This is a genomic window from Frigidibacter sp. SD6-1 (assembly GCF_030143255.1).
Lineage (GTDB): Bacteria > Pseudomonadota > Alphaproteobacteria > Rhodobacterales > Rhodobacteraceae > TMP-24.
Genome location: NZ_JARJNR010000003.1, coordinates 57,672 through 169,682, shown reverse-complemented (window position 1 = coordinate 169,682; position 112,011 = coordinate 57,672). Strand labels below are relative to the sequence as shown.

The window sequence follows — 112,011 nt, the reverse complement described above, 5'->3', positions numbered from 1 at the left end:
GCCGATGGCCTGTCTGCGGGTCAGTGAGTGCATTTCGTTAGCGCCAACAAGGTTCCGGCGGCAGCTAAGCACAGGGCGGCGGGCTGCTGCAAGCATCCGGCTGCGGATTGGCGAAGGACCTAAGGGGTGTGGCCGGCGCGGCGGCGCCGGCCACACTTGTTGCGCACCCAGGCGCCTACGATACTCACGGCACTACATGCCGCCTGGGCACGAACGTCCCCGGTTACCCGGAATTTCGCTTCCCCACCCGCTGGAGAACGCTCCACTCGCTACGCGACCGCGCGATCAGACCGGACCGCGACAGGCCTTCAGGTCACCTCCGCATCTTGGTCGTTTGACACCGCGACATGGTTCAAATTTTTTTTGAACAATCGGTTAATTGCAGAAGACCCCAGCCGAAGCTACGGTCGCGGCCTTTCGGCCCAAGGTCCTCGGCGGCGGCTCCGAGCGCCTTCTCGATCGCATCGCCGCCCGAAAGTCCTCCGTCGATCGCGTGGGCGAAGATCGCCGTCGCGATGGCCGCGGCATAGGACGTGCCGGACCGGTAACGACCGCCGTCGGCGGTCGGGACGAAAAGCTCGACACCGGGCGCGACGAAAGAGACTTCTGTGCCGCGATTGGCCTTGTAATAGAGCCTCTTGCGCGCATCGACCGCCGAAATCGCGAAGACATCGGGGTGCGAGGCAGGGAAGGATACGGCGTCTGCGCCGTCATTCCCGGTTGCCGCGACGAATATCGTGCCACGCCGGGCAAGCTCGTGCAGCACCATGCCGAGCGTTGCATTCTCCGGCCCGGCGAGCGAGAGGTTCACAAGCTGCACCCGTTCCGTCGCCAGCCAGTCGAGCGCGGCGGCAATCGCGTCGGCGCGCGCGACATCTCCGGTCGTGCCCTTCGCGAATGCAACCGCCGACAGGACGCGCGCCTTCCGCGCGAAGCCCGCGGGCCATTGCCCGTTGCCCGGCGCCGCGATCAGGGCGGCAAGCGCGGTCGCGTGATCGGGGGCGCCGGCCGCGTCGCCCTCGCGCAGGAAGGAACGGCTGGCGATCCGCGCGCCCGCAAGCGCCGTCGTTCCGGCATCCACCGGCCCGTCGATCACGCCGATCGACAGGGCCTTGCCAAGCGGACAGGGGTCGCCATCGGGCGCGCCTGCTAGCGCTGGCGCATAGGTCAACGGGCCTGCTGCCTGCTTATAGACCATGTTGCTTTCGACCCCGACGGCCAGACCCTCGCGCGCCAGCCGCCGTCGCAGGTCGTCCGCCGACCCGATCCTGCCGAGGTCGGCGGTAATCATGCCAAGACCGAGGCTTTTCAACCTGCGCCGCGCGATCACCTTGCCGCCCATCTCTTCCAGAAGTGCGCTTGCGGCGGCAACCGCATCGGCCGTGCCGGTCAGCATATATTCGGACCGTCCGCTTGGGGCCACCGCAGCCGCGACCGGAGCGATCACCATCGGATCGCGATCCCCATCGCGATCCGCTATCGCGGGCGGTTCTGGTGGCGGCGGGGGCGGAGGCGGTTCATCGCACTTCAGGAGACAGTCGTGTGCCCAGGCCGAGCCCGACAGGCCGAAGCCGATCAGGCCAAGCGCCAGCGCCACGATCCGCGCGACCGTCAGGATCATTCGGCGGTTTCCACCAGTTCCACAACGTCGCTCGCATGCTCAAGCGCGGCGCGCGCGGCATCGATGTCGCTATCCGCTGCTTCAGCGACAAGCGCGAGGCGGTAAAAGCCCAGCGCCGACGGACCGTCGACGATCGTCAGCGCGTTCGCAAGCAACAGGTCGGCGAAGGCGGCTTGAGAGGCCGCATCGCGCACGGAAACCGTGAAAACCGCCGCGGGCTGAGGGCCCGAAGCCTGTGTGTAGCCCTCATCCGGACTGCCCCAGCCGACCAGGGTGAAGCCGCCCGCCGTAACCGCCGCGGCGACTGCCGCAGCCGCGGCCGACTGACGAAGCGAGGCGGGCGCCCGCGGCTTTTCGGCCACCGCGCGGCGCAGGCGGGCAAGACCGAAATCGCCCGGCGACCGTTCGGGCAGGGCCGAAGCCCGCATCAGCGCGCGCAATTGCCGCGCCGCCTGCACCTGGGCATGAAGCGCCGGATCGCGCTCGAACTCGCGGGCCAGCGCCTCGGCCTCTTCGTCGGTCAGGGATCCGTTGACCCAGAAGGGAACCAGTTCCGCGATCTTCGCCTTGTCGAATGGGGCCGGATTCATGCGCGCGCCCTCCTGTTCATCTTTGCCTCGAGGCAGCGCAGAAGCAGCGCCTTGGCGTGAAACACCCGTGTCTTCACCGTACCTTCGGGCACGCCGATCACCTCGGCGACCTCGCGGTAGCTCATGTCTTCCAGAAATGTCAGCTCGATCGCCGCACGGTGGTCGGCCTTCAGGCCGCCAAGGCAATCGCGCAGCATGTCCCTTTCCTCCGCCGTCTGCAGAAGCTCCAGCGCACTTGGCCCTTCGTCGGGCCTGTCCGGCATTTCATCCTGTATCGTCACTCGTCCGCGTGCCCTGAACTCGTCGACCACCTTGCGCCAAGCGATCGCGTAGACCCAAGTCCTGACCCGCGACCGGTCCTGAAACCCGGCGGCACCGCGCCAGACCTCAAGAAAGACCTCGTGCAATATGTCGGCCGCGGCGAACGGATCGTTCAATTTCGAGTGGATGAATCCGAAAAGAGGCCGCTCAAGCTGGCGATAGAGCGTATCCAGAGCCGAGACATCGCCCCCGGCCATGCGTCTGACAACTGCGACGAGCGCATCTTCTCTCATCTGGGGCAACATCCCGAACCATGCTTACCTGTCCTGCATAACAGGTAGATGGTCCGGGACTAAGTCACAACCCTGACGAATGATGTCATATATGATCAAAAGCCGCTGCGGCGGCGATTGTTGCGCAGATCATTCCAGACGGGCGGGGAAGCCAGGCGCGCGCAGGTCGGTGTGCAGAAGGTCCTCGAGCAGCTTCGCGATCATCGGCGATTGCGCGTCGCCGCCATAGGCGGCCTTGGCGGCGATATAGGTCTGGTTCGTCGCCGAGGCGAGGTCGAGCGGCACACCGAATTCCTTGCCGAAGCCCAGCGCGAAACCCAGATCCTTCAACGCCAGATCGATGTTGAAGGCGATGTCGTAAGAACCGTTCAGGATCAGCGCGCCTTCGGTTTCATGCACGAAGGAATTGCCCGACGAGGCCTGGATCGCATGCCACGACTGTGCCAGATCGAGCCCGCCGCGCTTGGCCAGCATCAAGGCCTCGCCGCAGGCCTTCAGATGGATGAAGGCCAGCATGTTGGTGATGACCTTGATGATCGAGGAGGATCCGAGCGGCCCCATGTGGAAGATGCGGTTGCCCATCGCCTCGAAGGCTTTCCAGTGCAGGTCGACAAGGTCCTTGTCGCCGCCCGGCAGCATGGTGATCTCGCCCCGGTAGGCAAGGTGGACACCGCCGGTGACCGGCAGTTCCAGCATGCGCACGCCCGCCTCTCCGGCAACCTTCGACAGCGCCAGCACATCGTCGCGGCCAAGCGTCGACATCTCGATCCAGCTCGCGCCCGTCTTCATGTGCGGCAGAATCGACCGCAGCACCTTTTCCGAGACGACGGGCGAGGGCAGGCAGGTGATCACGTGATCGACCGAGGAAGCCACCGCCTCGGCGCTGTCGGCCCAGGTCGCGCCCGCCTTGATCAGCGGTTCGGCAAGCGCCTTGTTCAGGTCGAAGACCGTGACCTTGAAGCCCGCCTTGAGAAGACATCCCGCGCAGGCCGCGCCAAGGTTGCCAAGTCCGATATAGCCGTAATGCATGTCACTCCCCGAGAGATTGGAAGGGCGGCTTCCCGCTGCCCGAAAGGTAGTTCATTCGCCCCAGCCGACGACGCCCTTGACCTCGCAGAAGTCATGGATGCCCCAGTCGGCATATTCGCGCCCGTTGCCCGATTGCTTGTAGCCGCCGAAGGGCGCGAACGTGTCCCAGGCCGGATAGTTCAGGTTCACCATGCCCGCGCGCAGGCGGCGGGCGACGGCCCGCGCCTCTTCGACGGGACCGGCGACATAGGCCGCCAGCCCGTAAGGCGTGTCGTTCGCCGCCGCCACCGCCTCGTCCACCGTGTCATAGGGGATGATCGACAGGACCGGCCCGAAAATCTCCTCGCGGGCGATGGTCATGTCGTTCGTCACATTGCCGAACACCGTCGGGCGCACATACCAGCCACGGTTCACCCCTGCCGGGCGGCCGATGCCACCGGCGACGAGTGTCGCGCCCTCGTCGATGCCCGCCTGGATCAGCGCCTGCACCTTGTCGAACTGCATTTTCGAGACGAGCGGCCCCATGGTCGTCGAGCTGTCCTGCGTATCGCCGATCACGACGGCATCGGCCGCCTCTTTCGCATGAACCAGCGCCTGATCATGCTGATCGCGATGAACGAACATGCGCGTGGGGGCGTCGCAGCTTTGCCCGGTATTGCCAAAGCAGCCCTCGACGCCCGCCTTCACCGCCGCCGCGAGGTCGGCAGACGGCAGGATGATGTTGGGCGACTTGCCGCCCAGTTCCTGCGCCACGCGCTTCACCGTGGGCGCGGCCGCCGCCGCCACCGCCGTACCCGCCCGCGTCGAGCCGGTGAAGGACACCATATCGACCTCCGGATGAGACGTGAGCCGCCCGCCCACGCCTGCCCCGGTCCCGTTTATCAGGTTGAAGACCCCGGGCGGCACGCCCGCCGCATGACAGACCTCGGCGAAAAGCAGGCCCGACAGCGGCGCGATTTCCGACGGTTTCAGCACCATCGTGCAGCCCGCGACCAAAGCGGGCGCCACCTTGCAGGCGATCTGGTTCATCGGCCAGTTCCAGGGCGTGATCAGCGTGCAGACGCCGACCCCCTCGCGGATGATCCGGGTCGTTCCGCGCATCTCCTCCCAATGGAAGTTTTCGGCGGCCTTGATCGTCGCCTCGATATGGACCTGCCCCGCCCAGGCCTGCGCACCACGCGCCCATTCGATCGGCGCGCCCATCTCGACCGACATGGCCTGCGCGAAATCCTCGTAGCGGTCGTTATAGACCTCAAGCACCCGCGTCAGGACGGCGATCCGCTCCGCAACCGGCCGGACGGTCCAGCCGGCAAAGGCCGCCCGCGCCGCCATGACCGCGCGATCCGCGTCCGCCTCGTTGCCCAGCGCCACCTCACAGACGATCTCTTCGGTTGCGGGGTTCTCGACACCCATCCGGTCGGGCGACAGCGGGTCGACCCATTGCCCCCCCACGTAGAATTTAAGGCTGTTTGCGTGGTTCATCCGCCGCTCACTTGAAGTAGATGTTGTAGGTCCTGCGGATCGCCGCATCGATCTCGGGGTCGATGACCGAACCCGCCTTCGCCAGAATGTCGTTCTTCCGCGCGATGGCCGCATCCAAGAGGATCGGCTTGCCCGCCTCGTTCCATTCCTTCGGGCTCATCCGGTTGCCGACCGCCGGATAGACATATTCGGTCTGCATCAGCGCCAGCGTCTGGTCGGAACCGAGGTAATGGCCCGGGCCGCCAAGGCAGACCTGCTTCATCGCCTCGATCGAGGTCGAATCCTCGGTCACGTCGATGCCGCGCACCAGCCGCATGGCCTGACCCAGAAGGTCGTCGCCAAGGATCAGGCTTTCCAGGCAGAAGCCGAGCAGGGAGGCATGCATGCCCACCGCCTCGTAGCACATGTTCAGACCCGCAAGTCCGGCGAGCGAGTTCGTGATCCCCTGCTCCCAGCCCGCCTGCATGTCCGGGAGCTTCGAATCCGAGATACCCGAGGCCGCCCCGCCCGGCAGGTCATAGAACCGGTGCATCTGCGCGCAGCCCGCCGTCAGCAGTGCCTGCTCGGCGCTGCCCCCCGACATGGCGCCGGTCCTGAGGTCCGACACGAAGGGCCAGGTGCCGAAGATTGCGGGCGCGCCCTTCTTGATCGCATTCACATAGACAACGCCCGCCAGGCATTCCGCCACCGCCTGCACGATCGTCAGTGCGATCGGCGCGGGCGCCGTCGCCCCGGCCTGACCGGCCGACAGCAGCAGCATCGGCATGCCGCGGCGGATGCAATCCTCCATGGTGATGCAGCTTTCCTCGGCGAATTTCATCGGCGGCACGACGAAACAGTTGGAGTTCGAGACGAAAGGCCGTTCCAGCCATTTCTCCTCGCCGCCCGCCACCGTGTAGATCATGTCGAAACAGTCGGCGACATGGGACGGATCGCTGAAGGAGGTGCCCACATGCTTGCGGGTGCCCGACAGGCAGCCATAAAGCGTGTTGAGGTCCATCTCCTTGTTGTCGACCACGTCGCGGCAGACCATGGTGCGCTGGTAGAAATGGATATTGTCGAGGTTCTCGACCAGGCGCGCCGCATCATAGAGGTCCTGCGCGGTGGATTCGCGATAGTCGAGCGTCACCGGATCGACGATGTGCACCGCCGCGCCCGCCGTGCCGTAATGAACCTTGGTGCCCGACAGATGCAGGTCGTACTTCGGATCGCGGGCATGGAGCGTGATATTGCGCGCCGCGACCGCCAGCATGTCCTCGACCAGGGCGCGCGGAAAACGGATACGCCCGTCGTCACCCAGGATCGCACCCGCTTCGGTCAGAAGCTTGACACCCGAGGGTGGCGCCTGGCTGAGGCCGATCTCTTCCAGCGCATCGAGCGCGCTTTCATGGATCTTCTTCATCCCCTCGTCGGTCAGCGGCCGGTACTGGCCACCCGACATGCCCGCCCTGACCGGGCGCAGCCCCTCGGCCAAGGGTGCCGCCCGCGCCGCCCGGCGCGCTTCGCGCCCCCCGGCCCGTGCCGCCCGCCTCGGTTCGCAATTCAGCGCCTCTTCGCTCATCTCAACCTTCCCTGAAGACCTCATGCCTTCATCTTGGTCCAAATACCTTCGGGGGGTCCGGGGGGCAGACAGCCCCCCGGGCCTCCGCCGCCTACATCTTCGCCCGTTCGCCCTTCGGGTCGTACATCGGCTGCAGCGAGGCCTCCGCCATCACCCGCCGCCCGGCAATCTCGATTTCATAGGAAGAGGCCAGCAGAGCCTCCGCCCCTTCGCCCTTCGACGGCACATAGCCCATGCCGATCGCCGCGCCGAGGTGATGGCCATAGGCGCCCGACGAGAGGTAGCTCACGATCTTGCCATCCCTCAGGATCGGTTCGTTGTGATAGACCATCTCGCCCGGATCGCTCAGCCGGAACTGCATCATCCGCCGGTCAAGCCCCGCTTCCTTCTTCCTCAGAACCGCATCGCGCCCAATGAAATCCGCCTTCGCAGTCCTGACCGCAAAGCCAAGCCCCGCCTCCAGCACATGATCTTCCGAAGTGATGTCATGGCCGAAATGACGGAAGGCCTTCTCGATCCGGGCGCAGTCCATCATATGCATGCCGCACAGCTTCAGCCCCATGTCGCGGCCCGCGTCCCACAAGACCTCGAACGCATGGCCGCACATGTCGGAGGAGACATAGATCTCCCACCCCAACTCTCCGACATAGGACACGCGGTGAACGCGGGCGAGGCCCATACCCAGCTCGATCTCCTGCGCGGTGCCGAACGGGTTCACCTCGTTCGAGAAATCACCGGGGCTGACCTTCTGCATCAGCTTGCGGGCGTTCGGCCCCATCACGGCAAGCACACCTTCGGCCGCCGTCACGTCGGTGATCACCACGTTGAAATCACCGATATGGCGGCGCATCCAGGCCTGATCCTTGGGCCGCGTCACCGCAGGCGTCACCACCAGATAGGCGGTCTCAGACAGGCGCGTGACGGTGACGTCGGCCTCGATGCCGGCGTTCTTGTTCAGGAACTGCGTATAGACGATCCGCCCCACCGGAACCGACATGTCGGCGCCGCAGATATGGTTCAGATAGGCCTCCGCATCGCGCCCCTCGACCCGGATCTTGCCGAAGGAGGACATGTCATACATGCCGACGTTCGTGCGCACCGCGCGATGTTCTTCGGCGGTATTGTCGAACCAGTTCTGACGGCCCCAGCTGTAGCGGTACCCCCGCTCTTGCCCCGGCTTCGCATACCAGTTCGCCCGTTCCCAGCCGCCGATCTCGCCGAAGACCGCGCCTTCGGCCTCCAGATGGGCATGGAACGGCGTCCGGCGCACGCCGCGCGCGGTGGCTTTCTGCCGGTAGGGATAATGGTCGGCGTAAAGAAGGCCGAGCGTTTCCTTCGACCGTTCGTAAAGGTAATGCCGGTTGCCCTGGAACGGCTGGTTGCGGCCGACGTCAACGTCACCGAGATCAAATGGCTTCTCGCCCGTCTCCATCCATTCCGCCAGCGCCATGCCTGCGCCACCGGCCGACTGGATACCAATCGAGTTGAACCCGGCGGCGACCCAGAAATTGTCGACCTCAAGCGAGAGGCCGAGGTTGTAGGCGTCATCCGGCGTGAAGCTTTCCGGCCCGTTGAAGAAAGTGTGGATCCCCGCCGAGGCAAGCATCGGCAGACGGTTGATCGCGCGTTCGAGGATCGGCTCGAAATGATCGAAATCCTCGGGCAACTGGTCGAAGCAGAAATCTTCCGGGATGCCGTTCATCCCCCAGGGCTTGGCATTCGGCTCGAACGCACCCAAGAGATACTTGCCCGCGTCTTCCTTGTAATAGGCGCATTCGTCCGGCACCCGCAGCACCGGCATCTGCGTCAGGCCCGGGATCGGCTCGGTCACGATGTAGAAATGCTCGCAGGCATGAAGTGGCACGTTGACACCCGCCATCCGGCCCACCGCATGGCCCCACATGCCCGCGCAATTGACGACATGATCGGCCTCGATCACGCCCGCCTCGCCGCCCATTTCCCACGAGACGCTCTTCGCCCGGCGGCCCTCGACCTTGACGCCCGTGACCTTCACGCCCTCGGCCACCACCGCGCCGCGCGCCTTTGCGCCCTTGGCCAGCGCCAGCGCGATATTGGCCGGGTCGCCCTGCCCGTCGGTCGGCAGCCAGACGCCCGCCTTCACGCCTTCGATGTTCAGATGCGGATAGCGTTCCTTCACCTGCGAAGGCGAGATTTCCTCGACCGGCACGCCGAAGGCCCGCGCCATCGAGGCATTGCGGAAAATCTCTTCCTTCCGCTCGTCGGTCAGCGCGGCGGTGATTGAACCGACCTGCTTGAACCCGGTTGCAAGGCCGGTCTCCTGTTCGAGGCCGCGATAGAGGTCTGCGGAATACTTGGCCAGCCGCGTCATGTTGGCCGAGGCGCGCAGCTGGCCGATCAGCCCCGCCGCGTGCCATGTGGTACCCGAGGTCAGCTGCTTTCGTTCCAGCAGCACCACATCCTTCCAGCCGAGCTTGGTCAGGTGATAGGCGACCGAACAGCCGACAACACCCCCGCCGATGATGACCGCACGCGCCTTTTGCGGCAGGTTAGACATGATTTTCGCTCCGCTCTGGGGTCGTCTCGACAAGGTGAATCGGCGACAGGATGATGGTACTGACGAGACCGGAAAACACCTCGCGCGGCAGGTGCGGGCGGCCGAAAAGTGTCAGGTCGTTCAGATAGACCGTGCGGGTCTGGCCGCGCGCGGGCGCTTCGGCGATGATGCCGGTCGTGGCATAGATGCCGCCGGGACGCAGACGCGCAAGCAGCCCCGCCCGCGCCGCGCCGGTGCCAAGATCGATGATTGCGTCGAACCGGTCGGCGGAAAGCTTGGCCACCACCTCGGCCCCTGCGGCGCGGGCAACGGCCGCCGACGAACCGGTGCAAAGGGCCGTGACCCCGGCCCCGAGTGTCCGCGCCAGCCGGATCGCCGCATAGCCCGCCGCCTCGCCTTCACAGGCGACGAGAAGCGCGGTCCCGGCGCCGACATCGGCGCGCACCAGAAGATTGTGCGCCGTGCCGAAGGCAAGCGGCATCGCACCGATCTCGGCATTGAGCGGCGCAAATGCATCCGCAACGACCGGCGCAAGTACCGGGCGCGCGGGCCAGGATCTGGCGCCCACGCTCCTCACGCGCGGATCCTTTCGTTCGCCGGATCCCACAGCGGCTGGTCTTCCTGCACCACCGCGCGGCAACGCTCGCCGTAGATCTCCACCTCGATCTCGGTGCCAGGGCTCGCCAGATCGGCGCGCAGCATGCCGAGCGCGATCGATTTGTTCACCCGGTAGCCCCAGGCGCCGGAAGTGGTTTCGCCCACGACCTTGCCGTCATGCCAGAGCGTCGACATGTAGGGCGCATCGCAGTCGCCGGCATCCACGACCAGGGTGACGAAGCGTTTCTTCACGCCGCGCTGGAATTCCGCCTGAAGGGCTGCCTTGCCGATGAAATCCTGCGGCTTGTCGAGCTTCACGAACCGGTCGAGCCCGCCTTCCAGAAGGCTGTAGTCCGTGGACAGGTCGCCCTTCCAGGCGCGATAACCCTTTTCGAGGCGCAGGGAATTCATCGCCCACATGCCGAAGGGTTTCGCCCCCCAGCCGATGATGGCGTCATAGATCGCGGGCATGTTGTCCGCCGACGCATGCACCTCCCAGCCCAGTTCGCCCGGGAAGCTCACGCGGAACATCTCGCAGTCGCGGCCCGCGATCCGGGCCTGCTGTGTGGACAGCCACGGCAGCGTCAGGTCTGCCTCGCCGATCGCGGCAAAAAGCTCGCGCGCCTTCGGGCCGGTGACGATCAGCGTATCCATCTCGCCCGACCGGTCGGTCAGCGTCAGGCCCGGCGCAAGATGCTTCTTCAGCCACTCGAAATCGTGCCATTGCGCGACCGAGGCCGTGATCAGGGTGAACCGGTCGCCACCCCGGTTGATCACCGACATCTCGGTCAGGATGCGGCCGCGATGGTCGGGGAAATAGGCCAGCGACAGGCGGCCCTCCTTGGGCAGCCCGCCCGAGATCAGCCCGCGCAGCCACTCGCCCGCACCTTCGCCCGAAAGTTCGAAGCGTGAAAAACCCGGCAGGCTGAGGACGCCGACATGATCGCGCACCGCCTCGCATTCCTCGCGGATGCGCGGCTCCCACGGGCCGGAGCGTCCCCAGGTCTGGGTCGCGTCCCAGGACGTGTCGTCACCGGGTTTGGCATACCAGTTGGCGCGCTCGTACCCGTTATAGGGTCCGAACTGGCCACCGAGGGCCTTGACCTTGTCGTGAACCGAAGACAGCCGCCGGTCGGGCGCGGCAGGCCAGCGCGCCCAGGGGAAGTGCATGCCATATTCGTGGCCGTAGACCTCCATCCCCTTCTGCACGCAATAGTCGGTGTCGGTATAGTCGGTGAACCGGCGCGGATCGCAGGACCACATGTCCCATTCGGTCGCGCCCTCGGTGATCCATTCCGCCAGCACCTTGCCCGCGCCGCCACCCTGCGCGATGCCGAAGGTGAAGACGCAGGCCTCGAACGCATTCGGCACCCCGGGCATCGGGCCGATCAGCGGGTTGCCGTCAGGGGCATAGGGGATCGGGCCGTTGATGACCTTGGAAAGCCCGGCCTTGCCCAGAAGCGGCACGCGCGCCAGCGCATCCTCGATGTAATATTCCAGCCGCTCCAGATCGTCGGGGAAAAGCTGGAAACTGAAATCCTCCGGGAACGGATCCTCGGGCTTGACCCAGTGGGCGCGGCAGTTGCGCTCGTATGGCCCAAGATTGAAGCCGTTCTTTTCCTGCCGCAGGTAGTAGGACGTGTCGACGTCGCGCAGAAGCGGCAGCTTGTGGCCGACCTTCTGCGACCAGTCGCGCACCTCGTCCACTTCCTCGAACAGGATGTACTGGTGGCTCATCACCATCATCGGCACGGTGCGCCCGCCATAGGGCCTGAACCATTCGCCGACCTTTTGGGCATAATAGCCCGCAGCATTCACCACGATCTCGCAGCGGATGTCGCCCTTTTCGGTATGGACGATCCATTCGCCGTTCTCGCGGGAAACCCCGGTCGCCGGGGTAAACCGCAGGATCGTCGCGCCCATGTCGCGCGCACCTTTGGCCAAGGCCTGCGTCAGCTGCGCGGGGTCGATGTCACCATCGTTCGGATCGTACAGAGCGCCCTTCAGGTCATGGGTCTCGATGAACGGGTATTTGTCCCTGATCTCGCCCGGGCCGAGGATGTCGATATCCATCCCCTGATAGCGGCCCATGCCCTTTGCGCGCTGAAACTCCTGCATCCTTTCCCTGGAATGCGCCAGACGGATCGAGCCGGTGACATGGTAGTTCATCGGATAGTCGACCGCCTGCCCGAGGCCCCGGTAAAGCTCGGTCGAATAGCGCTGCATGTTCATGAGCGACCAGGAGGTCGAGAAGGTCGGCACATTGCCCGCCGCGTGCCAGGTCGAGCCCGCCGTCAGCTCGTTCTTCTCCAGCAGCACGACATCGGTCCAGCCCGCCTTGCAGAGATGATAAAGCGACGAGACGCCGACGACGCCCCCGCCGATGATCACGACCCGTGCGGTGCTTGGAATGGCGCTCATCTCTTCCTCCGTAATGCCGCGCGGAGTATCGCCGCCTGAGACAAAGCTTTCAATTCGAGAGAGAGGGGATTATTGATCGGAATATCCGATTAGAGGCACTCATGACACCAGACAGCTTTCGTCGCCGCCCCGGCCTTGAGCCGGGGCCTCCGCCCACGAAGGGCCGGGCCTGCAAGGCGGGAGGCCCCGGCTCAAGGCCGGGGCGGGGACATCTGCCACATCGCGCGCGCCGAAACCTCCGGGGGCGGCCATGCAGATCGAACTGATCGAAACCTTCCTCGACCTGTGCGAAACCCGCAGCTTCAACCGAACGGCCGAGCGGCTGGGGGTCACGCAATCGACGGTCTCGGGCCGGATCAGCGCCCTTGAAAAGGCACTCGGGCAGAAACTGTTCGACCGGTCGCGCTCGGGCACCCAGCCCACCTTGCAAGGCCTGAGGTTCGAACCGCACGCGCGCGGCCTGCGCCATGGCTGGACCGAGGCGCGCCATGCGGTGGGCGATGCGGGCTCGCGCCCGGCCACGATCCGCATCGGCATCCAGCACGATCTGGTGAACGCCCATTTCAGTGACCTGATCGCCGCCTTCCGCGCCAGCCTGCCCGAAACCGCCTTCTTCTTCGAGGCGGATTATTCGGCGCAGATGTGCGCCGACCTCACGACCGGCAAGGAAGACCTCGCCATCCTCTTCTCGCCCCGCTTCCACCCCGACCTTTATTTCGAAACGCTGGGCGAGGTGACCTATGTGATGGTCTCGACCGAGGTCGAGCGGCTGGAGGAAGTGCGGCGCGACACCTACATCCTGCCGCATTTTTCCGACGCGATTCCGCATGCCCATGCGGCGCTGCACCCGACGCTTGTCGATGCAAGCCTGTCGATCGGCCAGAATGCGGCGATGGTCGCGCTTTTGCGCAGCATGGGGGGCACGGCCTATGTGATGCAGGGCTCGGTTGCGGATCTGACCGCCGACCTCACCTGTCGTCTGGTTCTTGACGCGCCGCCGATCACCCAGACGGTCTTCGCGGGCGTCAACCAGCGCTTCCGCCACCGCCCGGTGCACCGCCGCCTTCTGGCCTGCCTGCGCGACCATTTCGCTTTCGCCCGGCCGCCCGAACCCAGGCGCCCGGCGCGCGGCGTCAGGGCATAAGCGCACCAAGCTTGTCAGGATTGCGCTGGATATAGACCGTCCGGACCGCGCCCGCCGCGTCGAGATCGAAGGACAGAAGACTGCCGCTGTCACCCTCCGCCAGGATCAGTACAGCCGGGGCACCGTTCACCGTCAGCGACCGCACCTCCAGCCCGCCCGCCGCCTTGCGCGCAATCCCGGCGAGGAAACGCGCGACCGAAGTGGCACCCCTGACCACATTCGGCGCCGCGATCGCCTTGCCGCCGCCATCCGACACCAGTTGGGCATCGGCCGCGAGCCGGGCCGCGAGCGGCGCGACATCGCCGCTGATCGCCGCCTCCGATATCGCCTGCAGAAAGGCCGCGATGTCCGCGCCCGTCGCGGACCGCTTCGCCCGACCTTCGCGCACCGCCGCGCGGGCGCGGGACGCAAGCTTGCGGCAGGCGGCGGGTGTGCGGTTCAACGTCTTGGCAATCGTCTCGAAATCCTGATCGAAGAGGTCGTGCAGGAAGAAGGCCGCGCGCTCCAAGGGGCTCAAAGCCTCAAGCGTGCGCATCACTGCAAAGGAAATGTCGAGTTCCCGGTCCGACGCGGCGCAAAGCTCGGGCTCCACCACCGGCTCCGGCAGCCACTGGCCGACATAGCTTTCGCGCAGCGCCTTCTGCCGCCGCAACCGGTCAAGTGCCCCGTTGGTGACCGTCCGCGCCAGCCAGCCCTCGGGTCGTTCGACCGGACCAGCCTTGCCGAGCTTCAGGAACGCGTCCTGCACCACATCCTCGGCATCGCTGACGCTGCCGAGATAGCGATAGGCGAGCCGGATAAGCCGGGGCCGTTCCCGGACAAAAAGCATGTCTATTCCGGCCCGATCCGCCATTTTCAGGCCGCCCGCGCCGGTCGGAACTCGGGCGGCAGCATGGCGCAGTCCCGCGCATGGCCCATGCCGCGCTTGACCATCGGATAGAATTGCGCGGTCGCGATGGCGACGGCGAGGCCGGTGCGCCCGCGCCGCCCGAATCGCGCCTCGACTGCCTCCAGCAGCTCGGGCAGATCGGCGCCGTTCGTCACCACCGCTTCGGCAAAATCAGCGGCAAGTCGCATGTCGGGGTCAGCGGGGCCGCCCCGCCGCGCGATGGCGGCCAGCGCCGCGCGCGATGCGCCCGCTTCTTCCGCCATGCGGATCACCAGATCCACGCAGGGCCCGCAGCCCGCCGCCGGTGTCGCGATGAACTTTGCGGCGAAGAGCGGCCCGGGCGGCAGGCCATAGCTGTAGGAAGACAGGCCCGCGAGCTTCGCAAAGCGCCGGAACCCGGCGAAATCCTCCTCGATCATCTCGTCCATATAGGTCACGTCATAGCCGTAGCGGCGGCCAAAGCGGCCGACCAGCCGGTGTGCGAGAAGCTTAAGCATCATCTTGCCCTTTCAGAAGCGGAAGAAGCGGCAAAAGGCCCGGCAGCAGCACCAGCAAACTGTCACGCAGCACGGCCGCGCCCAGCCCATGATGGAAGAAGTCCAGAACATGCATCAGAGAATGGCCGCCCAGAAACACCAGCGCCGCTGTCAGAAGCGGCCCGCGGCCGGGGGCGCCACGGGCCGCAAGGGCAAGCGCTGTCGCCGCCGCGAGAAAGCCCCAGCCGACATCGGCGATGAAATGCGGGTTTGCCGCACCGGTTTCCGCCACCCCCGGCACCGCCCGGAACCAGCCGAGCGGCGCTGCGACCATAAGAAGACCGTTTGCGCCATGATAAAGCGCCAGACCCCACAGAAGCAGCCGCATGTTCCGTCCTTTCGTTGATCCAAGGACGCAGGCCATCCGGAAATGTGACATGGCGCCGCGCGAAAACCCGCACGCCCGCGCAAATCGCTTGCCTTTGGCCGCCGCCCGGCTCAGATGCCGCCATGACCCGCTTTGCCACAGACGCCCGCGCCGCGACCCTCGCCCTGAGGGAGCTGTTCGATCCGACACCCCTGCAGCTCAACGATCATCTGTCGAGCCGCTACGGGGCGGAGGTCTATCTCAAGCGCGAGGATCTGACGCCGGTGCGCAGCTACAAGCTGCGCGGCGCCTATAACGCGATGAGGAAGGCGATCGCTGCCGGCAAGAATGCCTTCGTCTGCGCCAGCGCTGGCAACCATGCGCAAGGCATGGCCTATGCCTGCCGCCATTTCGGCGTCAAAGGCACGGTCTTCATGCCGGTCACCACGCCCCAGCAGAAGATCGACAAGACCCGCACCTTCGGCGGCGATTTTGTCGAAATCCGGCTGGTCGGCGACTATTTCGACCGTACGCTCGCCGCCGCCCAGGCACTCGCGGCCGAGGCGGGCGCGCATTTCCTGTCGCCCTTCGACGACGAGGATGTGATCGAGGGCCAGGCCACTGTTGCGGTCGAGATACTCGACCAGATCGACGGCGCCCCTGATCTGGTGATCCTTCCGGTGGGCGGCGGCGGCCTTGCCGCCGGTGTCACCAGCTATTTCGCCGAGGCGGCACCCCGTACCGAATTCGTCTATGTCGAACCGCAGGGCGCCGCCTGCCTGAAGGCCGCACTTGAAGCAGGCGCGCCGGTCACGCTGAAGGGCATCAACAATTTCGTCGATGGCGCCGCCGTCGCCCGGATCGGCGCCCGCACGTTCGATCGGCTGAAACGGGTCGCGCCCGACCAGGTGCGCCTCGCGCCCGAAGATCGGATCTGCATCACCATGCTCGAATTCCTGAATGTCGAGGGCATCGTTCTGGAACCGGCGGGCGCGCTTTCCGTCGACGCTTTGCCGGGGCTTGCCGACCGGATCAAGGGCAAGCGTGTGGTCTGCGTCACCTCGGGCGGCAATTTCGATTTCGAACGCCTGCCGGAGGTGAAGGAACGCGCCAACCGCTACGCGGGGCTGAAGAAATATTTCATCCTGCGCATGCCGCAGCGCCCGGGCGCCCTCAAGGAATTCCTGGCCATGCTCGGGCCCGACGACGATATCGCGCGCTTTGAATATCTGAAGAAATCGGCGCGCAACTTCGGATCGGTCCTGATCGGGATCGAGACGAAACGGGCGACAAGCTTCGCGGAACTGACGGCGAAACTCGACGCGGCGGAGTTCGACTATCGCGACATCACCGAGGATCAGGCGCTGGCCGAATTCCTGATCTGACGGCGCCCCGCCTTATGCCGCGCTCGGCTCCCGCCCCGCCGCCAACTCGCCCAGCCCGTCGATGAACACATCCTTCGACCGCTCGTAACTGTCGAGAATCGCGGGAATGTCGATCCCGCCTGCCTGGCCGCCCGCCGCCCGCCGCTCGCCGTCCTGACAGAGTGCCCCGAAAGCGCTGAAGCCAAGGTTCCAGGCACTGCCTTTCAGGAAATGCAGATCCTCCTCATAGCTCGCCGGGTCCGGCACCGCCCTGAGCCGCGCCACCACATCCTCGACCTCGTCAAGGAACAGTTCCACCACTTCGGCAAATCCCTCGTCGCCGATCTCGGCGCGCAATTCACCCACTCGTGCCCAATCGATCATGGCCACCACCTTTTCCCATCCACGGCCCAGCCTAGCCCCGAACCCTTGCGCTGCCGTTAAGGCCATTGCGGCGCGAAAAGCCCATTTGCATTCAATTCGTCTTAACCCGCGCGCGCCTAGTTTCTTCGGGAACGTCAGAGGCGGAAACCGCGTGCAGCCAATGAGGGCCGAACGACCGCAAACCGAAAGCGCAGGTGCCCCAGCACCGGCGCGATCAGTGCTTGTGGTCGATGACAGCCGGGTACAGCGCAAGATCCTCTCCTCGCAGCTCGCCCGCGCCGGCTACCGGGTGCTCGAAGCCGGATCTGCCGAAGAGGCGATCACTGTCGTCACGCGCGACGCGCCCGATCTGGTGATCTCCGACTGGATGATGAACGGCATGACCGGCCTCGACCTCTGCCGCCGGGTCCGCGAGCTCGGGCTGGATCAATATGTCTATTTCATCCTCCTGACCTCGAAGACCGAAACCGCCGAGATCGCGCATGGCCTCGACATGGGCGCCGACGACTTCCTGATCAAACCGGTCAGCGGCGACGAACTGCGCGCCCGGATCGCTGCGGGCGAGCGTATCCTCAGGATCGAACGCGAACTGACCGAGAAGAACCGCCTTCTGTCGGCCACGCTCGGCGAACTTCAGGGCCTTTACGATTCCATCGACCGCGACCTGATGGAGGCGCGCAAGCTGCAGCAAAGCCTGGTGCGCGAGCGCAGCCGCAATTTCGGCAGTGCCGAGGTCAACCTGCTGCTCAGGCCGTCCGGCCATGTCGGCGGCGATCTCGTCGGCTTCTTCCCGATCAACGCCCGCCGCGTCGGCTTCTTCGCCATCGACGTCTCGGGCCATGGTATCACCTCAGCGCTGATGACGGCGCGGCTCGCGGGCTATCTGTCCGGCAACTCGCCCGAACAGAACCTCGCCCTCGTCCTCACCGAGTTCGGCATCTACGACGCCCGCCCGCCCGAGGAGCTGGCCGAAACCCTCAACCGCGTGGTTCTGAAGGAGATGGAGACGGAGAATTACTTCACCCTCGCCTATGCCGACATCGACCTCGTGTCGGGCAAGGTCGCGATGGTGCAGGCGGGCCACCCCCATCCGGCGGTGATCCGCCGGGACGGAACGGTCGACTATCTCGGCAGCGGCGGCATGCCGATCGGCCTGATCGATTTCGCCAGCTACGACCGGATCGAGACGCGCCTCGAACCCGGCGACCGGCTGTTCCTGATGTCCGACGGCATTACCGAGGCGGCGGATGCCAACGACGTTCAACTGGGCGAAGAGGGTCTGACCAGGCTCATCGCCCGCTGCGAGGGGCTGCGCGGCGCGGCCTTCCTCGAAGCGCTGCACTGGCATCTGAACGACTATACCGGCGGCAATTTCGCCGATGATGTCTCGGGCGTCTATTTCGAATTCGACGGCGCCAAATCCAACGCCGACTGACCTGCCGCCAACTGGTCCCTGCCCTTCATTCTGGTGCAAATATCCCGGGGAGCGCGAGGGGCCGGCCCCTCGCTCCGCCAGAGGTCAGAAACCGAACGCCAGCCGCAGGAAATGCCGGTCGCCCGCATTGCCGATCAGCCGCGCGGCCTCCCGCGCCCCCATCCAGACCGCCCTGTGACCCGCCTCGAGCGGCGGGCCGATCCGGCGCACGGGCCGGGCCTCGTAGATCATGCAGATCTTTTCGGCCCAGCGGTCATATTCCGGCATATAGGCGAACCGGCGGAAGGTGCCGATCCTGCGCGGCGCGGCGATGGTCCAGCCGGTCTCCTCATAGACCTCGCGATGCAGCGCATGGATGGGCGATTCGCCCGGGTCGATGCCGCCGCCGGGCAGCTGGAACTCGGCGTCCGGCGCCTCTTGATAGGTCAGGAGTACATCCCCATCTAGCTTCAGAACCGCGTAAGCCCCCGGCCGGGGCCGATAGACCTGCCCCGCCACCACCGGCTCGCCGAACCGCCTGATCATCCCACCCGCCCGAGGTTGCCCATTTTGACCCGACAAGCTATGCCAAGGCCCGCGCCTGAAGGAAACCCCTCAAGGAATCCCATGTCCTCGACCCTCGAAATCGCCTGGGACGATACCGTCCTGCCGTTCCAGCTTGACGCCTCCGACATCCGTGGCCGGGTGGCGCGGCTCGACGGCACGCTCGACCGGATTCTCGCTCAGCATGCCTATCCCGCCCAGATCGAGGCTCTGGTGGCCGAGGCCGCCGTTCTGACCGCGCTCATCGGCCAGACGATGAAGCTGCGCTGGAAACTCTCGCTGCAGATCCGCGGCAACGGCCCGGCGCGGATCGTCGCCACCGACTATTACGCGCCCGCCGAGGATGGCGCGCCCGCGCAGATCCGCGCCTGGGCCTCGTTCGACCCCGAGCGGATGGACCCGGATGCCAAGCCCTTCGACCTGATCGGCCAGGGCTACATGGCCGTCCTCATCGACCAGGGCGAAGGCAACCTGCCCTATCAGGGCATCACCCCCATCGCGGGCGGCTCGCTTTCCGCCTGCGCCGAGACCTATTTCGCCCAGTCCGAACAATTGCCGACGCGCTTTGCGCTGTCCTTCGGCCGCTCGCGCCTGCCGGGCGGCGAGGAACACTGGCGCGCGGGCGGCGTGATGCTGCAGCATATGCCCAAGGCCTCGCCCTCGGTCGCGGCCGAAGGCGGTTCCGGCGAGGGCGGGCTTTTGACCCATGCCGACATCCTCGACGGAGCCGAGGGCGAGAACTGGACCCGCGTCAACATCCTTCTCGACACGGTCGAGGAGCTGGAGCTGATCGGCCCCTCGGTGCAACCGACCGACCTTCTCTTGCGGCTCTTCCACGAGGAGGGTCCGCGCGTCTTCGATGCCCAGCCCATACGGTTCGGCTGCACCTGCTCGCCCGACAAGGTCCGGCAGAGCCTCTCGATCTATTCGGCCAAGGACATTGCCACGATGACGACGGCGCAAGGCATCGTCACCGCCGATTGCCAGTTCTGCGGCGCGCATTACGAATTCGAGCCCGCGACGCTGGGCTTCGAGGCGACCAAGGCACCGGCGTACGGGGGCAAGGATGGTGCAGCGCACTGACCTTGGCGCGCGCCTTGCCGCCGCGATCGCCCGGCCGGGGCGGGACACGTCGGACTATGACCTCAATCCCGGCACCGTCCTGCCCGAAGGGCGCGTCCTGCGCCCGGCGGCAGTCCTGATCGGCTTTCAGCGCGAGCGCGTGATCCTGACCAAGCGCGCCTCGCATCTGAAGCACCACCCCGGCCAGATCGCCTTTCCAGGCGGCAAGGTCGATGCGGCCGATGGCGAGGGCGGGGAGGGGCTGGTCCGTGCGGCGCTGCGCGAGGCGGAAGAAGAGATCGGCCTGCCGCCGCGACACGCCCGCATAATCGGCCCTCTCGCGCCCCATGAAACCGTCACCGGCTTCACCGTGACCCCGGTTCTGGCCGAAATAGACCCTGATTTTGCCCCCCGCCCGCAGGAGGAAGAGGTCGAGGAGGTCTTTGCCGTCCCCTACGCCCATCTCGCCGATCCTGCAAACTTCCGTGTCGAATCGCGGCTCTGGCGCGGGCAGCGGCGGCATTATTTCACCGTTCCCTACGGCCCCTATTACATCTGGGGCGCGACCGCGCGTATCCTGCGCGCGCTGGCGGACCGGATGGCGGCATGAGGATCGAAAGCGACTGGATCGCGGATAAGGCGCTGCAAGGCGTACTGGGTTGCCTGACGACGGGCGGCCACCGCGCGCTGCTGGTCGGGGGCTGTGTCCGCAATGCGCTGATGGGCCGCGCCATCGACGATATCGACATCGCGACCGACGCGCGCCCCGAACGGGTGAAGGCGCTCGCCGAAGCGGCGGGGCTGAAGGTGGTGCCGACCGGGATCGAGCATGGCACGCTCACCATCGTTGCGGGCGGGCGCCCGCACGAGATTACCACTTTCCGCCGCGATGTCGAAACCGACGGGCGGCGCGCCACCATCGCCTATTCCGACGATATCGCCGAGGATGCGGCGCGGCGCGATTTCACCATGAACGCGCTTTATGCCGAAGGTGACGGCACGGTCATCGACCCGCTCGGCGGCCTGCCGGACCTTCTCGCCCGCCGGGTGCGCTTCGTCGGGCGACCCGAGGATCGCATCCGCGAGGATTACCTGCGCATCCTGCGCTTCTTTCGTTTTCACGCGATCTATGGCGACCCCGAGGCAGGGATCGACCCGGACGGACTGGCGGCATCGGCCGCGCTTTCGGCCGGAATAGACACGCTTTCCCGCGAGCGGATCGGACACGAGATGCGCAAGCTTCTCGGCGCCGCCGACCCTGCTCCCGCGTTGGCCGCGATGGAAGCGTCGGGGGTTCTGGCCCACACGCTGCCCGGGGCCGCTGCCGCGCCGCTCGCGCGGCTTGTCGCGGTCGAGGCGGGCGCGAAGCCGGACTGGCTCCGCCGCCTCGCTGCGCTCGGCGGCGCTGCCGCGGGCGACGCGCTTCGGCTGTCGCGCGACGAGGCGCGGCGGCTGGCCATTCTGCGCGACGGAATCGGCGCCGCAACCGGGCCGGGGGAACTCGCCTGGCGCCACGGGCCGGACGCTGCGCGCGATATCCTCGCGCTTCGCTTCGCGCTTCTCGAACAGCCGCCGCCCGCCGACGCCGCCCGCAGGATCGCCGCGGGCGCCGCCGCCCGCTTTCCGGTCCGCGCCGCCGATCTGCCCGGCCTCTCCGGTCCGGCGCTCGGCCAGCGTCTGAAGGAACTCGAGGCGCGCTGGATCGCGTCTGGCTTTATCTTGTCACGGGAACAATTGCTGGCTTGAACCCGCCGCCGCCCCCCGGCACTTTCCCGGGCCGGAGGATCCCATGCCGACCGAGACATTCATCGCCCTGATCGGGCTCGCCATCGCCACGCTTTTCACCCCCGGCCCCAACAATGCGATGCTGGCGGCATCGGGCGCTGCCTTCGGCTTTCGCCGCAGCCTGCCGCATCTGACCGGCGTCGCGCTCGGCTTTCCGGCCATGCTGCTGATCGTCGGCCTCGCGCTCGGCGGCCTCTTTCAGACGAGTGTCGTCCTGCGCGAGGGCCTGCGCTGGGGCGGCGCCGCTCTCCTTCTGTGGATCGCCTTCAAGATCGCCACGTCGGCCGGCGCCGAGACGCGATCGGCGGCGCGCCCGATGACCTTCCTTGCCGCCGTCGCCTTCCAGTGGATCAATCCCAAGGCCTGGTCGATGGCGATCGCCGCCACATCGCAATTCATCCGGCCCGACGACCCCTGGCGGCTCGCGCTGATCGTCGCGGCCACCTTCACCCTTCTCGGCCTCGGCTCCGCAGCGACCTGGGTCGGGCTCGGGCAGGCAATCTCCGGCTGGCTGACCACGGCAGGACGTCTGAGGATATTCAACCTGACGATGGCCGGGCTGATTGTTCTGTCGACCCTGGAAATCCTCCGCCACTGACCCCCGGGCTCCTCCTCGTTCCCTCGCGTGCCCACGCCGGGCCCCTGAGCGAGGAGAGCTGCAAGGCTCGACGAGCGGCCCGGCCGGATGCCGATACAAGGCTGGTACAATCGGGGGCGTGACAAGCGCCCGTGATTGCGCTATCTGATCGGCATCCAACGGAGGGTTGCAGTATGAGAAACGGGATCCAGTCAGAGCTCGCCTGAGCCGGACCGAACCCCGTGTGGCGGTCCTTTGTGCACCGCCTTCCCATATCGCATTCCGCTGGAAACTCACCGCCATGTTCCGTTTCTTCGAAAATCTCGTCGATCCCTTCGCGCCCTATGAAGAGCGTGATGCCCCGCCCACGCGGCTTTTTGCCTTCATCCGCGATTATGTGCGGCCGTTCCGGGCCGTCTTCGTCTTCAGCACCCTGTGCAAGGTTCTGGTGGCGGGATCGGAGATCCTGCTCATCTGGTATCTCGGGCGCATCGTCGACCTCCTTGGCCGCGAGCGCCCGGCCGAGCTTCTGGCCAATCACGGCACGGAATTTGCCGTCGCGGCCTTCCTCGTCCTGATCGCAAGGCCGGTCGTGTCGGCGTTCGATACCGCACTTCTCCACAACACGATCCTGACCAATCTTGGGGCGCTGGTCCGCTGGCGGGCGCACAAGCATGTGCTGCGCCAGCCCGTCGGCTGGTTCGAGAATGACTTCGCCGGCCGCATCGCCAACCGCATCATGCAGACCCCGCCCTCGATGGGCGACGCGGTCTTCCAGATGCTCGATTGCGTCGCCTTCGCGCTGACGAGCGTCGTCGGCGCCTCGATCCTCCTGATCGGCGCCGACGCGCGGCTCTTCATCCCGCTTGCGGTCTGGATCGTGTTTTACCTCGCGCTGCTCAGATGGACCGCAAAGCGGATCGGACCGGCGTCGAAGGCCTCGTCCGATGCGCGCTCGACCGTCACGGGCCGGGTGGTGGACAGCTATACCAACATTCATTCGGTCAAGCTTTTCGCTCATGACGACCGCGAGGTCGATTATGCGGGCGAGGCGATCCGGGCCTTGCGCGAGCGGTTCATCGCCGAGATGCGGCTTGTCACCAGGATGGACGTGATGCTGACGGCGCTGAACGCCTGCCTGATTGTCATGCTCACCGGCCTTGCGATGAAATTCTGGCTCGATGGCAGCGCCAGCACCGGCGCTGTCGCCGCGACCACGGCACTGGTCCTGAGGCTCACCAGCATGACCTATTGGGTGATGTGGGCGACATCGAACCTGGTCGAGGCGCTCGGCGTCATTTCCGAAGGAATGGAGACCATCGCCCAGCCGGTGGGCCTGACCGACGTGCCCGGCGCACCGGACCTGACGCTGACCGAGGGGCGGATCGCGTTCGAGGAAGTCTCGCATCATTACGGGCGCGGTTCGGGTGGGATCGACCGGATCAGCCTGACGATCCAGCCGGGCGAGAAAATCGGCCTCATTGGCAGGTCGGGTTCCGGAAAATCCACGCTCGTGAAGCTGCTTCTGAGATTCTACGACAGCGAGGGCGGCCGGATCCTGATCGACGGGCAAGACATTGCGCAGGTCCGGCAGGCGAGCCTCAGGGCGCGGATCGGCATGGTGCAGCAGGACAGTTCGCTCCTCCACCGGTCGGTGCGCGACAACATCCTCTACGGCCGCCCCGAGGCAAGCGAGGCGGAAATGATCGCGGCGGCCGAACGGGCCGAGGCGCATGGGTTCATCCAGACCCTGCGCGACCCGGAGGGGCGCACCGGCTATGACGCGCAGGTGGGTGAACGCGGCGTGAAATTGTCGGGCGGCCAGCGCCAGAGGGTGGCGATTGCTCGCGTGATCCTGAAGGACGCACCGATCCTCGTCCTCGACGAGGCGACGAGCGCGCTCGACAGCGAGGTCGAGGCCGCGATCCAGGACACGCTTTATGGCGTGATGGAGGGCAAGACGGTCATCGCCATCGCCCACCGCCTGTCGACCATCGCGCGGATGGACCGGATCGTCGTGCTGGACGACGGCCGCATCGCCGAGGAAGGCACGCATGCCGACCTTCTGAACAGAGGCGGGCTTTACGCCCGCTTCTGGGAGAGGCAATCTGGCGGCTTCATCGGAACCGGGGATGCGGAGGCGGCCGAGTGAGGCGCGGGCAAAATTCTTCGAAGAATTTTGCAAAGATTTTTTCAAAAAATCTTGGTCCCGCCCGACCCGCAGCGCCCTGCACAGGAGATGGCTGAGTGAGACGGCTCTGGACGATCGATGCTTTCCTGCCCGCGGATGGAGCGCCGCCGCGCACGCTCGGGCGGTTCTTCCTCTGGTGCCTCGCGGGCTCCTGGGCCCCGCTTCTGGTCGCAACGTTCCTGTCCGCGCTTGCGGGCGTGATGGAAGTGATCACCGCCGATTTCCTCGGCCGCGTGGTCGATGTCGCGACGAGCGCCGAGGCGGCCACGGTTTTTCGCGATCACTGGCAGCTCTTCACCACCTTCGGCTTCTTCCTGATCATCTTGCGGCCCCTGGCCTTCGGCCTCTCGTCGGCCTCGAACTCGGTCATCGTCCAGCCGAACGTTCTGCCGCTCGTCCTGTCGCGGCTCCATCGCTGGACCATGGGCCATGCCGTCACCTTCTTCGACAATGACTTCGCAGGCAGGATTGCGCAAAAGCAGATGCAGGCCGCCCGCGCCGTCACCGATGTGGCGTCGGAGACGATCAATACCGTGGCCTTCGCGCTTGCCACCCTGATCGGCTCGGCCCTCTTCCTTCTCACCATCGACGGCGTGGTCGCCGTCGGGCTCACACTCTGGATCATTGTCTATATCGGCCTGATCTGGGCCTTCCTGCCGAAGATCCGCGTCAAATCGAAGGACCGCGCCGGGGCGCGGGCGATGGTCACCGGTCAGGTCGTGGACACGATCACCAATATCAAGACCGTCAAGCTCTTCGCCCATGCCGATCACGAGGATCGCGCCGCCCTGGGCGCGATGGAGGTCTTCCGCACCTCGGCGCTCGACTTCGGCCGTCTCTCGGCCTTGTTCCGCCTCGCGCTGATGACGCTCGCCGGAACGCTGCCGCTTCTCCTCATCGGCGGCACGCTGCTTCTGTGGTCGAAGGGGCAGGCGAGCCCTGGCGATATCGCGGCGGCGGGCACAATCTCGATCCGGATCGCGCAGATGACCGGTTGGGTGTCGTTCGCACTGATGTCGATCTATGCCTCGGTGGGTGAGGTCGAGGATGGGATGCGCACCCTGACCCCGCCGCACGCCCTGACCGACGCGGCGGGTGCCGCAGACCTCGGCCGCGTGACGGGCGAGGTGCGGTTCGACGATGTGACCTTCGCCTATGGGCGCGAACGGGGCGGGATCGACCATGTGACGCTGACGATCGGGCCGGGCGAGAAGCTTGGTATCGTCGGCGCCTCCGGGGCGGGAAAGTCGACCCTCGTGGCACTGCTTCTCAGGCTCTACGACACCGAAAGCGGGCGGGTTCTGGTCGATGGTCGCGATGTGCGCGGCGTGACGCAGGAAAGCCTGCGCCGCCAGATCGCCATGGTCACCCAGGAAACCGCGATGTTCAACCGCTCGGCCCGCGACAATATCCTCTACGGCCGACCCGACGCGACCGAGGCAGAGCTGCTGGCGGCGGCGCGGGCGGCAGAGGCGGACGAGTTCATCCCGAACCTCGAGGATCACAAGGGCCGCAAGGGCTATGAGGCCCATCTCGGCGAACGCGGCGTGAAACTGTCGGGCGGCCAGCGCCAGCGCATCGCGCTCGCCCGCGCTTTCCTCAAGGACGCGCCGATCCTTGTGCTGGACGAGGCGACATCGGCCCTCGACAGCGAGGTCGAGGCGCAGGTGCAGGCGGCTTTGCACCGGGTGATGCAGGGCAAGACGGTTCTGGCCATCGCCCACCGCCTGTCGACCATCGCCGAGATGGACCGGATCGTGGTTCTGGATCATGGCCGCATCGTCGAGGAAGGCGGCCACGCGGCGCTTCTGGCGAAAGGCGGGCTCTACGCCCGTTACTGGAGCCGCCAGTCGGGCGGCTTCCTCGGCACGGAAGAGGCGGCGCAGTGAGAGTGACGATCGACCGGCTCGGCCATCTGGGCGACGGGATCGCCGCAGGTCCCGTCTATGTGCCGCGCGCCCTGCCGGGCGAAGTGGTGGAAGGCGAGGTCAGCGACGGGCGCATGGACGCGCCCGCCATCGTCACCCCCTCGCCAGACCGCCGCCGCGCGCCCTGCCCGCACTACGCGGCCTGCGGCGGCTGCGCGCTGATGCATGCGACTGACAGTTTCGTCGAAGGCTGGAAGGCCGATGTGGTGCGCGCCGCCCTTGCCGCGCAGGGCCTTGCCGCGCCGATCCGCGCCATCCATACCTCGCCCGAACGGTCGCGCCGCCGCGCCACGTTTTCCGGCCGGAGGACGAAGAAAGGCGCGATCGTCGGCTTCCACGGCCGCGCCTCGGGCACCTTGGCCGACCTTTCCGACTGCCACCTGGTGCTGCCGTCGATCACCGCCCTTTTGCCCGCCCTGCGCGAGCTGACCATCGCGGGCGGCTCGCGCAAGGGCGAGATGGCGCTGACCGTCACCGCGACCGAGGCGGGCGCGGATGTGGCGGTCACGGGCGGCAAGCCGCTGGAGCCCGCGCTTTTTACCGACCTCGCCGCAATCGCCGAGCGCGCCGACCTCGCCCGCCTGACCTGGGAAGGCGAGCCCGTCGCCGCCCGCCGCCCCGCGACCCAGCGTTTCGGGGGCACGCTCGTCGAGCCGCCTTCGGGGTCGTTCCTGCAGGCGACGCGCGAGGGCGAGGCGGCACTCCTCGCTGCGGCACGGGCGGCGCTCGGCGGCGCAAGCCGGATCGCCGATCTCTTTTCCGGTGCGGGCACCTTCTCGCTGCCGCTCGCGGCGGCGGCAGAGGTTCATGCCGTCGAATCCGAACGCGCGATGCTTGCAGCACTCGACCGCGCCGCGCGCCATGCCCGGGGCCTGCGCCGGATCTCCACCGAGGCGCGCGACCTCTTCCGCCGCCCGCTTCTGCCCGACGAGATCGACCGGTATGATGCGATCCTCCTCGACCCGCCCCGCGCGGGCGCCGAGGCGCAAGTGTCTGAAATCGCGGCCTCCCGGACAAGAACCGTTGCCTATGTCTCCTGCAACCCGGTCAGCTTCGCCCGCGACGCGCGGATATTGTCAGACGCGGGCTTCACGCTCGACTGGATCGAGGTGGTGGACCAGTTCCGCTGGTCGACCCATGTCGAGCTGGCCGCCCGCCTGACGCGCACCGGCCTCACGAAAGCCTGAGCCTTCGCCCCTTCCCGAGCGTCCCCGCGCCGTGTAAGAGGCGGAAAAAGGGATAGGGGCAGCATGACTTTCCTCCGCGTCGTTTTTCTTCTGGCCACGCTTGCGGTCGTGGGTTCCTGCGGCGGCAGCAAGTTCCGCAGCTACAACGGCCCCGACGTCACCGCGATCGTGGTGCACAAGGCCGACCGGCGCATGTATCTTCTGCATGGCAATGAGGTGCTGAAGAGCTACGAGATCGCGCTTGGCGGCAATCCGGTGGGTGACAAGCAGTTCGAGGGCGACCTCAAGACCCCCGAAGGCACCTATTTCATCGACCGCCGCAATCCCAAAAGCAGCTATCACCTGTCGCTCGGCATCTCCTATCCGAACAATGCCGACCGGGCCGAGGCGGCAGCACTCGGCAAGAAGCCGGGCGGTGACATCTTCATCCACGGCCGCGCGGGCAAGAACCGCGGCTTCGGCCCGGACTGGACGGCGGGCTGCATCGCGGTCAAGGACCGCGAGATCGAGGAGATCTATGCGATGGTGCGGGTCGGCACGCCGATCTTCATCAAGCCCTGACCGCGACCGGGTCCTCAGCGAAGAGAAGCGAAGCGCACGATGAGCGGCCCGTTAGAGGTTCAGCTGCCGGTGACGAGAGTCCACCAGAGCTTGCCTGAGGGTTCCTGGAACCAGGAAAAACCGACCTTCACCGCATTCGGATCAAGGATCACGCCGCGCGTATCGGCAACCTGCATCCAGGCGGCAAGCGTCTCGCGCTCGTTTTCGTAGGTCTCCGAGATATTCTCGCCCAGCATCTTGCCGGGATAGCCGGTGCGCTGGACCCTCAGAAGCGGCGAGGACCCGTCGGACCCGAAATGCCAGGGCCGGTTCTGCAGATGCATGTCGCGCGAATGGGTCGCCGCGGCGGCAGTCAACTGGGCGTCGAGCGTCAGGGGCGCAATCCCCTTGGCCGACCTGAGCGCATTGATCGAATCGACCATCGAATAGGTCACGCGGCCCACATCGCCCGGCCCGATCACATAGGCCTGGGGCACCGCGCGCCCGTCGGGGGCAAGCTGCACCTGCCCGGTCTGGCAGGCCGCAAGCATCAGGACCGCGGCGAGAACGGCGGAAAAAGGCTTGTTCATCGGAAGAAGGCTCCCACTCTATCGCCCGTGCTTTACAGTTTCGCCAAACGGTGTTCAAACGCCAAATCGCCGGGATGGGCGGTCTCTCGCGCAGGCGTGACTTGCGCGAACCGCCCCTGACGGGCAGAAACGACATGGGCCGATGGCGCGATCCCGGCGGCCCCAACCGGCAAACGGAGAGATGAGGCAATGCGTTCAGACGGAAAAGAGCTGAGCCGCCGCGCGCTTCTGGGCGGGGCTGCGGCACTCGCGGCGGGCAGCCTCGCGGCACCCGCGCTCGCGCAGGCGGTCAATGACGGCACGACCGAGTTCGAGCAGGACCTGAGCAACAATATCCGCCATAATATCTCGAGCTTCCGCTCGCTCGAATGGCAGCCCTATTTCGCCAACCTCGCGAAGGGTGCGATCCTCGTCGACATCACCTCGCGCGCCCTGCATTACTTCAGCGAGGATGGCGCGACCTACCGGCTCTATCCCTGCTCGGTCGCGCTGTCGGAGGAGCTGACGCGTCGCGGCCGGACGCAAGTGGTGGAAAAGGTCGTCAAGCCGACCTGGCGCCCGACGCCGGAGATGCGCGAACGCAATCCCGAATGGCCCGCTGTCGTCGAGGGCGGCGATCCGACGAACCCGCTCGGGCCCCTCGCGCTTTATCTCGGCTGGCAATATTACCGCATCCACGGCACGCATGACACGCGCAAGATCGGGCGGCGGTCGTCGAACGGCTGCGTTGGGCTATACAACGAACATATCACCGAGCTTTTCAGCTTCGCCAAGGTCGGCACGCAAGTTCTGCTGATCTGACCTGTTGCCGAATTGACATGCGCGCCCGCCGCACCGAGGGCGGCCGCGAAAAATCCGCTTGAAAAGTTCCGCATGCCCGGCTCAACCTGTGGCCGAGGGACAGACATCGCCCCGGTCGTTCCGGTTCACACCAACGGGGCACATATGGAGATATTCATGAAGAAGTTTGCGCTTGCTGCTGCCGTTACGCTCGCAGCAACTTCGGCTTTCGCCGGCGGCATGTCCGATCCGATCACCGAACCGGAAGTCATCGAGACCACCACCTCGTCCTCGGCCGGCGGCATCGTGGTTCCGCTGCTCGTCCTGCTGCTCGTCGCCGCGGCGGCCAGCAACTGATCAAGGCTTCCGGATCGGTTTCTGCGCCGGTCCGAAACCAATCGCCGGGGGCCCATGTCCCCGGCGCATGACTCGCCCGCTGCCACCGGGCGTTTTGGGTGCCGGAGCGTTTTTCCGGCGTGGCGATCCGAATCAAATAGTTACCCGACCCGGCCGGTCTTCCGGGAGAGGTTTCCCGCCACCCTGGCACCCCGAAATCCGGGCGCCGGAAGTGTTGCTATTTTGACGAAGCTCGCGAAAGCTTTTCGCGCGACCGCACAACGGGTGTTGCACATATCCCTCACTTCGCGCTAGTCGGCGTAACGAGGTAACCAAAATTGCCCCAGTTATCCTCAGATGAATCCCTGCTGGGGCGCGGATGGAGACATAGTCAAATGAAGAAAATCGCGCTTGCTGCCGCCCTCACCCTGGCTGCCACCTCGGCTTTCGCCGGTGGCATGGCTGAGCCGGTCATGGAAGAAACCGTTGTCGAAGCGAAGTCGGCGTCGTCGTCGGCTGGCGGCATCGTTGTTCCGCTGCTCGTTCTCCTGCTCGTTGCGGCCGCTGCCAGCAACTGATCAGTTCTGATCTTTCAGAAGGAAAAGGCGACGCACCGCGTCGCCTTTTTCTTTTTCAGGGCATCGGCGCGGGCGGCTCGTCGGGCCTGACAGCCCTCCTTGCCGAAGAGGGCTGAAAGGCCCGATGAGGCGCCCGGCCGCGCCGCTTTCAGACCCAGCCGGACAGGTTTTCGGCGATGATCGCCGACAGGGCGGCAATATGCGCCTCCCCGTCGTTCAGGCAGGGGATATAGGTGAAGCTCTCGCCGCCCGCATGCAGGAAAGCCTCGCGGATCTCGCCCTGAATCTCCTCCAGCGTCTCGATACAATCCGCCGCGAAGGCCGGTGAGATCACCGCGATCCGCTTCTTTCCCGCCCGCGCCAGTTCCGCCACATGTTCGACCGTATAGGGCTTCAGCCATTCCTCCGGCCCGAAGACCGACTGGAAGGTCGTCTCGATCGAGCCCCTGTCCCATCCCAGCCGCTCCCGCAGAAGCCGCGTCGTCTTCTGGCACTGGCAATGGTAGGGATCGCCCTCCAGCAGATAGCGTTTCGGCATGCCGTGATAGGAGGCCACCAGCACGTCCGGCCGGTGGTCGAGGCCCGCATAGGCGGTCTCGACCGAGGCCGCGAGCGCGTCGACATAGAGCGGATTGTCGAAATATTCCGCCACCGTCCGGGCGGCAGGCTGGCGCTTTTCCTTCATCAACGCCCGGAAGAACTGATCATTCGCGGTGGCAGATGTCGCCCCCGCATAGTGCGGATACAGCGGGAAGAAGAGGATCTTCTCACAGCCCGCCGCCACCATCCGCCGCACCACGCTCTCGGTCGAGGGATTGCCGTAGCGCATGCAGAACTCCACCATCACCCGGTCGCCCCAGCGCGCCGCAGCCTTGGCCCGCAGTGCCTCGGTCTGGTCGCGGGTGATCGTCAGCAGCGGGCTTTCGTTCCGCTCATGGTTCCAGATCGACTGGTAATCCCGCCCCTTGGCCTTCGGCCGCTTCGACAGGATGATCAGCTGCAGGATCGGCTGCCATTTCCAGCGCGGATAGTCGATCACCCTCCTGTCGGACAGGAACTCCGACAGATAGCGCCGCATCGACCAGTAATCATAGCCGTCCGGCGTGCCGAGATTGGCCAGAAGCACGCCCACGCGCGCGGGCGGCAGCGCCGGATGGTCGGCGGGGGCATGGGGAAGGGGTCGGGTCGCGTCTGTCATCGGCTTCCTGAATCGTTCGGTGGCTCGGTCGGTCTAGTCTTCAACGGGTTTCAGCGCATCGGCCAGCCGCGCCACGGCCGAACCGGGGCGCAGCGGTTTCTGCTGGCTTTCATGCGGCGCCCAGCCGGTGAGGAACATCAGTTCCATCGTCGCTGCAATGCGACCATCCGGCGCGGGAAAATGCGTGGCATAAACCTTCTCGGCCTCGCGGAGCACCGCAGGCGGCAAGGTCCGGCGCGCCCGGGCGGCCAGCGCATTGCCCTCGCCCATCGCCCTCAGATCGGCGGCAAGATGACGGATCGTCCGATAGCTGACCGACAGACCCACCACATCGGCGACCGGCAGCGCCAGCCCCGCCCGCGACAGAAGCCCGCCCAGATCGCGCACCTCCGCCATCGGCAGGACGCGTGGCGTGAGACCCCCGGTCACCGCCGCCTCCGCCTCGGCAAGGCTCGTGCGCAGTTCATGCAGCGTCCGTCCACCCGGCGCGACGGCAAGGAACAGGCCGTCCGGCCTGAGCGCGCGCGCACACTGGATCACCTGCCCGACCGGATCGGCGGCCCAATGCAGCGCCATCGCATGGATCACCAGATCATGCCCGCCGGGTGCGAAGTCCAGCACATCGTCATCGGCCACCACCCGCGCCCCCGGCACCGCAGCGGCCCAGATTTCCGGCCAGCCGCTCACGATCGCGGGCGTCGTAAACCGTCTGTTAACCAATCCGAGCCTTTCCTGAATCTCGGCAAGGGCCTCGTCATGCAGGAAGGTCGCCGGGCCTGTTCGACGCGCACGGGCGCGGTTGCGCCCAAGGGCGGCGCGGTCGGTCAGGGCGGGCGGCATGGGTGCGGACATGGGCTGCGACCATAAGGGACGGACATGGGATTAGAAAGTGCGCTCCGCCTCGTCTTTCCGCCCGCCTGCGCCTCTTGCGGGGCGCCGGTCGCGGAAGAATTCGGCCTCTGCCCCACCTGCTGGCGCGACACGGGCTTCATCGGCGGCCTCGTCTGCGACCGCTGCGGCACGCCCCTGCCGGGCGAGGATGAGGGCCGAGCGGAATATTGCGACGATTGCCTGACCATCGCCCGGCCGTGGGAACGGGGCCGCGCCGCGATCCTCTACCGCGACAAGGGCCGCCAGATGGTGCTGGCGCTGAAGCACGGCGACCGGCTGGACCTCGTGCGCCCGATGGCAGGCTGGCTCGCCAACTGCGTCCGCCCGATCCTCGTGCCAGACATGCTCATTGCCCCCATTCCGCTCCACTGGACGCGGCTCCTCCGCCGCCGCTACAACCAGTCGGCGCTCTTGTCGCGGGCGCTGGCGCGGAAACTCGGGCTCGACCATTGCCCCGACCTTCTGATCCGCGCCCGAAAGACCGACAGTCAGGAGGGCAAGGACCGCGACACGCGCTTCAGGAACCTTCAGGGTGCGATCCGCGCCCATCCGCGCCGCCGCGCCCGCCTCTCTGGCCGCCATGTGCTTCTCATCGACGATGTGATGACCTCGGGCGCAACCTTCGCCGCAGCAGCCGATGCCTGCCTTGCCGCCGGGGCCGCTCACGTTTCCGTTCTGGCGCTGGCGCGCGTTGCGAAGGACGCCTAAATCCCTATAGTCACGCCGAACCAAGGGATCCGCCATGCCGCGCGTCGAAATCTACACCAAGGGCTACTGCCCCTATTGCCACGCCGCCAAGGCGCTTCTCTCCCGCAAGGGCGTGGCGTTCGAGGAGACCGATATCGGCCGCGACCCCGGCCGCCGGGCCGAGATGATCCAGCGCGCGCAGGGCCGCACCACCGTGCCGCAGATTTTCATCGACGGCGTGCATGTCGGCGGGTCGGACGATCTGCATGCGCTCGACCGGGCGGGCAAGCTCGACCCGATGCTCGCGGCCTGAGCGGATGCGCGCGGCCCTTCTTCAGCTTTCGGTCTCTGACGATCCGGCAGCGAACCTGCCGGTCACCGTCAGCATGGTGCGCGAGGCGGTGAAGGGCGGCGCGGGTTTCGTGCTGACGCCCGAGGTGACGAACTGCCTGTCGTCCGACCGCGCCCACCAGCGCCGCGTCCTGCGCCATGAAGAGGCGGACGAAACCCTCGCCGCACTCCGCGAGGAGGCGCGGGCCGCTGGCATCTGGCTCCTGATCGGCTCGCTCGGGCTTTTGACCCAAGACGCGGACGGGCGTTTCGCCAACCGCTCGTTCCTGATCGCGCCCGACGGATCGGTCGCGGCGCGCTACGACAAGATCCACATGTTCGACGTGGACGTGTCCGAGACGGAACAGTACCGCGAATCCTCAGGCTACAGGCCCGGCACCCGGGCGGTCCTGGCCGAGACACCCTTCGCCAAGATCGGCCTGAGTGTCTGCTACGACGTGCGCTTCCCCCAGCTCTACCGCCGCCTCGCCCAGGCGGGGGCAGAGATCCTGACGGTCCCCGCCGCCTTCAACGACACGACGGGTGCGGCGCATTGGGAAAGCCTCCTGCGCGCCCGCGCCATCGAGACCGGCTGTTTCGTGCTGGCCCCGGCACAATGCGGCACCCATGCGGCCCACAACGGCAAACCCCGCCGCACTCATGGCCATTCGCTCGCCGTGGCGCCCTGGGGAGAGGTTCTGGCCGACGGCGGCACCGAGCCGGGCGTGACATTCGTCGATCTCGACCTTTCCCGGGTCGCGACGGCCCGCGCCCGCGTGCCCTCGCTCAGCCACGACCGCCCATTCGAGGGGCCGTGATGGCTGACCCGACCGAATCCCTTGCCGTCACGCTTTTCTCCGAGGTCTTCACCGCCGACCAGCTGGCGCGGAACCGCCTATCGAAGATGCTGCCGAAAGGCATGGAAATCTCGCATTTCGCCGTGCTCAACCACCTCGCCCATGCCGGGGGAGAGAAGAGCCCGGCCCAGCTCGCCGACGCCTTCCATGTGACGCGCGGCGCGATGACCAACACGCTTTCGAAACTCGAATGGGCAGGTCATGTCCATATCCGCCCCGACTGGGACGATGCGCGGCGCAAGTTCGTCTCGATCAGCCCCTCGGGCCGCGCCGCCCGCGATGCGGCGCTGGCCGCCGTCGCCCCGGTGATCGGCGATGTCGTCCGCTCGATCGGGGTCGAGAAAGTGCGCGCGGCGCTCCCCGTTCTGCGCGACCTGCGCCTGCGTCTGGAGGAAGAGTAGCGAGGGGCTGTCTGCCCCTCGCGCTCCCCGAGGATATTTGGACCAGAGTGAAAGGAGCGCCTTCAGTCTGGCCCAGATAGCCCGAGGGTCGTTCGTTGGCGCGCCCTTTGTCCGAGCGCCAATGGACGACGTTGCGGCGGCTCAGCGACGCACGCTCGCCGTCACGTAATTGACCGAAAGGTCGCGGTCCGACACCGACCATTGCCAGCTGACCGGGTTGAAGACAAAGCCCTTGCGGTCCACCGGATCGAGACCGGCCGTGCGGATCAGCCCGTACAGCTCCTCCGGCGTGATGAATTTCTGCCAGTCATGTGTGCCCTTGGGCAGCCAGCGCATTACCCATTCCGCGCCGATGATGGCGGCGAGGAAGCTTTTCGCGGTGCGATTGAGCGTCGACATGACCATCAGCCCACCCGGTTTCAGAAGGTCGCGGCAGGTGGTGGTGAAACCCTGCGGGTCGGCCACATGTTCGACGATCTCCATCGCCAGAACCACGTCGAAGGCCTCGCCGCCCGCGGCCAGCGCCTCCGCCGTCGTATGGCGATAATCGATGGTCAGGCCCGATTGTTCGGCATGTAGCCGCGCGACCGGGATATTCCGTTCCGCCGCATCGGCGCCCACGACCGTCGCCCCAAGCCGCGCCATCGGTTCCGACAGAAGCCCGCCACCGCAACCGATGTCGAGAAGCCGCAAGCCCTCGAACGGGCGGGGCGCGGTCAGGTCGCGGCCGAACTCGGCGGCGATCTGGGCGCAGATGTAATCCAGCCTGACCGGGTTCATCATGTGCAGGGGCCTGAACTTGCCGCTGACATCCCACCATTCGGCCGCCATCGCCTCGAACTTGGCAATCTCGGCGGGGTCGACGGTATTGAGGCTCATCGGTCTTCTCCGGGTGGCGGGGCACTTCGAAGGCTTATATAGTCCAATCATGGATCGCACCGCAGGGCAAAAACGCGCAGGGCTGGGGGGGCTGACGCTTTACCCCCAGATCGAGCCGTTCGACCGGCGGATGATCGCCGTGCCGGGCGGACATGAGATCTATGTCGAACAATGCGGCCATCCCGAGGGCCAGCCGGTCGTGGTGCTGCATGGCGGCCCGGGCGGCGGCACCTCGCCCGCAATGCGGCGCTATTTCGACCCGGCCCATTACCGGATCGTGCTTTTCGACCAGCGCGGCTGCGGGCGCTCCCGCCCCCATGCCTCGGTCGAAGCGAACACGACCTGGGACCTCGTCGCCGATATCGAGCGCATCCGCACCGACCTTGGCATCGATAGATGGGCGGTCTTCGGCGGCAGCTGGGGCGCGACACTCGCCCTTCTCTATGCCGAGACACACCCGGACCGGGTCAGCCACCTGATCCTGCGCGGCGTCTTCCTGATGATGCAGCGCGAGCTTGACTGGTTCTATGGCGGCGGCGCGGGCGCCTTCTGGCCCGACCTCTGGCAGCGCTTTTCCGGGATGATCCCGGACGAGGAGCAGGGCGACCTAATCGCCGCCTATCACCGGCGTCTTTTCTCCGGCGACTTCGTCGAGGAGACGCGCTTTTCCCGTGCCTGGGTCGGCTGGGAAAACGCGCTCGCCTCGATCGAAAGCGATGGCCAGACCGGCGAGGCCCCGCCCGATTATGCCCGTGCCTTCGCGCGGCTCGAGAATCACTATTTCCTCAACAAGGGCTTTCTGGAGGAAGACGGCCAGATCCTGCGCGACCGCGCCCGGATCGAGCATATCCCCGCAATCATCGTGCAAGGCCGCCACGACATGATCTGCCCGCCGCTCTCGGCCTTCCAACTATCCCAAGGCTGGAAAAAGGCCGACCTCCGCCTGATCCCCGCCGCCGGTCACGCCCTGTCGGAAACCGGCATCAGCGCAGAACTGGTGCGAGTGATGGATGGGTTGCGGTAGCGTGAAAGGGGCGCGGCCGTGACGGATTCGCATCGATCCCAGCCGTCCAGAACAGATGTGCGCATCGCACGAATGTGCCTGTTGCTCTTGCTCGCGGGTGGCGCGCCTACCTGCACCGTGCAACCGGATACGCCGGAGCCAGAACGCCTTTCACTTCGAATAGTGTCTGTCCAACCTGCAACGCGTGAAGACGATTCCTTTACGCGCTACCGGCTGAATATCTCACTCGATAATCTAACCGATCGGGATTTCTGCCTGCTCTATCGCTTTGATGCCGGTGACGGTGAAGAAGCCAGGGCGCTGGCTCTCGGACGGCAAGGATTGGCAGCCCTGGAGATCAAGCTGCCGTCGGGCGAATTTGTTGCGCCTTTGACAGGGTTTCCTGATACCGCCTTTGAAGATCAACAAAAGATCGCCAGATACGGGTTGAAGCGGGTGAAGGCGAACAGCGCCGCTGAAGGAACCGTCCTGATATCTGACGAGGAACGGAATCTTGATGGGAGAAGCGCGCGTTATCGTGTCGTAACGGAGGGGTTCTGGTGCGATGCCGCCGAGCAAGCGGGTCTGAAGGCGCCGTTTACCTTCGATGAGGTCAACCGTCACTTGGTTGAGGACCACCCGCGAGAAGACAGCCGACCTGCGCTGCTAGCCCTGCGGCCCAGCGACGAGGTATTCTTGGAGTCGCGTCCCACCCGCAAGCTATATGTCGAGCCTGCCGATCTCTGATCCGCAGATTCACTCCTTGCAGACTCGGGTCCTTTCCCCTATATCGCCACTCAACAGAGGCGCTGCGGGGTCCAAACTCGCAGCCCACCGGAAAGTGCGGCGGGCCCTCTGGCCCGCTTTTTGTTTTGGAAGCTACCCGATGACCGACCTCATCGCGAAAACCGCCATCGACCGGCGCCTGGCCGAGATCGTCACCCCCGTCATCGAAGGGCTGGGGTACGAGCTGGTGCGCATACGTCTGATGGGCGGCAACACCAAGACCCTGCAGATCATGGCCGACCGTCCCGCGGGCGGGATCGACGTCGATGATTGCGGCAAGATTTCCACCGCTGTCTCTGCCGTTCTCGATGTCGAGGACCCGATCGAGGATGCCTATACGCTCGAAGTCTCCTCGCCCGGGATCGACCGGCCGCTGACCCGGCTGAAGGATTTCGACCTCTGGGCCGGGTACGAGGCGCGGATCGAGACATCCGAGATGATCGACGGGCGCAAGCGCTTCAAGGGCATGCTGCGCGGCACCGAGGGCGACGAGGTGCTGATCGAGATCGAGGAAGGCACGATCGGGCTCCAGTTCGACTGGCTCGCCGATGCGAAACTCGTCCTGACCGACGAATTGATCACCGAAATGCTGCGGCAGAAGAAGGCCACCGAACAGGTGGACGAAGCCCAGTTCGACCATATCGAAGAACATACTTCCGAGGAGGAGTGAATGGCCATCACCTCAGCCAACCAGCTGGAGCTTCTGCAGACCGCTGAAGCGGTTGCGCGCGAAAAGATGATCGACCCGGATCTGGTGATCCAGGCGATGGAGGAAAGCCTCGCCCGCGCGGCGAAGTCCCGCTACGGCTCGGAAATGGATATCCGCGTGGCGATCGACCGCAAGACCGGCCGCGCCAGCTTCACCCGCGTGCGCACCGTGGTCGAGGATGATGCGGTCGAGAATTACCAGGCCCAGCTGACCGTGGCGCAGGCCAAACAATATCTCGACAATCCTGCCGTCGGCGACACGATCGTCGATGAGGTGCCCCCCGTCGATCTTGGCCGTATCGCGGCGCAGTCGGCCAAGCAGGTCATCCTGCAGAAGGTCCGCGAAGCGGAACGTGACCGCCAGTTCGAGGAATTCAAGGACCGCAAGGGCACGATCATCAACGGCGTCGTCAAGCGCGAGGAATACGGCAATATCATCGTCGATGTCGGCCGGGGCGAAGCCATCCTGCGCCGCACCGAAAAGATCGGCCGCGAAAGCTATCGCCCGAACGACCGGATCCGCGCCTATATCAAGGATGTCCGCCGCGAGGCCCGTGGCCCGCAGGTCTTCCTGTCCCGCACCGACCCGCAATTCATGGCGGAACTCTTCAAGATGGAAGTGCCGGAAATCTACGACGGCATCATCGAGATCAAGGCCGTCGCCCGCGATCCGGGGTCCCGCGCCAAGATCGGCGTCATTTCCTATGACAATTCGATCGACCCCGTGGGCGCCTGCGTCGGCATGCGCGGCAGCCGCGTTCAGGCGGTGGTGAACGAGCTTCAGGGCGAAAAGATCGACATCATTCCGTGGAACGAGGATCAGGCGACCTTCCTCGTCAACGCGCTGCAGCCGGCCGAAGTGTCCAAGGTCGTGATCGACGAGGAAGGCGGCAAGATCGAGGTCGTGGTCCCCGACGGCCAGCTTTCGCTCGCCATCGGCCGCCGTGGCCAGAACGTGCGCCTCGCCTCGCAGCTCACCGGCCTCGACATCGACATCATGACCGAGCAGGAAGAAAGCGAACGCCGCCAGGCCGAATTCGCCGAGCGCACCAAGCTCTTCATGGACAGCCTCGACCTCGACGAATTCTTCGCCCAGCTTCTGGTGTCCGAAGGCTTCACCAGCCTTGAGGAAGTGGCTTATGTCGACATGGACGAACTTCTGTCGATCGAAGGGGTCGACGAAGGCACGGCGGAAGAGCTTCAGGCCCGCGCCCGCGACTTCATCGAGGCGCAGAACAAGGCCGCGCTGGAAAATGCCCGCGCCCTCGGCGTCGAGGACAGCCTGGTTGAATTCGAGGGCCTGACACCCCAGATGGTCGAGGCGCTCGCCAAGGACGGGATCAAGACGCTCGAGGATTTCGCGACCTGTGCCGACTGGGAACTGGCGGGCGGCTGGACCACCGTGAACGGCGAGCGGGTGAAGGACGAAGGGCTTCTGGAGAAGTTCGATGTCTCGCTCGAAGAGGCGCAGACCCTCGTGATGACCGCGCGCATCCAGCTGGGCTGGGTCGATCCGGCCGAACTGGAAAGCGCGGACGGCGAGGAAGAGACCGAAGAGGAAGCCGAGGCCTGATGACACGCGGCGGCGCCGAGAAATTGCGGGAAGACCCCGAACGGCGCTGCGTCGTGACCGGCGAGGTGCAGCCGAAGGCTGGCCTCGTCCGCTTCGTCCTGTCGCCGGACGGGATCGTCACGCCGGACCTCGCGGGCAAGCTGCCCGGGCGCGGTGTCTGGGTGACGGCCTCGCGCGCCGCGATCGACAAGGCGGGGCAGAAGGGCCTCTTCGCCCGGGGCGCGAAGGCGCCCGCGAAAGTGCCCGAAGGGCTCGCCGACCTTGTCGAGGCCGGGCTCGCGAAACGGGTGGTCGAGCTTATCTCGCTCGACCGCAAGGCGGCAAAGGCGGTCTGCGGCTTCGAGAAGGTCAAGGACTGGCTGGCCGAAGGGCGCGCGCGCGTGCTCCTGCAGGCCTCCGACGGGTCGGAGCGCGGCAAGGGCAAGCTCTGGACGCCCGAGGGGGGCAGATGGTTCGGATGCCTTACGTCCAATGAACTTGGGCAGGCTTTCGGGCGGGATTCGGTCATTCACGCGGCGCTTGGCGCTGGTGGTTTGGCCAAGCGTGTTGTAGAGGAAGCCGCGAAACTAAACGGCTTGCGGCAAAGCACGGCGGACGATCCGCCGGGAAAGAACTGAGACCGGCATGAGCGATACGGACAGCAAGAAACCCTTGGGCCTCGGCGGCGCCCGCCCCGGACAGGTGAAGCAAAGCTTCAGCCACGGGCGGACGAAGGCTGTCATCGTCGAGACGAAGAAGAAGAAGATCGTCGTGACGAAGCCCGGCGCGGGTCCTGCTGCCGCTGGCGGTGGCGCGTCGCTTGGCGGCGATCCCTCGCGCCGTCCCGCAGGCATTTCCGATGCCGAGATGGAACGCCGCCTGAAGGCGCTGCAGGTCCACAAGGCCCAGGCCGCCGAAGACGCCGCCCGCCGCGAGGCCGAGGAGCGCGCGCGCGAGGAAGACCGCGAGCGTCGCCGCGCCGAGCTTGAGGAAAAGGAACGCGCCGAGCGCGAGCATCAGGATCTTCTGCGCCAGAAGGCCGAGGAAGACGAGCGTCGCGCCAAGGAAGCCGCCCGCGAGGCGGCCGAGCAGCGCGAGGCCCGCCGTCAGGAAGTGCTGGGCACCAGGCCCGCCAGCCGGGCGAAGCCCGCGCCTGCCACAAAGCCTGCCGCCGCAGGGGCCGCCCCGGCCGATCCGGCCGCCGCCGAGGCCGCCGCGTCGCGCGCTGCGACCAAGGGCGTCGCGACCACGGGTCCGCGCAAGACCGACCGCGAGCGCGACGAGCGCGGCGGTGGCGATGCGCGCGGCAAGGCTGCCCGCGGCGACGAAGGCCGCCGCACCGGCAAGCTGTCCCTGTCAGAGGCGATGAACGGCGAAGGCGGCCGCCAGCGCTCGCTCGCCGCGATGAAGCGCAAGCAGGAAAAGGCCCGGCAGAAGGCGATGGGCTTCGGCCACAAGGCCGAAAAGCAGTCGCGCGACGTGCAGCTCCCCGAAACGATCGTCGTCTCGGAACTGGCCAACCGCATGGCCGAACGGGCGGCCGATGTCGTGAAGTCGCTCATGAAGATGGGCATGATGGTGACGATGAACCAGGCGATCGACGCCGACACGGCGGAACTGGTGATCGAGGAGTTTGGCCACCGCGCCGTCCGCGTTTCCGACGCCGACGTGGAGCAGGTCATCGACACCGTCGAGGACAAGGTCGAAGACCTCGAGTCCCGCCCGCCGATCATCACGATCATGGGCCATGTCGACCACGGCAAGACCTCGCTTCTCGACGCGATCCGCCATGCGAATGTCGTGTCGGGCGAGGCGGGCGGCATCACCCAGCATATCGGCGCCTATCAGGTGAAGACCGATTCCGGCGCGATCCTGACCTTCCTCGATACGCCCGGCCACGCCGCCTTCACCTCGATGCGGGCCCGTGGCGCGCAGGTGACCGATATCGTGGTTCTGGTCGTGGCCGCCGACGATGCCGTCATGCCGCAGACGGTCGAGGCGATCAATCACGCCAAGGCTGCCAAGGTGCCGATGATCGTCGCCATCAACAAATGCGACAAGCCCGACGCGAACCCGCAGAAAGTCCGGACCGACCTTCTGCAGCACGAAGTGGTGGTCGAGGCCCTGTCGGGCGATGTGCAGGATGTCGAGGTTTCGGCCAAGACCGGCAAGGGGCTCGACAGCCTGCTTGAAGCCATCGCGCTGCAGGCCGAGATCCTTGAACTCAAGGCCAACCCGGGCCGCGCGGCGCAGGGCGCGGTGATCGAAGCCAAGCTCGATGTCGGCCGTGGCCCGGTGGCGACCGTGCTCGTTCAGCACGGCACGCTGAAGCAGGGCGATATCTTCGTTGTCGGTGAACAATGGGGCAAGGTCCGCGCGCTCATCAACGACAAGGGCGACCGGGTGAAGGAAGCCGGTCCCTCGGTTCCGGTCGAGGTGCTGGGCCTCAACGGCACGCCCGAGGCGGGCGACGTCCTGAACGTCGTCGAGACCGAGGCACAGGCCCGCGAAATCGCCACCTACCGCGAGAAGGCGGCAAAGGACAAGCGCGCCGCAGCCGGTGCGGCGACCACGCTGGAACAGCTGATGGCCAAGGCCAAGGCCGACCAGAATGTCGCCGAACTGCCGGTGGTGGTTAAGGCCGACGTGCAGGGTTCTGCCGAGGCGATTGTTCAGGCTATGGAAAAAATCGGCAACGACGAAGTCCGGGTCCGTGTCCTGCATTATGGCGTGGGCGCGATCACCGAATCGGACATCGGCCTGGCCGAAGCCTCGAACGCGCCGGTCATCGGCTTCAACGTCCGCGCCAACGCGCCCGCGCGCAATGCCGCCAACCAGAAAGGCGTCGAGATCCGCTATTACTCGATCATCTACGATCTGGTCGACGATATCAAAGCCGCCGCTTCCGGCCTTCTCAAGGCCGAGGTGCGCGAGAATTTCATCGGCTATGCCAAGATCCTCGAGGTCTTCAAGGTGTCGGGCGTCGGCAAGGTCGCGGGCTGCCTTGTCACCGAGGGCGTCGCGCGCCGCTCGGCGGGCGTGCGCCTGCTGCGCGACAACGTCGTGATCCACGAGGGAACCTTGAAAACCCTCAAGAGATTCAAGGACGAAGTGAAGGAAGTGCAGTCCGGTCAGGAATGCGGCATGGCCTTCGAGGCCTATGACGATATCCGTCCGAACGATGTGATCGAGATCTTCGAGCGCGAAGAGATCGAGCGGAAACTGAACTGACGAAAATGGGGGCGGAAACGCCCCCATTTCATTTCTTCCAGTGCAGTTGGCCTGTTGTCGTCAGGCGGCTTTCTTCTGGACGGGAAATCCTTCGAACAGGCGGTCGCCCACCCGGACAAGGATCTTGCCGTTATCCAGCTGCCGCTCGAACGTGCCCTGTACCTGCACGCAGCTGCCGAGAGTGATGGTGCGCAGCATCCCTGATTCCCCTGTTGTGGGCTGCCGAGAGTGTAAGTCCGCCATGCTTGCCTGCCAGTTAACGAACCTGAGATCAGGCTGACACAAATTCTTCGCTTTGCAAGTGTGAATTGTGGCGGGAATCGAAAAAGATTCTACCCTGAGTGGTATCAGCCGCAGACCTCAGAGCCAGTCGCGCAGGATCGGGATCAGCGGCAGGTCGGCGGGCGGCATCGGATAGTCCTTCAGATCCTTCGCACGCACCCAAGCAAGGCGCTGGCCCTCATGCGGTTGCGGGGTGCCCTGCCAGCGGCGGCAGGCGAACAAGGGCATCAGAAGGTGGAAATCCTCGTAACTGTGGCTCGCGAACGTCAGGGGCGCGAGGCAGCTTTTCCAGGTGTCGATGCCCAGCTCCTCCTTCAGCTCGCGAATGAGGCAGGCCTCGGGCGTCTCGCCCGGTTCGACCTTGCCGCCGGGAAATTCCCACAGGCCCGCAAGCGACTTGCCTTGCGGCCTCTGGGCCAGAAGCACGCGGCCGTCGGCATCGATGAGCGCGACGGCGGAGACGAGCAGAAGCTTCATCTGCCGCGAGCCGGGGGTTTCACACCCCCGGACCCCCGTGAGGTATTTGGGCCAAGATGAAGATCAGGAGCGGTAATCGGCATTGATCGCGACATAGCGGGCGGTGAGGTCGCAGGTCCAGACCGTGCGTTTCGCGCGGCCAAGGCCGAGGTCGACGGCGATGATCAGGTCGGACCGTTTCATGTAGGCGGCGCCATCCTCTTCCCGGTAAGAGGGCGCGCGCCAGCCTTTTTCGGCCACGAGAATATCGCCGAAGCGGATCGTCAGCCGGTCGCGGTCGGCCGCAGCGCCGGATTTGCCGATAGCCGCGACGATGCGGCCCCAGTTCGGATCCTCGCCCGCGACCGCAGTCTTGACGAGCGGCGAATTGGCAATGGCGAAGGCGGCGCGGGCGGCATCGTCGTCTGTGGCCGCGCCGGTGATCCGCACTTCCACGAACTTGGTCGCCCCTTCGCCGTCGCGCACCACCTGCTGGGCGAGCGACAGCATCACGCCCTTCAGCGCCGCCTCGAAGGCTTTCGCCACCTCGCCCTTCACCTCGGCCGCCGGGCTTTGGCCGGTGGCGGCGACCAGAAGCGTGTCGGAGGTCGATGTGTCGCTGTCGACGGTGATCGAGTTGAAGGTGGCGCCCACATGGCGCGACACCATCTTCTGCAAGCTGGCCTGCGGGATCTTCGCGTCAGTGAAGATATAGACCAGCATCGTCGCCATGTCGGGCGCGATCATGCCCGAGCCCTTGGCGATGCCGGAAATATGGATCGCGCCGCCCTCGCCCTGCACGGTTGCCGCCGCGCCCTTGGGGAACGTGTCGGTCGTCATGATCGCGCGGGCGGCCATCTCGACCGCATCTGCATCGAGCCGCGCCACGAGATCGGGTATCTTCGCGGTGATCTTCCCGTGCGGCAGAGGCTCGCCGATCACACCGGTCGAGGAGGAATAGATGCGCGTGATGGGCAGGCCGAGCGCCTCTGCAACCGCGCCGGTCACCGCCTCCATCGCCTCGTCCCCCACCTTGCCGGTGAAAGCGTTGGAATTGCCGGAATTGACGATGATCGCCGCGCCCTCGCCCGAGGCGCCTTTCAGCGCGAGCTTCGCCTGGCAATCGCGCACGCAGGCGGACCGGGTGGTGGACTTCGTGAAGGCGCCCGCGATCACCGTGCCGGGGGCGAGGCGGACGAGCATCACATCCTTGCGGTCCTGGTATTTCACCCCCGCCTCGACGGCGGCGAATTCGGCGCCGGCGATCGAGGGCAGGGCGGGGAAACTTTCCGGCGCCAAGGGCGAGACGGGTTTCGCCGCCTTCGCCTTGGCAGCGGGGGCGGCGGGTGCCGCCTCCAGCCGTGATTTCAGCTTGGCGACCTTGGCCTTGAGTTTCTCGACCCTGGCCTTCCAGTCCCTGTCACTCTTGCCCATGGCGCCCGCCCTTTCCCGTCTCGGTTACTCAGCCGCGTCGAGCAGCTCGACCTTCTTCAGGATCGTCGGATCGATCCCTTCGCTGTTGCGAACCACATTGGCGCCCTCGGTCAGTTCCTTCACCCGCGCCTCGACGGCGGCCTGGCGCAGGTCGCCCTCAAGTTCCGCCTTCACATCCTCGAACTTCGGTGCCTCGGCGACGCGCACATCGTTCAGCTTGATGATATGCCAGCCAAAGTCGGTCTGCACCGGGTCGGAAATCTTGCCCTTTTCCAGCGCCACAACCGCGTCCTCGAAGGGCTTCACCATCATGCCAAGGCCGAACCAGCCAAGATCGCCGCCATTCGCAGCCGACCCCGGATCCTGCGACTTTTCCTTGGCGATCGCGGCGAAATCGCCGCCCGCGTCGAGGTCAGTCTTGATGGCCTTTGCCTCTTCCTCGGTCGGCACGAGGATATGATCGGCATCATATTCCTTCGACGGCTCCGCACTCACATATTTTTCGTCGTAAAGCTTCTGCAGCGCCTCGTCGGTCACCGCCGAGGCGGCCGCCGCATCAAGCACGGTCGCCGACAGGTAAGACCGTTTCTGGTTCTCGATCATCAGAAGGTCGAGGTTCTTCGGCGCCTTTTCCGCTTCCTGCGCCAGCGCGGTCTGCTGGATCAGCTGTTCCAGCACGCCGTTGAACAGAACCTCGTCGGGCAGCGCCTTGTATTGTTCGGGCAGCGCCTCGCGCGCCGCGATCAGATGGCCGAGCGTGATGTCTGTGCCGTTCACCGTCGCGATCACCGTTGCCGCCGTCGGCTCCTCGGCGCGGGCGGGCGCCGCGAGCGTCAGTGCCGCAAGGGCAACCGACAGGAAAAGGCCGGATTTCATCATTCTCACACGCTCCTGATGGGTCGCAAACCCTTGCGACGTTGACTATCGGGGGGCAGCCGCTTACATCGCCTGAAGCCTCGAACGGCCCCGCCCGCCCGGTTTCTGCGCCTATCTAGGCCTGAGGGCAATCCGCGGCAAGGCCGATCTCGGCAGGATATCGCGCAACCCGAGCGGAGAGAAAATGCTGGGTCTTGGAACAATCGCACGGAAGGTCTTCGGCACGCCGAACGACCGCAAGGTCAAATCCGTGCGCCCGCTCGTCGAAAAGATCAACGCGCTGGAGCCGGAGTTCGAAAAGCTTTCGGACGAGGGGCTGAAGGCAAAGACCGCCGAACTGAAGGCGCGCGTTCAGGGCGGCGAAAGCCTTGAAAAGGTCCTGCCCGAAGCCTTCGCCAACTGCCGCGAGGCGGCGAAACGCGCGCTTGGCCTTCGGGCCTTCGATGTGCAGCTGATGGGCGGCATTTTCCTGCATCAGGGCAATATCGCCGAAATGCGCACCGGCGAGGGCAAGACGCTGGTCGCGACCTTCCCGGCCTATCTGAACGCGCTTTCGGGCAAGGGCGTGCATGTCGTCACGGTGAACGATTATCTCGCCAAGCGCGACGCCGACTGGATGGGCAAGGTCTATGCCGCGCTCGGCATGACAACCGGCGTCGTCTATCCGTTCCAGGGCGATCAGGAAAAGCGCGAGGCCTACCGCGCCGACATCACCTATGCCACGAACAACGAGCTTGGCTTCGATTACCTGCGCGACAATATGAAGGGGTCGCTCGAGGAAATGGCCCAGCGCGGCCATAATTTCGCGATCGTCGACGAGGTGGATTCGATCCTGATCGACGAGGCACGCACGCCGCTCATCATCTCCGGCCCCTCGCAGGACCGGTCGGAATTGTACAACACGCTCGACAAGTACATCCCCGAACTGCAGCCAGACCATTACAAGGTCGATGAAAAGACCCGCAACGCCACCTTCACCGAGGATGGCAACGAATATATGGAAAAGCGCCTGCAGGCCTCGGGCGTCCTGCCGGAAAGCCAGACGCTCTACGATCCGGAATCGACGACCATCGTCCATCACGTGACGCAGGCCTTGCGCGCTCACAAGCTCTTCCAGCGCGACCAGCATTATATCGTGCGTGACAACGAGGTGATCCTGATCGACGAGTTTACCGGCCGCATGATGAAGGGGCGCCGCCTGTCGGACGGCCTGCATCAGGCGATCGAGGCGAAGGAAGGCGTGCGGGTCCAGCCAGAGAATGTGACGCTCGCCCAGGTTACCTTCCAGAACTATTTCCGCCTCTATGACAAGCTTGCCGGCATGACCGGCACGGCGGCGACAGAGGCCGAGGAATTTGCAGAAATCTACCGGCTTGGCGTCGTCGAAGTGCCCACAAACCGCCCGGTCGAGCGCAAGGACGACCACGATCAGGTCTACCGCACCGCGCGCGAGAAATACGAGGCGATCATCCAGCGCATCCAGAAGGCGCATGAGAAGGGCCAGCCGATCCTCGTCGGCACCACCTCGATCGAGAAATCCGAGATGATTTCCGAAATGCTGAAGAAGGAAGGCATTCCGCACAATGTGCTGAACGCCCGCCAGCATGAACAGGAAGCCAAGATCGTCGCCGACGCGGGCAAGCTGGGCGCCGTGACCATCGCCACCAACATGGCGGGGCGCGGCACCGACATCAAACTCGGCGGCAATGTCGAATTCAAGGTGATGGAGGCGATCGCCGCCGACCCCGAGGCCCATCCCGACGAGGTGCGCGCGCGCATCGAGGCCGAACACAAGGCTGACGAGGATGCGGTGAAGGCGGCAGGGGGCCTCTTCGTTCTGGCGACCGAACGCCACGAAAGCCGCCGGATCGACAACCAGCTGCGCGGCCGGTCCGGCCGCCAGGGCGACCCGGGGCGGTCCTCCTTCTACCTTTCGCTCGAAGATGACCTCATGCGCATCTTCGGGTCCGACCGGCTGGACAAGGTTCTGTCCACGCTCGGCATGAAGGAAGGCGAATCGATCGTTCACCCCTGGGTCAACAAATCGCTCGAACGCGCGCAGGCGAAGGTCGAAGGCCGCAACTTCGACATCCGCAAGCAGCTTCTGAAGTTCGACGACGTGATGAACGACCAGCGCAAGGCGATCTTCGGCCAGCGCATGGAGATCATGTCGACCGAGGATATCGAAGAGATCGTGCAGGACATGCGCCATCAGGTCGTTGACGATCTGGTCGACGAACATATGCCGCCGAAAAGCTATCCCGATCAGTGGGATACCGCCGGTCTGCGCGAAGCGGCGGCGCGGCAGATGAACCTCGACGTCCCCGTTGCCGACTGGGCGGCGGAAGAAGGCGTCGATCAGGATGCCGTGCGCGAGCGGCTTTACGAGGCCTCCGACAGGATGATGGCGGAAAAGACCGAGGCCTTCGGAACCGAGACCATGCGCCAGGTCGAAAAGCAGTTCCTGCTGCAGACCATCGACCAGAAATGGCGCGACCATCTGCTGACGCTCGAACATCTGCGCTCGGTCGTCGGTTTCCGCGGCTATGCCCAGCGCGACCCGCTGTCGGAATATAAATCCGAAGCCTTCCAGCTGTTCGAGAACCTTCTCGACGGCCTGCGTTCTGAAGTCACCCAGAAGCTTTCGCAGGTCCGCCCGATGACCGAGGAAGAGCAGCAGGCGATGATCCAACAGTTCCTTGCCCAACAGCAGGGCGCCCAACAGCAGGGCGCCCAGACGGCGGCCCAGCCGAAGGAACCGGCGCTGGCCGATGCCGCCCCGGCGGCGGCGCCCGCCGCCGCCCAGCCGCAGCCCGGACGCCGCGCCGGGTTCGACGAGGCCGACCCCGCGACCTGGGGCAATCCCGGCCGCAACGATCCCTGCCCCTGCGGCTCGGGCCAAAGGTTCAAGGCCTGCCACGGCCGCGTCGCCTGACCGGGCGCCGCGCGAACGGGCCGCTGAAGACGGCCCGTTCCTTCCACCATTGAGCCACCCTCCTGCCAAAATCCTTGGGTAGCCATCAGGCCTCTGAGCTCTGGAGGCTGGCCGCCATGTCCCTCAAACGTTCCATCCTCCTCGCAATCAGCGGGTTGATCGTGGCCGCAGCCGCCACCACAGTCGCCAGCGGCCGCATCGGCCTGCCGTCCGTAGGCGGTGAAGAGACCGCCGTGAGCGCCGCACAACTCGCGACCGCCACCCAGCCCTCACCGGCAGGGGACGGGGCGGCAGGGGACGGGGCGGCAGAAGCCGCCCTCGCCGCCGGACCGCAGCAAAGCCTGCCGGACTTCCCCGACCTTCCCGCGCCCGCCCTGACCCCGCAGGTGAATATCGTCCGTGTCGTCGCGCGCGCGACCAGCGCGAACGACGTGGCGGTGCCCGATATCTCCGCCGTGACGCGCGAATATGACCCCTACGGCACTGCCTGCGCAGAACCTCGCCTGAAACTCGCCAGGCTCCGCACCGCCATGATCGCACTCACCGTCTCCGCCCCCTGCCATGCGGGCGAGGTGATCCGCATCAGCCACGCCGCCCTGACCTTCGCCGCCCGCCTCACGCCCGAGGGCACCTATCGGGCGACCATTCCGGCGCTCGGCACGGCGGGCGCGGTCGAGGTGACGATGGATCGCGGCGTCCGGCTGGAACAGGTGATCCCGGTCCCCGATATCGGCACTGTCGTGCGCATCGCGCTTCAGCTGCGCGGGAAGGGCGGGATGCATCTGAACGCGCTGGCGAGCGGCGCGGATTTCGCCAGCCCCGGCCTGATCGCACCCGCGACACCGGGCCTGCCCACGCTTGGCAAGGGCGGCTACCTGACGCTTCTCGGCGATCCGACGCTGGATGATCCGCTTCTGGCCGAGGTCCTGACCCTGCCCGCGAGCGCCGACGCTGCCCGCCCGCTGCTGGTGATCGAGGTCGGCGCCGACAATTGCGCGCGCGACCTTCTGGTGACCGTGGCCACCGCCGAGGGCCGCGCGGTGCCGCGTACCGGTGCCGTCAGCTTCTCGATGCCGGACTGCGATGCGACCGGCCAGCGCCTCGCGCTCGACGCCTCAAGCTTCCTGACCCGCCAGCTCGCCGCAAACTCCAACTGACCCGCACCGGACGGGGTTGAACAGCCGCCGCCCTGCCCCTAGGGTGCCCGCCGACCGATCAGGGAGGTGGATATGACCGGCAGGATTGACGCGCGGCTTGCGGAACTCGGACTGGAACTGCCGGATGCCCCCGCGCCCGCGGCCAACTATGTGCCCTTCGTGCAGGCGGGCGATCTCGTCTTCGTCTCGGGCCAGATCAGCCAGTCGAAGGACGGTCTGATCAAGGGCCGCCTCGGCGCCGACATGGATGTCGCGGCAGGCGCCGCCGCCGCCCGGCGCTGCGGCCTGTCGATCCTCGCTCAGGTCCGCGCGGCCTGCGGCGGCGACCTCGACCGGGTGGTGCGCGTCGTCAAGCTGACGGGCTTCGTCAATTCGACCGGCGATTTCACCGACCAGCCCAAGGTGATCAACGGCTGCTCCGACCTGATGGTCGAGGTCTTTGGCGATGCAGGCCGCCATTCCCGCGCCGCCGTCTCCGCCCCGGCCCTGCCCCTCGGCGTCGCGGTCGAGATCGAGGCCGTCATCCAGATCAAATGATGGTCACGCGCCCGCCTTTGCCCGAGACTTTCCTGCGCCTGCCGATCACGCATCGCGCCTTCCACGACCGCGCGGCCCGGCGGCCGGAAAATTCCCGCGCCGCCATCCGGGCGGCCATCGCGGCGGGCTACGGGGTCGAGATCGACATCCAGCCTTCGGCCGATGGCGTGCCGATGGTCTTTCACGATTACGACCTGCGCCGCCTGACCGGCCAGCCCGGCCGCGTCCGCGGCTTGACAGCGGCCGAGCTTGGCGCGCTGCCGCTGCTTGACGCCGACGAGGGTATCCCGACGCTCGCCGAAGTGCTGGCGATCGTCGGCGGCCAGGTGCCGCTCCTCATCGAGATCAAGGATCAGGACGGCGCGATGGGCGCCGCCCTGGGCGATCTGGAACAGGCGGTGGCCGAGGCCCTGAAAGGCTATCCGGGCGACGTTGCGCTCATGTCCTTCAACCCGCATTCCGTCGCTGCACTGGCCGACCTTGCCCCCGACCGCCCGCGCGGCCTGACGACCAGCGCCTACCGGGCCGAGGACTGGCCGCTACTGCCCGCCACCGTGCGCGACCATCTGCGCGAGATCCCCGATCTCGACCGGGTCGGCGCCAGCTTCATCTCGCACGAGGCCGCCGACCTCGACCGGCCCCTGGTCGCCGTCCTCAAGGCCAGGGGCACGCGCGTGCTCTGCTGGACGATCCGCTCGCCCGAGGCAGAGGCGAAGGCGCGCAGGGTGGCCGAGAATGTAACCTTCGAATCCTACTCCGCAGCGATTGCCCCTTGACGGCGCAGCACCTTCGCGCCCCCCTCGCGGCATGAGCCTGACCGTCTCCGTCCTCGACAGTATCGACCGGATCGCCCCCCGCGACTGGGATGCCTGCGCCGCGCCCGAGGCAGCGGATGGCCGACCAGAAAACCCGTTCCTGACCCACCGTTTCCTGCTGGCCTTGGAAAAATCCGGCTCCACCGGACCCGGCACCGGCTGGCAAAGCCTCCATCTCGTCGCCCGCGACGGGGACGAGGTGGCAGGCGTCCTGCCGCTTTACGCAAAAAGCCACAGCCAGGGCGAATATATCTTCGACCACAGCTGGGCCGACGCCTATGAACGCGCAGGCGGGCGCTATTACCCCAAACTCCAGTCCGCCGTGCCCTTCACCCCCGTCACCGGCCGCCGCCTGCTCTGCCGCCCCGGCCACGAGGCGGCGCGCGAGGCACTCCTCGGCGGCGCCCTGTCGCTTGCCCGGCAGAACGATATCTCATCCCTGCACATCACCTTCTGCACCGAAGAGGAATGGCACTGGGGCCAGAGTGCAGGCCTCCTGCCCCGCCTCACCCAGCAGTTCCACTGGGAAAACCGCGGCTACGCCACATTCGATGCCTTCCTTTCCGACCTCTCCTCGCGCAAGCGCAAGGCGATCCGCAAGGAACGCAGCCTTGCGCAAGGGTTCGGCGGCACAATCCGCCAGCTGACCGGCGACCAGATAGAACCCGCCCACTGGGACGCCTTCTGGACCTTCTATCAGGACACCGGCAGCCGCAAATGGGGCCACCCCTACCTGACCCGCGCCTTCTTCGACCTGATCCACGACACCATGCGCGACGATGTGATGCTGGTGCTGGCCGAGCGGAACGGCGACCCCGTCGCAGGCGCCCTCAACTTCATCGGTCGCGACACGCTCTACGGCCGCTACTGGGGCGCGATCGAGGACCACCCCTGCCTGCATTTCGAGGCCTGCTATTATCAGGCCATCGACTACGCCATCACACACGGCCTTGCGCGGGTCGAGGCGGGCGCGCAGGGCGAACACAAGCTCGCACGCGGCTATCTGCCCGTACCCACATATTCGCTGCACTGGCTGGCCGACTCAGGCCTCGCCCGCGCCGTCGAACGCTATCTCAAGGCCGAACGCGAGGCGGTCGGGCACGAGATCGAGGCGCTGGCCGACCTAGGCCCCTTCCGCGCCGGCGCAAATGGCGCCGGGGGTTGAAACCGGCAGCGTCCGGCCGGAGTATTTGGACAAAGAAGAAGCACGGGAAGTGGAAGATGACCGAAGCTCTGACCAAAGAGGAACGCGCCCGCGAACTGCCCGCCCTGGGGGAGACCGGCTGGCGCGCGGTGCCCGACCGCGACGCGATCCGCAAAATCTGGAAATTCAAGAGCTTTTCCGAAGCCTGGGGCTTCATGTCCCGCGCCGCCCTTGTCGCGGAAAAGCTGAACCACCATCCCGAATGGTCGAACGCCTACAATGTGGTCGACGTGACGCTGACCACCCATGACGCGCCCGGCCTTTCAACCCTCGACCTCACCTTCGCCAGACGCCTTGACAAGCTCGCGGGCGCGGCAGAGGTCCAGCGCGACCATTCCGAACCCGTCACCTGCCTGTGTCAGGAGCGGGCGGCGAGGAAGGGGGCCTGACGCCCCCTCCCGCGCAGCTCAGATCGCCGCCAGCATCGCCTCGCCGCCGGAAATGTCGCAGACGCCGGGGTTTTCCTCCAGATGCAGGACTTTCACCACCCCGTCCTCGGCATAAAGCGCATAGCGTTTCGACCGGTCATGAAAGCCGATCGCGGGGTTCGAGAAGTTCAGGCCGACCGCCTTGGTGAATTCGCTCGACACATCGCCGAGCATCGTGATCCCGGCCGCCGTCGCGCCGGTCGCCTCGCCCCAGGCCTTCATCACGAACGGGTCGTTGACCGACAGGCAGATGACCTCGTCAACGCCCTTTGCCCCGAACCCGTCCCTGGTGCGGATGAAGCTCGGCACATGCGCGGTCGTGCAGGTGCCGGTATAGGCGCCCGGCAGGCCGAAGATCACCACCTTGCGGCCCTTGAGCTTCTCGCCCAGCTGCACCTGTTCGGGTCCGTTCTCGCCCATGCGCGCCAGCGTCGCCTCGGGCAGCCTGTCACCAACTGAAATCGCCATCGTCCGTCCAATCGTTTTGCGTTTCCTCGACCAAGGATATAGGGTCCGGCGCGCCGGGGACCAGAGGGAGAATGGCCGATGAGCGGGATCGTGATCGTGGGCGCCGGTCAGGCAGGCGCCTCGCTCGCTGCGAAATTGCGGGCACTCGGCTACACTGGCCCCGTTACCCTGATCGGGGAAGAACCGGTTCCCCCCTATCAGCGCCCGCCCCTGTCGAAAGCCTATCTCTTGGGCGAGATGGAGCTGGAGCGGCTCTACCTTCGCGCGCCCGCCTTCTGGGCCGACCAGAACGTCACGCTCCGCCTCGGCGCCCGCGCCACCGCCATCGACCCCGCCGCGCGAACCATCACCGTCGATGGCGAGGCGCTGCCCTATGACCAGCTCGCGCTCACCACCGGCTCGCGCCCCCGCACACTGCCCGCCGCCATCGGTGGCGCTTTGGGCAATGTCTTCACCGTCCGCACGCTCGCAGACATCGACCGGATGGCACCCCTGATGCGCGACGGCGGCAGAGCCGTCATCGTCGGTGGCGGCTATATCGGGCTCGAGGCTGCCGCTGTCGCCGCGAAACTGGGCCTCAAGGTCACCGTGATCGAAGCCGCCCCCCGCATCCTGCAGCGCGTCGCGTCGCCTGAAACTTCTGCCTACTTCCGCGCCCTCCACGCCGCCCATGGCGTGACAATCCTCGAAGGCACCGGCCTCGACCGGCTTCTGGGCGAGACGCACGTCACCGGTGCCCGCCTCTCGGACGGCCGCGAAATTCCGGCCGATCTCGTCATCGTCGGCATCGGCATCCTGCCGAACAGCGAGCTGGCCGAGGCGGCGGGCCTTGCCATCGAAAACGGCATCAGAACGGATGAACAGGGCCGCACCTCCGACCCGCATATCTGGGCGGCGGGCGATTGCGCCTCCTTCCCCCATCTTGGCGGCCGGATCAGGCTCGAAAGCGTGGGCAACGCGATAGACCAGGCCGAACTCGTGGCCGAGAATATGCTCGGCGCGGGCAAGGCCTATGAAGCGAAACCCTGGTTCTGGTCCGACCAGTACGACTGCAAGCTGCAGATCGCGGGCCTTAACATGGGCTACGACCGGATCGTCACCCGCCCGGGCGAGGCTGGCGCCACCTCCTTCTGGTACTATCAGGGCGACCGCCTGCTGGCCGTCGACGCGATGAACGACAGCCGCGCCTATATGATCGGCAAGCGCCTGATCGAGGCGGGAAAGTCCCCGGCCCCGGCCGTGATCGCCGACCCCGCGACCGACCTCAAGGCGCTTCTGAAGGCATGAGGATCATCGGTGGCGCGCGACGGGGTTTGCAGCTCGCCGATGTCGGCGCGGGCGACGCCGCCGCGCATCTCAGGCCCACCTCCGACCGGGTGCGCGAGGCGATCTTCAACCTTCTGATCAACGGCCCCTACGGCAACCCCGTGCAGGGTGCGCGCACCCTCGATCTTTTCGCCGGAACCGGCGCGCTCGGCCTCGAGGCCCTGTCGCGCGGCGCCGCCCGCGTCGCTTTCGTCGACGACGGCACCGCCGCCCGCGCGCTTCTGCGCCGCAATATCGAACTGATGCAGGCCACGGGCACGACCGATATCTGGCGTCGCGATGCGACCCGGATGGGCCCCAATCGCGGCGCGGGCTACGATCTCGTCTTCCTCGACCCGCCCTATGGCAAGGCGCTGGGCGAAAGGGCGCTGGCCTCCTGCCTCGCGGGTGGCTGGCTCGCCCCCGGCGCCCTGATCGTCTGGGAGGAAAGCGCGCCTCCGACACCGCCCGGCGACCTCGAACACCTCGACCAGCGCAGATACGGCGACACGGTCATCACCATCCTGCACCTGCCCGCATGAGGCCCGCCGCTGTCCTTTTCGACTGCGACGGCGTGATCGTCGACAGCGAACCGATCACCCTGCGCCTCTTTGCCGCGAGCCTCGCCCGCCACGGCCTCGTCCTCTCTCACCCGGAAATCGAAAGCCTCTTCCTCGGCGGCACGCTCGCGGGCGCGGCCGACGAGGCCCGCCGCCGCGGCGCCCGCCTGCCCGCAGACTGGGTCGACAGGACCTATGACGCGGTCTTTGCCCGCCTCGCCGAAGGCACGCCGCTCATCCAGGGCATCGAAACCCTGATGGACGCGCTCGACGCCGCCGCCATTCCCTATGCCGTCGGCTCGAACGGCCCGCACCGCAAGATGGCCATAACCCTCGGCCAGCATCCCACCCTCCAGGCCCGCCTCGCGAGCCGCATCTTCTCGCGCGAGGATGTCGCCCGCCCCAAACCCGCGCCCGACCTCTATCTCCACGCCGCCCGCGCGCTTGGCGCCGATCCCGCCCGCACCGTTGTTATCGAAGACAGTCCAAGCGGCGTCCACGCCGCCCGCGCCGCCGGCATGCGCTGCTACGGCTTTGCCTCCGGCAGCGACGGCGCCCGCCTCGCGTCGGCAGGCGCCATACCCTTCAGGCGCATGGCCGACCTGCACGAGCTTCTCTGTCTCTGATCACTTTCTGTCGCGAAATACTCCGGGGGGTCCGGGGGGCAGCGCCCCCCGGCGGATCGCCCGCGCAAGCGGGCGAAATCACCAGGTCGGATGAAACTTGCCCGCGGGCGACAGGGTGAACAGCTCACACCCATCCGCCGTCACGCCCACCGAATGTTCGAACTGCGCCGACAGCGACTTGTCGCGCGTCACCGCCGTCCAGTCGTCGGCCAGAACCTTGGTCTCGGGCCGACCAAGATTCACCATCGGCTCGATGGTGAAGAACATGCCCTCTTCCAGCCGCGGGCCGGTGCCGGGGCGGCCGTAATGCAGCACGTTCGGCGGCGCATGGAACACCCGCCCCAACCCGTGGCCGCAGAAATCGCGCACCACCGACATGCGGTTCGCTTCCACATAGGACTGGATCGCATGGCCGATATCGCCGAAGGTCTTGCCCGGACGGACCGCCTCGATCCCCTTGAACAAGGCGTCATGCGTGACCTGGATCAGCCGCTCGGCCTTCCGGGGCAGATCGCCCGCCACATACATCCGGCTCGTATCGCCATACCAGCCACCCACAATCACGGTGACGTCGATGTTCAGGATATCGCCGTCCTTCAGCACCTTCGGCCCTGGGATCCCGTGGCAGACCACATGATTCACGCTGATGCAGGAGGCATGCTGATAGCCGCGATACCCGATCGTCGCCGAAACGACCCCCCGCCGCTCGATCTCGGCCCGGATGAAATCGTCAAGCACTTCGGTCGTCGTGCCCGGCGCCACCAGGGCGCCCACCTGATCGAGGATTTCCGCCGCGACGCGGCCCGCCTTGTGCATGCCGGCGAAGTCGCCGGGCTCATGAAGGGTGATGCCGTCCTTGGTCTGACGGGTGCGCGGTTCGTCCACGGGGCCGGTCCTTTCGAAATCCCGCCCTAGATAGTGAAGATTTCCGCGCTTGGCCAGAGCCGGGGCTTTTCGATGCGCGCCCGGCGCCCTATAGGGTAACGCATTGGTGACGAAAGGCCGCGATGCAGAACCCGACCGCCTCCATCCTGATCATCGGCGACGAGATCCTGTCGGGCCGCACCCGCGACGCCAACATGCACTATCTCGCGGGCGAACTGGCGCGCATCGGCATCGACCTCACCGAGGCGCGCTTCGTCTCCGACCGGCACGAGGCGATCGTCCAGGCGGTGAACGCGCTCCGCACGACGACCGATCATCTCTTCACTTCGGGCGGCATCGGCCCGACGCATGACGACATCACCGCCGATGCGGTGGCGGCAGCCTTCCGCCTGCCGATCTCGGTCCGCGCTGACGCCCGCGCGCTGCTTCAGGCCCATTACGACCGTTCCGGGGTCGAGTTGAACGAGGCGCGGCTCCGCATGGCGCGCGTCCCCGAGGGCGCCACGCTCATCGACAATCCGATCTCTGCCGCCCCGGGCTTCACGCTTCAGAACGTCCATGTGATGGCGGGCGTGCCCACGATCTTCCAGGCGATGGTCGCCTCGCTTCTGCCGCGCCTGACCGGGGGCCGCCCGCTCCTGTCGCAGACGCTTCGCGTGATGCGCGGCGAGGGCGTGATCGCCGCCCCCCTGCGCGCGCTGGCCGAAGAATTTGCCGACCTCGCCTTCGGCTCCTACCCGTTCGTGCAGGACGGGGTCTATGGCACCAACCTCGTCGTCCGCGGCCAGGACGCGGCGCGGCTCGACGCGGCCATGCTGCGGCTTGCAGCGCTGGTGGGCGGCGAGACCGCATGACAGACCTTCTCGCAGCCCTCGACAGCACTTGGCCCGCAGCCTCGCTGCGTCGCGCGGGCGGCTGGCTGGTGCGCGAGGGCAAGGGCGGCGGCAAGCGCGTCTCGGCCGCCACCGTCGCGGCGGATGACGCGGCAACCACCATCGACGCGGCGCTCGAAGCGCAGGCATCACTCGGCCAGCCACCGCTCTTTTCCCTGCGCGACGGCGACATTGCCGAAGACGCGGACCTTGCCCGCCGGGGCCTCCGCATCGTCGATCCGACCGTGCTTTACGAGGCGCCCATCGGCGTGCTGTCCGCCGAACCGCCCCGCCATATGACCAGCTTCCCGATCTGGCCGCCGCTCGCCATCATGGCAGATCTCTGGGCCGAGGGCGGGGTCGGCGCGGCGCGGCAGGCGGTAATGGCGCGCTGCGCGCTGCCCAAAACCGCCATCCTCGGCCGGGTCGAGGATCGGGCGGCGGGCGTCGTCTACGTCGCCATTGATGGCGATCTGGCGATGGTCCATGCCCTGCATGTCGCGCCCGACTTCCGCCGCAAGGCGCTGGCCGCCAACCTGATGCGCGCAGCCGCCGCCTGGGCCAGCGCTGCGGGCGCCACCCGCTTTGGCCTTGCCGTCACCGAATCCAACACAGCCGCCCGCGCGCTCTACGAGCGGCTCGGCATGGCGCCTGTCGGCCGCTACCATTATCGCGCCGGATGAGGCGGGGCGCGACCATCGCCGTTGCGACGGCCTGTCTCGCCGCCGCCGCACAGGCCGCGCCGCCGACGCTGCCCGGCCTTGACGAAAGCCTGCAAACCGCGCAGCGCCCGGCCGAAGGCGGCGCCTACGACCTGGCGGTCGGCGCCTGGGAAGGCGGGCGCATGCCGAAGGTCGCGCTGGCGGGCACCATCACCCGCATCGCCTGGCGCCTGCCCGGGGGCGCGGGCACGCTGCAGCGCGCCGAGGGGCTCCGGCAAGCGCTGACCGGTCAGGGCTATGGCGTGATCTTCGCCTGCGCGACCGATGCCTGCGGCGGTTTCGACTTCCGCTACGACCTCCCGCTCTTTCCCGAACCCGACATGCATGTCGACCTGTCGGATTTCCGCTATCTCTCGGCCGTCAAGGGCGTCGGCCCCGGCGCCGATTATGTCGGCCTGATGATCAGCCGCGCCGGGGCGACCGACTTCGTCGAGATGGTCCATATCGCGGGCGGCGGCTCGACCGGCGCACCCGCGCCGCCGCCCCCACCCGGCCCCGCGCAACCCGGCCCCGCAGAACCCGGCCCCGCAGAACCCGGCACCGCAGAACCGATGCCGGGCCAGCCGGCCGCGATCGGCGGCGATCTTGCTGCCGCGCTTCTTGCCGACGGCCACAGCGTGCTGGACGGTTTCAGCTTCGCCTCCGGCTCGGCAGAGCTTCAGGTGAGCGCGCCGGGCGAACTGGCGGCACTCGCGCAGTTCCTTGCCGACAGTCCCGAGGCCCGCATCGCCATCGTCGGCCATACCGATGCCTCGGGCGGCCTTGACGCGAACATTGCGCTCTCGCGCCGCCGTGCAGAGGCGGTCGCGGCCCGTCTGGTGTCGGAATTCGGCGCCGACCCCGCAAGGATCGAGGCGCAGGGCGCGGGCTATCTCGCGCCACGCGCCAGCAACATGACCGAAGACGGCAGAGAGAAAAACAGACGGGTCGAGGTGGTGCTGACCTCGACCCGCTGATGATCCGGTGGCAGCCGGTTGCAAGCCCCCCCTGGCGGGGGCGGGCTTACCAGGCGTCCGGGCCCTTGTCGACAAAGGCCTGGGCAAGGAAATCGATGAAGGCACGCACCTTCGGCTGGGTAAAGCGGCCCGGCGGATAGACGGCATAGATGCCCAAGGTCTCGACCGGCAGGTCGGGGATCGCCTCTTCGACCATCCCCTGCTTCATCGCATCCGCATAGAGGAACGACGGCAGATAGGCGATGCCGAGGCCCGAGATCGCGGCATTCAGCAGCGACTGGCCATCGTTCACCGTCAGCCAGCCCGCCGTGCGGATCTGGCGCTTCTCGCCCGAGGGCGCGGTGATCTTCCAGACGTTGCCCGAGGCCTGATTCGAGTAATGCAAAAGCTTGTGCTCGTTCAGATCGTCGATCTTCTGCGGCCGGCCGTAGCGTGAAAAATAGGCGGGCGAGCCGATCATGCGCTTGGCCGTGTCGGTCAGCTTGCGCGCACGCAGGGTGGAATCCTCAAGCTCGCCCACCCGAATGGCCATGTCGAACCCTTCAGAGATGAGTTCCACATAGCGGTTGTTCAAAACCATATTCACCGTGATCTCGGGATATTCCAGAAGGAAGTCCCCCAGAATCGGCGAAAGCAGATTGACGCCAAAGTCAGTGGCGACCGATATCCGCAGAAGCCCGGATGGTGCAGATTGCATCGAGGTGACAAGGGCATCCGCTTCGCCCGCATCGTTCAGAACGCGGCGGGCTCGGTCGTAATAGGCCAGTCCAATCTCGGTCGGCGAAACACGCCGGGTCGTACGGTTCAAAAGTCGTGCGCCGAGGCGGGCCTCAAGCGCGGAAACATGTTTGGAGACAGCGGATTTCGAAATCCCCATCTTCTTGGCCGCGTCGGTGAACCCCCCCTGGTCTACGACTGTGGCGAAGGCCTCCATTTCTGTAAGTCGGTCCATTGTGCACCCTGAATAGACATTTGCCCGCCGCGGACCGGTATCAGCGCCAATTTGGGCAAGAATGCGGAAACGACCCGACAAGACTTGGGTATTGTTCGGAACCGATAGGGCCAATTTTGCCCCGAAGGGTTCCAAATGGTTGACACCGGATCGCCCGCATCGGCGACCCGGCTCAACAATTTAAGGAAAATCAGAGGATTGCCGCCAGTCGCGTGCCCTGGTCGATTGCCCTTTTTGCGTCAAGTTCCGCCGCAACATCGGCGCCGCCGATCACATGGACCTTGCGCCCTTCGGCGATCAGCAGGTCGGCGAGACCCCTCTCGCTTTCCTGACCGGCGCACAGAACGATTGTTTCCGCCGGAATAAGGCGGCCGTTTTCGCGCTCCGGACCGAAGGAAACCCGCAGGCCCGTCATCTCGATCCGTTCGTAATTCACTCCGCCCAGCATCTCGACGCCCTTGGCCTGCAAGGTGGCGCGATGGATCCAGCCGGTGGTCTTGCCCAGATGGCGGCCCGGCCGCTCGGGCTTGCGCTGCAACAGAACCACCTGCCGCGCCGCCGGTTCCGGTGCCGGACGGCCCAGCCCGCCCACGCGCTCCGCCGGATCGGCAACGCCCCATTCATGGCGCCAGTCTGCCGGGCGTACCGTCGGGCTCGGATGCGGCTCGACCAGAAACTCGGCGACGTCGAACCCGATCCCGCCCGCCCCGATCACCGCGACCCGCTCGCCCGCAACCACGCTGCCGGTCAGGATGTCGGCATAGCTCGCCACCTGCGCGCCTGCGGTGGTCTCGATTCCCGGGTCGCGCGGCCGGACGCCGGTCGCGATGATCACCTCGTCATACCCGCGCAGATCCTCGGGCCGCGCCAGACTGTTCAGCCTGAGATCGATTCCGCTGAGGCCGACCCGCGTCCGGAACCACTCGACCAGTCCGTGAAACTCTTCCTTGCCCGGCACGCGCCTGGCAAGGTTCAGCTGCCCGCCGATCTCGCCCGACCGTTCGAACAGCGTCACCGCATGCCCGCGTTCATCCAGCGCCAGCGCCGCCGCCAGCCCGGCAGGACCGGCGCCGACGACAGCGACCCTCTTGGCCGCCTCGACCGGTTCCAGCACCAGCTCCGTCTCATGGCAGGCGCGCGGATTGACAAGACAGGATGTCAGCTTGCCCGAGAATGTGTGGTCCAGACAGGCCTGGTTGCAGGCGATGCAGGGCGCAATCTCGGCCGCCCGCCCCGTCGCCGCCTTCCGCACGAAGTGCGGATCGGCGAGGAACGGCCGCGCCATCGACACCATGTCGGCGCCGCCCCCGGCCAGCACCTCTTCGGCCACCTCGGGGCTGTTGATCCGGTTCGAGGTGATCAGCGGAATGCCGACCTCGCCCATCATCTTCTTTGTCACCCAGGCGAAAGCCGCACGCGGAACGGATGTCGCAATCGTCGGAATGCGCGCCTCGTGCCAGCCGATGCCGGTATTGATGATCGAGGCACCCGCCGCCTCGACCGCCCTGGCAAGCATCACCACCTCGTCCCAGGTCGAACCTTCGGGCACCAGGTCGATCATCGACAGCCGGTAGATCAGGATGAAGTCCTGCCCCACCGCCGCGCGGACCCGGCGCACCACCTCGACCGGCAGGCGCATGCGGTTCTCGTAGGACCCGCCCCAGCGGTCGGTGCGCTTGTTGGTATGGGCGACAAGGAACTGGTTGAGGAAATAGCCCTCCGACCCCATCACCTCGACCCCGTCATAGCCCGCCTCGCGGGCGCGGGCGGCGGCGGTGACGATATCGGCGATCTGCTTTTCGATGCCCTCTTCGTCCAGTTCCCTCGGCGGGAAAGGAGAGATCGGCGACTTGATCGCCGAGGGTGCCACGCAATCGGGCGAATAGGCATAGCGCCCGGCATGCAGGATCTGCATCGCGATCCGGCCGCCCGCCTCATGCACGCGCGCCGTGACCGTGCGGTGGTTCTCGATGTCCCTGTCGGAAAACAGGCCCGCCGCGCCGGGAAACACGCCGCCCTCGCGGTTCGGCGCCATGCCGCCGGTGACCATCAGCCCGACACCGCCGCGCGCCCGCTCGGCATAAAACTCCGCCACCCGGTTCCAGTCGCCCACCTCTTCCAGATTGGTGTGCATCGACCCCATCAGGACCCGGTTCGGCAGGGTCACATGGCCAAGGTCGAGCGGCGAAAGAAGATGGGGATAGTCAGACATGCGCCCTCCGGTCAGGGCCAGACCCTGCCCCGGAATCAGCGCATGTGTCACGGAAGACGCTGCGTCACATCGCGCGCTACCGGCGTTTCTCAGCCCTCGCGGCAGTGCTGGCGGAACGCCCGCGCCAGCAGATCCAGGTCGGCGCGCAACAGGGCCACTTCGGCCACAAGATCGGTGCCGTCCGGCGCGCCCGCGCTGATCGCGAAATGGCCAAGCCGCGCGCCAGATGTGCGGTCGATCACCTGAAAGACCTGCACCCCTTCGTCCATGGCCGCCGCCGGAATCGGGGCGGTCACACGCCACTGGCCCGCCGCCCCCGTGGCGGCCTCGACCGACACTTCGGTCAGCCGTTCCTCGCCCCACCAGACCTCGATCCCGGGGGCGGCCTCTGCCGCGACCAGCCCGTGCCAGATGCCCTTGGCGATCCTGCTTTCCAGAAGCTTCATGCTCGTTCCCCTCAGATCGGCGCCCGCGGCCGGCGCGAGACGACAAGATCGGCGATCGCGATCCGGTTCATCGACGGGCGCTCGACGAACAGGTCGATCCAGACCCGCTCGATCCGCCGCTCGTTCAGATGCAGGGCCGCAAGGTCGAACTCCGCCAGGGCCCGGTCGCCCTGCCCGTGCCCCTGCCGGTTCAGCCCTGCGTTCGTCTGCGCCGTGGTGCCCGCATGGGTTATGTTCAGCCGCGCGAGGAAGGATTGCGGCGCCTCCGACCGCAGCGCCAGCTCGACCGCGATCACATGCTGGCTGCCGGTCAGCGCGAATCTTTCGGCGGGCAGCTGCAGCGACAGCGAAAGATAGCTGCCCTGAAAATCATAGACCGACAGGACCAGCCCGGTCGGCGCCCGGTCCCCGGCCGCGTTCGGGGTCTGACGCAGGGACAGAAGGTCAAGCGGGCAATCATGGAAAAGCGTCAGCTCCTCGCCGATCTTGCGCCCCGGCGCGCCGCCGTCGGGCGGCGCAATCGCGCCGCACCAGGCCTGCGGCCGCCAGGCGACATCCGCCATCGGCGGCGCCTCGACCGGCCCTGCGCTTAAGCCCAGATGACGCGACATCTCCGCCTCGGCCCGCACCGCCAGCTGAGAGGTCGCGCGGCCAAGGCTCTTCGCCGCCCCCTTCAGGTCCCTCAGGTCCGCCGCGTCCATGCCATCCGTCGCGCCCGCCCAGCGCCGCCAGCGCGCCAGCTCGCGCCTCAGCCGCCACCTGTCCAACCTGCCGATCGCCATCAGCCCCTTGCCTGTCCCGTTCAACGGTTCTCCGACCGCACCTTACTCACAAACTTTTCCAAAAGGCTGCGCTTTTCGTCCGGGGGCAGCGGCTGCTTGGTCAGGCCAAGCACCGAAAGCGTCACGATCTGACCATCCAGCGCGAAAAGCGCCCGCCAATAGTCCGGCTCGACCTCCTGCCCCTCAAGCCGCGCGCTGTCGCTTGCAAGAATATAAAGCACATCCTTCGCCGACACGATCCGCTGGATCGTCACCGTCTTTGCCTTGCCCGCCCGGCTCAGCGCCTTGCGGCCGGGGTCCGAGGCGAGGAACTTCGCCATCGACGGGAAAGAGGCGGCAAAGACATCGCCCTCCGGCGCGCCGGGGGTGACATAGGCGGTCAGGATCGCCGCCTTCTTCGGCTTCGCCGCGAAAGTCGACTGCCCCAGCGCCGCGCAACTGCCGAAAAGGACGAAGGCCCCGGTCTCCAGATTATGGCTGGCCTTCGTATCGACGCAAAAGCCCGGCGGCGCCGCGATGGTCAGCCCGCCGGGGCCGATCTTCATCTTCGACGGCGCGCCCTTGGCGCCGGCACCGTGCGCGCCCAGGACCAGGGCAAACAACACGAGAAGCGGCGCGAAGCGCGCGCGCAAACGCCAGACCGAACCTTTCACCTCTGCCCTGCCTTTCTCCCCCGCCCCTGAATAGTCCGCGGCACGCGCGCGATACAAGCCGGATTGCACCTGCCCCCCGGACCCGCATAGGCTCACCCCGATGAGAGACGTCGCCCGCTACCGCCCGCTTGCCACCTTCACCGCCCCCGTCGCGGCCCAGCGCCAGCCGCTCTGGCGGCCGCTCCTCGGCGCGGTCGCGGTGGTCGTCCTCTATCTCGCCTTCCTCTTCGCGCTCGGGATATTCCTGCAGCAGCGCTACGGCACACTCCTCGCCGCCGGCATCGCCCAGGCGATGCTGCGCGCCACCACGCCCGGCGCCGCACTCCTCCTCCTCTATTCCTTCACCGGCATGGCGCTCGCGGTCCTGGTCACCGTGCGCCTGATCCATGGGCGTAGCGCCGCCACCCTCTTCGGCGACCGCCGCGCCGCCATCGCCGACGTCCTCGCTGCGGCCCGCGCCGTCCTTGTCGTCACGCTCGCTGTCCTCCTCCTGGCACTCGCCACCGAACGGCCCGACCCCGGGCTCCGCCTCGCGACCTTCCTTCTCTACCTGCCCGCCGCCCTTCTCGGCATCCTTGTGCAGGTCACGGCCGAGGAACTGGTCTTCCGCGGCTACCTCATGCAGGAACTGGCGGCGCGTTTCCGCTCGCCCCTCGTCTGGGCCGGCCTCTCCTCGCTTCTGTTCGGGCTTGGCCATTACCAGCCCGGTGCCTATGGCGCGAACGCCTGGCCGATCGTCCTCTGGGCCACGCTCTTCGGCCTCGCCGCCGCCGATCTCACCGCCCGCACCGGCACGCTCGGCGCCGCCATCGGGCTCCATTTCGCCAACAATCTCGCGGCCTTCCTCTTCATCGGCGTCCGGGGCGACATGGATGGGCTCGCACTCTGGACCAGAACCATCGACCTCGCCTCGCCCGCCGATGTCCTGCCGATCCTGATCGTCGATTTCGCGACCATCCTCCTCGCCTGGCTCGCCGTCCGCCTCGCGCTCCGGGTCTGAGCGCCCCTGCCCGGCCGCGCCGATGATTGCATTTCACCCCGCCCGGGCTTAATTGAGGGGCTCCGACCAGCGGCGAAGGCGATGAGACCATGAACTGGATCACCAATTATGTCCGGCCCAAGATCAACTCGCTCTTCTCGCGCCGCGAGGTGCCCGACAATCTCTGGACCAAATGTTCCGAATGCGGAACCATGCTCTTCCACCGAGAGCTGGCCGACAATCTCAACGTCTGCACCAACTGCGACCATCATATGGCGATCACGCCGCGCGAACGGTTCGCTTCCTTTTTCGACGGCGGTATCTTCACCGAGATCAAGGTGCCCGAGCCCATCGCCGATCCGCTCCAGTTCCGCGACCAGAAGAAATATCCCGACCGGATGAGGGCCGCGCAGAAATCGACCGGCGAGAAGGATGCGATGCTGGTGGCGGAAGGCGAGATCGGCCGCACCCGCATCGTCGCCGCCGCGCAGGATTTCACCTTCATGGGCGGCTCGATGGGCATGTATGTCGGCAATGCGGTGATCGCCGCCGCCGAACAGGCGGTGAAGAAGAAACTGCCGCTGATCCTCTTTTCCGCCGCAGGCGGCGCGCGCATGCAGGAAGGCATCCTGTCGCTCATGCAGATGCCGCGCACCACGGTGGCGGTCGAGATGCTGAAAGAGGCGGGCCTGCCCTATATCGTCGTCCTCACCCACCCCACGACCGGCGGCGTCACCGCCTCCTACGCGATGCTGGGCGACGTGCAGCTCGCCGAACCGAACGCGCTCATCTGCTTCGCCGGTCCCCGCGTCATCGAACAGACGATCCGCGAGAAGCTGCCCGAAGGCTTCCAGCGCGCCGAATATCTCCTCGATCACGGCATGCTCGACCGCGTCACCCACCGCAAGAAACTGCGCGAGGAGCTGATTTCCATCCTGCGCATGCTGACCCGCCAGTCGCCCCCGGTGAAGGGCGACCTGCCCGCCCCTGCCAGCAAGGCCAGCGAAACCGCCTGACCCCCTTTCGTTTCCAAATATCCTCGGGGGGTCCGGGGGGCAGACAGCCCCCCGGCCTCTGCCCCGGGGGAAAAACCTCCAAGGTGCAGCATGACCGAAGGCTCCGATCTCATCCTCGCCCGGATGATGTCGCTTCACCCCAAGATCATCGACCTCACGCTCGACCGGATGCACCGGCTCCTTGCCGCGCTCGGCAACCCCGAACGCCGCCTGCCGCCGCTGATCCATATCGCGGGGACGAACGGCAAGGGCTCGACCCAGGCGATGATCCGCGCGGGGCTTCAGGCGCGGGGCGACAGGGTCCATGCCTATACCTCCCCCCATCTCGCCCGCTTCCACGAACGGATCCGGCTGGCCGGAGAGCTGATTTCGGAAGCCGACCTCACCCGTATCCTCGACGAATGCGACCGCGCGAACGGCGGCGAGGCGATCACCTTCTTCGAGATCACCACCTGCGCGGCCTTTCTCGCCTTCGCCCGCACCCCCGCCGACTGGACGCTCCTTGAGGTCGGCCTCGGCGGGCGCCTTGACGCGACAAACGTCATCGATGTGCCGCGCCTCACCATCATCACGCCCGTGTCGATCGACCATCAGCAATACCTGGGCGAAACTCTGCCCGAGATTGCAGGCGAGAAGGCGGGCATCCTCAAGCGCGGCGTGCCCTGCGTCGTCGGCCCGCAGGAAGAGGCGGGGCTTGAGGTGATCGAGGCCAAAGCCGCGCGCCTTGGCTCTCCCCTTCTCGTCCACGGCCAGCACTGGCGCGCCTGGGAGGAACGCGGGCGGCTGATCTTCCAGGATGAAAACGGCCTTCTCGACCTGCCGCTCCCGAACCTCCCCGGCCCGCACCAGATCGACAATGCGGGTGCAGCACTTGCGGCGCTGCGTCATCTCGGCGCCGACGAGGCCGCCTGCGAGGCGGCAGTGACCCTGGCCTACTGGCCCGCCCGCATGCAGCGCCTGACCCACGGCCCGCTGGTCGAAGCGGCGGGAACGTGCGAGCTCTGGCTCGACGGCGGCCATAATCCGGCGGGCGGTCAGGCCGTGGCGGCAACGCTCGCCCGCATGGCCCCCAAATCCACATACCTTGTCTGCGGCATGCTCAACACCAAGGATGTCGGGGGCTACATGCGCCCGCTCGCGCCCCGGGTGCAGCGCCTCACCGCCATCTCGATCCCGGGCGAGCCGAACACCCTTCCCGCCGAAGCCACCCGCGACGCCGCCTGCGGCGCCGGCATCGAGGCCGACACGGCGGAGGATGCCCTTTCGGCAATTCAGAAAATTGCGAAACTGATGCCCGGCGCGCGTATCCTGATCTGTGGCTCGCTCTACCTGGCGGGTTCGGTCCTGCGCGAGAACGGCTAGGTCGCCGACCACCTGCGGGCTATTCCGCCCGCCCTGAACGGCCGCTCCCTTCAGTCTGGTTCAAATATCCCGGGAGGGTCCGGGAGGGCAGAGCCCTCCCGGCTCCGCCGACCAGGGGCGCGCGGACCGCCCGGCCGCGCCGGACGATCATCCGGGCACCGCTTCAGGCCCACGCTCTGACCCACGCGCAGGCATACGTGAACTGCACCTGAAATTCAGGCGGATTTCCTTGCAGAACAGCCCCGTCGCCCCGGCGCAGCCCCTGCCGTTAACCCCTTCTTAACGACGCCCTTCCTGTCGCGCCAGGCTGCGATAGAGCGCCTCGAACTGCGGATGGATCCAGTCCGGGTCGAACCGGTCCTCCCCCGCCCGCGCCAGCGCCGCCGCGCCCAGCTCCCGGCGCGCGGTCTCGTCGGCCAGCACAGCCTCGACCGCCCCGCAGATCGCCGCAACATCACCCACCGGCACCACCCGCCCCACGCTCTCGTCGATCAGCTCGACGACCCCCGAACAGGCGGTCGCCACCGCCGGACAGCCCGCCCGGAACGCCTCGACGATGGTGAAGGGCAGGGCCTCCCAGCGCGAGGTCAGAAGGAAAAGGTCGGCGGCGCAAAGATGCAGATGCGGTTCCGACGTGCGGCCGATGAAGCTCAGCGACGGAAGGACGCCCCTCTCCCGCGCCAGCGTCTTCAGCGCCGCCTCGTCCGGCCCGTCGCCCGCCACGATGAAGCGCCAGCCGGGATGGTCCTTCCTCAGCCGCGCCACGCAGTCGATCAGGATATCGACGCCCTTCTGATGGGCCAGCCGCACCAGGGTCAGGATCACCCTCTCGCCGTCGCCCATCAGCCGCGCGCGCAGCGCCGCCACCTCGGCCGCGCTGACCTCTGGCGGCGGAGCCACACCCAGCCCGATGACCTTCAGCCGCTCGGGCGGCACGCCCCCGATGGTGGCAAGGTCTTCCGCACTCCGATGGCTCGGCGTCACCGTCAGGTCGCACATCCGCGCGATCCGCCCGAAGCCCGCGATCCGCTCGGGCTCCGATCCGTGATAGGTCACGATCAGCGGGATATTCAGCCCCTTGCGGGCAAGCGCCGCCACCAGCGCGGGCGCGCTGTCATGGGCATGGATCACATCCACCGGATGGCGCTTCAGCCAGCGCCGCAACCGCCACGCCGCCCCCGCCAGCGCCATCAGCCGCCCGGGCAGCGACCCGCCGCCGCCCGCCACCCGGTTGACCGGCAATTCGAGATAGGGATGCCCCGTCCCCCCATTCACCCAGACATCCGGCGATCCGGCAAGCGTCACCTCATGACCATGCGCGACCAGCCAGTCCCTGAGCGCAAGGATATGGCGGGTGATTCCGCCCACCCCCAGCTGGGTGCCGATCTCGAGGATGCGCAATTGTTTCGTCCCGGGCTTCATTCCGCCTAGATGGCCGGGGCGCGGCGCTCTGGCAAGCGAAAGTCGCGCGGGCGTTGCGGTCGGGCCGCCTTCAGGCCATGGTCCGGCCAGAGCGGCCCGATAGGTGCCGTACCGGTATCAATGAGAGGCAGCCCGGTGATTCACGTCGGCATCGATGCAAGCTCCTGGGGCAATGAACGTGGCTTCGGCCGCTTCACCCGCTCGCTCGTCTTCGCCCTTGCCGAACGCGACCGCGGCTTCCGCTATACGCTCCTCTTCGATACACCCCCCGACCGGCCGGTGCCGCCGGGGGTCGATGTCGCCGTCGCCGGTGCGGGCCAATCGATGGCGGCGGCGGCCAGCGGCAAGGGCGCGCGCGGCGGGGCCGACATGTGGACCCAGTCGAAGGCGGCCGCCCGTCTCGGCGCCGACGTCCTCTTCTTCCCGGCGCACTATTCCTTCTACCCGGTCTTGTCGCGCGTGCCGAAGGTCGTGTGCATCCATGACACGATCCCAGAACGGTTCCCCGACCTGATCTTCCCCACGAAACGCAACGAGCTGTTCTGGAAGGCAAAAACCTGGCTTGCCCTCAGACAGGCGCGCCGCGTGATGACCGTGTCAGAGGCCTCTGCCGCCGATATCGCTGCGCTCCTGAAGGTGCGCCGCGACCGGATCGATGTGGTGACCGAAGGGGCCGAAGCCCTGTTCCGGCCGACCCCCGATCCCGCCCGCCGCGCCGCCGCACGGGCCCGCCACGGCATTCCCGAAGGCGCGCCGCTGCTCGTCTATGTCGGCGGCTTCAACCGCCACAAGAACGTGCTGAGGCTGATCGAGGCGATGCCCGCGATCCTCGCCGCCTGCCCCGACACCTGCCTCGCCATCGTCGGCCGCACGACCGGCGCGCGGTTCTGGGACAATATCGACGAACTGAAGGCGGGCGCGAGCCGCGATGCCCGCACCTCCGACCGGATCCTCTTCACCGGCGAAATTCCCGATGAAGAGATGGCGGAACTCTTGAATGCCGCCTCGGCCCTTGTCATGCCCTCGCTCTGGGAAGGCTTCGGCCTGCCTGCGCTGGAAGCCATGTCCTGCGGAACGCCGGTCCTTGCCGCCAATCGCGGCAGCCTGCCCGAAGTGGTGGGAGACGCGGGCCTCTATTTCGAGCCCGAGGATGCGGCCGAACTCGCGGCGCGCGCGGCAGAGCTCATCGCGACGCCGGGCCTGCAGCAAAGGCTCGCCGGGCGGGCGTTGGCGCGCGCGCGCCGCTTCGGCTGGGACCGCGCCGCGGACCTGGCGGAGCGGTCCTTCCGCCGCGCGCAGGGCCGTTAGGATTGGCCCGGGGCCCCTCATCGTGCGCTTCGCTTCTCTTCGGGCCCGCCGAAGAGCGTCCGAAGGACGACGATGAGGCGCCTCCTCAGGCTTCCGCCTCGTCGGCGATCCGCGCCAGATAGCGGCCATACTGGGTCTTGAGATAGGGCTTCGCCAGTTCCCTCAACTGACCCGCATCGATCCAGCCGTTTTCGAAGGCGATCTCCTCGGGGCAGCCGACCTTGAGGTTCTGCCGTTCCTCGATGGTGCGGATGAATTCGGCCGCCTCCAGAAGGCTTTCATGCGTGCCGGTGTCGAGCCAGGCGAAACCGCGCCCGAGCTTTTCGACATTCAACGTGCCATCGGTCCGGTAATGGTTCAGAAGATCGGTGATCTCCAGCTCGCCTCGCGGCGAGGGTTTGATCGCCTTGGCGCGGGCGGCGGCGGAGCCGTCCAGGAAATAGATGCCCGTCACCGCATAGGAACTTTTCGGCTTCTCCGGCTTTTCGACCAGCGACAGGACGCGGCCTTCACGGTCGAACTCCACCACGCCGTACCGCTCGGGGTCCGAGACGCGATAGCCGAAGACCGTGCCACCGGTTTCACGCTCGTCAGCTGCGGCGAGACGGGCGGGCAGGCCCTCTCCGAAAAAGACATTGTCGCCCAGAACCATGGCCGAAGGCGCCCCGGCCAGGAAATCCTCCGCCAGGATATAGGCCTGCGCCAGCCCGTCGGGCGAGGGCTGGACGACATAGTCGAAGCGCATGCCCCAGTCCTTGCCATCGCCCAGAAGTGCCGAGAACTGCGGCAGGTCGCGCGGGGTCGAGATGATGCAGACCTCGCGGATGCCCGCGAGCATGAGCGCCGACAGCGGATAGTAGATCATCGGCTTGTCATAGAGCGGCAGCATCTGTTTCGACACCGCATGGGTGATCGGATAAAGCCGTGTGCCCGACCCGCCCGCGAGGATGATGCCTTTACGGCCTGTGGTGGTCATGCTTCGCTCTCCAGTTCGCGGATTACAGTCTTCAGGCCGGTCCGCCAGTCGGGCTGGCCGATAGAATAGATGTCGCGGATCTTGGTGCAGTTCAGCACCGAATTGGCAGGGCGGCGGGCCGGGGTGGGGAATTCCGCCGTCGTGATGCGTCTGACCGTCGGTTTCCTGCCGATCGATGAGGCGGCAAAGATCGCCTCGGCGAAATCGGCCCAGGAACAGGCCGGGCCGCCCGCGAAATGGAAGATGCCTGACTGTCCGCGTCCCTCATGGAAGCTGAGACCGATGGCAATGAGCGCCTTCGCGATTTCATGCGCGGGCGTCGGGCCGCCGCGCTGGTCGTCGACGACCGACAGCGCCTCGCGCTCGGCCCCTAGCCTGAGCATGGTCTTGACGAAATTCTTGCCATGGGCCGAAAAGACCCAGGCCGTGCGCAGGATCACATGCGGCCCGCCTGCGGCCGTCACCTGCCGCTCGCCGTCCAGTTTCGTGGCGCCATAGGCGCCGAGCGGGGCAACGGCGTCACCCTCTTCCCAAGGCCGGGCGCCCGCGCCATCGAACACATAATCGGTCGAGACATGCAGGAACGGCAGGCCCCGCGTCGCCGCCGCCCGCGCCATTGCCCCAGGGGCATCAGCATTCACAAGCTGGGCGGTCGCAAGATCGCTCTCCGCCGCATCGACGGCTGTATAGGCGGCGGCATTGATGACGATGTCGGCGTCCGTCGCCGTGACCAGTGCAGCACAGGCCGCCGGATCGGTCAGATCGGCATGCACCCGGTCAAGGGCCTCGATCTCCATTCCGACCAAGGGGGCGTTGCGGGCGATCTCGATGGCGACCTGACCGGTGGTGCCGAAAACGAGCGCTTTCATCGGGCGGACCTCCTGTAGAAGAGCGCGAGCGCACAGCCCCAGATCGCCAGTTCAGCGATAAATGTCCAGTGCAGCATGAAAGACAGGATCCAGTGACTTCGGGTCGGCGGCACGGTGACCAGCGCATAAAGGCCGTCGTCGAAGGGCGCGAGCCACATGATCGAACCCGCAAGACTGTCGAGGATCAGGTGAAGGAGGATTGCCGCGAAGAAGAAGAGCGCGGGCAGACGCCAGACGGTGCGCCACAAAAGCGGCAGAGCCACGAGCGCGACGGCGGCCCAGAAGGCCGGGATATGAACCCAGTAGCGGTGATGGTGGAAGGCCCGGTCATCGACAAGATAGAAGAAGATCAGGTCGAAGTCCGGAACGACCGACCCCAGCAGGGCGGCGCCCATCGCCCGGCGGTCGGGCGCGCGCAAGCCGCGCGCAAGCACGTATCCTGCAGGAAGATGGGCCGTCAGCATCAGCCCGCCGTCCCAAGCCTTTGGCCCACACCATCCCGGTCCTGAAGCGCGCGCCACCAGTCCTCGTGTTCAAGGAACCACTGCACGGTTTTCTCCAGCCCCTCGTCGATGGTGACCGACGGCCGCCAGCCCAGCTCCTCGCGGATGCGGGACGGGTCGATCGCATAGCGCTGGTCATGGCCCGGGCGGTCGGCGACGAAGGTGATCTGTTCGGCATAGGGCGCATTGCCGGGACGCTTTTCATCAAGGATCGCGCAGATCTTCTGGACGAGGTCGAGGTTCGAGGCCTCGTTCTCGCCGCCGATATTGTAGCTGCGGCCAAGGGCGCCCTTCTGCACGACGAGAAGCAGCGCATCGGCATGATCCTCGACGAAGAGCCAGTCGCGGATGTTGTCGCCCTTGCCATAGATCGGGATCGGGGCGCCCGCGAGCGCCTTCAGGATCACCACCGGGATCAGCTTTTCAGGGAAGTGGTAGGGACCGTAATTGTTCGAACAATTGGTCAAGACGACCGGCAGGCCGTAGGTTTCATGCCAGGCGCGGACCAGATGGTCGGAGGCCGCCTTCGAGGCCGAATAGGGCGAACGCGGGTCATAGGGCGTCTCTTCGGTAAACTTGCCGGTGGGGCCGAGCGAACCGAACACCTCGTCGGTCGAGATATGGTGGAAACGGAAATCGGCGGGCCTGCCGCGCGCAGCCCAGTAAGTCCGGGCCGCCTCCAGCATCACATAGGTGCCGTTGATATTGGTCTGGATGAAAGTGTCCGGTCCGTCGATCGACCGGTCGACATGGCTTTCGGCCGCCAGATGCATGATCGCGTCGGGCTGATGCTTGGCCAGGATCGTGTCGATGCGCGGCCGGTCGCAGATATCGGCCTGTTCGAAGGCGTAGTTCGGGCTGGCCGAGACCTCGGCCACATTGGTCAGCGACCCCGCGTAAGTCAGCTTGTCGAGGTTCACGACCGAATGGCCCGCGTTGATCGCACGGCGCACGACCGCCGACCCGATGAAGCCCGCGCCGCCGGTGACGAGAAGTTTCATGCCTGTGCCTCGTAGGTGAAGGGCGATTTGAAGTCCTTCAGGAAGGGTGCCGCCCGGTCCTTGTCGGACAGGATTGCCGACGCGGGGTCTATCCCCCAGTCGATGCCGATGTCGGGGTCGTCGAACCGGATCGCACCGTCGCAGTCCGGCGCATAGACGTCGGAGCATTTGTAAAGGAGTTCGCTGTCAGGCTCGCGGGTGACGAACCCGTGCAGAAACCCCGCAGGGATCAGAAGCTGCCGGCCGTTCTCGGCCGACAGTTCGGTGCCGAACCACTTGCCGAAGCTCGGTGAACCCACGCGGATGTCGACCGCCACGTCGAAGACCCGGCCCCGGCCGCAGCGGACAAGCTTTGTCTGGGCATGCGGCGGCGACTGGAAATGCAGGCCGCGCACGGTTCCAACCTCGCTGGAAGAGGAATGATTGTCCTGCACGAAGTCATAATGGATGCCGTTCGCGGCCAGGGTCTGCTTGTTCCAGACCTCGCTGAACCAGCCACGCGCATCGCCAAAGCGGCGCGGGGTGAGAACAAGGCAGCCGGAAAGCGGCGTTTCTTCAATCTGCATCAAGTCATCCTCGGGTTTCGCCGGGTCTTAGACCGAACCAGGGTCGGTGAAAAGTCGCTTGCCACCATTGGTCTTCTATCTCGCATCAACCGGCGACGGCTTGCCGACAGGCTGGCGCAGGCTCCCGGCCCGCCCGGGCCCCTCTTGCGCCACGGGCTCCAGCAGGCCTATGATTTCGATATACAGAACCTTGTTCCGAATATTGGACCGGCAGGATATGCTCATGCTGCGAACCGCGCCCGACAGGCCTGTCCCTTTCCCTGCCGGGCGAATCATCACGCTGCCTACGCAGCCGCGTCGGGGCGAAAGACCGCCAACGGCGGGATTCCAGACTTGCGAGGCGGACGCCGATCAGGTCCTGTTGGATATGAACACCCCCGGAACCTGGGTGTATGTCTGCGCGGGCAATGTTGTGAACTTGAGACCCTTCAGGAAAGGCGGGCCTGCCGCATGTCGTGGCAAGCCACCGAGATGGTGGCGCCCGTCGCGCGTCTGGCCGGGCCATCCAAGCGTCGCCCTGCGCCTGTGCGGGGGGCAGCCATGAGCCGCCCGATCATCGCCATCCTGCGCGGGCTGACACCGGCCGAGGCGGTGCCGGTCGGGCGCGTTCTGCTTCAGGCCGGGATCGACCGGATCGAAGTGCCGCTCAATTCACCCGAACCGCTTCATTCGATCGCGGAACTTGCCGGGGCCTTCGGCGACCGGGCACTGATCGGGGCGGGCACGGTGCTGACCGAGGCGGATGTCGAGGCGGTGGCCTATGCGGGCGGGCGGCTGGTCGTTTCGCCCAATTGCGACCCTGTGGTGATCGGCCAGACCAAGGCGCACGGGATGGAAAGCTGGCCGGGCGTGATGACGCCGACGGAATGTTTCACCGCGCTTCAGGCGGGGGCGGACGGGCTGAAGCTTTTCCCCGGTTCCATGCTCGGACCCGACGGGCTGAAGGCGATCCGCGCCATCCTGCCGCGCGGGACGCAGGTCTTCGCGGTCGGCGGCGCGGGGCCGGAGAATTTCGCAAGCTGGATCAATGCCGGGGCAGACGGGTTCGGCATCGGCAGCGCGCTCTACAAGCCGGGCATGAGCCTGGCAGAGGTCGGCACACGGGCGCGCGCCATCGTCGAGGCCTTCGACGCCGCGCGGGGCGCGCATTAGCGCCGACCGACTCGCCCGTTGGCGGCTGTCGGCCCTCGCGCTGCCGGGGCCGTCGCAATCGCCCGGCGGTCGGCAGATTGATCTCGCTGAAGAAACAGCGCAGCGGCATGAGGCTGGATTGCTGGCCCGAACTGAGGCATCAAGACTATAGGCAGCATGTGGTTGGCTGCCGGGTGCAGGGTTTCAGCGATAGCGGTTGGTTGATGTCATTGACGGTCTGCAAGGCGGCGGGCGCTTGGCCCTGAGGCAGCCGCACGGCGGACAGGATCACCGCTGACCTTGAGATACCTGGGCGTGGTCAGGAGGAAGACAGGGAATGGGTCTGACATCGAAGCGCGTTCTGGTGACGGGGGGCGCGGGCTTTCTGGGCTCGCATCTCTGCGAACGCCTGCTGGACGCGGGCCATGATGTTCTTTGCATCGACAATTACTTCACCGGCCGCCGCGACAATGTTGCCCATCTGATCGGCAATCCGCGTTTCGAGATCATGCGCCATGACGTGACCTTCCCGCTTTATGTGGAGGTCGACGAGATCTACAACCTCGCCTGCCCGGCAAGCCCGGTGCATTACCAGCACGATCCGGTGCAGACGACCAAGACAAGCGTCCATGGCGCGATCAACATGCTGGGGCTTGCGAAGCGTCTGCGCGCCAAGATCCTTCAGGCCTCGACATCCGAGGTCTACGGCGACCCGACCGTGCATCCCCAGACCGAGGATTATTGGGGCAACGTCAACCCGATCGGCTTCCGGTCGTGCTATGACGAGGGCAAGCGCTGCGCCGAGACTTTGTTCTTCGACTATCATCGCCAGCACAAGCTGCGCATCAAGGTCGCGCGCATCTTCAACACCTACGGGCCGCGCATGCATCCGCAGGACGGCCGCGTCGTGTCGAATTTCATCATGCAGGCGCTTGAGGGCAAGCCGATCACCATCTACGGCGAGGGCAACCAGACCCGGTCCTTCTGCTTTGCCGACGATCTGATCGAGGGGCTGATCCGGCTGATGAACACCGGCGACGAGATCACCGGCCCGATGAACATCGGCAACCCGGTCGAGATGACGATCCGCGAACTGGCGGAACTGGTGGTCGATCTGACCGGATCGCGCTCGACGCTGGTCTTTGAGCCGCTGCCGCATGACGATCCGGTCCAGCGCCGCCCCGACATAGGCTTTGCCCGCAAGGCGCTCGGCTGGGAGCCGCAGGTCAAGCTGCGCGACGGGCTCATGCGGACCATCGCCTATTTCGACCGCCTGAGAAGCGGCGCGGCGGCACCATGACCCGGGAGCACGAGAGACAGACGATGCGACGGGCGCTGTGGCTTCTGGCCGCGACGCTCGGCCTCTTCAGCGTGCTGATCGTGAACGGGCGGCCGCTCTTCTATTTCGACACGATGGGCTATTACGAACAGGGCGTGGTCGCGCTTCGCAGCCTTGGTCTTCTTCCCGCGCCGGAAGCGCTCGCCGGTGGCGGCGGCGGCGCCACGCCCCATACCGTCGACGGTTCGCGCTCGCCCTTCTACTCGCTCCTTGCGGGCCTTCTCGCGGCGGTCAGCGCTTTCGACCTGCTGATCCTTTTCAATGTCGGCGTGCTTGTCGCCGCCATCGCGCTCGTCGCGCGGATCGTGCGGCGCCTCTATGCGCCCGCGCTCGATCCGGTTGCTTTCGCTGCGCTCGCGATCATTGCCGGGTCGTTCGGCTCGCTGCCCTTCTATGCCGCCTATCTGATGCCCGACCTCTTGGCACCGGTCCTCTTGATCACGGTCGCCGCGATCACCGCCTTTGGCCGCGACATGCGCCCGGCCGAGCTTTTCGCCGCCTTCCTGCTCGCCTCGATTGCCATCGTCTCGCACCTGTCGCATTACGGCATCGCCGCTGCCATGGTGCCTGCCGTGGCGCTTGTCGCCGTCCTTGCCGGGCGGCGGCGCTGGTGGCTGCCGCCGCTCATCCTGCTCGCGGTCGTTGCCGTGGGCTACGGCCAGCAGCAGGCCTTCCGTCTGATTGCCGCAAAGACGGTGAAATCCGATGTGGTGATCCAGCCCTATATCACCGCCCGCCTGATCCAGGACGGGCCGGGCTATGACTGGCTCGAGGCCAATTGCCCCGACACGGCCATCGTCACCTGCAAGCTCTGGGATGCGCTGCATATCTCCGACGATCCCTACCGGCTGACCGCCTCTCATATCGTTTTTGAGACCAGCAAGCGGCTCGGCTCCTACCGTCTGATGACGCCCGAGGATCAGAAGGCGGTATCCGACGCGCAGGTCGGTTTCTTCAAGGATGTGCTGAAGGACATGCCTTTCGCCGTCGCCGGGGCCTTCATCGTCAATACGTTCAAGCAATCGGCCATGGTCAGCGTCGACATGACCATCCCCACCGAACAGATCGAACGGCGCAACCGTGTGGTGACGGAAACGCTGACCGGGCCCCTTGTGCGCGGGCGGCTGGCCGGGGACCGGCGCTGGATCGACACGTCGGTGCGGCTGCACCGGATATATTATGCCGCGGCGCTCCTCCTGTCGGTCGTGCTCCTTCTCGGCCCCGGCCTGCCGAAGGGGCTGCGGGTCTTCGGCGTGATGATCCTTCTGGGCGTCCTCGCCAATGCCTTCGTCTGCGGCGGCATATCCCAGCCCGCGAACCGCTATGGCGCGCGGGTGGTCTGGCTGGTACCGATGCTCGCCGCGATGCTGCTTTACTGGTCGGCCCGCCCGCCCGCTGCGCGCGAGAAGCTGTGATGACCGCCGTCCCCACCATTTCGGTCATCGTCCCGGCCTTCAGAGCCGAGCATCTCCTGCCGCGGGTGCTGGAGCCCTTGATGGCCATGCACAAGCGCGGCGAGGTCATGGAAGTGATCGTGGTCGACGACCGCTCGCCCGACCGGACGGGCGAGGTGGCGCGGATCATGGGCGCGCGGGTGATCGTGACGCCGAAGAACGGTGGCCCCGGTGTCGCGCGGAACCTGGCCGCGAAGGCAGCGGCGGGCGAGGTGCTGTGGTTCGTCGACAGCGACGTGATTGCCTGGCCCGACGGCGCGCGCCGCCTGCAGGCCACCTTCGCCGACCCGAGCGTCGCCGCCGTCTTCGGCTCCTACGACACGACGCCCGAAGGCAGCTGGTTCGCGCGCTACAAGAACCTGATGCACCGCTATTACCACCAGACCGCGCGCCGTACGGCGCGCACCTTCTGGGCGGGTTGCGGCGCGGTCCGGGCCGACTGGTTCGCGAAAGTGGGCGGGTTCGACGTGGAAACCTACCGCGTGCCGTCCATCGAGGATATCGAGCTTGGCTACCGCATCCACGCGGCTGGCGGCGTGATCTGCGTCGATCCGGCCCTTCTGGGCAAGCATCTGAAGCAATGGACGATCCGCCAGGCGATCCACACCGACATCTTCCGCCGCGCCCTGCCCTGGTCGCGGCTGATGATCGCCCGCGAGGGCCTGTCGGACGATCTCAACACCTCGCGGAGGGAGCGGGCGCGGGCGGTCCTGGCTGGGACTTTCCTACTGTCCGTTCTTCTCATGCCGTTGATCGGCTGGGGCTGGGCGGCAGGTCTTCTGGCACTCGTCCTCGTGGCCAACTGGCCGCTACTCGCCTTTTTCGTCGCCCATCTCGGCCTTCTCAGGGCCTTTTTGGCGATCCTCTATCATCAGGTCTATTATGTATATTCGGCGGGCGCCTTTGCCTGGTGCCTGATCGAATATCATGTCTTTGGCGTAAGGAACCGTTTGCATGTCCCCTGAAGATCAAGGTGCGAAGGTCGCCACGAAGCCCGCCGCAAAGCCCGCGCGCACAAGCCGTGTGGCGAAGGAAAGCCTGCCTGCCGTGAAAGTCGCGGACGGGTTCGAGGGGCTGTCGCTTTCGGTGGTGATACCGGCCTACAACGAGGAAGGCGCGGTGCGCCAGACGATCGATGACGTGCGCGCCGAGATGGACGCGACCGGGGTGCCTTACGAGATCATCGTCATCGACGACGGATCCGAGGACCGCACGCTGGAGATCGCCCGCGAAACCGGCGTGGTCGTCGATACCAATCAGGTGAATACCGGCTACGGCGCGAGCCTCAAGCGCGGCATCAGGCATGCCCGGCACGACTATGTGGCGATCATCGACGCCGACGGCACCTATCCGGCGCGCTACCTGCCCGAGATGCTGAAGATGTGCCGCGATCAGGACATGGTGGTCGGTGACCGGGGCGCGGCGATGAAGAACGTGCCCTGGATCAGGAAGCCCGCGAAATGGGTGTTGAACACCTTCGCCTCTTTCCTCGCCGAACGGAAACTCAACGACCTGAACTCGGGCCTGCGCGTCTTCCGCAAGTCCGAGCTTGTGCCCTTCATTCCCCTTCTGCCGCAGAAGTTTTCCTTCACCACGACGATCACGCTCTGCATGTCCTGCAACGGCAAGCGGATGATCTATACGCCGATCCAGTATGGCAAGCGCGTGGGCAAGTCGAAGATCCGGCCGGTGGATTTCATCAACTTCATCATCCTTGTGCTGAGGATGACCGTGCTTTTCAACCCGCTCCGGGTCTTCATTCCGCTCGGGCTGGGGCTGATGGGCGTCGGCGCGATCAAGTTCTTCTATGACATCTGGATGGACAACCTGTCGGAAACCACGATCTTCGCCTTCCTGTCGGCGCTGATCATCTGGTCGCTGGGGCTCATCGCCGACATGATCTCGCGCCTGCATCTGAGGCCCTGAGGTGACGCGTACCGTACCGACCCCCGGCCGGGCCTCGTCGTCGGCCTTCGGCCGCTCCTCGGGCGTGCGGCCGGAGGCGCCCGCGATGAGTGCCGAAGGCATCGAAGAGCGGCGCCCTTCCGCGCAGGGTCGGCGATGAGCCGCGCCCTGCGCAAATGGCTGATCCGCGCTGCGGGCTCCTTCGGGGCCCTCGCGCTCATCTTCTGGTTCCTGCCGAAGGAGGCGATCCTCGAGGGTTTCGCCCGCCTGACGCCCGGCCTCTTCCTCGGCGTCTTCGCGGCCTTTCTTGCCGCCCATGTCGCGGCCGCCTGCAAATGGTGGCTGCTGATGGACCGCGCGCTGCCTTTCGGGCAGGCGCTGCGCGCGCATTTCGCCGGGCTTGCCGCGAACCTCGCCTTGCCGGGCGCCGCCGGCGGCGATGCGGTGCGCGCGGGTCTTGCGCATGTGGCGCTGAAGGACGGGCCGAAGGTTGCGGCCGCAGCCGTGGGCGACCGGCTGATCGACATGGTGGGTCTGGCGGGCCTCAGCCTTCTTGGCCTCGCCTTTCTGGCGAAGGGCGGCAATCCCGCGCTCGCCTGGACCATGGCGGGCGTGATCATCGGCGGCGCCATCCTTGCCTTGTTCATTTTTCCCGCCGTGGCGCGCGGGCTTTGGGGGCGCTTTCCCGCACTTCCCGCGAAGGGGCTGGCGCTGAGGCTCGCGGACGCCTTCGGCCGCCTCGGGCGGCGGCCTTTGCTCCTTCTCTTCGCGCTGCTCTTTTCCGCTGCAATCCAGTCGCTCTTGATCTGGCTTTCCGTGCGGCTTGCGCTGCCCGTCGGCGTCGATGTGCCGCTCGCCGCCTGGTTCTTCGCCTGGCCGCTCGCCAAGATCGTCTCGACACTGCCGATCTCGCTCGGCGGGCTCGGCGTGCGGGAAAGCTCGCTTGCCGCCCTTCTGGTGCCCTTCGGTGCCAGCGCGCCCGAAGTGGTGGCCTCGGGCCTCGCCTGGCAGGGCATTCTCTATCTGACGGGCATCCTCGGGGCGCTCGTCCTGACCTTTTCTGGCCTGCGCCTGACCGGTGCGGCCAAAGTGATTGAGGACTGAAAATGGCGGAAAAGCCGAAAGTGATCGTTCTGGGTGCCGGGCCCGCCGGGATTGCGGCGGCGCATGCGCTGACCAAGGCGCGCAAGGCTGACGTGCGGGTGCTGGAGCGTGCGGAGCGCGCGGGCGGCAATTCCACCAGTTTCCAGATCGAGGGCATCTGGTGCGACTATGGCTCGCACCGCTTCCATCCGGTCGCGGACCCCGCCGTCATCGCCGATGTGAAGGCGCTTCTGGGCGACGACCTCCTGCTGCAGCCCCGCCATGGCCGCATCCGTCTTGGCGGGCGCTGGATTCATTTCCCGCTGAAGCCTTTGGACGCGCTTTTGCGCCTGCCGCCTGCTTTCGCTGTGCGGCTTTTCGGCGACATGCTATTGAAGCCCTTCCGCAAGAAGCGCGGCGCGGCGCGGAGCTTTTCATCGGTGCTCTACGACGGTCTCGGGCCGACGATTTCGGAAAGCTTCTACTTTCCCTATGTGAAGAAACTCTGGGGCCTTGATCCCGACAAGCTTGCGGTGACCTTGGCCGAGAGGCGGGTGTCGTCGGGCTCGGTCGGCAAGATCCTTGGCAAGATGCTGCGAATGGCTCCGGGCATGAAGGGGCCGACGACCGGCCGGTTCTATTATCCGAGGAAGGGCTTTGGCCAGATTTCCGAGGCGATGGTCGCCGCCTCGACGGCGGCGGGCGCCGAATATGCCTTCGGCGCGGATATAAGCAGGATCGAGCGCGAGGGCGATCGCGTGACCGGCGTGGTGGTCAAGGGACCGGCGGGCGAGGAGAAGCTGACTGCCGATCAGGTCTATTCGACCATCCCGCTGACGACCGCTGTGCGGCTGATGGACCCGCCCGCGCCGGAGGCCGTGCAGGCGGCGGCGAAGGCGATCCGGTTCCGGGGCATGATCCTCGTCTATCTGATCCTGAAGACCGACCGGTTCACCGAGTACGATGCCCATTACTTCCCCGAACTGTCGATGCCGCTGAGCCGGATGTCGGAGCCGAAGAACTACAATTCCGCGACCGGGCCGAAGGGGCTGACGATCCTCTGCGGCGAGTTGCCCTGCAATCCGGGCGAGACATGGTGGGACATGTCGGACGAGGAGATCGGGCGGCATTATGTGCGCTGGCTGAACGATCTGGGCCTGCCGGTCAGATGCGAGGTTCTGCGCTGCGAGACAAGGCGCATCGGGCAGGCCTATCCGGTCTATGACCTCGACTATCAGAAACATTTCGAAGTGATCGATGGCTGGCTTTCTTCGCTCGACGGGTTCCTGTCGTTCGGGCGGCAAGGGTTGTTTGCCCATGACAATACCCATCATGCTTTCGCGATGGCCTATGGCGCGGCCGAGGTGCTGACGCAGGACGGGTCAGTCGACCGGAGGGCCTGGGCCGAGCGGCGGGCGGAGTTCGAACATCACCGGGTGGAGGATTGATGGGGCGCGAACGCGTATCGTCCCGCCTGCGGCGGGCCGACCCGCCGGGGAGGCGCTGCCTCCCCGGACCCCTCCGGAGTATTTTCGGACAGAAAGTAGATATGGCGTTTGGGAGCGGAACCTGAGGTGGGCTGGCGGACCTCGATCCTGATGTATCATTCGATCTCGACGGTCGGGGGCGCGACGGCGATCGCGCCCGAGGTCTTTGCCGCGCAGATGAAGCTGCTGGCCGAGGCGCGGGTGCCGGTCCTTTCGCTTGACGACTGGTATGCGGCGCGGATCGCGGGGACCCTGCCGCGCCGGTCGGTGGTGATCACCTTCGACGACGGGTTTGAGGATTTCGCCGATGCGGCCTGGCCGGTGATGAAACGCTACGGTTTCCGGCCGATCGTCTATCTGCCGACGCAGTTCGTGGGGCGCCCCGAGGGCTGGCGCGGCATCGGGCAGCCGCCGCGGCCGCTGATGGACTGGGCGACAGTCGCGCGGCTGGCGGGCGAAGGGGTGCTGTTCGGCAGCCATACGCGGACCCATTCCGACCTGACGGAGCTGGCGCCCGCGCAGCTGATCGAGGAGCTGGCGGTGGCGAAACATGAGATCGAGGCCGAGCTGGGCCGCCCCTGCCCGCATTTCGCCCCGCCCTATGGCAAGGCCGCGCGGCGGGAATGGGCGGCGATCAGGGGCGCCTATGAGACATCGGTCGGCACGCGGCTGAACGAGGTGGGGCCGGGGGATGACCGTTTCGACCTGCCGCGGCTCGAGATGTATTATTTCACCGATCTTCGCCGCTGGCGCGACCATCTGGCGGGACGGGGAGCGGCCTATCTGGCGCGGCGCCGGGCGCTGCGCTGGCTCAAGGGGCGGCTGATGGCGCCCTGGGCCGGGCTTTGATGAGCGTCAACCGCGCCTTCGGCCGCGGCGTCGCCTGGATGGCCGCGGGCAACTGGCTGGAACAGGCGGTGAATTTCGCCGTCTTCGTGGTGCTCGCCCGGCTTCTCGGCGCGCGCGATTACGGGCTTCTGGCCATGGCTTCGGTCTTCATCGTCCTTTCCGAAAGTCTCGTCCGCGAAAGCCTGTCGGAATATCTGATCGCGGCGCGCGAGGCGGGGGCGCGGGAACTGAACGCGACCTTCTGGCTGCTGGTCGGGCTTGGCGGAGGGCTCGGGGTCTGTCTCTGGGCGATCGCGCCCCTCGCGGCACAGGCCTATGGCGAGCCGCAGGTGGCGACGCTGATCCGGGCGCTCGCGCCATCGGTCCTGATCGTGGCGCTGAATGCGGTGCCGGTCGCGATCCTGAGGCGCGATCTGGCCTTCCGCATCCTCGCGATCCGGGCGGTGGCCGGGGTGATCCTTGGCGGCATCACCGGCATCGGCATGGCTTTGGCGGGATTCGGGGTCTGGAGTTTCGTCGGCCAGTGGCTGGTCCTGATCACGACGAACGCCGTCCTTGCCTGGGGGGCGGTCCGCTGGCGGCCTGGCCTTGATGTGGCGCGCGCCGATCTTGCGCGGGCAGCCGCCTTTGGCGGGCAGGTTCTGGGCCTGCGCGCGGGGGAGCTGGCCGGCACGCAGGTGCCGACGCTGGTGATCGGCGCGACGCTCGGGCCGGAAGCGACCGGGCTCTATGCCGTCGCCTGGCGGCTGGTCGAGACGCTCTCGTTCCTCATCGTCACGCCGCTCCGACAGGCGTCGCAATCGGCCTTCGCGGCGCTGATGCGGCAAGGGGGCGACGCGGGCGCGCTGCTCCTCGATCTCGGGCGGCTGACGGGGGCGGTCGCGATACCTTTCTTCGCCGGGCTGTCGCTCTTGGCCGCGCCGATGATCGCGGTCGTCTTCGGCGAGGCCTGGGCGGGCGCGGCACCGGTCCTGTCGGTCCTTGCCGCCATGGGGGTCTATATCTGCATCGCGCGGGTCCAGGTCGCCTTCTGCCTTGCGGCGGGGCGCGCGGCGACGGTGGCGCTTCTGGCCTGGGGCGTGGCACTTCTGATGGCGGGGCTCATCTGGCTGGCCGCCCGGTTCGGCATCGCCGCGGTCGCGGGTGCGGTGGTGGTGGCGCACCTTCTGCTCTGGCCCCTCTATTTCAGGCTGGTGGCTGAGATCGCCGGGCGACGGGTGCCTGGCCTTGCGGTCTGCCATCTGAGGCCGCTGGCCGGCGCGGGGATCATGGCGCTTTCGGTGCTGGGCACGATGCGCCTGCTTGGCGCCACACATCCCGTCGCCGTGTTCGCCGCCGCGGTGCCGGTCGGCGTCGCGGTCTATCTCGGCTTCGCCCTTGCGGCGATGCGCGACCGGTTCGCGCTGTTCATGCGCGTTGCAAGGGGCGAGGAGGCGTGATGCGCAGACTGAAGATCCTGATGTTCACAACCTTCTACCCGCCCTATTCCTTCGGCGGCGACGCGGTGGGCGTGCAGCGCATGGCCCGTGCCCTTGCGGCGCGCCGGCATGAGGTGACGGTTGTCCATGACGAGGACAGCTATCTGATCCTCGGCGGCAAGGTTCAGGCAGAAGGCGCGCCGGACGGGGTGCGGCGGATCGGCCTGAGGGCACGCAACGGGTTTCTGTCGAACCTTCTGACCCAGCAGACCGGGCGACCGGTCTGGCACGGCGCGCGCATCCGCGCGCTGATCGAGGAGATGCGCCCCGATATCCTGTGGTACAACAACATGTCGCTCGTCGGCGGGCCGGGGCTTCTGGACCATGGGGATGCGTTCAAGGTCTATGAGGCGCATGAACATTGGCTCGTCTGCCCGACCCATGTGCTGTGGCGGCACGGGCGGGAACTGTGCGACGCGCGCCAGTGCCTGCGCTGCGTGGTCAGCTATCGCCGCCCGCCGCAGCTCTGGCGCCATACCGGGCTTCTTGACCGCGCACTCGACAAGACCGACCTGATCATCGCCAAATCGGACTTCTCGCGCGACAAACATGCCGACTTCGGGCTGAGGCAACCAATGACGGTCCTGCCCTATTTCCTGCCCGACCTCGATCACCGCGCGGTCGAGCCTTACCGGGGCCATCCGCGCCCCTATTTCCTGTTCGTGGGGCGGCTTGAGAAGATCAAGGGCCTGCAGGACGTCTTCCCGGCGATGGACAAATACCCTGACGCCGACCTCCTGATCCTCGGCGACGGCGATTATGCGGCGGAACTGAAGGCCCAGGCGGCGGGCAATCCGCGCATCCAGTTCCTTGGCCGCAAGAGCCCTGACGAGCTCAACGCCTATTACCGCGGCGCGCTGGCGCTGATCGTGCCCTCGGTCTGCTACGAGACGTTCGGGATCATCCTGATCGAAAGCTTCCGGCTGGGAACGCCGGTGATCGCCCGCCGCCTCGGCCCCTTCCCCGAAATCGTGGAGACGGCGGGCGGCGGCCTTCTCTTCGAGACGGAGGCAGAGCTTCTGGCCGCCATGGGCCGGATGCAGGCGGACGCGGCATCGAGGGAAAGCATGGCGGCAGCGGCGCGCGGCGCCTTCGAAGCCAACTGGCGCGAGGACCGGGTGCTGGCCGCCTATGGCGCGGCTTTCGCCGCCGCTGCGCGGGCGCGCGGGCGGTGTGATCTCGCCCGCGACCTTGAAGAGGGCGCCTTCGAGCGCGGCGCGCGCGAAGGCTGAGGCCTCATCGGCCCGCTCACATGGTCACGCGCTGCACAAACCAGAAGGCCCCGACCGCTGCTATCACCAGCGAGCCGGGAATGACGATCCGCTGCCGGTACCAGTTCCTGCCGCCGAACCAGATGCCGACCAGCGCGAAACAGATCGCGATCACCGTCAGCTGGCCAAGTTCGACGCCGACATTGAAGCTGAGGAGCCCCAGCAGGAAATCATCCTTCGGGATGCCGAATTCCCGGAGGATCCCCGCGAACCCGAGCCCGTGCAGCAGACCGAAGGCGAAGACGACCATCGGCCGCCAGGGGCTGAGCGTCGGGCGCAGGATATTCTCGACCGCCACATAGACGATGGAGGCGGCGATCAGCGGCTCCACGATCGACGAGGGCAGGTTCACGATCCCCGCCGCCCCCAGCCCGAGCGTCAGCGTATGGGCCACGGTGAAGGAAGTGACCTGGGTCAGGATCGGCCGGACCCTGGTCGACAGAAGGAAGATGCCGACCACGAAGAGGATGTGATCAAGGCCCTTCGGCAGGATATGGGTGAAGCCGATGACGATGAAATCCTTCACCATGTTCAAAGCGCTGCGCGTCTTCACGTCGGCGATCACGATCGTCTCGCTCATCGCGCCCGAGGCGATCGTCTCGATATGTTCGGTGCGGGCCCGCGGCGCCGCGGTCCTGAGAAGGATCTTGCCGAACTCCGGCTTCCAGCCGAACGCGAAGGTCATCGAACCATCCGGCAGGTTGCCGCGGAAGTTGAATACGGTCTTGCGGACCTTCGACAGATCACCCACCTCGCGGAACTCGGTCGAGACCAGCTCGGGATGGTCGGGCCGACCGTCGATCAGGAAGTTCATCCCGCCGACGAACTCCGTCGCGATAGCCTCATAGGCCTTCTTCAGGTCCTCGGGCGGCAGCTCCCGCAGCCGGTTGTACTCAGCCGCCCTGGGCGAATCGTTTGTGTCCTTCACCTCGGGATCGACGCCCGCGAGGATCGCCTCGACATTCACCAGAAGCTCGACCGAATAGCTCCTGGCCGCCTCGTCGAAATAGACGACGGCGCCTGTGGCTTCGAACACATGGGCGCGGGCGGGCAGAGAGGTGAAGAGAATCGCGCAGGTGACAAGGAAAGCGGCCAGAACTCGACCGAGGACGCCGCCGGACCTGCGGTCTGGCATCGTGGCAATCATGATTTTCTCCTGTGGGAAAGGGGAGGCGAAATGCCGAGCAGCTCTGTCGAAAATGACACTCGTTGAAACCCGAACAACTCTTGCGATCCGCCGGACATGGGGCAATCCCACTTCGGTTTGATAGGCGCCCGTCAAAGCGGTGCGGCACTCCCGATCCGGTGGGCATTGGCCATCACCGGCAGGGTGATCGTCGTCGCCGGGATGGCGGGCAGGCAGGAGGCGTCGATCAGATGCAGGCGAGAAAGGCCGCAAGGCCTACCGAGCCTGTCGCTCTGCCCGGCCGCGGGGGTTGCCGCCATCGGCAGGGTCGCACCGGCGTGGAAGCTCGACCCTGGCGGATTGAGGCGCCGCGCCGCGCTGAGCGGTGCAAGGCCAAGCGCCCGGAAAGCGCCCGCGAAGCGGCGCGCGGCGGCATCGAAGGCCCGACCGGTCTCGGCCCGCTCCTCGGTTTCCGCCGCAAGGCGGCCGTCGCGGGCGAGCGTCAGCGAGACCCGCGCCGACAGGTCGGAATGCAGGAAGATCTGCGCCACGAGCAGCCGCCGCGCCAGCGCCCTGAGCGCCGGACCCGTGCCGGGCAGGCGACCATAGCGCGACAGAAGGTCGGCCTCGAAGAACTCGTTCCAGCTGTAGATCTGGGCATGGATCAGATGGCCGGAAACCTCGGGCGCGCGCAATTCGGCGAAAGCCTGCGGCAGCGTGTGGAACGGCCCGCGATCGGGGCGGCGCGGCGCGCGCCACAGATGCAGCATCGGCAGGAAGCCATGCGCGCTGTCGCGCAGCGTCAGCTGGCCAAGGCCCGGCATCGAGGCCAGCAGGATGCGCGCGCTTTCCAGAACACCGGCGCCGAGGAAAGCGCGCTCGCCGCGCACCGTCTCACCGCTTTCCAGCCGCAGCGAAATTTCGTCCGCTTCCTCTTCGAAGGCCACGACCCGTACACCGGGCCGATAGCTGAAGTTCGGATCGGCCTGTAGCGTCGGCAGATACTGACGCGCGCTCCATATCAGTTGCCAGGGGCAGCCGTGCAGGCATTGGCCGCACTGACGGCAACCCGGCGCTACCGCCTGCCGTGCCTGACCGATCGTGATCCCGGCCCGAGCGAGCCGGCCGCGCGCGCCCGCCACCATGGTCAGAAGGCGCTCGGCCTGCGGCGAGGGTGTCAGGGGCGTGCTGCCCGCCAGATCGAGCGCCGGAAAGACCGACGCCAGATCGTCGGCGCGCCCCGAGATGGGCACGAAATCGGCGACGGCGCGGTAGTGCGGCGCAAGGTCCGCCTCGGTGATCGGCCAGCCTGCCATGTCCGCCGCCGCATAGGGCAGGACCGCCGCGCCCCAGAGGTTCGACAACCCGCCCACGGCATGCGAGCCGCGCAGACGGAACCGGTCCGAGCCGCCCGCATAAGTCTCTTGCGCAGGTTCCATCGCGAAGTCCGAGCCGTAGCGGCGTATCTGCCCGCCCGCCGCCCTGAATTGCGGCGCCTGCCAGTCGGCGCGCTCCTCTGCCGCCCACAGACGCGGATCGCGCGCCGCCATCCGGTCGCGCGCGGCCGCGCGTTTGGGCTCCAGCTCCCGCCCGCCGTCGAGCATCAGGACCTGCCTCCCCCGCGCCAGAAGCGCCGTTGCGGCGGCGACGCCTGCAGGACCCGACCCGATGACCAGATCGACCATCCCGCTAGTCCCGGTGCAGGATCAGGACATAGCCGTCGCCCAGCGTGCCGGGCAGGGCAGCGCGCTCTGTCAGCTTGCGCGCCTCGAGGTCGGCCGCGATGGATGGATATTCGCGCAGGTTCCGCGCCGGGAAAGTCACCACGACGGTTAGCGGCCCGGGCTGATCTGCGGCGGCGCGATAGTCCGCGTCAGTCCAGATCGTGCCCCAGTCCGCACCGAAATAGCCGGTGAATATCTCGCCGGAATAGGAAATGGCGAATACCCTCTCGCCCGGCGCCCGCGCCAGTTCCACGGCGCCATAAGCCCCCGCGAGGTCCTGTTTCGGGGCGCTGTAATTGCGCGCGGCCAGCGGCGCGAGGACGGCGGCCATCGCAAGGATGGCCAGCGGAAAGAGCGCCGCGCCGAGGCGGGCGGGCAGCAGGGTCGCGATCCGCCCGCAGACTAAACCGACGCCCATCACCAGCAGGAACAGCAGGAACGGGATGTCGGTGAAGAAGAAGCGCGGCCATATGCGCATGCCGACGGCAAGAAGCAGCGCGATGGTCAGCAGGATATGCCCGATCGTGATCGGCGCGAAGAGGGGCGCGCGGCGGCGAAGCGCCAGCGCCCCGCACAGGACCAGCGCCGCCGCCAGCGCACCGACCAGCAAAGGCAGCGGTCCGGCCTGGCCGAGCCCGGTCCTCAGCCCTTCATAGATCGTCCAGAGCGGGTTCTGGTATTCCTGCATCGGATCGCCCGCCGAGGTCTTTGCCACGCCCGACACCTCTGCCAGAAGGCTCGGCACCACCGGCGCGTAAAGCGCCAGCGTCACAAGCCCCCCGAGGAGGAAACCGACGAGGGGCCCGGTCACCGTCGCGCGGTCGAGCGTTCCGGTTCGGGCGCGGGCGGCGATCAACGCCAGCCAGAGAAGGCCGAGCGTCACATAGAGGAAGGCGCCAGTCAGATGGGTGAAGATAGTCGCAGCAAGGCAGGCCGCGAAGAAAAGCCAGTCAGCCAGCCGCCCCGACCTCAGCCCGCGCAGGACGTAGAAAACCCCGAGCGTCGAGAAAAGCGCAAGGCCCGTGTAGCCCCGCGCGTTCGTGGAAAACCAAATGTGATGGTAGAAGAGCGCCATCAGAAGCGCCGTACCAAGCGCGGGCAGCCGCCCGCCCAAGTCCAGCGCCAGCCGCCACATCGCCCAGATGCCAAGAAGCCCGAAGATCAGCGCGGGCAGACGGATCGCCCAGGGTTGCTCGCCGAAAACACTCATCGACAGTTTCGCGGCAAGGTTATGCAGATAGTGATGGTTCATCGAATAGCTGGACAGCATCTCGCCCCAGCCCGATTTCAAATGGGTCTGGACCGTCACGATCTCGTCAAACCACAAAGGCCCGGTCATCACCGGCAGCCTGAGCGCCAGCGCCAGAAACAGGATCAGGCCAAGGGCCAGCCGGTCGGCACGGGTCGGGGTCATCACACGCCCCGCGCCGCGCGCTTTTCGGCAAGGATGTCGCCGATGATCTCGTCAAGGCCGCGCGTCGGGCGGAAGCCGATGGTGCGTTGGAGTTTCGTCACGTCCGGCAGGCGACGCTCCATATCCTCGAACCCTTCGGGATAGACCGTGTCATAGGGCACCAGCCGGATTTCCGACCGCGACCCGGCCTGGGCGATCACCCGTTCGGCCAACCCCTTGATCGACACTTCCTGATCGTTCGCGACATTGAACACCTGCCCGCGCGCCTCGGGCGCCGCCATCAGCCGCATCAGCGCCTCGACCACGTCGGCCACATGGCCGAAACAGCGGGTCTGCTCGCCCGTGCCGTGGACCATCAGCGGCCGCCCGTCCAGCGCCGCCTCGATGAAGTTGGGCACCACCATGCCATAGCGCCCGGTCTGACGCGGGCCGGTGGTGTTGAAAAAGCGCGGGATCACGACCGGCAGGCCTTCCTCGCGCGCATAGGCAAGGGCAAGGAATTCGTCGAGCGTCTTGGCGCAGGCATAGGACCAGCGCAGGTTCTTCGTGGCGCCGATGGTCAGATCGTCATCCTCGCTGAAGGGAAATTTCTTCGCCTTCCCGTAAACCTCGGAGGTCGAGGCCACGAAGGTGAGCGTCTTGCGGCGGAGCGCCGCCTTCAGCACCGTCTCGGTCCCGCCGACATTCGTCAGGATCGAGCGGGAAGGTTCATCCATGATCTTCTTCACGCCGACAGCGGCGGCGAGGTGAAAGATCACATCGACCCCGCCTGCGAGGTCGCCCACCATGTCGGCATCGAGGATCGTGCCTTCGACGAACCTCAGCGCGTTCGAGCCTTCAAGCGCGGCAAGATTCTCGCGCCGCCCGGTCGAAAGGTCGTCCAGCACCGTGACCTGATGGCCCTCGCGCACCAGCCGCTCGGCCAGATGGGAACCGATGAATCCGGCGCCGCCGGTAATGAGAATCTGCATGCCTGAAATGCGCCCCCGTGCCGCGCGCGGTAATCTGTCAACTATCGGCGCAGGTTAGCAGCAGCCGTTGGATCGCGCACGCGGGAAACGAGGACCTGTCGCGCATCGGGCGACAATCGTCATCGGCCCCTGATTTTGTCGCGGGGCGATGCCGTCGCGGGCCCAGCCCTCACGGGGCAGGAATTCCGCCATTTCTGACAGGTCGCGACTCTGCTATTGCTGGGTCGAGTGGGTGGGAAGGCGACGGATATTGGCGCGGGTTTCGCGACAGTTCGCCAAGGTTTTGCCATTGTATGAGGACGCGGGTCCAATGCGGTGCCCGCGTTTGACGGTCGGGTTCGGTGCGGGGAAGTCTTTCCAAATTGGATCATCGCCCAGTTTCGGGGTTTTCATGACGGCAGCTTTTTCGATGTATTCTTCGCTCAAGGACAAGATCGCGGCACGCGAGGCGCGGGTGACGACCGTTGGCCTCGGCTATGTCGGCCTGCCGCTGGCGCTGACGATCAGCGAATGCGGCTTTCCGGTCACCGGGTTCGACCTGAACGCGGCGCGTGTCGCGCAGATCAACGCGGGCGAGCGGGTGATCTCCTATTTTGCCGAGGACCGGATCGCCAGCGCGGTGAAGGGCGGGCGCTTCTCGGCCTGTTCGGACCCGGCGATCCTTGCTGCCGCCGATATCATCCTGATCTGCGTGCCGACGCCCCTGTCCGAGGCGCGCGAGCCGGACATGTCCTACGTCATCCGCGCCGCCGAAACCGTTTCCGCGCAACTGCGGCCCGGCCAGCTCGTGGTGCTCGAAAGCACCGTCTGGCCCGGTGCGACCGCGACCGTCGTCAAACCGATCCTGGAACGCAGCGGCTTCAGGGCCGGGCAGGATTTCTTCCTCGGCTTCTCGCCCGAACGCGAGGACCCCGGCAATGCGAAGTTCGACACCAAGTCGATCCCGAAGATCGTCGGCGCCGACGATGCGCAGTCGCGCGACCTGCTCGACCGGTTCTATTCGTCGGTCGTCACCCGCACCGTGCCCGTGTCGTCGCTCGCCACCGCCGAGGCGGTGAAGCTGGCAGAGAACAGCTTCCGCACGGTGAACATCGCACTCGTCAACGAGATGAAGGTGGCGATGGAGGCGATGGGCGTCGATGTCTGGGAAGTGGTGCAGGCGGCGGCGACCAAGCCCTTCGGCTACATGCCCTTCTACCCGGGCCCGGGGATCGGCGGCGACTGCATTCCGGTGTCGCCGGTCTATCTCAGCTGGCGGGCGCGCGATGTGGGGTCGGCGACGCCGATCATCGACCTCGCCCGCCGCAACAATGACGAGGCGCCCGACCTGATCGCGGGCCGCGTCGCGGTGGAGCTTGGCAAGCGCGGGCGCCCGGTTTCGGGCGCGCGGGTGCTGATCCTCGGCATCGCCTACAAGAAGAACGTCGAGGACACGCGCGAAAGCCCCGCGCTCGCCATTCTCGGGCGGCTCGAGGCGATGGGGGCGGCCTGCGACTATCACGACCCCTATTTCCCGATCATGCCGGTGACGCGCGATCACCCCGCTCTTGCCGGTCGCCGGTCGGTCGAACTGACGGAGGCGGCGGTGAAAGCCTATGATGCGGTGGTGGTGACGACTGATCACAGCGCCGTCGACTATGCGCTGGTCGCGCGGGCAGCGCGCCTTCTTCTGGACACGCGCAACGTCTTCTCGACCTCCGACGCGCCCGCCGTCGGCGGCGCGCTCGTCAAGATCTGAGCGGCACAGGGGCGAATCGATGCGCTGTTACCATATTGGAAACAACGATATTCAACTTATGCGTGTGCCGCCGGCGGAAGATCGCGCCGTTTGCGCGCCAGATGCGGAAGATGGATGCGGTTCCACCCGGATTGGTTCCGGAATCCGTCATGAAATGTGGCCAAAATGTGATCTCGCGTTTGGTGGCTGCAAGATGGCGTAGTATGATGGAACGGCGTGGGTGGTGCATTTGTTGAGACGTTTCTTGGACTTTTTAATTCTGGCATTTCGGAAGTGGTGGTGAGCAACATGAATGACGGCAAAACGAGCCCCGTCGTGGTCATCGGCGCGGGGCCTGCGGGCTTGACTGCGGCCTATGAACTGCAAAAGCGCAGCAAGCGCCATCGTCCGGTCGTGCTGGAAGCGTCCGACATGGTCGGCGGCATTTCCCGTACCGAATCCAACAACGGCTACCGGTTCGACATCGGCGGCCACCGCTTCTTCACCAAGGTGAAGGAAGTGGACGACATGTGGCACGAGGTGCTGAAGGACGATTTCATCACCGTCCCGCGCCTGAGCCGCATCTACTACCGCGAGAAATTCTTCGACTATCCGCTGAAACTTTTCAACGCGCTGACCAATATCGGTCCCTATGAAAGCATGCGGATCATGCTGTCTTATTTCAAATGGCAGGTCCGCCCCTTCCGCCGCGAGGAAAGCTTCGAGGAATGGGTGATCAACCGCTTTGGCGGGCGCCTCTACATGCATTTCTTCCGCAGCTACACCCAGAAGGTCTGGGGCATCGACCCGAAAGAGATCCGCGCCGACTGGGCCGCGCAGCGCATCAAGAACCTGTCGCTCTTCAAGGCGGTCTGGAATGCGATCTCGGGTTCGAACGATACAACCTCGCTGATCGAGGAATTCCAGTACCCCCGCCTCGGCCCCGGCATGATGTGGGAAAAATGCCGCGACATGGTGCGCGAGCAGGGCGGCGAGGTGCAGATGCAGTCGCCGGTCGTCCGGGTGAACCGCAAGGGCAACCGCGTGACCTCGGTCGATGTGAAGCACTGGTCCAAGGACGGCTCCGCCCCGGTCGAAGAGCGGATCGAGGGCGATCACTTCATCAACACGATGGCGCTGCGCGATCTGATCCTGTGCATGGATCCGCCGCCGCCGCCCGAAGTGGTCGAGGCCGCGAACAAACTGAAATACCGCGACTTCCTGATCGTGACGCTGGTTCTCGACCATGCCGACCCGTTCAAGGACAACTGGATTTACATCCACTCGCCCAAGGTGAAGGTCGGCCGCATCCAGAACTTCCGCGCCTGGTCGAAGGAGATGCTGCCCGACCAGAACACCGCCTCGATCGGCATGGAATATTTCTGCCAGGAAGGCGACGGCCTGTGGGAGATGAAGGACGAGGACCTGCGCGCGCTTGCGGCGGAGGAGCTGGAGCAGCTCGGTCTCGCGAAGGCCACCGACGTGATCGGCGCCGCGATCATCCGCCAGCCCAAGGCCTATCCGGTCTATGACGGCGAATACCGCGAGGCGCTCGACGTGCTGGAAGACTGGATCATGGGGCTCGAAAACTTCCAGACGGTCGGCCGCAACGGCCTTCACCGCTACAACAACCAGGACCATTCGATGCTGTCGGCCATGTATGCCGCGCGCAATATCCTCGGTGCCAAGCTTGACGTCTGGAATGTGAACGTGGAACGCTCCTACCACGAGGAATTCGAGATCAAGCGCGACGAAGAGACCGCGGGCGCGTCTGCCCCGGCAATCGCAGCGGAATAACAGAGGCGAGTCATGGCAGGACATCGCGGTACCGGCGGCAAGGCAGGGATCTATCTGTTCTGGGCGCTTCTCGCCGCCCCCGGCCTCTGGCTGACCTGGGAAAGGTTCGTCACCCACGGCAAGCACGCCTATGTGCCCTTGTCGGGCGAGATCGCGGCCGTCCTTCTGTTCGTCACGCTGATGGTGACGCCGCTCATGCTGCTTCTGGGGCCGCTGCCCTGGCTCAAGGCGCGGCGGCGCAACCTTGGCGTGGCAAGCTTTCTCTATACGCTGCTGCATCTGGTCTTCTGGCTGGTCAACGCCAATCTCGGCAGTCTGGCGCGCAGCTTCATTCGCCCCGAAATCGCCACCGGCTGGGTCGCGGGGGCGATCATGCTTGCGCTGGCCTGGACCTCGACCGATGCCGCCGTGCGGCGCATGGGGCCGGGCTGGAAGCGCCTGCAACGCTGGGTCTATCCTGCGGCGATCCTGACCTTCATCCACTGGGCCATGACCGACGGCCTCGCCCCGGCGCTGGTCTGGAGCCTGCCGCTGATCCTCCTGTCGCTCTGGCGCATCGCCCGCGCCCGGCGGCGCTACGGCGGCGCCTGACCTTCCGCGACGCGCGGAGAGATTGTGCTGGGGTCGCCCGCCCGCCCATGCTAGCCTCGCCGCAAAAGGGAGGATGCGATGGGTCTGAACTCTGTCATCGTGATGCTGATCGTCGGCGCGGTCGCGGGCTGGCTCGCGGGCCAGATCGTCAAGGGCTATGGCTTCGGCCTTGTCGGCAATATCGTCGTCGGCATCCTCGGCGCCTTCGTTGCGAGTTTCATCCTGCCGGCGATCGGCCTCGGGATGGGGGGCGGCATGGTGGCGGCGATTATCCATGCAACGATCGGCGCGGTGATCCTTCTGGTGCTTCTGCGGCTGGCGCGGACGGGCTGAACCGGACATATCGGGCAAGGCAGATACTCCGGCATGGCGAGGGAAAGCAGGCGTATCGTCGCCATCGGCGAATGTATGGTGGAATTCGCGCCAGCGGGTGACGCCGCCGGTGGCGGCCAGTTTCGTCAAGGCTTCGCGGGCGACACGTTCAACATGGCCTGGTATCTGCGCAGGCTGCTGCCCGCGGCCTGGCAGGTCGACTATCTGACCGCGCTTGGCGACGATCCTATGTCGGCACGGATGCGGGCCTTCATGACCGATGCCGGGATCGGCACCGATCATGTTGCCACGATAGCGGGGCGGGCGCCGGGCCTCTATGTCATCTCGCTCGACCGGGGCGAGCGCAGCTTTTCCTACTGGCGCGACCAGTCGGCGGCCCGCTTCCTGGCGGCGGACCGGGCGCGGCTCGATGACGCATTCGGCGGCGCTGAGGCGCTCGTCTTCTCCGGCATCACGCTGGCGATCCTGCCGGAGGCGGACCGGGAGATCCTGCTGTCGGCGCTCAGCGCCGCGCGGGCACGCGGCGCCCGGGTGATCTTCGACCCGAACCTCCGCCCGCGTCTCTGGCCCGATCGTCAGACGATGTGCTGCTGGATCAGCCGTGCGGCGGCGGGCGCGGATCTTGTCCTGCCCTCGTTCGAGGATGAAAGAGCGGCCTTCGGCGACGCAAGACCGGAGGCGACAGCGGCGCGCTATCTTCAGGGCGGCGCGCGCGAGGTGGTGGTCAAGAACGGCGCGGCGGAAATCTTCTGGCAAGGCGCCGAGGGTCGCGGACGATACCAGCCGCCGCCGGTCCGCGAACTGGTCGATACGACCGCCGCAGGCGACAGTTTCAACGCGGCCTACCTCGCCGCAACCCTTGTCGGCGCGGCGCCCGCTACGGCCATCACCAAAGCCGCGGCCGTTTCGGGGCGCGTCATCGGCCAGCGCGGCGCCCTCGTCGATATCTGAGGCGCACGCCGAAATCTTGCAAAGATTTCGGGCCGGACCCTTTGAAAGGGTCCGATCCGGATTTCGTATCGAAATCCGGACACTGGAGCGGGCAGTCTGGTATCAGCCTTCAAAACAGGCGGCGCGGCCATCGACGGCGATCGTCTCGGCACCCTGCACGATCTGCGCGGCGCGGCGTTTGATATAGCCCGAGTTCTTCGCCGGGTTCCGGCCCTTGGGATCGGGCAGAACCGCCGCAAGGCGCGCGGCTTGTTGCGGGGTCAGGTCCGCCGCGCCGACGCCGAAGTAATGCCGCGCGGCGGCATCGACGCCGAAGAGGCCGGGACCGGTCTCGGCCACGTTCAGATAGACCTCAAGGATGCGTCGCTTGGTCCACACAAGCTCCACCACCGGCGTCATGATGCCCTCGAGCGCCTTGCGGAGCCAGGATCGCCCCTGCCAGAGGAAGACATTCTTGGTGACCTGCTGCGATATGGTCGAGGCGCCCCGCCCCTCGCCCTCCTCGATCGCGGCGCGGATCGCTTTGACGTCGAAGCCCCAATGCTGGCAGAAGTTCGCATCTTCCGCCGCCACGAAGGCGCGCGCCACCACCGGCGGCATGTCACCGATCGCGACCCAGGTCCGCTCGATCCCGCCCAGTCGGAACCGTTCGGCGGTTATGTAAGGGGTCAGGCGCGGGTTCACGAAGGCGTAGATCACGACAAGCGCAAGGAACGCGCCCGTCGCATAGAGAAGCCCGCGCGCAAGAAGCCGCGCGGTCATGCGCGCCAGCTCGCCCCAGGTCGGAATGTCCGCCTGCGGAGCGGGGCGCTTCGCTTGCCGCGAGGCGGTTTTGGGTTTTTTCGCGCGCTCGGCCATGGCCTCATAGATACGCGCGCGTCGCCACGGTCAAGTCCGCCGTCGGACCGCGGTGCGAGAGCGTTGCAGGACGGGTGCGTGCCGCGGCGGCACCACCGGTCGCGCAGCGCGCGGGCGGTCGGCGGCAGGCAGCGACAGCAGTTCGGGGAAAACCGCCCTGATCTCGGCCGCGAGCGCGGGATCACGCTCGATCGCCCGGGCCGAGGGCAAGAGGCTTTCGACCGGCGCGCCTTCCGCGCGAATGATTTCGTGCCGATCGAACAGCAGATGGACATAGACCAGCTCGCGGCAGGGGGCGCGCGTCACATCGACACCGTTCACCAGATGCAGCGCGGCGGCCAGCACTTCGTCGGCACCGAAATGCAGGTCTGCCCGCCAGCCGCGCTGCAGGACGCGGTGCTGCGGCGAGAGATAGAGTGGGCGCGCATTGTCCAGGGTACCTGCCGCGAAACGGACCGGTGCGAGCGGACCGACCCCCCTCACCTTCTCGCGCCCCGCCCAGCGCAGCGGTTGAGGACCGTGATCGAGCGTTTCGACCAGATCGCCGGGTCGCAGCGTCTCGACCGCGACCTCGCCGCCAGGCACCGCGATCCGGGTGCCGATGACAAGACAGGCGGGCCCAAGCTCGGTGGCCAGCGTCGGCCCCTGCGTGTTGACGAAGGTCGAGCTGACGAACGTGCCGTTCATCAGCACCTGCCCGTCAGTGGGCGTGAAAACGACGCCGCCGCCCTGCAGTTCGAAGGTTGTCCCGGTATAGGTAACGTTGCCGACGCCCGGTACGTTCACCGTGATCGTGTCGCCCGGCCAGGACCGTCGGATGTCAGCGCCGTTCACGCTGTCATTGTTGAACCGGTCGAAATCGCCATCGTCATTCTGGTCGGTGATCGTCAGCAAGCTGAAGGTGATCGGCGTGCCCACGGCGGGCGGCACCGACGCATCTATTGCAAAGAACTGATCGGTATAGCTTGTCGCCATCCGTCACCCCGGCCTCCCCCTTCCGTCCTAGGTCGGACGGGCGGCCATTGTCACGCAAAAATCGCCCTCCCGGCCGTGTGGCCGGAAGGACGCGCCTATTCGGCGGGGACCGCCCGCGCCTCCTCGGTCAGCGGATGGGGCAGATGCACCAGCATCTCCTTCGGGCAGACCTGGACGAAACGGCCCTTCTCCGCTTCCCAGTTTGCCAGGATATGCGCGGCGCGGCGGCTGCCGGTCTCGGCCAAATGCCGCTCGATCAGACCCTTCAGCTCGGCTTCCCAATGCGGGTGGCTGACGGGCGAGGTCACGACGCTGTCATGGTTGACGAGCGCCTCGGTATCGCCGTCCTGATCCCAGACATAGGCCATGCCGCCGGTCATGCCGGCCGCGAAATTCGCGCCGATCCAGCCGAGGATAACCGCAACCCCGCCGGTCATATATTCGCAACCGTTCGACCCGCAGCCCTCGATCACCACCTTCGCGCCGGAATTGCGCACAGCAAAGCGCTCCCCCGCCCGGCCCGAGGCGAAGAGATAACCGTCGGTCGCGCCGTAAAGAACGGTATTGCCGATGATCGTGTTCTCGCCCGCATCCAAGGGCGAGCCCATCGGCGGGCGCACGGTGATGGTGCCACCGGAAAGGCCCTTGCCCACATAGTCGTTGGCGTCTCCCGACACTTCGATCTTCAGCCCCGGCGCCGCGAAAGCGCCCAGCGACTGGCCGCAGGAGCCGGTCAGCTTTACCGTCAGGTGGTCGGGCTGCAGGCTGTTCCGCATCCCGAACTTCTTCACGATATGGCTCGACGCCCGCGTGCCGATGGTGCGGTGAGTGTTCCTGACCGCATAGGACAGCTGCATCTTCTCGCCTTCCTCGAAGAAGCGCGCGCCATCGCGGATGATCTCGGCATCGAGCGTGTCAGGCACAACATTCCGGGGCTTCGAGCGGTCGTAGACCACGCGGTCAGACCCATCGACCGAGATCAGGAGCGGGTTGAGATCGAGGTCGTCGAGGTCGGCATGGCCGCGGCTGACCTGCGTCAGAAGGTCCGCTCGGCCGATGATCTCGTCCATCGACCGGGCGCCGATCGACGCGAGGAGTTCCCGCACCTCCTGCGCATAGAAGGTGATGAGGTTGACCACCTTGTCGGCGCTGCCGCTGAACTTGGCGCGGAGCGCCTCGTTCTGCGTGCAGACGCCCACCGGGCAGGTGTTCGACTGGCATTGCCGCACCATGATGCAGCCCATGGCGATCAGCGCCGCCGTGCCGATCCCGTATTCCTCAGCCCCCATCATCGCCGCCATCACGATATCGCGTCCTGTGCGCAAACCCCCGTCGGTCCGAAGCGTGATCCGGTCCCTGAGCTTGTTCATCGTCAGGACCTGATGCGCCTCGGTCAGACCCATTTCCCAGGGCAGCCCGGCATATTTGATCGAGGTGCCGGGCGAGGCGCCGGTTCCGCCGTTATGGCCGGAGATGAGGATGATGTCGGCTTTGGCCTTGGCCACGCCCGCCGCGATGGTGCCGACGCCGCTTGATGCCACCAGCTTCACCGTCACCTTGGCGCGCGGGTTGATCTGCTTGAGGTCATAGATGAGCTGCGCGAGGTCTTCGATCGAATAGATGTCATGGTGCGGCGGCGGCGATATCAACGTCACGCCGGGCGTGGAATGCCTCAGCCGCGCAATCAGCGCCGTGACCTTCATCCCCGGCAACTGGCCGCCCTCGCCCGGCTTGGCGCCCTGCGCGACCTTGATTTCCAGCTCCTCGCAGGCATTCAGATATTCGGCCGTCACGCCAAAGCGCCCCGATGCCACCTGCTTGATCTTGGCAGACGGGTTGTCGCCGTTCGCCTCGGGCAGGAAATGCGCCGGGTCCTCGCCGCCCTCGCCACTGTCCGACTTCGCGCCGATGCGGTTCATCGCCACGTTCAGCGTCTTGTGCGCCTCGGGCGAAAGCGCGCCCAGCGACATGCCAGGCGTCACGAACCGCTTGCGGATCGAGGTGATGCTTTCGACCTCTTCAATCGGCACCGGACGGCCGAGCGGCTTGATGTCCAGAAGGTCGCGCAGATGGATCGGCGGGTTGGCCCGCATCGCCATCGAATATTGCTTCCACAGGTCATAGGACGCCCGGTCGCAGGCCGATTGCAGCATATGCATGGTCTGCGCTTCCCAGGCGTGCTTCTCGCCCGAGCGGCGCGCCTTGTAGAAGCCGCCGATCGGCAGGATGTCGGCCCCGCCCTTCCAGCCCCTCGCATGGACCTCCTCGATCTTGCGCTGGATGCCCATGATGCCGATGCCGGAAATCCGGCTGTGCATGCCGGGGAAATATTCGGCGACCATCGCGCGCGACAGGCCCACCGCCTCGAAGTTCAGCCCGCCCCGGTAGGAGGAGATGACCGAAATCCCCATCTTCGACATGATCTTCAGAAGGCCCGCGTCGATGGCATCGCGGTAGCGCCGAAGGTTCTCTTCCAGCGCCCCGTCCAGCAGACCGCGTCTTAGCCGGTCGGCGATGGAATCGAGCGCCAGATAGGCGTTCACCGTCGTCGCGCCGCAGCCGATCAGCACCGCGAAATAATGCGGGTCGATACATTCCGCCGACCGCACGTTCAGCGAAGTGAAGGTGCGCAGGCCCTTGCGCGTCAGCCAGCTGTGCACCGCCGAGGTGGCGAGGATCATCGGCATCGGCACTTTCGCCTCGCCCTGTCCGTCGTCGGTCAGGACGAGATGCCCCGCGCCAGAGCGCACGGCATCCTCCGCCTCTGCCCGTATCCGGTCGAGCGCGCGGTGCAGCGCCTCGTCGCCGTCACCTGCGGCAAAGGTGCAGTCGATGAAGGCGACCCGGTCACCGAAGAGCCGCACCATCTCGTCGAATTCCGCATTGGCGATGAACGGGCTTTCCAGGACGAGAATTTCCGTCTGGCTCGAATCCTCGGCCAGCACGTTCGTGAGGTTGCCGAACCGGGTCTTCAGGCTCATCACCCGGCTTTCGCGCAAGCTGTCGATGGGCGGGTTGGTCACCTGGCTGAAGTTCTGGCGGAAATAGTGGGAAAGCGGCCGGTACTGGCCCGACAGGACCGCAGGCGGCGTATCGTCGCCCATCGAGGCGACCATTTCCTTGCCGTCCTCGGCCATCGGCGCCAGAACCTGTTCAAGGTCCTCATGCGTGTAGCCGGCGGCGATCTGGCGGCGGCGCAGGTCGGCGCCGTCGAAGAGCGCCTTTTCGGGGACGTCCTTCATCCGGTCGTTCAGGCTGATGACTTTTGAAACCCAGTCGCCGAATGGCTGGCTGGCGGCGAGCTTGTCCTTGAGGTCCCAATCACGGAAGAGCTTGCCCTCTTCCATGTCGACCGCAATCATCTGCCCCGGCCCCAGCGCGCCCTTCTCGCGCACCGTCATCTCGTCCACGGGCACCATGCCCGCCTCGGACCCCGCGATCAGCATCCCGTCGCCGGTCAGCACATAGCGCATGGGGCGGAGCCCGTTGCGGTCGAGGCCGCCCACGACCCAGCGGCCATCGGTCATCGCCAAGGCGGCAGGCCCGTCCCAGGGCTCCATCACCGAGTTGCAATAGGCATACATGTCCTGCCAGGGTTTCGGCATCTCGACCGCCGACTTGGACCAGGCTTCCGGCACCAGCATGGTCTTGGCCATCGGCGCCGACCGGCCCGCGCGCACCAGGGCCTCGAACACCGCATCGAGCGCGCCGGAATCCGACGTGCCGAACGGGATGATCGGCTTAATATCCTCGGCCATCTCGCCGAAAGCGCCGGAGGCCATGCGGATTTCATGGCTGCGCATCCAGTTCACGTTGCCCTTCAGCGTGTTGATCTCGCCATTATGGGCCAGCATGCGGAACGGCTGCGCCAGCGACCATTGCGGGAAGGTATTGGTCGAATAGCGCTGGTGATAGATGGCGAAAGCAGACTCGAATCGCTCGTCCATCAGGTCGGGGTAGAAGGTCGCGACCTGCTCGGCCAGCATCATCCCCTTGTAGATCACCGACCGGCAGGACAGGCTGCACAGATACATTCCCGCCACCTGCTGGGCGATCGCCGCCTTCTCGATCCGGCGACGGATGATATAAAGCTCGCGCTCGAACTGGACCTGATCGATGGGCTTTTCACAGCGGATCAGGATCTGCTCGATCTCGGGCCGCGTGGCGTTCGCCTTCTCGCCCAGCACGGACGTATCCACCGGCACATGCCGCCAGCCATAGATGTAATGGCCCATCCGCAGCACTTCGGTCTCGACAATCGTCCGGCAGCGCTCCTGCGCGCCGAAGTCGGTGCGCGGCAGAAAGACCTGACCGACCGCGATCAGCTTTTTCGGGTCGGGCTCATGGCCCGTGCGCCGAACCTGATCGTAGAAGAACCTGACCGGGATCTGCACATGAATGCCCGCGCCGTCGCCGGTCTTGCCATCGGCATCGACCGCCCCCCGGTGCCAGACCGCCTTCAAGGCGTCGATGCCGTTCTGCACCACTTTGCGGCTGGCCTTGCCGTTGATCGCCACCACGAGGCCGACCCCGCAGGAAGAATGCTCGTCCTCCTCCCGGTAAAGGCCATTCTCGGCCAGCCATTTGCGGCTTTGCTCTTCGCTCTCGACCCATTGGTTGTCATAGGTGGTCATTGGTTGAGTACTCCAAGCATGGTCCAGTAGGCTTCGGCCGGGGACAGCTTCCAAATCCCTGCCTCGTTCTTGTCAAAGGCTTCGCGCCAGGTGGCATAGCCGCCGTCGAACGCAGCGCTCACGATCTGGGGGAAGTCGGCAGAGGATTTCCTGCACTCCGCGAACACCGTGTCCGCGAACGGTGCGTGGCCGACCGGTATGGACGCGTCTTGCCCTTCAGCGATCAGCGAGATGCTGACGATCCGCACGTCCTTGCCTCCAAGCGGTGCGACATCGATTTTTCCGACCCAGGCGAGGACAGAGCCCGGCAAGTTCTCTCCGCTGCAGCGATAGGTCTGACCGACCTTTAGCTGAGGGGCCTCAGCCCGTGCCGGGTTCGCGATGGCCAATGCCAGTGCCAGAAGGGGCAACAAACGCGCGGTTCGCACGCAGAAGGCGGGGCGGCCAAAGAGATAGGCTACGATGGCCATCAGCCGTCCCCCTCGAGATGCAGGTTCTTCGCTTCATATTCCGCCCGCGTCGCGCGGCGGTGGTCGCCTGCGAGCGCGAGGCCGGGCAGGGCGCGGTCGGTGTAGATCTCGCTTTTCAGCGGAATGTCACGGGCCGCGTCGAACAGGCCCGGCATCAGGCCATAGGGCGCGTCGTCCCGGTCGGTGTTCCGCATCCACAGGTGCGAGCCGCATTTGGGGCAGAAGGCCCGCTCGGCAAAGTCGGTCGAGGCAAAGCGCGCGACCTTGCCCGTGACCGTGACGGCATCCGCGTTCGCGGGGAAACAGGCGAACAAGGCCCCCGACCAGCGCTGGCACATCCGGCAATGGCAAACGCCGGTAAAGCCGCCATGTTCGGCCACCGCGATGGTGACGGCACCACACAGGCAATGGCCCTCGATCATGGCTGCCCCCGGTCGCTTGCGGGCACAAGCGCGCCGTCCAGAAGCGTCATCATCTGATCGCAGCCGAACTGCGGCGTGCCGGACAGGAACCCCTTGTCGTCCGGAAAAGCGAAGGTGATCGGGGTCGAGGTGCTGTCCTCGACATCGCCGAAGGCATTCTCGAAATGCTCGGTGTCGGCGAAGAACAAGCGCCAGTCGCGGCTGATGAGCTGGCGGCCGGAGCGGCGGTGCAGGAACGACCCGTCTGCGGCGAAGGTCTCCAACGCGAATTCGGTCCGCTCCAGCGTCACGCCGTCGATCGTGACCGTACCGCCCCTCAGCGCATCATGGCCCGCGTAGCGCCGCACCTCGCCGGTGCCGCTGATCGTGGTAAAGTCGAAATCGTCGCGGCCCGTGTCGAGAAGCGCGGTGAAGGAGGCGGGCTCCGTCTCCTTGCCCAGCCGGTCGCTTTCCGGCGTGATCAGGTCATGGCTTTCGATCCAGCGCGTCTCGCGGTCGATGCGCGACATGTAATAGGGGCCGTCCGGCCCGGCATAGACCGACCATTGATCGCCCTCGGGATCGCGCGAACAGGTGTAGTGATAGCTCACCTGGCAGTCCGAATGCTGCACGGTCACGAAAGCCTCGCAGCCTTCGGGCACCACGAACTTGCCCGCGGCGAGCGCGGGCGCGCCGGAAAGGAGAAGAACTGTCAGCAGGACTTTCATCGCACACTCCATTGGGTCATGGGGTCTGACCTGTCCCTTGTGGGCGTCGCCCGGCCTGTCGGGACGGATGCCATACGGTGTCGGGACGGATGCGGGACGGCTGGCGGGCAGGCATTTGCGGCCATCACCCTCACTCCGCCGCCATCTGCGCGCCCTGCGCCAGATCGTCGAGGATCGCCTTTGCCGCCTCGCGCCCGTCGCGGATCGCCCAGACGACGAGCGAGGCGCCGCGCACCACGTCACCCACCGCATAGACGCCCGGCAGCGCGGTCGCGTGGGTGCCATATTGCGCCTTGACCGTGCCCCAGCGTGTGACAGGCAGGTCGGCGGCGCCCCAGAGGCTCGGCAGGTCCTCGGGCTCGAACCCCAGCGCCTTGATCACCAGATCGGCCGGTTCCACGAAGTCGGCGCCCGCGATGACCTCCGGCGTCTGGCGGCCGGTGGCGTCGGGGGCGCCAAGGCGCATCCGTTCCACCATCACGCCCTCGACAGACGCCGCCCCGGTGAAGCCCTTGGGCGCGGTCAGCCAGACGAATTCGACGCCCTCTTCCTCGGCATTCTGGGTCTCGCGCTGCGAACCCGGCATGTTCACCCGGTCGCGGCGATAGAGGCACTTGACCGAGGTCGCGCCCTGACGGATCGCGGTGCGCACGCAATCCATCGCCGTGTCGCCGCCGCCGATCACCACCACGCGCTTGCCCGATGCGTTCAGCGTGCCTTCGTCAAAGGCCGCGACCTCGTCGCCCAGCCCCTTGCGGTTCGAGGCGGTCAGATAGTCGAGCGCCGGGACGATGCCCGCAAGGCCCGCGCCCGGGCCGCCGAGGTCGCGCGCCTTGTAGACGCCGGTGGCGATCAGCACCGCATCATGCTTGCCCCGGATCGCATCGAAGGAAATGTCCGTGCCGACATTGCAGTTCAGGACGAACTGCACGCCCGCCGCTTCCAGTTGCGCGACCCGCTGCAGCACCACGTCCTTTTCCAGCTTGAAACCGGGGATGCCGTAGATCAGCAGCCCGCCCGCCCGGTCGTGGCGGTCATAGATGGTGACCTGCACGCCTGCGCGCCGCAGGACGTCGGCGGCGGCGAGCCCACCCGGACCCGCGCCGATGATGCCCACGCTTTCGGTCCGCTCGGTCGCGGGCTGGATCGGCTTCACCCAGCCTTCCGCCCAGGCGGTATCGGTCAGATATTTCTCGACCGCGCCGATCGTCACCGTGCCATGTCCGGATTGCTCGATCACGCAATTGCCTTCGCACAGCCGGTCCTGCGGGCAGATGCGGCCGCAGATCTCCGGGAAGGTATTGGTCGATTGCGACAGCTCATAGGCCTCCTGCAGCCGCCCCTCGGCGGTCAGGCGCAGCCAGTCGGGGATGTTGTTGTGCAAGGGGCAATGCGACTGGCAGTAGGGCACGCCGCACTGGCTGCAGCGCCCGGCCTGCTCTGCCGCCTTCTCGGCGGCAAACTGGCGGTAGATTTCGTCGAAATCCGCATTGCGCAGACCGGCCGCCCGCTTTTCCGGCATTTCCCGGTCGCGCGTGACGAATTGAAGCATGCGGTTCTGGGCCATGGGATCAAGCTCCGGCATTACGTGGCGGAGCCCAGAGCTACAGCGCATCGCGCCGGAATAAAAGTCAGCGTCACTGACCTATATTCAGCTTTGCCGCACTTTTCCGCCGTTCTGGCGCGAAATCAGCGGCATTTTAGGTAACTTATGCTTACCTATTGTCAAAACCCGGCCCAAAGCGCCGCCCAGGCAAGGCAACCGACGATGATTCTCCACCAGCCGAACAGGGCAAATCCCCGGCGGCTGACATAACCCAGAACCCAGCGCACGACGACCAGCGCCGACAGGAAGGCCAGGACGAAACCGATCGCGATCTCGCCCATCGCGGACGTGTCGAGGACATCGCGGTTCTTCCACAGATCGTAGGCGAAAGCCGCCGACATGGTGGGCATCGACAGGAAGAAGGAAAACTCCGCCGCCGTGCGCTTGTCGGCCCCCAGGAACAGCCCGCCGACAATGGTCGAGCCCGAACGCGACACACCGGGAATGAGCGCAAGGCACTGGATGATGCCGATCCCCAGCGCCACGCGGAACGGCAGGGCATCGGTATCGTGATGACGGGGCCTGAGCGGCAGGCGGTCGACAACCAGAAGAACGATCCCGCCAAGGATCAGCATGGTCGCGATCAGGCGGGGGCTTTCGAAGAAGACCGTCTTGATCAGGTCATGCGCCAGAAAGCCGACCAGGGCCGCCGGAAAGAAGGCCAGAAGGATCGAGACGAGAAAGCGCATTTCCTTCGTGTCGCGCCCGATCCCGCGCACCATCTGCACAAGCCGCGTCGCATAGACGCCCATCACCGCAAGGATCGCGCCAAGCTGGATCACGACCTCGAAGGTCTTGCCCGCACTCTCGAACCCGAGGAAATGGCCGGCAAGCAGGATATGGCCGGTCGAGGAGACCGGAATGAATTCCGTCGCCCCTTCAAGCACGCCAAGAAAAGCCGCGACCGGAGCGGTGTCGAGAAGGGCCGCAAAGTTCGGCATGTCAGGAAGGTTTCTTCAGATTTCGCGCCGACTGCTTGATCGCCGCATATTGGCCCGAGGGCCGGAACCGCCAGAGATAATCGGGCATGACCGCGCCCATGGCCGTGGGTGTGATCCCGAGATCGGTCAGGCCCTTGGCGCCCTTCGCGACCACATTGTCGTGGCGCAGGCTCCTCACCTGGTCGCGCGTCAGGATGCGGTTCGGCACAAGGCCAAGCGTCAGCGCCGACCCGATGTCCAGCACCCCGCCGATCAGGCCGCCGACCCAGAATGGCAGGTTCACCACCAGCCTGCGCCGCCCGATGGTGGCGAGCATCCGCTTCATCAGGCCGCCGAGCGTATCCACGTCCGGCCCGCCAAGCTCATAGGTTCCATTGACGCCGCCGGTCAGACCCTTCACCGCAGCCTCCGCCACATCCTCGACGAAGACGGGCTGGAACCGGGTCTTGCCACCGGTGATCGGCAGCACCGGCCCCAGCAGGCTTTGCGCGGCAAAGCGGTTGAAGAACCCGTCGCCCGCCCCGAACATCACCGAAGGCCTGAGGATCATCGCGCCGGGGAAGGCAGCCTTCACCGCCGCCTCGCCCTCGGCCTTCGAGCGCTGGTAGGCGCTCTCAGACCCGGCATCGGCACCGATCGACGACACATGGACAAGCGCGCCAACGCCGCTCGCCGCCGCGATCCGCGCCACCCGCCCGGCGGCCTCGTGCTGGACGCTGTCGAAATTGTTCTTGCCGCCCCTGTCGAAGGTGCCGACGCAATTCATCACCGCATCCGCCCCCGCCATCGCAGCCGCCACCGAGGCATCGTCACGGACATTGCAGAAGACGGGCTCCACCTGCCCGACCGCACCATAGGGCTTGACGAACAGGGCCTCGTTCGGGCGGCGACAGGCGACGCGCACTCGCCAGCCTTCGCGCGCCATCAGTCGGGCAACCTGCCGCCCGAGAAACCCCGAACCGCCATAGATCGTGACGAGCTTCGACATAGGCTCCGCCTCCCTGGGTACCAGACTTGGCCCCTGATTACCGTCTCGGCCCCATGGGAACAAGCCGCAATGACTCCCGAGAAAGAAAGCGGGCCGACCCCGTTGACAGTGCCGGAGCACCCCTATACATCGCGCCTCACGACATCGGCCCAGATGGCGGAATTGGTAGACGCGCTGGTTTCAGGTACCAGTGCCGCAAGGCGTGGAGGTTCGAGTCCTCTTCTGGGCACCATGTCTCCCTCCGATGTGCGATTGAGAACCCACCGAAGCGGTCGACCGCCAGGCGCGACTTGCCGCGAGCGCGCATCACCGCTCTCTCCCGTAATCCGGTTGATATCTTTGTCAGCCACTCTCTGGACGAGCGTTGTGATGATCCACTCCCGGTGTCGACCGAGAGCGGGATCGGCTCAGCGCAGCTCTTCGGGGATGAGGCAGACCGGGATCGGTTCCATCTTGTGGCGGTTGGCGGCGTTGAGGCGGCGGTAGATGGCCAGGACTTCGGTCTGGCGGGGCGTCAGGGCGGTTTCGTCGCCTTTGAAGGTCATCGCCCATTCAAGCTCGGGATAGGAGGCGCCGATCTGGTCTTCGTCGGTGCGCGCGTCGCCCCACAGACCGTCTGTCGGCGCAGCCTTCAGGATCGCCTCGCCGACGCCGAGGACCCGGCCGAGCGCATAGACCTCGGTCTTCATCAGATCGGCGATCGGGCTGAGATCGACGCCGCCATCCCCATATTTGGTATAAAAACCAATGCCGAAATCCTCGACCTTGTTGCCCGTCCCGGCAACCAGAGAACCGTGAAGACCGGCGAGATAATAGAGCGTCGTCATCCTCAGACGCGCCCTTGTGTTGACCAGGGCCATGTCGCGGGAGGGGGAATCAGGGGGATTTGGGAGGGCGTTAACGAGGCGGTCGTAGGGGGCGGTCAGGTCGACCTCGGCGCCTTCGACATTGGGGTGGCGCGTGGTGAGGTCTGCGATGTGGGCGCGGGCGCGGGTGACCTGGTCGGGGGACTGGTGGATCGGCATCTCGACCACGAGCGTTGGCAGGCCCGTCCTCGCGCAAAGGCTTGAAACGACTGCGGAATCTATGCCGCCGGACACGCCGACGACGAAGCCTTTCATCCCTGCCGCCCGGGCATAGTCACCCAGCCAGCCGGTGATGTGATCCGCTACTTTTTCCGCCTGCATCGGCCCGTCTCCCTATACCACGGCCAGCATAGCAAGCCGGTGCGGGCGCCGCCAGCATCCGTCCCGCACCCGTATGGCATCCGTCCCGCATCCGTCCCGACAGGATCGCGCGGCATCTTTACCGCTTCTTTCCGCACGCCCCACCATCCTGACCTGCCCGAACGAACCGGAGAGCCGGATGCCCGCCCTGACCAAAGCCGAACGCGACCGCGCCATCGCCTACCACGACCTCGCCTGCACGCTGCGCGATCTGGAGGCGGACCTGCGCTGGGGGCTGAACGACTCGCGCCGCATCCCGCGCGACTGGCAGGCGATGCTGCGCGAACCGGCGCTGCCCCGGAAGGTGAAACTGACGCTGAGACTGGACGAGGATGTGGTTGCCTTCTTCCGCTCGATGGGCGGCTTCCACCTGACAAGGATGAACCGCGTCCTCAGGGCCTTCATGCTGACCCGGCTTGCGGGCGTGGCCACGGGACCCGAGATGGTGGGCTACCGCCCGACGGCGGAGGAGGAGGAACGGAGCCTCAGACGCGAGGTGCTGGCACTCGTTGAACGCGAACACGAGGCGCGGGAGGCGGCGGAGCGACAGGCCTCCGATGCCGAGAAACGGCGGGAAAGGATCGCCTATCTGAAACGGCTGAAGGCGGAGAAGGGGGGCGCCCCGCCGTAGAGCAATCTTCCTAAGTTCAGCTCGTTTCCGCAGTCTGGTTCGGAAATGCCGCGATGATTTCTTCGGCAATCAACACATAGGCGGACTCTGTCTCATCCGGAGTAAGTTCTTCAGACCTTCGTTTGAGAGCATCTCGCAGCACGATCGCTACGAGCCTCGCCGCACGCGGAGAGTGCTCGGCCAGATGTTTCATAAATACCGATGAAGACGCCAACCACTCATAAGAAAGAGACTGATCTGTGGGTGAAGAGACGATTTTTCTCCTGCCGTTCAAGGCGCTCTTTGCCCATTCCCGCAAATCCGAGGTATCTGTATCTAGCCCAACACCCAGCGAGAGTCTTGTCATAGCTTTCCCGCCGAACAAGCGTCCCGTAACATGTCGATGAATCTCTACAGCAGTGTAAACTTCAGAATTTGACCATTCCCAAATACTCTGCGGATTGGAAAACTCTTCGAGAACGCCCAATACGGCGTTTTCAGCATCACGGGACTGCAGATCGACGCCTATTCTACGAAGAACACGTAGGACGTCGTGATTTGTGACCTGATTGTTGGCCACGAAACCAAGGCCTAAGGCTTCAATTATTTCTTGATGACGTGAGAAATCAGAAAGGTGCAGCCAAGCGCCGATCCACCTGTCATAGTTTTCCTCGAAATAACCCGTTGGGTTCGCCATGAGCCAAGCGAGCATTTCATCCCGGCCCGAAAAGCTGGCCAACTTAGGGTCGCCCCCTGGCTTCAAAGAGAAGCCTGTTCTCTCTACAATTTTCCAGTAGGAGGAAGCTCTCTGGAAAAACTCGATTTCCGCACGCTTCCATGTATCGCCGATCGACATTCCCATCCGCGAAACATCATCATACTTTTTTGACAAGGAATCACTAAATCTGCCTCTGAGAGAGTACTCAGCATAACTATGGCCCTCAACTATACTCCTATAAAGTTTAACGTCATCTGGTTCCGTAGAAACGGAAATACTCTTATCAAGAAAGCGGAGTCGGCCACCGTCAACCAGGCAAAATATTTGAGCATCACCCGCTCGAATTATCATTTGTGCTCCGGTATTCCCAAAGTACTTCGAGGTCGCTCCTGCTCCCAAGAAGTTCGCGTAGGCATCATCTGAGTCGACTGGTACGAACCGTTGAATGACCCCGTGCTTATCCTCGATCCCGACGAATAGCTGATTGTAAGATCGATTTGCATCCGAAAACACAACGACACCAAGAGTGCGCCCATGGATATGGCTCCCGGCGACGCAAATGGCGCCAGCTACTCTGAACTCCCGGCTAGTCAAATTAGA

108 protein-coding genes and 1 tRNA gene (2 of these 109 running past the window's edge) are annotated in these 112,011 nt (G+C 66.2%); 57 read left to right on the top strand and 52 right to left on the bottom strand.

The annotated features are described in order from the left end of the window. The 10 genes from P0645_RS07235 to P0645_RS07190 all read right to left on the bottom strand — a co-directional run. Positions 1–33, bottom strand: partial view of a vanadium-dependent haloperoxidase gene (locus tag P0645_RS07235; RefSeq protein WP_284163910.1) — the 5' end (the start) only. 1,287 nt of this gene lie to the left of the window's left edge; only the first 33 of its 1,320 coding nucleotides appear in the window; the start codon lies at positions 31–33; its stop codon lies beyond the left edge, outside the window. Positions 34–352: 319 nt separating this feature from the next. Continuing rightward, positions 353–1,621: a S8 family serine peptidase gene (locus P0645_RS07230; protein ID WP_284163909.1), complete on the bottom strand. Its 1,269-nt coding sequence runs from the start codon at positions 1,619–1,621 to the stop codon at positions 353–355. Next, on the bottom strand, positions 1,618–2,211 hold the full coding sequence (locus P0645_RS07225) for an anti-sigma factor (RefSeq protein WP_284163908.1): 594 nt from the start codon (positions 2,209–2,211) through the stop codon (positions 1,618–1,620). The genes P0645_RS07230 and P0645_RS07225 overlap by 4 nt, the downstream gene beginning before the upstream one ends. Then, positions 2,208–2,765, bottom strand: coding sequence for an RNA polymerase sigma factor (locus P0645_RS07220; RefSeq protein WP_284163907.1), 558 nt, complete (start codon positions 2,763–2,765; stop codon positions 2,208–2,210). Before P0645_RS07220 ends, P0645_RS07225 begins: the two co-directional genes overlap by 4 nt. A gap of 129 nt (positions 2,766–2,894) precedes the next feature. After that, the gene (locus P0645_RS07215) at positions 2,895–3,794 is read right to left on the bottom strand and encodes an NAD(P)-dependent oxidoreductase (RefSeq protein WP_284163906.1); all 900 of its coding nucleotides are present in this window, start codon (positions 3,792–3,794) and stop codon (positions 2,895–2,897) included. 51 nt (positions 3,795–3,845) lie between these two features. Then, positions 3,846–5,276, bottom strand: coding sequence for an aldehyde dehydrogenase family protein (locus P0645_RS07210; protein WP_284163905.1), 1,431 nt, complete (start codon positions 5,274–5,276; stop codon positions 3,846–3,848). Positions 5,277–5,283: 7 nt separating this feature from the next. Continuing rightward, positions 5,284–6,837 (bottom strand): trimethylamine methyltransferase family protein, encoded by a 1,554-nt coding sequence (locus tag P0645_RS07205; RefSeq protein WP_284163904.1) that lies wholly within the window; start codon positions 6,835–6,837, stop codon positions 5,284–5,286. Between the two features lie 91 nt (positions 6,838–6,928). Continuing rightward, the gene (locus P0645_RS07200) at positions 6,929–9,373 is read right to left on the bottom strand and encodes a GcvT family protein (protein WP_284163903.1); all 2,445 of its coding nucleotides are present in this window, start codon (positions 9,371–9,373) and stop codon (positions 6,929–6,931) included. Next, positions 9,366–9,950: an MDR/zinc-dependent alcohol dehydrogenase-like family protein gene (locus tag P0645_RS07195; RefSeq protein WP_284163902.1), complete on the bottom strand. Its 585-nt coding sequence runs from the start codon at positions 9,948–9,950 to the stop codon at positions 9,366–9,368. The genes P0645_RS07200 and P0645_RS07195 overlap by 8 nt, the downstream gene beginning before the upstream one ends. After that, a complete protein-coding gene (locus P0645_RS07190; RefSeq protein ID WP_284163901.1) occupies positions 9,947–12,391 on the bottom strand; it encodes a GcvT family protein in 2,445 nt (814 codons plus the stop codon). Before P0645_RS07190 ends, P0645_RS07195 begins: the two co-directional genes overlap by 4 nt. 250 nt (positions 12,392–12,641) lie before the next feature. On the opposite strand from P0645_RS07190, the gene P0645_RS07185 reads away from it, so the two are divergent. Next, on the top strand, positions 12,642–13,535 hold the full coding sequence (locus P0645_RS07185) for a LysR family transcriptional regulator (RefSeq protein ID WP_284163900.1): 894 nt from the start codon (positions 12,642–12,644) through the stop codon (positions 13,533–13,535). Here the strand turns inward: P0645_RS07185 and sigJ are convergent. Genes sigJ through P0645_RS07170 form a run of 3 tightly spaced genes read right to left on the bottom strand, consistent with a single transcriptional unit; the run spans position 13,525 to position 15,288 of the window. After that, positions 13,525–14,364 (bottom strand): RNA polymerase sigma factor SigJ, encoded by an 840-nt coding sequence (gene sigJ, locus P0645_RS07180; protein WP_284163899.1) that lies wholly within the window; start codon positions 14,362–14,364, stop codon positions 13,525–13,527. The two genes, P0645_RS07185 and sigJ, sit on opposite strands and share 11 nt — an antisense overlap. A 26-nt stretch (positions 14,365–14,390) precedes the next feature. After that, positions 14,391–14,921, bottom strand: a complete 531-nt coding sequence (locus tag P0645_RS07175) for a hypothetical protein (protein WP_284163898.1) — start codon at positions 14,919–14,921, stop codon at positions 14,391–14,393. After that, positions 14,914–15,288: a hypothetical protein gene (locus tag P0645_RS07170; RefSeq protein ID WP_284163897.1), complete on the bottom strand. Its 375-nt coding sequence runs from the start codon at positions 15,286–15,288 to the stop codon at positions 14,914–14,916. The genes P0645_RS07175 and P0645_RS07170 overlap by 8 nt, the downstream gene beginning before the upstream one ends. A gap of 122 nt (positions 15,289–15,410) precedes the next feature. Here P0645_RS07170 and ilvA point away from each other — a divergent pair, with 122 nt between their 5' ends. After that, positions 15,411–16,652 carry a threonine ammonia-lyase IlvA gene (ilvA, locus tag P0645_RS07165; RefSeq protein ID WP_284163896.1) on the top strand — a complete coding sequence of 414 codons (1,242 nt, stop codon included), beginning with the start codon at positions 15,411–15,413 and terminating at the stop codon, positions 16,650–16,652. Positions 16,653–16,664: 12 nt separating this feature from the next. Here ilvA and P0645_RS07160 read toward each other — a convergent pair whose 3' ends face one another. Beyond that, entirely contained in the window at positions 16,665–17,015 is a 351-nt protein-coding gene (locus P0645_RS07160) for an Hpt domain-containing protein (protein ID WP_284164115.1), read from the bottom strand. Positions 17,016–17,232: 217 nt separating this feature from the next. Here P0645_RS07160 and P0645_RS07155 point away from each other — a divergent pair, with 217 nt between their 5' ends. Then, positions 17,233–18,450 (top strand): PP2C family protein-serine/threonine phosphatase, encoded by a 1,218-nt coding sequence (locus P0645_RS07155; protein WP_284163895.1) that lies wholly within the window; start codon positions 17,233–17,235, stop codon positions 18,448–18,450. A gap of 84 nt (positions 18,451–18,534) precedes the next feature. Here P0645_RS07155 and P0645_RS07150 read toward each other — a convergent pair whose 3' ends face one another. After that, entirely contained in the window at positions 18,535–18,975 is a 441-nt protein-coding gene (locus P0645_RS07150; protein WP_284163894.1) for an NUDIX hydrolase, read from the bottom strand. An 81-nt stretch (positions 18,976–19,056) separates the two neighbouring features. Between P0645_RS07150 and hslO the strand changes: the two genes are divergently transcribed. The 8 genes from hslO to P0645_RS07110 all read left to right on the top strand — a co-directional run bounded on the left by hslO (position 19,057) and on the right by P0645_RS07110 (position 28,284). Then, positions 19,057–20,076, top strand: a complete 1,020-nt coding sequence (gene hslO, locus P0645_RS07145; RefSeq protein ID WP_284163893.1) for an Hsp33 family molecular chaperone HslO — start codon at positions 19,057–19,059, stop codon at positions 20,074–20,076. Then, positions 20,060–20,665 (top strand): NUDIX hydrolase, encoded by a 606-nt coding sequence (locus P0645_RS07140; RefSeq protein ID WP_284163892.1) that lies wholly within the window; start codon positions 20,060–20,062, stop codon positions 20,663–20,665. Before hslO ends, P0645_RS07140 begins: the two co-directional genes overlap by 17 nt. Further along, on the top strand, positions 20,662–21,801 hold the full coding sequence (locus tag P0645_RS07135; RefSeq protein WP_284163891.1) for a CCA tRNA nucleotidyltransferase: 1,140 nt from the start codon (positions 20,662–20,664) through the stop codon (positions 21,799–21,801). Before P0645_RS07140 ends, P0645_RS07135 begins: the two co-directional genes overlap by 4 nt. 43 nt (positions 21,802–21,844) lie before the next feature. Further along, complete coding sequence (locus tag P0645_RS07130; protein WP_284163890.1) at positions 21,845–22,438, top strand: LysE family translocator; 594 nt, start codon at positions 21,845–21,847, stop codon at positions 22,436–22,438. Between the two features lie 280 nt (positions 22,439–22,718). Further along, a complete protein-coding gene (locus tag P0645_RS07125) occupies positions 22,719–24,569 on the top strand; it encodes an ABC transporter ATP-binding protein (RefSeq protein WP_284163889.1) in 1,851 nt (616 codons plus the stop codon). A 95-nt stretch (positions 24,570–24,664) separates the two neighbouring features. Then, positions 24,665–26,497, top strand: coding sequence for an ABC transporter ATP-binding protein (locus P0645_RS07120; protein ID WP_284163888.1), 1,833 nt, complete (start codon positions 24,665–24,667; stop codon positions 26,495–26,497). Further along, entirely contained in the window at positions 26,494–27,723 is a 1,230-nt protein-coding gene (locus P0645_RS07115; RefSeq protein WP_284163887.1) for a class I SAM-dependent RNA methyltransferase, read from the top strand. The genes P0645_RS07120 and P0645_RS07115 overlap by 4 nt, the downstream gene beginning before the upstream one ends. 63 nt (positions 27,724–27,786) lie before the next feature. Next, a complete protein-coding gene (locus P0645_RS07110) occupies positions 27,787–28,284 on the top strand; it encodes a L,D-transpeptidase family protein (protein WP_284163886.1) in 498 nt (165 codons plus the stop codon). A 59-nt stretch (positions 28,285–28,343) separates the two neighbouring features. On the opposite strand, the gene dalA is transcribed toward P0645_RS07110, so the two are convergent. Beyond that, entirely contained in the window at positions 28,344–28,853 is a 510-nt protein-coding gene (gene dalA, locus P0645_RS07105) for a divisome-associated lipoprotein DalA (RefSeq protein ID WP_284163885.1), read from the bottom strand. A gap of 189 nt (positions 28,854–29,042) precedes the next feature. Here dalA and P0645_RS07100 point away from each other — a divergent pair, with 189 nt between their 5' ends. The 3 genes from P0645_RS07100 to P0645_RS07090 all read left to right on the top strand — a co-directional run bounded on the left by P0645_RS07100 (position 29,043) and on the right by P0645_RS07090 (position 30,547). Further along, positions 29,043–29,654 (top strand): L,D-transpeptidase, encoded by a 612-nt coding sequence (locus P0645_RS07100; protein ID WP_284163884.1) that lies wholly within the window; start codon positions 29,043–29,045, stop codon positions 29,652–29,654. A gap of 156 nt (positions 29,655–29,810) precedes the next feature. Then, positions 29,811–29,990 (top strand): hypothetical protein, encoded by a 180-nt coding sequence (locus tag P0645_RS07095; protein ID WP_284163883.1) that lies wholly within the window; start codon positions 29,811–29,813, stop codon positions 29,988–29,990. Positions 29,991–30,364: 374 nt separating this feature from the next. Beyond that, positions 30,365–30,547 carry a hypothetical protein gene (locus P0645_RS07090; RefSeq protein WP_284163882.1) on the top strand — a complete coding sequence of 61 codons (183 nt, stop codon included), beginning with the start codon at positions 30,365–30,367 and terminating at the stop codon, positions 30,545–30,547. Between the two features lie 148 nt (positions 30,548–30,695). Here the strand turns inward: P0645_RS07090 and hemH are convergent, their stop codons facing one another. After that, complete coding sequence (hemH, locus tag P0645_RS07085; protein ID WP_284163881.1) at positions 30,696–31,745, bottom strand: ferrochelatase; 1,050 nt, start codon at positions 31,743–31,745, stop codon at positions 30,696–30,698. Positions 31,746–31,778: 33 nt separating this feature from the next. After that, positions 31,779–32,597, bottom strand: a complete 819-nt coding sequence (locus P0645_RS07080) for a methyltransferase domain-containing protein (RefSeq protein WP_284163880.1) — start codon at positions 32,595–32,597, stop codon at positions 31,779–31,781. A 24-nt stretch (positions 32,598–32,621) separates the two neighbouring features. Here P0645_RS07080 and P0645_RS07075 point away from each other — a divergent pair, with 24 nt between their 5' ends. From P0645_RS07075 to P0645_RS07060, 4 genes are read left to right on the top strand one after another with little or no spacing between them, the layout of a single operon-like run. Then, a complete protein-coding gene (locus P0645_RS07075) occupies positions 32,622–33,344 on the top strand; it encodes a ComF family protein (RefSeq protein ID WP_284163879.1) in 723 nt (240 codons plus the stop codon). Positions 33,345–33,378: 34 nt separating this feature from the next. Further along, positions 33,379–33,636 (top strand): glutaredoxin 3, encoded by a 258-nt coding sequence (gene grxC / locus P0645_RS07070; RefSeq protein ID WP_284163878.1) that lies wholly within the window; start codon positions 33,379–33,381, stop codon positions 33,634–33,636. Positions 33,637–33,640: 4 nt separating this feature from the next. Next, positions 33,641–34,471, top strand: a complete 831-nt coding sequence (locus P0645_RS07065) for a carbon-nitrogen hydrolase family protein (protein ID WP_284163877.1) — start codon at positions 33,641–33,643, stop codon at positions 34,469–34,471. Next, a complete protein-coding gene (locus P0645_RS07060) occupies positions 34,471–34,911 on the top strand; it encodes a MarR family winged helix-turn-helix transcriptional regulator (protein ID WP_284163876.1) in 441 nt (146 codons plus the stop codon). Before P0645_RS07065 ends, P0645_RS07060 begins: the two co-directional genes overlap by 1 nt. A 141-nt stretch (positions 34,912–35,052) precedes the next feature. Here P0645_RS07060 and ubiG read toward each other — a convergent pair whose 3' ends face one another. Next, on the bottom strand, positions 35,053–35,790 hold the full coding sequence (gene ubiG / locus P0645_RS07055) for a bifunctional 2-polyprenyl-6-hydroxyphenol methylase/3-demethylubiquinol 3-O-methyltransferase UbiG (protein ID WP_284163875.1): 738 nt from the start codon (positions 35,788–35,790) through the stop codon (positions 35,053–35,055). A gap of 49 nt (positions 35,791–35,839) precedes the next feature. On the opposite strand from ubiG, the gene pip reads away from it, so the two are divergent. From pip to infB, 6 genes are all read left to right on the top strand, one after another. Next, a complete protein-coding gene (pip, locus tag P0645_RS07050) occupies positions 35,840–36,814 on the top strand; it encodes a prolyl aminopeptidase (protein WP_284163874.1) in 975 nt (324 codons plus the stop codon). An 18-nt stretch (positions 36,815–36,832) separates the two neighbouring features. Beyond that, positions 36,833–37,540 (top strand): hypothetical protein, encoded by a 708-nt coding sequence (locus tag P0645_RS07045; RefSeq protein ID WP_284163873.1) that lies wholly within the window; start codon positions 36,833–36,835, stop codon positions 37,538–37,540. 139 nt (positions 37,541–37,679) lie between these two features. Then, entirely contained in the window at positions 37,680–38,249 is a 570-nt protein-coding gene (gene rimP, locus P0645_RS07040) for a ribosome maturation factor RimP (protein ID WP_284163872.1), read from the top strand. Further along, positions 38,250–39,860, top strand: a complete 1,611-nt coding sequence (gene nusA / locus P0645_RS07035; protein ID WP_284163871.1) for a transcription termination factor NusA — start codon at positions 38,250–38,252, stop codon at positions 39,858–39,860. After that, on the top strand, positions 39,860–40,477 hold the full coding sequence (locus P0645_RS07030) for an RNA-binding protein (protein ID WP_284163870.1): 618 nt from the start codon (positions 39,860–39,862) through the stop codon (positions 40,475–40,477). Before nusA ends, P0645_RS07030 begins: the two co-directional genes overlap by 1 nt. Positions 40,478–40,484: 7 nt before the next feature. Further along, on the top strand, positions 40,485–43,070 hold the full coding sequence (gene infB, locus P0645_RS07025; RefSeq protein WP_284163869.1) for a translation initiation factor IF-2: 2,586 nt from the start codon (positions 40,485–40,487) through the stop codon (positions 43,068–43,070). A gap of 60 nt (positions 43,071–43,130) precedes the next feature. Here the strand turns inward: infB and P0645_RS07020 are convergent, their stop codons facing one another. From P0645_RS07020 to P0645_RS07005, 4 genes are all read right to left on the bottom strand, one after another. Continuing rightward, on the bottom strand, positions 43,131–43,268 hold the full coding sequence (locus P0645_RS07020; protein ID WP_267633331.1) for a hypothetical protein: 138 nt from the start codon (positions 43,266–43,268) through the stop codon (positions 43,131–43,133). Between the two features lie 162 nt (positions 43,269–43,430). Then, on the bottom strand, positions 43,431–43,829 hold the full coding sequence (gene mutT, locus P0645_RS07015) for an 8-oxo-dGTP diphosphatase MutT (protein ID WP_284163868.1): 399 nt from the start codon (positions 43,827–43,829) through the stop codon (positions 43,431–43,433). 63 nt (positions 43,830–43,892) lie between these two features. Then, the gene (argJ, locus tag P0645_RS07010; RefSeq protein WP_284163867.1) at positions 43,893–45,242 is read right to left on the bottom strand and encodes a bifunctional glutamate N-acetyltransferase/amino-acid acetyltransferase ArgJ; all 1,350 of its coding nucleotides are present in this window, start codon (positions 45,240–45,242) and stop codon (positions 43,893–43,895) included. A gap of 24 nt (positions 45,243–45,266) precedes the next feature. Next, a complete protein-coding gene (locus tag P0645_RS07005; RefSeq protein ID WP_284163866.1) occupies positions 45,267–46,121 on the bottom strand; it encodes a peptidylprolyl isomerase in 855 nt (284 codons plus the stop codon). A gap of 181 nt (positions 46,122–46,302) precedes the next feature. Between P0645_RS07005 and secA the strand changes: the two genes are divergently transcribed. From secA to P0645_RS06975, 6 genes are all read left to right on the top strand, one after another. Then, positions 46,303–49,053, top strand: a complete 2,751-nt coding sequence (secA, locus tag P0645_RS07000; RefSeq protein WP_284163865.1) for a preprotein translocase subunit SecA — start codon at positions 46,303–46,305, stop codon at positions 49,051–49,053. Positions 49,054–49,169: 116 nt separating this feature from the next. Then, positions 49,170–50,210: a hypothetical protein gene (locus P0645_RS06995; RefSeq protein ID WP_284163864.1), complete on the top strand. Its 1,041-nt coding sequence runs from the start codon at positions 49,170–49,172 to the stop codon at positions 50,208–50,210. Positions 50,211–50,282: 72 nt separating this feature from the next. Further along, entirely contained in the window at positions 50,283–50,747 is a 465-nt protein-coding gene (locus P0645_RS06990; RefSeq protein ID WP_284163863.1) for a RidA family protein, read from the top strand. Continuing rightward, positions 50,747–51,523 carry a glycerophosphodiester phosphodiesterase family protein gene (locus P0645_RS06985; RefSeq protein ID WP_284163862.1) on the top strand — a complete coding sequence of 259 codons (777 nt, stop codon included), beginning with the start codon at positions 50,747–50,749 and terminating at the stop codon, positions 51,521–51,523. Before P0645_RS06990 ends, P0645_RS06985 begins: the two co-directional genes overlap by 1 nt. A gap of 31 nt (positions 51,524–51,554) precedes the next feature. After that, complete coding sequence (locus tag P0645_RS06980; protein ID WP_284163861.1) at positions 51,555–52,727, top strand: GNAT family N-acetyltransferase; 1,173 nt, start codon at positions 51,555–51,557, stop codon at positions 52,725–52,727. 56 nt (positions 52,728–52,783) lie between these two features. After that, positions 52,784–53,155, top strand: coding sequence for a 4a-hydroxytetrahydrobiopterin dehydratase (locus P0645_RS06975; RefSeq protein ID WP_349775071.1), 372 nt, complete (start codon positions 52,784–52,786; stop codon positions 53,153–53,155). 18 nt (positions 53,156–53,173) lie between these two features. Here P0645_RS06975 and P0645_RS06970 read toward each other — a convergent pair whose 3' ends face one another. Beyond that, the gene (locus P0645_RS06970) at positions 53,174–53,662 is read right to left on the bottom strand and encodes a peroxiredoxin (RefSeq protein WP_284163860.1); all 489 of its coding nucleotides are present in this window, start codon (positions 53,660–53,662) and stop codon (positions 53,174–53,176) included. Positions 53,663–53,740: 78 nt separating this feature from the next. Between P0645_RS06970 and P0645_RS06965 the strand changes: the two genes are divergently transcribed. From P0645_RS06965 to P0645_RS06955, 3 genes are read left to right on the top strand one after another with little or no spacing between them, the layout of a single operon-like run. Next, the gene (locus P0645_RS06965) at positions 53,741–54,949 is read left to right on the top strand and encodes an NAD(P)/FAD-dependent oxidoreductase (protein WP_284163859.1); all 1,209 of its coding nucleotides are present in this window, start codon (positions 53,741–53,743) and stop codon (positions 54,947–54,949) included. Beyond that, the gene (gene rsmD / locus P0645_RS06960; RefSeq protein WP_284163858.1) at positions 54,946–55,509 is read left to right on the top strand and encodes a 16S rRNA (guanine(966)-N(2))-methyltransferase RsmD; all 564 of its coding nucleotides are present in this window, start codon (positions 54,946–54,948) and stop codon (positions 55,507–55,509) included. Before P0645_RS06965 ends, rsmD begins: the two co-directional genes overlap by 4 nt. Continuing rightward, entirely contained in the window at positions 55,506–56,153 is a 648-nt protein-coding gene (locus P0645_RS06955; protein ID WP_284163857.1) for an HAD family hydrolase, read from the top strand. Before rsmD ends, P0645_RS06955 begins: the two co-directional genes overlap by 4 nt. Before the next feature lie 78 nt (positions 56,154–56,231). On the opposite strand, the gene map is transcribed toward P0645_RS06955, so the two are convergent. Then, positions 56,232–57,038, bottom strand: coding sequence for a type I methionyl aminopeptidase (gene map, locus P0645_RS06950; RefSeq protein WP_284163856.1), 807 nt, complete (start codon positions 57,036–57,038; stop codon positions 56,232–56,234). A 122-nt stretch (positions 57,039–57,160) separates the two neighbouring features. Here map and P0645_RS06945 point away from each other — a divergent pair, with 122 nt between their 5' ends. The 3 genes from P0645_RS06945 to P0645_RS06935 are packed head-to-tail and all read left to right on the top strand — an operon-like array spanning position 57,161 to position 59,588. Beyond that, complete coding sequence (locus P0645_RS06945; RefSeq protein WP_284163855.1) at positions 57,161–57,892, top strand: competence/damage-inducible protein A; 732 nt, start codon at positions 57,161–57,163, stop codon at positions 57,890–57,892. After that, entirely contained in the window at positions 57,889–58,593 is a 705-nt protein-coding gene (locus P0645_RS06940) for a GNAT family N-acetyltransferase (RefSeq protein ID WP_284163854.1), read from the top strand. The genes P0645_RS06945 and P0645_RS06940 overlap by 4 nt, the downstream gene beginning before the upstream one ends. Then, positions 58,590–59,588, top strand: a complete 999-nt coding sequence (locus P0645_RS06935; RefSeq protein WP_284163853.1) for an OmpA family protein — start codon at positions 58,590–58,592, stop codon at positions 59,586–59,588. Before P0645_RS06940 ends, P0645_RS06935 begins: the two co-directional genes overlap by 4 nt. Positions 59,589–59,634: 46 nt before the next feature. Here P0645_RS06935 and P0645_RS06930 read toward each other — a convergent pair whose 3' ends face one another. From P0645_RS06930 to P0645_RS06910, 5 genes are all read right to left on the bottom strand, one after another. Beyond that, positions 59,635–60,540: a LysR family transcriptional regulator gene (locus tag P0645_RS06930; protein WP_284163852.1), complete on the bottom strand. Its 906-nt coding sequence runs from the start codon at positions 60,538–60,540 to the stop codon at positions 59,635–59,637. Between the two features lie 190 nt (positions 60,541–60,730). Next, entirely contained in the window at positions 60,731–62,752 is a 2,022-nt protein-coding gene (locus P0645_RS06925) for an NADPH-dependent 2,4-dienoyl-CoA reductase (RefSeq protein WP_284163851.1), read from the bottom strand. Positions 62,753–62,841: 89 nt separating this feature from the next. Continuing rightward, on the bottom strand, positions 62,842–63,198 hold the full coding sequence (locus tag P0645_RS06920; RefSeq protein ID WP_284163850.1) for a hypothetical protein: 357 nt from the start codon (positions 63,196–63,198) through the stop codon (positions 62,842–62,844). An 11-nt stretch (positions 63,199–63,209) separates the two neighbouring features. Further along, complete coding sequence (locus tag P0645_RS06915) at positions 63,210–64,004, bottom strand: DUF6478 family protein (RefSeq protein WP_284163849.1); 795 nt, start codon at positions 64,002–64,004, stop codon at positions 63,210–63,212. Further along, entirely contained in the window at positions 64,001–64,633 is a 633-nt protein-coding gene (locus P0645_RS06910) for a hypothetical protein (protein WP_284163848.1), read from the bottom strand. The genes P0645_RS06915 and P0645_RS06910 overlap by 4 nt, the downstream gene beginning before the upstream one ends. Before the next feature lie 100 nt (positions 64,634–64,733). Between P0645_RS06910 and P0645_RS06905 the strand changes: the two genes are divergently transcribed. From P0645_RS06905 to P0645_RS06895, 3 genes are all read left to right on the top strand, one after another. Further along, positions 64,734–65,633 (top strand): CPBP family intramembrane glutamic endopeptidase, encoded by a 900-nt coding sequence (locus P0645_RS06905; RefSeq protein WP_284163847.1) that lies wholly within the window; start codon positions 64,734–64,736, stop codon positions 65,631–65,633. 89 nt (positions 65,634–65,722) lie between these two features. Further along, positions 65,723–66,628 carry an acetyl-CoA carboxylase, carboxyltransferase subunit beta gene (gene accD, locus P0645_RS06900; RefSeq protein ID WP_284163846.1) on the top strand — a complete coding sequence of 302 codons (906 nt, stop codon included), beginning with the start codon at positions 65,723–65,725 and terminating at the stop codon, positions 66,626–66,628. Positions 66,629–66,718: 90 nt separating this feature from the next. Next, complete coding sequence (locus P0645_RS06895; protein ID WP_284163845.1) at positions 66,719–67,990, top strand: bifunctional folylpolyglutamate synthase/dihydrofolate synthase; 1,272 nt, start codon at positions 66,719–66,721, stop codon at positions 67,988–67,990. A 279-nt stretch (positions 67,991–68,269) separates the two neighbouring features. Here P0645_RS06895 and P0645_RS06890 read toward each other — a convergent pair whose 3' ends face one another. Further along, positions 68,270–69,391 (bottom strand): glycosyltransferase family 4 protein, encoded by a 1,122-nt coding sequence (locus tag P0645_RS06890; protein ID WP_284163844.1) that lies wholly within the window; start codon positions 69,389–69,391, stop codon positions 68,270–68,272. A gap of 156 nt (positions 69,392–69,547) precedes the next feature. Here P0645_RS06890 and P0645_RS06885 point away from each other — a divergent pair, with 156 nt between their 5' ends. Then, complete coding sequence (locus tag P0645_RS06885) at positions 69,548–70,720, top strand: glycosyltransferase family 4 protein (protein ID WP_284163843.1); 1,173 nt, start codon at positions 69,548–69,550, stop codon at positions 70,718–70,720. 85 nt (positions 70,721–70,805) lie between these two features. On the opposite strand, the gene rfbA is transcribed toward P0645_RS06885, so the two are convergent. Genes rfbA through rfbC form a run of 5 tightly spaced genes read right to left on the bottom strand, consistent with a single transcriptional unit; the run spans position 70,806 to position 74,635 of the window. Then, a complete protein-coding gene (rfbA, locus tag P0645_RS06880; RefSeq protein ID WP_284163842.1) occupies positions 70,806–71,696 on the bottom strand; it encodes a glucose-1-phosphate thymidylyltransferase RfbA in 891 nt (296 codons plus the stop codon). After that, positions 71,693–72,565: a dTDP-4-dehydrorhamnose reductase gene (rfbD, locus tag P0645_RS06875; protein ID WP_284163841.1), complete on the bottom strand. Its 873-nt coding sequence runs from the start codon at positions 72,563–72,565 to the stop codon at positions 71,693–71,695. Before rfbD ends, rfbA begins: the two co-directional genes overlap by 4 nt. Further along, the gene (locus P0645_RS06870) at positions 72,562–73,029 is read right to left on the bottom strand and encodes a metal-dependent hydrolase (RefSeq protein ID WP_284163840.1); all 468 of its coding nucleotides are present in this window, start codon (positions 73,027–73,029) and stop codon (positions 72,562–72,564) included. Before P0645_RS06870 ends, rfbD begins: the two co-directional genes overlap by 4 nt. Further along, positions 73,029–74,069: a dTDP-glucose 4,6-dehydratase gene (gene rfbB / locus P0645_RS06865; RefSeq protein WP_284163839.1), complete on the bottom strand. Its 1,041-nt coding sequence runs from the start codon at positions 74,067–74,069 to the stop codon at positions 73,029–73,031. Before rfbB ends, P0645_RS06870 begins: the two co-directional genes overlap by 1 nt. Next, positions 74,066–74,635: a dTDP-4-dehydrorhamnose 3,5-epimerase gene (gene rfbC / locus P0645_RS06860; RefSeq protein ID WP_284163838.1), complete on the bottom strand. Its 570-nt coding sequence runs from the start codon at positions 74,633–74,635 to the stop codon at positions 74,066–74,068. Before rfbC ends, rfbB begins: the two co-directional genes overlap by 4 nt. A 540-nt stretch (positions 74,636–75,175) precedes the next feature. On the opposite strand from rfbC, the gene P0645_RS06855 reads away from it, so the two are divergent. The 10 genes from P0645_RS06855 to P0645_RS06810 all read left to right on the top strand — a co-directional run bounded on the left by P0645_RS06855 (position 75,176) and on the right by P0645_RS06810 (position 86,593). Further along, positions 75,176–75,787: a 2-dehydro-3-deoxy-6-phosphogalactonate aldolase gene (locus P0645_RS06855; protein WP_284163837.1), complete on the top strand. Its 612-nt coding sequence runs from the start codon at positions 75,176–75,178 to the stop codon at positions 75,785–75,787. 316 nt (positions 75,788–76,103) lie between these two features. Further along, on the top strand, positions 76,104–77,066 hold the full coding sequence (locus P0645_RS06850; RefSeq protein WP_284163836.1) for a UDP-glucuronic acid decarboxylase family protein: 963 nt from the start codon (positions 76,104–76,106) through the stop codon (positions 77,064–77,066). A gap of 23 nt (positions 77,067–77,089) precedes the next feature. Then, positions 77,090–78,520 carry a glycosyltransferase family protein gene (locus P0645_RS06845; RefSeq protein WP_284163835.1) on the top strand — a complete coding sequence of 477 codons (1,431 nt, stop codon included), beginning with the start codon at positions 77,090–77,092 and terminating at the stop codon, positions 78,518–78,520. Further along, on the top strand, positions 78,520–79,524 hold the full coding sequence (locus P0645_RS06840; RefSeq protein WP_284163834.1) for a glycosyltransferase family 2 protein: 1,005 nt from the start codon (positions 78,520–78,522) through the stop codon (positions 79,522–79,524). Before P0645_RS06845 ends, P0645_RS06840 begins: the two co-directional genes overlap by 1 nt. After that, the gene (locus P0645_RS06835) at positions 79,514–80,485 is read left to right on the top strand and encodes a glycosyltransferase family 2 protein (protein ID WP_284163833.1); all 972 of its coding nucleotides are present in this window, start codon (positions 79,514–79,516) and stop codon (positions 80,483–80,485) included. The genes P0645_RS06840 and P0645_RS06835 overlap by 11 nt, the downstream gene beginning before the upstream one ends. Before the next feature lie 135 nt (positions 80,486–80,620). Further along, positions 80,621–81,568, top strand: coding sequence for a lysylphosphatidylglycerol synthase transmembrane domain-containing protein (locus tag P0645_RS06830; RefSeq protein ID WP_284163831.1), 948 nt, complete (start codon positions 80,621–80,623; stop codon positions 81,566–81,568). Between the two features lie 2 nt (positions 81,569–81,570). Then, complete coding sequence (locus tag P0645_RS06825) at positions 81,571–82,995, top strand: protoporphyrinogen/coproporphyrinogen oxidase (RefSeq protein WP_284163830.1); 1,425 nt, start codon at positions 81,571–81,573, stop codon at positions 82,993–82,995. Between the two features lie 126 nt (positions 82,996–83,121). Continuing rightward, on the top strand, positions 83,122–83,883 hold the full coding sequence (locus tag P0645_RS06820) for a polysaccharide deacetylase family protein (protein WP_284163829.1): 762 nt from the start codon (positions 83,122–83,124) through the stop codon (positions 83,881–83,883). Further along, positions 83,883–85,322, top strand: coding sequence for an oligosaccharide flippase family protein (locus P0645_RS06815; RefSeq protein WP_284163828.1), 1,440 nt, complete (start codon positions 83,883–83,885; stop codon positions 85,320–85,322). The genes P0645_RS06820 and P0645_RS06815 overlap by 1 nt, the downstream gene beginning before the upstream one ends. Further along, complete coding sequence (locus P0645_RS06810; RefSeq protein WP_284163827.1) at positions 85,322–86,593, top strand: glycosyltransferase; 1,272 nt, start codon at positions 85,322–85,324, stop codon at positions 86,591–86,593. Before P0645_RS06815 ends, P0645_RS06810 begins: the two co-directional genes overlap by 1 nt. 16 nt (positions 86,594–86,609) lie before the next feature. Here P0645_RS06810 and P0645_RS06805 read toward each other — a convergent pair whose 3' ends face one another. The 4 genes from P0645_RS06805 to P0645_RS06790 all read right to left on the bottom strand — a co-directional run bounded on the left by P0645_RS06805 (position 86,610) and on the right by P0645_RS06790 (position 91,867). Then, positions 86,610–87,779 carry a HupE/UreJ family protein gene (locus P0645_RS06805; RefSeq protein ID WP_284163826.1) on the bottom strand — a complete coding sequence of 390 codons (1,170 nt, stop codon included), beginning with the start codon at positions 87,777–87,779 and terminating at the stop codon, positions 86,610–86,612. 131 nt (positions 87,780–87,910) lie between these two features. Beyond that, entirely contained in the window at positions 87,911–89,443 is a 1,533-nt protein-coding gene (locus P0645_RS06800; RefSeq protein ID WP_284163825.1) for a GMC family oxidoreductase, read from the bottom strand. A 4-nt stretch (positions 89,444–89,447) separates the two neighbouring features. Beyond that, the gene (locus P0645_RS06795) at positions 89,448–90,896 is read right to left on the bottom strand and encodes a glycosyltransferase family 39 protein (RefSeq protein ID WP_284163824.1); all 1,449 of its coding nucleotides are present in this window, start codon (positions 90,894–90,896) and stop codon (positions 89,448–89,450) included. Next, the gene (locus tag P0645_RS06790; protein WP_284163823.1) at positions 90,896–91,867 is read right to left on the bottom strand and encodes an NAD-dependent epimerase/dehydratase family protein; all 972 of its coding nucleotides are present in this window, start codon (positions 91,865–91,867) and stop codon (positions 90,896–90,898) included. The genes P0645_RS06795 and P0645_RS06790 overlap by 1 nt, the downstream gene beginning before the upstream one ends. A 391-nt stretch (positions 91,868–92,258) precedes the next feature. Between P0645_RS06790 and P0645_RS06785 the strand changes: the two genes are divergently transcribed. From P0645_RS06785 to P0645_RS06765, 5 genes are all read left to right on the top strand, one after another. After that, complete coding sequence (locus P0645_RS06785; protein ID WP_284163822.1) at positions 92,259–93,605, top strand: nucleotide sugar dehydrogenase; 1,347 nt, start codon at positions 92,259–92,261, stop codon at positions 93,603–93,605. 288 nt (positions 93,606–93,893) lie between these two features. Then, the gene (locus tag P0645_RS06780; RefSeq protein ID WP_284164114.1) at positions 93,894–95,381 is read left to right on the top strand and encodes an NAD(P)/FAD-dependent oxidoreductase; all 1,488 of its coding nucleotides are present in this window, start codon (positions 93,894–93,896) and stop codon (positions 95,379–95,381) included. Between the two features lie 12 nt (positions 95,382–95,393). After that, complete coding sequence (locus tag P0645_RS06775; RefSeq protein ID WP_284163821.1) at positions 95,394–95,972, top strand: ferric reductase-like transmembrane domain-containing protein; 579 nt, start codon at positions 95,394–95,396, stop codon at positions 95,970–95,972. A gap of 78 nt (positions 95,973–96,050) precedes the next feature. Then, complete coding sequence (locus tag P0645_RS06770) at positions 96,051–96,305, top strand: GlsB/YeaQ/YmgE family stress response membrane protein (RefSeq protein ID WP_284163820.1); 255 nt, start codon at positions 96,051–96,053, stop codon at positions 96,303–96,305. A gap of 33 nt (positions 96,306–96,338) precedes the next feature. Then, a complete protein-coding gene (locus tag P0645_RS06765; RefSeq protein ID WP_284163819.1) occupies positions 96,339–97,256 on the top strand; it encodes a sugar kinase in 918 nt (305 codons plus the stop codon). A 102-nt stretch (positions 97,257–97,358) separates the two neighbouring features. Here the strand turns inward: P0645_RS06765 and mtgA are convergent, their stop codons facing one another. The 9 genes from mtgA to P0645_RS06720 all read right to left on the bottom strand — a co-directional run bounded on the left by mtgA (position 97,359) and on the right by P0645_RS06720 (position 108,857). Further along, the gene (gene mtgA / locus P0645_RS06760) at positions 97,359–98,114 is read right to left on the bottom strand and encodes a monofunctional biosynthetic peptidoglycan transglycosylase (protein ID WP_284163818.1); all 756 of its coding nucleotides are present in this window, start codon (positions 98,112–98,114) and stop codon (positions 97,359–97,361) included. A 30-nt stretch (positions 98,115–98,144) separates the two neighbouring features. After that, positions 98,145–99,089, bottom strand: a complete 945-nt coding sequence (locus P0645_RS06755; RefSeq protein ID WP_284163817.1) for a Hint domain-containing protein — start codon at positions 99,087–99,089, stop codon at positions 98,145–98,147. A 95-nt stretch (positions 99,090–99,184) separates the two neighbouring features. Continuing rightward, positions 99,185–103,723 (bottom strand): glutamate synthase large subunit, encoded by a 4,539-nt coding sequence (gene gltB / locus P0645_RS06750; protein WP_284163816.1) that lies wholly within the window; start codon positions 103,721–103,723, stop codon positions 99,185–99,187. Continuing rightward, positions 103,720–104,193, bottom strand: coding sequence for a hypothetical protein (locus P0645_RS06745; RefSeq protein WP_284163815.1), 474 nt, complete (start codon positions 104,191–104,193; stop codon positions 103,720–103,722). Before P0645_RS06745 ends, gltB begins: the two co-directional genes overlap by 4 nt. Continuing rightward, complete coding sequence (locus P0645_RS06740) at positions 104,193–104,615, bottom strand: GFA family protein (protein ID WP_284163814.1); 423 nt, start codon at positions 104,613–104,615, stop codon at positions 104,193–104,195. Before P0645_RS06740 ends, P0645_RS06745 begins: the two co-directional genes overlap by 1 nt. Continuing rightward, on the bottom strand, positions 104,612–105,322 hold the full coding sequence (locus P0645_RS06735) for a hypothetical protein (protein WP_284163813.1): 711 nt from the start codon (positions 105,320–105,322) through the stop codon (positions 104,612–104,614). The genes P0645_RS06740 and P0645_RS06735 overlap by 4 nt, the downstream gene beginning before the upstream one ends. A 130-nt stretch (positions 105,323–105,452) precedes the next feature. Beyond that, the gene (locus P0645_RS06730; RefSeq protein ID WP_284163812.1) at positions 105,453–106,889 is read right to left on the bottom strand and encodes an NAD(P)-dependent oxidoreductase; all 1,437 of its coding nucleotides are present in this window, start codon (positions 106,887–106,889) and stop codon (positions 105,453–105,455) included. 158 nt (positions 106,890–107,047) lie between these two features. Next, positions 107,048–107,869 carry an undecaprenyl-diphosphate phosphatase gene (locus tag P0645_RS06725; RefSeq protein ID WP_284163811.1) on the bottom strand — a complete coding sequence of 274 codons (822 nt, stop codon included), beginning with the start codon at positions 107,867–107,869 and terminating at the stop codon, positions 107,048–107,050. Position 107,870: 1 nt separating this feature from the next. Next, positions 107,871–108,857 carry a complex I NDUFA9 subunit family protein gene (locus tag P0645_RS06720; RefSeq protein WP_284163810.1) on the bottom strand — a complete coding sequence of 329 codons (987 nt, stop codon included), beginning with the start codon at positions 108,855–108,857 and terminating at the stop codon, positions 107,871–107,873. Positions 108,858–109,004: 147 nt separating this feature from the next. Between P0645_RS06720 and P0645_RS06715 the strand changes: the two genes are divergently transcribed. Next, a tRNA-Leu gene (locus P0645_RS06715) sits at positions 109,005–109,089 on the top strand. Between the two features lie 175 nt (positions 109,090–109,264). Here the strand turns inward: P0645_RS06715 and nadE are convergent. After that, positions 109,265–110,044 carry an NAD(+) synthase gene (gene nadE / locus P0645_RS06710; RefSeq protein WP_284163809.1) on the bottom strand — a complete coding sequence of 260 codons (780 nt, stop codon included), beginning with the start codon at positions 110,042–110,044 and terminating at the stop codon, positions 109,265–109,267. Between the two features lie 178 nt (positions 110,045–110,222). Here nadE and P0645_RS06705 point away from each other — a divergent pair, with 178 nt between their 5' ends. After that, positions 110,223–110,714: a BrnA antitoxin family protein gene (locus tag P0645_RS06705; protein ID WP_284163808.1), complete on the top strand. Its 492-nt coding sequence runs from the start codon at positions 110,223–110,225 to the stop codon at positions 110,712–110,714. A gap of 16 nt (positions 110,715–110,730) precedes the next feature. Here P0645_RS06705 and P0645_RS06700 read toward each other — a convergent pair whose 3' ends face one another. After that, on the bottom strand, positions 110,731–111,549 hold the full coding sequence (locus P0645_RS06700; RefSeq protein WP_284163807.1) for a hypothetical protein: 819 nt from the start codon (positions 111,547–111,549) through the stop codon (positions 110,731–110,733). Between the two features lie 452 nt (positions 111,550–112,001). After that, positions 112,002–112,011, bottom strand: the 3' end of a protein-coding gene (locus P0645_RS06695) for a hypothetical protein (protein ID WP_284163806.1). It continues 761 nt past the right edge of the window; 10 of the gene's 771 nt are visible here — the last part of the coding sequence; its start codon lies off the right edge, out of view; it ends in the stop codon at positions 112,002–112,004.

Excerpts from the sequence above, each read along its gene's own strand:
- P0645_RS07140 (WP_284163892.1), top strand. The coding sequence starts at position 20,060 with ATGGTGCAGCGCACTGACCTTGGCGCGCGCCTTGCCGCCGCGATCGCC.
- P0645_RS06895 (WP_284163845.1), top strand. The coding sequence starts at position 66,719 with ATGACCGAAGGCTCCGATCTCATCCTCGCCCGGATGATGTCGCTTCAC.
- P0645_RS07200 (WP_284163903.1), bottom strand. The coding sequence starts at position 9,373 with ATGTCTAACCTGCCGCAAAAGGCGCGTGCGGTCATCATCGGCGGGGGT.
- P0645_RS06935 (WP_284163853.1), top strand. The coding sequence starts at position 58,590 with ATGAGGCGGGGCGCGACCATCGCCGTTGCGACGGCCTGTCTCGCCGCC.
- P0645_RS06925 (WP_284163851.1), bottom strand. The coding sequence starts at position 62,752 with ATGTCTGACTATCCCCATCTTCTTTCGCCGCTCGACCTTGGCCATGTG.
- P0645_RS06970 (WP_284163860.1), bottom strand. The coding sequence starts at position 53,662 with ATGGCGATTTCAGTTGGTGACAGGCTGCCCGAGGCGACGCTGGCGCGC.
- P0645_RS07215 (WP_284163906.1), bottom strand. The coding sequence starts at position 3,794 with ATGCATTACGGCTATATCGGACTTGGCAACCTTGGCGCGGCCTGCGCG.
- P0645_RS07175 (WP_284163898.1), bottom strand. The coding sequence starts at position 14,921 with ATGCTTAAGCTTCTCGCACACCGGCTGGTCGGCCGCTTTGGCCGCCGC.
- sigJ (WP_284163899.1), bottom strand. The coding sequence starts at position 14,364 with ATGCTTTTTGTCCGGGAACGGCCCCGGCTTATCCGGCTCGCCTATCGC.
- P0645_RS07170 (WP_284163897.1), bottom strand. The coding sequence starts at position 15,288 with ATGCGGCTGCTTCTGTGGGGTCTGGCGCTTTATCATGGCGCAAACGGT.
- P0645_RS06955 (WP_284163857.1), top strand. The coding sequence starts at position 55,506 with ATGAGGCCCGCCGCTGTCCTTTTCGACTGCGACGGCGTGATCGTCGAC.
- rfbA (WP_284163842.1), bottom strand. The coding sequence starts at position 71,696 with ATGACCACCACAGGCCGTAAAGGCATCATCCTCGCGGGCGGGTCGGGC.
- P0645_RS07060 (WP_284163876.1), top strand. The coding sequence starts at position 34,471 with ATGGCTGACCCGACCGAATCCCTTGCCGTCACGCTTTTCTCCGAGGTC.
- rfbC (WP_284163838.1), bottom strand. The coding sequence starts at position 74,635 with ATGCAGATTGAAGAAACGCCGCTTTCCGGCTGCCTTGTTCTCACCCCG.
- P0645_RS07130 (WP_284163890.1), top strand. The coding sequence starts at position 21,845 with ATGCCGACCGAGACATTCATCGCCCTGATCGGGCTCGCCATCGCCACG.
- P0645_RS07030 (WP_284163870.1), top strand. The coding sequence starts at position 39,860 with ATGACACGCGGCGGCGCCGAGAAATTGCGGGAAGACCCCGAACGGCGC.
- P0645_RS06945 (WP_284163855.1), top strand. The coding sequence starts at position 57,161 with ATGCAGAACCCGACCGCCTCCATCCTGATCATCGGCGACGAGATCCTG.
- P0645_RS06730 (WP_284163812.1), bottom strand. The coding sequence starts at position 106,889 with ATGGCCCAGAACCGCATGCTTCAATTCGTCACGCGCGACCGGGAAATG.
- P0645_RS06775 (WP_284163821.1), top strand. The coding sequence starts at position 95,394 with ATGGCAGGACATCGCGGTACCGGCGGCAAGGCAGGGATCTATCTGTTC.
- grxC (WP_284163878.1), top strand. The coding sequence starts at position 33,379 with ATGCCGCGCGTCGAAATCTACACCAAGGGCTACTGCCCCTATTGCCAC.
- accD (WP_284163846.1), top strand. The coding sequence starts at position 65,723 with ATGAACTGGATCACCAATTATGTCCGGCCCAAGATCAACTCGCTCTTC.
- P0645_RS06975 (WP_349775071.1), top strand. The coding sequence starts at position 52,784 with ATGACCGAAGCTCTGACCAAAGAGGAACGCGCCCGCGAACTGCCCGCC.
- P0645_RS07075 (WP_284163879.1), top strand. The coding sequence starts at position 32,622 with ATGGGATTAGAAAGTGCGCTCCGCCTCGTCTTTCCGCCCGCCTGCGCC.
- P0645_RS07005 (WP_284163866.1), bottom strand. The coding sequence starts at position 46,121 with ATGATGAAATCCGGCCTTTTCCTGTCGGTTGCCCTTGCGGCACTGACG.
- P0645_RS06705 (WP_284163808.1), top strand. The coding sequence starts at position 110,223 with ATGCCCGCCCTGACCAAAGCCGAACGCGACCGCGCCATCGCCTACCAC.
- argJ (WP_284163867.1), bottom strand. The coding sequence starts at position 45,242 with ATGGGCAAGAGTGACAGGGACTGGAAGGCCAGGGTCGAGAAACTCAAG.
- rimP (WP_284163872.1), top strand. The coding sequence starts at position 37,680 with ATGACCGACCTCATCGCGAAAACCGCCATCGACCGGCGCCTGGCCGAG.
- P0645_RS06735 (WP_284163813.1), bottom strand. The coding sequence starts at position 105,322 with ATGAAAGTCCTGCTGACAGTTCTTCTCCTTTCCGGCGCGCCCGCGCTC.
- dalA (WP_284163885.1), bottom strand. The coding sequence starts at position 28,853 with ATGAACAAGCCTTTTTCCGCCGTTCTCGCCGCGGTCCTGATGCTTGCG.
- P0645_RS06840 (WP_284163834.1), top strand. The coding sequence starts at position 78,520 with ATGACCGCCGTCCCCACCATTTCGGTCATCGTCCCGGCCTTCAGAGCC.
- P0645_RS06795 (WP_284163824.1), bottom strand. The coding sequence starts at position 90,896 with ATGACCCCGACCCGTGCCGACCGGCTGGCCCTTGGCCTGATCCTGTTT.
- P0645_RS07065 (WP_284163877.1), top strand. The coding sequence starts at position 33,641 with ATGCGCGCGGCCCTTCTTCAGCTTTCGGTCTCTGACGATCCGGCAGCG.
- P0645_RS06805 (WP_284163826.1), bottom strand. The coding sequence starts at position 87,779 with ATGATTGCCACGATGCCAGACCGCAGGTCCGGCGGCGTCCTCGGTCGA.
- P0645_RS07160 (WP_284164115.1), bottom strand. The coding sequence starts at position 17,015 with ATGATCGATTGGGCACGAGTGGGTGAATTGCGCGCCGAGATCGGCGAC.
- rfbB (WP_284163839.1), bottom strand. The coding sequence starts at position 74,069 with ATGAAACTTCTCGTCACCGGCGGCGCGGGCTTCATCGGGTCGGCGGTC.
- P0645_RS06770 (WP_284163820.1), top strand. The coding sequence starts at position 96,051 with ATGGGTCTGAACTCTGTCATCGTGATGCTGATCGTCGGCGCGGTCGCG.
- P0645_RS07095 (WP_284163883.1), top strand. The coding sequence starts at position 29,811 with ATGAAGAAGTTTGCGCTTGCTGCTGCCGTTACGCTCGCAGCAACTTCG.
- hslO (WP_284163893.1), top strand. The coding sequence starts at position 19,057 with ATGTCCTCGACCCTCGAAATCGCCTGGGACGATACCGTCCTGCCGTTC.
- P0645_RS07135 (WP_284163891.1), top strand. The coding sequence starts at position 20,662 with ATGAGGATCGAAAGCGACTGGATCGCGGATAAGGCGCTGCAAGGCGTA.
- P0645_RS06990 (WP_284163863.1), top strand. The coding sequence starts at position 50,283 with ATGACCGGCAGGATTGACGCGCGGCTTGCGGAACTCGGACTGGAACTG.
- P0645_RS06905 (WP_284163847.1), top strand. The coding sequence starts at position 64,734 with ATGAGAGACGTCGCCCGCTACCGCCCGCTTGCCACCTTCACCGCCCCC.
- P0645_RS06800 (WP_284163825.1), bottom strand. The coding sequence starts at position 89,443 with ATGGTCGATCTGGTCATCGGGTCGGGTCCTGCAGGCGTCGCCGCCGCA.
- P0645_RS07210 (WP_284163905.1), bottom strand. The coding sequence starts at position 5,276 with ATGAACCACGCAAACAGCCTTAAATTCTACGTGGGGGGGCAATGGGTC.
- P0645_RS06785 (WP_284163822.1), top strand. The coding sequence starts at position 92,259 with ATGACGGCAGCTTTTTCGATGTATTCTTCGCTCAAGGACAAGATCGCG.
- P0645_RS07020 (WP_267633331.1), bottom strand. The coding sequence starts at position 43,268 with ATGCTGCGCACCATCACTCTCGGCAGCTGCGTGCAGGTACAGGGCACG.
- ilvA (WP_284163896.1), top strand. The coding sequence starts at position 15,411 with ATGACCCGCTTTGCCACAGACGCCCGCGCCGCGACCCTCGCCCTGAGG.
- P0645_RS07190 (WP_284163901.1), bottom strand. The coding sequence starts at position 12,391 with ATGAGCGCCATTCCAAGCACCGCACGGGTCGTGATCATCGGCGGGGGC.
- P0645_RS07100 (WP_284163884.1), top strand. The coding sequence starts at position 29,043 with ATGCGTTCAGACGGAAAAGAGCTGAGCCGCCGCGCGCTTCTGGGCGGG.
- secA (WP_284163865.1), top strand. The coding sequence starts at position 46,303 with ATGCTGGGTCTTGGAACAATCGCACGGAAGGTCTTCGGCACGCCGAAC.
- pip (WP_284163874.1), top strand. The coding sequence starts at position 35,840 with ATGGATCGCACCGCAGGGCAAAAACGCGCAGGGCTGGGGGGGCTGACG.
- P0645_RS06755 (WP_284163817.1), bottom strand. The coding sequence starts at position 99,089 with ATGGCGACAAGCTATACCGATCAGTTCTTTGCAATAGATGCGTCGGTG.
- P0645_RS06920 (WP_284163850.1), bottom strand. The coding sequence starts at position 63,198 with ATGAAGCTTCTGGAAAGCAGGATCGCCAAGGGCATCTGGCACGGGCTG.
- P0645_RS06745 (WP_284163815.1), bottom strand. The coding sequence starts at position 104,193 with ATGGCCATCGTAGCCTATCTCTTTGGCCGCCCCGCCTTCTGCGTGCGA.
- P0645_RS06850 (WP_284163836.1), top strand. The coding sequence starts at position 76,104 with ATGGGTCTGACATCGAAGCGCGTTCTGGTGACGGGGGGCGCGGGCTTT.
- P0645_RS06985 (WP_284163862.1), top strand. The coding sequence starts at position 50,747 with ATGGTCACGCGCCCGCCTTTGCCCGAGACTTTCCTGCGCCTGCCGATC.
- P0645_RS07125 (WP_284163889.1), top strand. The coding sequence starts at position 22,719 with ATGTTCCGTTTCTTCGAAAATCTCGTCGATCCCTTCGCGCCCTATGAA.
- P0645_RS06835 (WP_284163833.1), top strand. The coding sequence starts at position 79,514 with ATGTCCCCTGAAGATCAAGGTGCGAAGGTCGCCACGAAGCCCGCCGCA.
- P0645_RS07090 (WP_284163882.1), top strand. The coding sequence starts at position 30,365 with ATGAAGAAAATCGCGCTTGCTGCCGCCCTCACCCTGGCTGCCACCTCG.
- hemH (WP_284163881.1), bottom strand. The coding sequence starts at position 31,745 with ATGACAGACGCGACCCGACCCCTTCCCCATGCCCCCGCCGACCATCCG.
- P0645_RS06870 (WP_284163840.1), bottom strand. The coding sequence starts at position 73,029 with ATGCTGACGGCCCATCTTCCTGCAGGATACGTGCTTGCGCGCGGCTTG.
- P0645_RS06940 (WP_284163854.1), top strand. The coding sequence starts at position 57,889 with ATGACAGACCTTCTCGCAGCCCTCGACAGCACTTGGCCCGCAGCCTCG.
- P0645_RS07080 (WP_284163880.1), bottom strand. The coding sequence starts at position 32,597 with ATGTCCGCACCCATGCCGCCCGCCCTGACCGACCGCGCCGCCCTTGGG.
- P0645_RS06815 (WP_284163828.1), top strand. The coding sequence starts at position 83,883 with ATGAGCGTCAACCGCGCCTTCGGCCGCGGCGTCGCCTGGATGGCCGCG.
- P0645_RS07150 (WP_284163894.1), bottom strand. The coding sequence starts at position 18,975 with ATGATCAGGCGGTTCGGCGAGCCGGTGGTGGCGGGGCAGGTCTATCGG.
- P0645_RS07205 (WP_284163904.1), bottom strand. The coding sequence starts at position 6,837 with ATGAGCGAAGAGGCGCTGAATTGCGAACCGAGGCGGGCGGCACGGGCC.
- ubiG (WP_284163875.1), bottom strand. The coding sequence starts at position 35,790 with ATGAGCCTCAATACCGTCGACCCCGCCGAGATTGCCAAGTTCGAGGCG.
- P0645_RS06725 (WP_284163811.1), bottom strand. The coding sequence starts at position 107,869 with ATGCCGAACTTTGCGGCCCTTCTCGACACCGCTCCGGTCGCGGCTTTT.
- P0645_RS06965 (WP_284163859.1), top strand. The coding sequence starts at position 53,741 with ATGAGCGGGATCGTGATCGTGGGCGCCGGTCAGGCAGGCGCCTCGCTC.
- P0645_RS06780 (WP_284164114.1), top strand. The coding sequence starts at position 93,894 with ATGAATGACGGCAAAACGAGCCCCGTCGTGGTCATCGGCGCGGGGCCT.
- P0645_RS06810 (WP_284163827.1), top strand. The coding sequence starts at position 85,322 with ATGCGCAGACTGAAGATCCTGATGTTCACAACCTTCTACCCGCCCTAT.
- P0645_RS06995 (WP_284163864.1), top strand. The coding sequence starts at position 49,170 with ATGTCCCTCAAACGTTCCATCCTCCTCGCAATCAGCGGGTTGATCGTG.
- P0645_RS06845 (WP_284163835.1), top strand. The coding sequence starts at position 77,090 with ATGCGACGGGCGCTGTGGCTTCTGGCCGCGACGCTCGGCCTCTTCAGC.
- P0645_RS06930 (WP_284163852.1), bottom strand. The coding sequence starts at position 60,540 with ATGGACCGACTTACAGAAATGGAGGCCTTCGCCACAGTCGTAGACCAG.
- nusA (WP_284163871.1), top strand. The coding sequence starts at position 38,250 with ATGGCCATCACCTCAGCCAACCAGCTGGAGCTTCTGCAGACCGCTGAA.
- P0645_RS06825 (WP_284163830.1), top strand. The coding sequence starts at position 81,571 with ATGGCGGAAAAGCCGAAAGTGATCGTTCTGGGTGCCGGGCCCGCCGGG.
- rsmD (WP_284163858.1), top strand. The coding sequence starts at position 54,946 with ATGAGGATCATCGGTGGCGCGCGACGGGGTTTGCAGCTCGCCGATGTC.
- rfbD (WP_284163841.1), bottom strand. The coding sequence starts at position 72,565 with ATGAAAGCGCTCGTTTTCGGCACCACCGGTCAGGTCGCCATCGAGATC.
- P0645_RS07110 (WP_284163886.1), top strand. The coding sequence starts at position 27,787 with ATGACTTTCCTCCGCGTCGTTTTTCTTCTGGCCACGCTTGCGGTCGTG.
- P0645_RS06700 (WP_284163807.1), bottom strand. The coding sequence starts at position 111,549 with ATGTCGATCGGCGATACATGGAAGCGTGCGGAAATCGAGTTTTTCCAG.
- mtgA (WP_284163818.1), bottom strand. The coding sequence starts at position 98,114 with ATGGCCGAGCGCGCGAAAAAACCCAAAACCGCCTCGCGGCAAGCGAAG.
- mutT (WP_284163868.1), bottom strand. The coding sequence starts at position 43,829 with ATGAAGCTTCTGCTCGTCTCCGCCGTCGCGCTCATCGATGCCGACGGC.
- P0645_RS07230 (WP_284163909.1), bottom strand. The coding sequence starts at position 1,621 with ATGATCCTGACGGTCGCGCGGATCGTGGCGCTGGCGCTTGGCCTGATC.
- P0645_RS07185 (WP_284163900.1), top strand. The coding sequence starts at position 12,642 with ATGCAGATCGAACTGATCGAAACCTTCCTCGACCTGTGCGAAACCCGC.
- P0645_RS07225 (WP_284163908.1), bottom strand. The coding sequence starts at position 2,211 with ATGAATCCGGCCCCATTCGACAAGGCGAAGATCGCGGAACTGGTTCCC.
- P0645_RS06720 (WP_284163810.1), bottom strand. The coding sequence starts at position 108,857 with ATGTCGAAGCTCGTCACGATCTATGGCGGTTCGGGGTTTCTCGGGCGG.
- P0645_RS06765 (WP_284163819.1), top strand. The coding sequence starts at position 96,339 with ATGGCGAGGGAAAGCAGGCGTATCGTCGCCATCGGCGAATGTATGGTG.
- P0645_RS06740 (WP_284163814.1), bottom strand. The coding sequence starts at position 104,615 with ATGATCGAGGGCCATTGCCTGTGTGGTGCCGTCACCATCGCGGTGGCC.
- P0645_RS07220 (WP_284163907.1), bottom strand. The coding sequence starts at position 2,765 with ATGAGAGAAGATGCGCTCGTCGCAGTTGTCAGACGCATGGCCGGGGGC.
- gltB (WP_284163816.1), bottom strand. The coding sequence starts at position 103,723 with ATGACCACCTATGACAACCAATGGGTCGAGAGCGAAGAGCAAAGCCGC.
- P0645_RS06790 (WP_284163823.1), bottom strand. The coding sequence starts at position 91,867 with ATGCAGATTCTCATTACCGGCGGCGCCGGATTCATCGGTTCCCATCTG.
- P0645_RS06830 (WP_284163831.1), top strand. The coding sequence starts at position 80,621 with ATGAGCCGCGCCCTGCGCAAATGGCTGATCCGCGCTGCGGGCTCCTTC.
- infB (WP_284163869.1), top strand. The coding sequence starts at position 40,485 with ATGAGCGATACGGACAGCAAGAAACCCTTGGGCCTCGGCGGCGCCCGC.
- nadE (WP_284163809.1), bottom strand. The coding sequence starts at position 110,044 with ATGCAGGCGGAAAAAGTAGCGGATCACATCACCGGCTGGCTGGGTGAC.
- P0645_RS06980 (WP_284163861.1), top strand. The coding sequence starts at position 51,555 with ATGAGCCTGACCGTCTCCGTCCTCGACAGTATCGACCGGATCGCCCCC.
- P0645_RS06855 (WP_284163837.1), top strand. The coding sequence starts at position 75,176 with ATGAGCCGCCCGATCATCGCCATCCTGCGCGGGCTGACACCGGCCGAG.